Source organism: Flexibacter flexilis DSM 6793, from assembly GCF_900112255.1.
Lineage (GTDB): Bacteria > Bacteroidota > Bacteroidia > Cytophagales > Flexibacteraceae > Flexibacter > Flexibacter flexilis.
The window spans coordinates 173014-288356 of record NZ_FOLE01000004.1 but is presented as its reverse complement, the minus strand read 5'-3'; the positions used below and the strand labels follow the sequence as shown (position 1 = coordinate 288356).

107 protein-coding genes and 2 tRNA genes (2 of these 109 only partly in view) are annotated in these 115343 nt (G+C 42.4%); 68 read left to right on the top strand and 41 right to left on the bottom strand.

Going from position 1 to position 115343, the window contains the following annotated elements:
* The 5 genes from ald to BM090_RS08975 form a co-directional block, all read left to right on the top strand.
* Positions 1 to 355 carry the 3' portion of an alanine dehydrogenase gene (gene ald, locus BM090_RS08995; RefSeq protein WP_091511137.1) on the top strand. It extends 761 nt beyond the left edge of the window, so only the last 355 of its 1116 coding nucleotides appear in the window; the start codon falls outside the window, past its left edge; the stop codon is at positions 353 to 355.
* Positions 356 to 495: 140 nt separating this feature from the next.
* Positions 496 to 1341: a transglutaminase-like domain-containing protein gene (locus tag BM090_RS08990; RefSeq protein WP_091511133.1), complete on the top strand. Its 846-nt coding sequence runs from the start codon at positions 496 to 498 to the stop codon at positions 1339 to 1341.
* Between the two features lie 42 nt (positions 1342 to 1383).
* A complete protein-coding gene (locus tag BM090_RS08985; protein ID WP_091511132.1) occupies positions 1384 to 2031 on the top strand; it encodes a peptidylprolyl isomerase in 648 nt (215 codons plus the stop codon).
* 29 nt (positions 2032 to 2060) lie between these two features.
* A complete protein-coding gene (locus BM090_RS08980; protein WP_091511126.1) occupies positions 2061 to 2975 on the top strand; it encodes an SDR family oxidoreductase in 915 nt (304 codons plus the stop codon).
* 66 nt (positions 2976 to 3041) lie between these two features.
* Complete coding sequence (locus tag BM090_RS08975) at positions 3042 to 4142, top strand: AMP-binding protein (RefSeq protein WP_091511122.1); 1101 nt, start codon at positions 3042 to 3044, stop codon at positions 4140 to 4142.
* 15 nt (positions 4143 to 4157) lie between these two features.
* On the opposite strand, the gene BM090_RS08970 is transcribed toward BM090_RS08975, so the two are convergent.
* Entirely contained in the window at positions 4158 to 5756 is a 1599-nt protein-coding gene (locus BM090_RS08970; protein WP_091511119.1) for a hypothetical protein, read from the bottom strand.
* A 218-nt stretch (positions 5757 to 5974) separates the two neighbouring features.
* On the opposite strand from BM090_RS08970, the gene BM090_RS08965 reads away from it, so the two are divergent.
* Positions 5975 to 6745 carry a LuxR C-terminal-related transcriptional regulator gene (locus BM090_RS08965; RefSeq protein ID WP_091511116.1) on the top strand — a complete coding sequence of 257 codons (771 nt, stop codon included), beginning with the start codon at positions 5975 to 5977 and terminating at the stop codon, positions 6743 to 6745.
* A gap of 75 nt (positions 6746 to 6820) precedes the next feature.
* The gene (locus tag BM090_RS08960) at positions 6821 to 9160 is read left to right on the top strand and encodes a TonB-dependent receptor (RefSeq protein WP_091511113.1); all 2340 of its coding nucleotides are present in this window, start codon (positions 6821 to 6823) and stop codon (positions 9158 to 9160) included.
* Between the two features lie 221 nt (positions 9161 to 9381).
* Here BM090_RS08960 and BM090_RS08955 read toward each other — a convergent pair.
* Positions 9382 to 9455 (bottom strand) — tRNA-Asp (locus BM090_RS08955).
* Positions 9456 to 9575: 120 nt separating this feature from the next.
* Positions 9576 to 9962, bottom strand: coding sequence for a hypothetical protein (locus tag BM090_RS08950; protein ID WP_091511110.1), 387 nt, complete (start codon positions 9960 to 9962; stop codon positions 9576 to 9578).
* Between the two features lie 186 nt (positions 9963 to 10148).
* On the opposite strand from BM090_RS08950, the gene BM090_RS08945 reads away from it, so the two are divergent.
* The 6 genes from BM090_RS08945 (at position 10149) to rlmB (ending at position 17184) form a co-directional block, all read left to right on the top strand.
* Positions 10149 to 10883: a class I SAM-dependent methyltransferase gene (locus tag BM090_RS08945; RefSeq protein WP_091511107.1), complete on the top strand. Its 735-nt coding sequence runs from the start codon at positions 10149 to 10151 to the stop codon at positions 10881 to 10883.
* 169 nt (positions 10884 to 11052) lie between these two features.
* The gene (locus BM090_RS08940) at positions 11053 to 12057 is read left to right on the top strand and encodes a sugar phosphate nucleotidyltransferase (protein ID WP_091511104.1); all 1005 of its coding nucleotides are present in this window, start codon (positions 11053 to 11055) and stop codon (positions 12055 to 12057) included.
* Between the two features lie 143 nt (positions 12058 to 12200).
* Complete coding sequence (locus tag BM090_RS08935; protein WP_091511100.1) at positions 12201 to 13337, top strand: DegT/DnrJ/EryC1/StrS family aminotransferase; 1137 nt, start codon at positions 12201 to 12203, stop codon at positions 13335 to 13337.
* Between the two features lie 124 nt (positions 13338 to 13461).
* On the top strand, positions 13462 to 15411 hold the full coding sequence (locus BM090_RS08930; RefSeq protein ID WP_091511097.1) for a polysaccharide biosynthesis protein: 1950 nt from the start codon (positions 13462 to 13464) through the stop codon (positions 15409 to 15411).
* A gap of 171 nt (positions 15412 to 15582) precedes the next feature.
* Positions 15583 to 16332, top strand: coding sequence for a LytR/AlgR family response regulator transcription factor (locus tag BM090_RS08925; RefSeq protein WP_091511319.1), 750 nt, complete (start codon positions 15583 to 15585; stop codon positions 16330 to 16332).
* A 45-nt stretch (positions 16333 to 16377) separates the two neighbouring features.
* On the top strand, positions 16378 to 17184 hold the full coding sequence (rlmB, locus tag BM090_RS08920; RefSeq protein ID WP_091511094.1) for a 23S rRNA (guanosine(2251)-2'-O)-methyltransferase RlmB: 807 nt from the start codon (positions 16378 to 16380) through the stop codon (positions 17182 to 17184).
* An 85-nt stretch (positions 17185 to 17269) separates the two neighbouring features.
* Here rlmB and BM090_RS08915 read toward each other — a convergent pair whose 3' ends face one another.
* From BM090_RS08915 to BM090_RS08875, 9 genes are all read right to left on the bottom strand, one after another.
* Positions 17270 to 19150: a choice-of-anchor L domain-containing protein gene (locus BM090_RS08915; protein WP_091511091.1), complete on the bottom strand. Its 1881-nt coding sequence runs from the start codon at positions 19148 to 19150 to the stop codon at positions 17270 to 17272.
* 98 nt (positions 19151 to 19248) lie between these two features.
* Positions 19249 to 20127 (bottom strand): DUF6268 family outer membrane beta-barrel protein, encoded by an 879-nt coding sequence (locus BM090_RS08910; protein ID WP_091511087.1) that lies wholly within the window; start codon positions 20125 to 20127, stop codon positions 19249 to 19251.
* Positions 20128 to 20192: 65 nt separating this feature from the next.
* Complete coding sequence (locus BM090_RS08905; protein ID WP_091511083.1) at positions 20193 to 20777, bottom strand: chemotaxis protein CheB; 585 nt, start codon at positions 20775 to 20777, stop codon at positions 20193 to 20195.
* A 54-nt stretch (positions 20778 to 20831) separates the two neighbouring features.
* Entirely contained in the window at positions 20832 to 21212 is a 381-nt protein-coding gene (locus BM090_RS08900; protein ID WP_091511080.1) for a response regulator, read from the bottom strand.
* 211 nt (positions 21213 to 21423) lie between these two features.
* Positions 21424 to 21729: a hypothetical protein gene (locus tag BM090_RS08895; protein WP_091511078.1), complete on the bottom strand. Its 306-nt coding sequence runs from the start codon at positions 21727 to 21729 to the stop codon at positions 21424 to 21426.
* 273 nt (positions 21730 to 22002) lie between these two features.
* Positions 22003 to 23022 carry a hydrogenase expression/formation protein HypE gene (gene hypE, locus BM090_RS08890; protein ID WP_091511074.1) on the bottom strand — a complete coding sequence of 340 codons (1020 nt, stop codon included), beginning with the start codon at positions 23020 to 23022 and terminating at the stop codon, positions 22003 to 22005.
* A gap of 7 nt (positions 23023 to 23029) precedes the next feature.
* Positions 23030 to 23272 (bottom strand): HypC/HybG/HupF family hydrogenase formation chaperone, encoded by a 243-nt coding sequence (locus BM090_RS08885; protein WP_091511071.1) that lies wholly within the window; start codon positions 23270 to 23272, stop codon positions 23030 to 23032.
* A gap of 6 nt (positions 23273 to 23278) precedes the next feature.
* Positions 23279 to 24202 (bottom strand): hydrogenase nickel incorporation protein HypB, encoded by a 924-nt coding sequence (hypB, locus tag BM090_RS08880; RefSeq protein WP_091511067.1) that lies wholly within the window; start codon positions 24200 to 24202, stop codon positions 23279 to 23281.
* Positions 24203 to 24214: 12 nt separating this feature from the next.
* Positions 24215 to 24556, bottom strand: a complete 342-nt coding sequence (locus BM090_RS08875) for a hydrogenase maturation nickel metallochaperone HypA/HybF (protein ID WP_091511064.1) — start codon at positions 24554 to 24556, stop codon at positions 24215 to 24217.
* 216 nt (positions 24557 to 24772) lie between these two features.
* Here BM090_RS08875 and BM090_RS08870 point away from each other — a divergent pair, with 216 nt between their 5' ends.
* From BM090_RS08870 to BM090_RS08830, 9 genes are all read left to right on the top strand, one after another.
* Positions 24773 to 25894 carry a hydrogenase small subunit gene (locus BM090_RS08870; protein ID WP_091511060.1) on the top strand — a complete coding sequence of 374 codons (1122 nt, stop codon included), beginning with the start codon at positions 24773 to 24775 and terminating at the stop codon, positions 25892 to 25894.
* 31 nt (positions 25895 to 25925) lie between these two features.
* Positions 25926 to 27665, top strand: a complete 1740-nt coding sequence (locus tag BM090_RS08865) for a nickel-dependent hydrogenase large subunit (RefSeq protein WP_091511057.1) — start codon at positions 25926 to 25928, stop codon at positions 27663 to 27665.
* An 18-nt stretch (positions 27666 to 27683) separates the two neighbouring features.
* A complete protein-coding gene (gene cybH, locus BM090_RS08860; protein WP_091511053.1) occupies positions 27684 to 28409 on the top strand; it encodes a Ni/Fe-hydrogenase, b-type cytochrome subunit in 726 nt (241 codons plus the stop codon).
* Positions 28409 to 28933: a HyaD/HybD family hydrogenase maturation endopeptidase gene (locus BM090_RS08855; protein ID WP_091511051.1), complete on the top strand. Its 525-nt coding sequence runs from the start codon at positions 28409 to 28411 to the stop codon at positions 28931 to 28933. Before cybH ends, BM090_RS08855 begins: the two co-directional genes overlap by 1 nt.
* Positions 28917 to 31178, top strand: a complete 2262-nt coding sequence (gene hypF, locus BM090_RS08850; RefSeq protein ID WP_091511046.1) for a carbamoyltransferase HypF — start codon at positions 28917 to 28919, stop codon at positions 31176 to 31178. The genes BM090_RS08855 and hypF overlap by 17 nt, the downstream gene beginning before the upstream one ends.
* Positions 31179 to 31181: 3 nt before the next feature.
* Positions 31182 to 31814 carry an FKBP-type peptidyl-prolyl cis-trans isomerase gene (locus tag BM090_RS08845; protein WP_091511043.1) on the top strand — a complete coding sequence of 211 codons (633 nt, stop codon included), beginning with the start codon at positions 31182 to 31184 and terminating at the stop codon, positions 31812 to 31814.
* 7 nt (positions 31815 to 31821) lie between these two features.
* Positions 31822 to 32898, top strand: coding sequence for a hydrogenase formation protein HypD (gene hypD / locus BM090_RS08840; RefSeq protein WP_091511040.1), 1077 nt, complete (start codon positions 31822 to 31824; stop codon positions 32896 to 32898).
* 6 nt (positions 32899 to 32904) lie between these two features.
* A complete protein-coding gene (locus BM090_RS08835; RefSeq protein ID WP_091511036.1) occupies positions 32905 to 33525 on the top strand; it encodes an urease accessory protein UreH domain-containing protein in 621 nt (206 codons plus the stop codon).
* A 317-nt stretch (positions 33526 to 33842) separates the two neighbouring features.
* Positions 33843 to 34481 carry a hypothetical protein gene (locus BM090_RS08830; RefSeq protein ID WP_091511034.1) on the top strand — a complete coding sequence of 213 codons (639 nt, stop codon included), beginning with the start codon at positions 33843 to 33845 and terminating at the stop codon, positions 34479 to 34481.
* Positions 34482 to 34684: 203 nt separating this feature from the next.
* Here BM090_RS08830 and BM090_RS08825 read toward each other — a convergent pair whose 3' ends face one another.
* Entirely contained in the window at positions 34685 to 35932 is a 1248-nt protein-coding gene (locus BM090_RS08825) for a hypothetical protein (RefSeq protein WP_091511030.1), read from the bottom strand.
* Positions 35933 to 36109: 177 nt separating this feature from the next.
* Between BM090_RS08825 and BM090_RS08820 the strand changes: the two genes are divergently transcribed.
* Both BM090_RS08820 and BM090_RS08815 read left to right on the top strand, forming a co-directional pair.
* Positions 36110 to 37363, top strand: coding sequence for a CHASE2 domain-containing protein (locus BM090_RS08820; RefSeq protein WP_177199889.1), 1254 nt, complete (start codon positions 36110 to 36112; stop codon positions 37361 to 37363).
* A gap of 85 nt (positions 37364 to 37448) precedes the next feature.
* Positions 37449 to 38072 carry a Crp/Fnr family transcriptional regulator gene (locus tag BM090_RS08815; protein WP_091511023.1) on the top strand — a complete coding sequence of 208 codons (624 nt, stop codon included), beginning with the start codon at positions 37449 to 37451 and terminating at the stop codon, positions 38070 to 38072.
* Here BM090_RS08815 and BM090_RS08810 read toward each other — a convergent pair.
* The 3 genes from BM090_RS08810 to BM090_RS18150 form a co-directional block, all read right to left on the bottom strand.
* Entirely contained in the window at positions 38055 to 38816 is a 762-nt protein-coding gene (locus tag BM090_RS08810; protein ID WP_091511020.1) for a cyclase family protein, read from the bottom strand. The two genes, BM090_RS08815 and BM090_RS08810, sit on opposite strands and share 18 nt — an antisense overlap.
* Positions 38817 to 38973: 157 nt before the next feature.
* Positions 38974 to 39957, bottom strand: coding sequence for a methylmalonyl Co-A mutase-associated GTPase MeaB (gene meaB / locus BM090_RS08805; RefSeq protein WP_091511316.1), 984 nt, complete (start codon positions 39955 to 39957; stop codon positions 38974 to 38976).
* Positions 39958 to 40047: 90 nt separating this feature from the next.
* A complete protein-coding gene (locus BM090_RS18150) occupies positions 40048 to 40290 on the bottom strand; it encodes a hypothetical protein (RefSeq protein ID WP_143083924.1) in 243 nt (80 codons plus the stop codon).
* 64 nt (positions 40291 to 40354) lie between these two features.
* Here BM090_RS18150 and hisG point away from each other — a divergent pair, with 64 nt between their 5' ends.
* On the top strand, positions 40355 to 41218 hold the full coding sequence (hisG, locus tag BM090_RS08800; protein WP_091511017.1) for an ATP phosphoribosyltransferase: 864 nt from the start codon (positions 40355 to 40357) through the stop codon (positions 41216 to 41218).
* A 103-nt stretch (positions 41219 to 41321) separates the two neighbouring features.
* Positions 41322 to 42158, top strand: a complete 837-nt coding sequence (locus BM090_RS08795; protein WP_245756706.1) for an Rpn family recombination-promoting nuclease/putative transposase — start codon at positions 41322 to 41324, stop codon at positions 42156 to 42158.
* An 89-nt stretch (positions 42159 to 42247) separates the two neighbouring features.
* Here the strand turns inward: BM090_RS08795 and BM090_RS08790 are convergent, their stop codons facing one another.
* Entirely contained in the window at positions 42248 to 43300 is a 1053-nt protein-coding gene (locus BM090_RS08790) for an NAD-dependent epimerase/dehydratase family protein (RefSeq protein WP_091511013.1), read from the bottom strand.
* A gap of 146 nt (positions 43301 to 43446) precedes the next feature.
* Between BM090_RS08790 and BM090_RS08785 the strand changes: the two genes are divergently transcribed.
* The 5 genes from BM090_RS08785 to BM090_RS08765 all read left to right on the top strand — a co-directional run bounded on the left by BM090_RS08785 (position 43447) and on the right by BM090_RS08765 (position 49394).
* Complete coding sequence (locus BM090_RS08785) at positions 43447 to 44322, top strand: DMT family transporter (RefSeq protein WP_245756705.1); 876 nt, start codon at positions 43447 to 43449, stop codon at positions 44320 to 44322.
* Between the two features lie 43 nt (positions 44323 to 44365).
* On the top strand, positions 44366 to 45280 hold the full coding sequence (locus tag BM090_RS08780) for a DMT family transporter (RefSeq protein WP_091511007.1): 915 nt from the start codon (positions 44366 to 44368) through the stop codon (positions 45278 to 45280).
* A gap of 18 nt (positions 45281 to 45298) precedes the next feature.
* Complete coding sequence (locus BM090_RS08775; protein WP_091511004.1) at positions 45299 to 47206, top strand: LTA synthase family protein; 1908 nt, start codon at positions 45299 to 45301, stop codon at positions 47204 to 47206.
* A 125-nt stretch (positions 47207 to 47331) separates the two neighbouring features.
* The gene (gene metK / locus BM090_RS08770; RefSeq protein ID WP_091511000.1) at positions 47332 to 48603 is read left to right on the top strand and encodes a methionine adenosyltransferase; all 1272 of its coding nucleotides are present in this window, start codon (positions 47332 to 47334) and stop codon (positions 48601 to 48603) included.
* A 182-nt stretch (positions 48604 to 48785) separates the two neighbouring features.
* On the top strand, positions 48786 to 49394 hold the full coding sequence (locus tag BM090_RS08765) for a hypothetical protein (protein ID WP_091510997.1): 609 nt from the start codon (positions 48786 to 48788) through the stop codon (positions 49392 to 49394).
* Positions 49395 to 49766: 372 nt separating this feature from the next.
* Here the strand turns inward: BM090_RS08765 and BM090_RS18350 are convergent, their stop codons facing one another.
* A complete protein-coding gene (locus BM090_RS18350) occupies positions 49767 to 50381 on the bottom strand; it encodes a hypothetical protein (protein ID WP_177199888.1) in 615 nt (204 codons plus the stop codon).
* A 94-nt stretch (positions 50382 to 50475) separates the two neighbouring features.
* Here BM090_RS18350 and BM090_RS08755 point away from each other — a divergent pair, with 94 nt between their 5' ends.
* The 5 genes from BM090_RS08755 to BM090_RS08735 all read left to right on the top strand — a co-directional run bounded on the left by BM090_RS08755 (position 50476) and on the right by BM090_RS08735 (position 55468).
* Positions 50476 to 50946 (top strand): redoxin domain-containing protein, encoded by a 471-nt coding sequence (locus tag BM090_RS08755; protein WP_091510993.1) that lies wholly within the window; start codon positions 50476 to 50478, stop codon positions 50944 to 50946.
* 162 nt (positions 50947 to 51108) lie between these two features.
* Positions 51109 to 52035 (top strand): glutamate--tRNA ligase family protein, encoded by a 927-nt coding sequence (locus BM090_RS08750; protein WP_177199887.1) that lies wholly within the window; start codon positions 51109 to 51111, stop codon positions 52033 to 52035.
* 131 nt (positions 52036 to 52166) lie between these two features.
* Complete coding sequence (locus BM090_RS08745; protein ID WP_091510986.1) at positions 52167 to 53399, top strand: M16 family metallopeptidase; 1233 nt, start codon at positions 52167 to 52169, stop codon at positions 53397 to 53399.
* Positions 53400 to 53528: 129 nt separating this feature from the next.
* Positions 53529 to 54827, top strand: a complete 1299-nt coding sequence (locus tag BM090_RS08740) for an AAA family ATPase (protein WP_091510982.1) — start codon at positions 53529 to 53531, stop codon at positions 54825 to 54827.
* Positions 54824 to 55468, top strand: coding sequence for an RloB family protein (locus tag BM090_RS08735; protein ID WP_091510979.1), 645 nt, complete (start codon positions 54824 to 54826; stop codon positions 55466 to 55468). The genes BM090_RS08740 and BM090_RS08735 overlap by 4 nt, the downstream gene beginning before the upstream one ends.
* A 70-nt stretch (positions 55469 to 55538) precedes the next feature.
* On the opposite strand, the gene glyA is transcribed toward BM090_RS08735, so the two are convergent.
* Complete coding sequence (glyA, locus tag BM090_RS08730; RefSeq protein WP_091510975.1) at positions 55539 to 56825, bottom strand: serine hydroxymethyltransferase; 1287 nt, start codon at positions 56823 to 56825, stop codon at positions 55539 to 55541.
* A 449-nt stretch (positions 56826 to 57274) separates the two neighbouring features.
* Here glyA and BM090_RS08720 point away from each other — a divergent pair, with 449 nt between their 5' ends.
* The 12 genes from BM090_RS08720 (at position 57275) to BM090_RS08665 (ending at position 70407) form a co-directional block, all read left to right on the top strand.
* Positions 57275 to 57835 carry a Crp/Fnr family transcriptional regulator gene (locus BM090_RS08720; RefSeq protein ID WP_143083923.1) on the top strand — a complete coding sequence of 187 codons (561 nt, stop codon included), beginning with the start codon at positions 57275 to 57277 and terminating at the stop codon, positions 57833 to 57835.
* A gap of 97 nt (positions 57836 to 57932) precedes the next feature.
* On the top strand, positions 57933 to 58322 hold the full coding sequence (locus BM090_RS08715; protein ID WP_091510965.1) for a ferredoxin reductase domain-containing protein: 390 nt from the start codon (positions 57933 to 57935) through the stop codon (positions 58320 to 58322).
* Positions 58323 to 58338: 16 nt separating this feature from the next.
* A complete protein-coding gene (locus BM090_RS08710) occupies positions 58339 to 59379 on the top strand; it encodes an efflux RND transporter periplasmic adaptor subunit (protein WP_091510962.1) in 1041 nt (346 codons plus the stop codon).
* A gap of 8 nt (positions 59380 to 59387) precedes the next feature.
* Positions 59388 to 62501: an efflux RND transporter permease subunit gene (locus BM090_RS08705; RefSeq protein ID WP_091510959.1), complete on the top strand. Its 3114-nt coding sequence runs from the start codon at positions 59388 to 59390 to the stop codon at positions 62499 to 62501.
* Positions 62491 to 63834 carry a TolC family protein gene (locus BM090_RS08700; protein ID WP_091510956.1) on the top strand — a complete coding sequence of 448 codons (1344 nt, stop codon included), beginning with the start codon at positions 62491 to 62493 and terminating at the stop codon, positions 63832 to 63834. The genes BM090_RS08705 and BM090_RS08700 overlap by 11 nt, the downstream gene beginning before the upstream one ends.
* Positions 63835 to 63999: 165 nt before the next feature.
* Positions 64000 to 64731 (top strand): hypothetical protein, encoded by a 732-nt coding sequence (locus tag BM090_RS08695; RefSeq protein WP_091510951.1) that lies wholly within the window; start codon positions 64000 to 64002, stop codon positions 64729 to 64731.
* 43 nt (positions 64732 to 64774) lie between these two features.
* The gene (locus tag BM090_RS08690) at positions 64775 to 65239 is read left to right on the top strand and encodes a DinB family protein (protein WP_091510948.1); all 465 of its coding nucleotides are present in this window, start codon (positions 64775 to 64777) and stop codon (positions 65237 to 65239) included.
* A gap of 38 nt (positions 65240 to 65277) precedes the next feature.
* Positions 65278 to 66045, top strand: a complete 768-nt coding sequence (locus BM090_RS08685) for a helix-turn-helix domain-containing protein (RefSeq protein WP_221405366.1) — start codon at positions 65278 to 65280, stop codon at positions 66043 to 66045.
* A 29-nt stretch (positions 66046 to 66074) separates the two neighbouring features.
* Positions 66075 to 66461, top strand: a complete 387-nt coding sequence (locus tag BM090_RS08680) for a VOC family protein (RefSeq protein WP_091510941.1) — start codon at positions 66075 to 66077, stop codon at positions 66459 to 66461.
* Between the two features lie 234 nt (positions 66462 to 66695).
* Entirely contained in the window at positions 66696 to 67505 is an 810-nt protein-coding gene (locus tag BM090_RS08675; RefSeq protein ID WP_091510937.1) for a helix-turn-helix domain-containing protein, read from the top strand.
* Positions 67506 to 67584: 79 nt separating this feature from the next.
* Positions 67585 to 69231, top strand: coding sequence for a serine hydrolase domain-containing protein (locus BM090_RS08670; protein ID WP_091510933.1), 1647 nt, complete (start codon positions 67585 to 67587; stop codon positions 69229 to 69231).
* A 474-nt stretch (positions 69232 to 69705) separates the two neighbouring features.
* A complete protein-coding gene (locus tag BM090_RS08665; RefSeq protein WP_091510929.1) occupies positions 69706 to 70407 on the top strand; it encodes a hypothetical protein in 702 nt (233 codons plus the stop codon).
* Positions 70408 to 70503: 96 nt separating this feature from the next.
* Here the strand turns inward: BM090_RS08665 and BM090_RS08660 are convergent, their stop codons facing one another.
* The gene (locus tag BM090_RS08660) at positions 70504 to 71328 is read right to left on the bottom strand and encodes an N-acetylmuramoyl-L-alanine amidase (protein ID WP_091510926.1); all 825 of its coding nucleotides are present in this window, start codon (positions 71326 to 71328) and stop codon (positions 70504 to 70506) included.
* 242 nt (positions 71329 to 71570) lie between these two features.
* On the opposite strand from BM090_RS08660, the gene BM090_RS18680 reads away from it, so the two are divergent.
* Positions 71571 to 72536: a GNAT family N-acetyltransferase gene (locus tag BM090_RS18680; protein WP_221405365.1), complete on the top strand. Its 966-nt coding sequence runs from the start codon at positions 71571 to 71573 to the stop codon at positions 72534 to 72536.
* A gap of 9 nt (positions 72537 to 72545) precedes the next feature.
* Here BM090_RS18680 and BM090_RS08645 read toward each other — a convergent pair whose 3' ends face one another.
* Positions 72546 to 72992 (bottom strand): hypothetical protein, encoded by a 447-nt coding sequence (locus BM090_RS08645; protein ID WP_091510923.1) that lies wholly within the window; start codon positions 72990 to 72992, stop codon positions 72546 to 72548.
* A gap of 170 nt (positions 72993 to 73162) precedes the next feature.
* On the opposite strand from BM090_RS08645, the gene BM090_RS08640 reads away from it, so the two are divergent.
* The gene (locus BM090_RS08640) at positions 73163 to 73888 is read left to right on the top strand and encodes a hypothetical protein (RefSeq protein WP_091510920.1); all 726 of its coding nucleotides are present in this window, start codon (positions 73163 to 73165) and stop codon (positions 73886 to 73888) included.
* 79 nt (positions 73889 to 73967) lie between these two features.
* Here BM090_RS08640 and BM090_RS08635 read toward each other — a convergent pair whose 3' ends face one another.
* The 10 genes from BM090_RS08635 to BM090_RS08595 form a co-directional block, all read right to left on the bottom strand.
* Positions 73968 to 75140: a TlpA disulfide reductase family protein gene (locus BM090_RS08635; protein WP_091510917.1), complete on the bottom strand. Its 1173-nt coding sequence runs from the start codon at positions 75138 to 75140 to the stop codon at positions 73968 to 73970.
* Positions 75141 to 75169: 29 nt separating this feature from the next.
* Entirely contained in the window at positions 75170 to 76111 is a 942-nt protein-coding gene (locus BM090_RS08630; RefSeq protein ID WP_091510914.1) for an MlaD family protein, read from the bottom strand.
* Between the two features lie 142 nt (positions 76112 to 76253).
* On the bottom strand, positions 76254 to 77213 hold the full coding sequence (locus BM090_RS08625) for an L-threonylcarbamoyladenylate synthase (RefSeq protein ID WP_091510912.1): 960 nt from the start codon (positions 77211 to 77213) through the stop codon (positions 76254 to 76256).
* A gap of 96 nt (positions 77214 to 77309) precedes the next feature.
* A tRNA-Gln gene (locus BM090_RS08620) sits at positions 77310 to 77382 on the bottom strand.
* A gap of 171 nt (positions 77383 to 77553) precedes the next feature.
* Positions 77554 to 78681, bottom strand: coding sequence for an exo-beta-N-acetylmuramidase NamZ family protein (locus BM090_RS08615; protein WP_245756704.1), 1128 nt, complete (start codon positions 78679 to 78681; stop codon positions 77554 to 77556).
* Between the two features lie 79 nt (positions 78682 to 78760).
* Positions 78761 to 79006 (bottom strand): WG repeat-containing protein, encoded by a 246-nt coding sequence (locus BM090_RS18910; protein WP_394333474.1) that lies wholly within the window; start codon positions 79004 to 79006, stop codon positions 78761 to 78763.
* A 41-nt stretch (positions 79007 to 79047) separates the two neighbouring features.
* Entirely contained in the window at positions 79048 to 79536 is a 489-nt protein-coding gene (locus BM090_RS08605) for a hypothetical protein (RefSeq protein ID WP_221405363.1), read from the bottom strand.
* Positions 79514 to 79705 carry a DnaJ domain-containing protein gene (locus BM090_RS18665; protein WP_221405362.1) on the bottom strand — a complete coding sequence of 64 codons (192 nt, stop codon included), beginning with the start codon at positions 79703 to 79705 and terminating at the stop codon, positions 79514 to 79516. Before BM090_RS18665 ends, BM090_RS08605 begins: the two co-directional genes overlap by 23 nt.
* Positions 79706 to 79942: 237 nt before the next feature.
* Positions 79943 to 80509, bottom strand: a complete 567-nt coding sequence (locus BM090_RS08600) for a pentapeptide repeat-containing protein (RefSeq protein WP_091510903.1) — start codon at positions 80507 to 80509, stop codon at positions 79943 to 79945.
* A gap of 116 nt (positions 80510 to 80625) precedes the next feature.
* Positions 80626 to 82335, bottom strand: coding sequence for a hydroxysqualene dehydroxylase (locus BM090_RS08595; RefSeq protein ID WP_091510900.1), 1710 nt, complete (start codon positions 82333 to 82335; stop codon positions 80626 to 80628).
* 366 nt (positions 82336 to 82701) lie between these two features.
* On the opposite strand from BM090_RS08595, the gene BM090_RS08585 reads away from it, so the two are divergent.
* The 7 genes from BM090_RS08585 (at position 82702) to BM090_RS08555 (ending at position 88201) form a co-directional block, all read left to right on the top strand.
* Entirely contained in the window at positions 82702 to 83370 is a 669-nt protein-coding gene (locus BM090_RS08585) for a hypothetical protein (protein WP_143083922.1), read from the top strand.
* Positions 83371 to 83505: 135 nt separating this feature from the next.
* Entirely contained in the window at positions 83506 to 84612 is a 1107-nt protein-coding gene (locus tag BM090_RS08580; RefSeq protein ID WP_091510888.1) for a ligand-binding sensor domain-containing protein, read from the top strand.
* Positions 84613 to 84744: 132 nt separating this feature from the next.
* Positions 84745 to 85257 (top strand): ClbS/DfsB family four-helix bundle protein, encoded by a 513-nt coding sequence (locus BM090_RS08575; protein WP_091510885.1) that lies wholly within the window; start codon positions 84745 to 84747, stop codon positions 85255 to 85257.
* Positions 85258 to 85503: 246 nt separating this feature from the next.
* Entirely contained in the window at positions 85504 to 86361 is an 858-nt protein-coding gene (locus BM090_RS08570) for an alpha/beta fold hydrolase (protein ID WP_091510882.1), read from the top strand.
* 12 nt (positions 86362 to 86373) lie between these two features.
* Positions 86374 to 86847, top strand: coding sequence for an RNA polymerase sigma factor (locus BM090_RS08565; RefSeq protein ID WP_091510880.1), 474 nt, complete (start codon positions 86374 to 86376; stop codon positions 86845 to 86847).
* Positions 86834 to 87427 (top strand): hypothetical protein, encoded by a 594-nt coding sequence (locus BM090_RS08560; protein WP_091510877.1) that lies wholly within the window; start codon positions 86834 to 86836, stop codon positions 87425 to 87427. The genes BM090_RS08565 and BM090_RS08560 overlap by 14 nt, the downstream gene beginning before the upstream one ends.
* A 207-nt stretch (positions 87428 to 87634) precedes the next feature.
* Positions 87635 to 88201: a hypothetical protein gene (locus tag BM090_RS08555; RefSeq protein WP_091510873.1), complete on the top strand. Its 567-nt coding sequence runs from the start codon at positions 87635 to 87637 to the stop codon at positions 88199 to 88201.
* A 56-nt stretch (positions 88202 to 88257) separates the two neighbouring features.
* On the opposite strand, the gene hemE is transcribed toward BM090_RS08555, so the two are convergent.
* The 5 genes from hemE to BM090_RS08530 all read right to left on the bottom strand — a co-directional run bounded on the left by hemE (position 88258) and on the right by BM090_RS08530 (position 94106).
* The gene (gene hemE / locus BM090_RS08550) at positions 88258 to 89295 is read right to left on the bottom strand and encodes a uroporphyrinogen decarboxylase (protein WP_091510870.1); all 1038 of its coding nucleotides are present in this window, start codon (positions 89293 to 89295) and stop codon (positions 88258 to 88260) included.
* Positions 89296 to 89486: 191 nt separating this feature from the next.
* Positions 89487 to 89903, bottom strand: a complete 417-nt coding sequence (locus BM090_RS08545) for a hypothetical protein (RefSeq protein ID WP_245756703.1) — start codon at positions 89901 to 89903, stop codon at positions 89487 to 89489.
* 241 nt (positions 89904 to 90144) lie between these two features.
* Positions 90145 to 91131 carry a UDP-glucuronic acid decarboxylase family protein gene (locus tag BM090_RS08540; RefSeq protein WP_091510867.1) on the bottom strand — a complete coding sequence of 329 codons (987 nt, stop codon included), beginning with the start codon at positions 91129 to 91131 and terminating at the stop codon, positions 90145 to 90147.
* A gap of 79 nt (positions 91132 to 91210) precedes the next feature.
* Positions 91211 to 92539, bottom strand: a complete 1329-nt coding sequence (locus BM090_RS08535) for a UDP-glucose dehydrogenase family protein (RefSeq protein ID WP_091510865.1) — start codon at positions 92537 to 92539, stop codon at positions 91211 to 91213.
* Positions 92540 to 92897: 358 nt separating this feature from the next.
* On the bottom strand, positions 92898 to 94106 hold the full coding sequence (locus BM090_RS08530) for a hypothetical protein (RefSeq protein ID WP_091510862.1): 1209 nt from the start codon (positions 94104 to 94106) through the stop codon (positions 92898 to 92900).
* A gap of 70 nt (positions 94107 to 94176) precedes the next feature.
* Between BM090_RS08530 and BM090_RS08525 the strand changes: the two genes are divergently transcribed.
* The 7 genes from BM090_RS08525 (at position 94177) to BM090_RS08495 (ending at position 101902) form a co-directional block, all read left to right on the top strand.
* Entirely contained in the window at positions 94177 to 94515 is a 339-nt protein-coding gene (locus BM090_RS08525) for a 2Fe-2S iron-sulfur cluster-binding protein (RefSeq protein WP_091510858.1), read from the top strand.
* 233 nt (positions 94516 to 94748) lie between these two features.
* A complete protein-coding gene (locus BM090_RS08520) occupies positions 94749 to 95834 on the top strand; it encodes an imelysin family protein (RefSeq protein WP_091510855.1) in 1086 nt (361 codons plus the stop codon).
* An 80-nt stretch (positions 95835 to 95914) separates the two neighbouring features.
* Complete coding sequence (locus BM090_RS08515) at positions 95915 to 97255, top strand: HTTM domain-containing protein (protein WP_091510851.1); 1341 nt, start codon at positions 95915 to 95917, stop codon at positions 97253 to 97255.
* A 5-nt stretch (positions 97256 to 97260) separates the two neighbouring features.
* A complete protein-coding gene (locus tag BM090_RS08510; protein WP_091510848.1) occupies positions 97261 to 99690 on the top strand; it encodes a TonB-dependent receptor domain-containing protein in 2430 nt (809 codons plus the stop codon).
* A 3-nt stretch (positions 99691 to 99693) separates the two neighbouring features.
* Positions 99694 to 100680, top strand: coding sequence for a helix-turn-helix domain-containing protein (locus tag BM090_RS08505; RefSeq protein ID WP_091510845.1), 987 nt, complete (start codon positions 99694 to 99696; stop codon positions 100678 to 100680).
* Positions 100681 to 100779: 99 nt separating this feature from the next.
* Positions 100780 to 101322 carry a YbhB/YbcL family Raf kinase inhibitor-like protein gene (locus BM090_RS08500; protein ID WP_091510841.1) on the top strand — a complete coding sequence of 181 codons (543 nt, stop codon included), beginning with the start codon at positions 100780 to 100782 and terminating at the stop codon, positions 101320 to 101322.
* A gap of 13 nt (positions 101323 to 101335) precedes the next feature.
* Positions 101336 to 101902: a DUF1572 family protein gene (locus tag BM090_RS08495; RefSeq protein ID WP_091510838.1), complete on the top strand. Its 567-nt coding sequence runs from the start codon at positions 101336 to 101338 to the stop codon at positions 101900 to 101902.
* 152 nt (positions 101903 to 102054) lie between these two features.
* Here the strand turns inward: BM090_RS08495 and BM090_RS08490 are convergent, their stop codons facing one another.
* Together BM090_RS08490 and BM090_RS08485 are read right to left on the bottom strand one after the other, a co-directional pair.
* Entirely contained in the window at positions 102055 to 102699 is a 645-nt protein-coding gene (locus tag BM090_RS08490; protein ID WP_091510835.1) for a retron system putative HNH endonuclease, read from the bottom strand.
* The gene (locus BM090_RS08485) at positions 102699 to 104315 is read right to left on the bottom strand and encodes an AAA family ATPase (RefSeq protein ID WP_091510831.1); all 1617 of its coding nucleotides are present in this window, start codon (positions 104313 to 104315) and stop codon (positions 102699 to 102701) included. Before BM090_RS08485 ends, BM090_RS08490 begins: the two co-directional genes overlap by 1 nt.
* Positions 104316 to 104624: 309 nt before the next feature.
* On the opposite strand from BM090_RS08485, the gene BM090_RS08480 reads away from it, so the two are divergent.
* Both BM090_RS08480 and prmC read left to right on the top strand, forming a co-directional pair.
* The gene (locus BM090_RS08480; RefSeq protein ID WP_091510818.1) at positions 104625 to 105413 is read left to right on the top strand and encodes a DUF2490 domain-containing protein; all 789 of its coding nucleotides are present in this window, start codon (positions 104625 to 104627) and stop codon (positions 105411 to 105413) included.
* Between the two features lie 11 nt (positions 105414 to 105424).
* Complete coding sequence (gene prmC, locus BM090_RS08475) at positions 105425 to 106297, top strand: peptide chain release factor N(5)-glutamine methyltransferase (RefSeq protein WP_091510810.1); 873 nt, start codon at positions 105425 to 105427, stop codon at positions 106295 to 106297.
* Here the strand turns inward: prmC and BM090_RS08470 are convergent.
* Positions 106294 to 108555 (bottom strand): TonB-dependent receptor, encoded by a 2262-nt coding sequence (locus BM090_RS08470; protein WP_091510807.1) that lies wholly within the window; start codon positions 108553 to 108555, stop codon positions 106294 to 106296. The genes prmC and BM090_RS08470 overlap by 4 nt on opposite strands.
* A 268-nt stretch (positions 108556 to 108823) precedes the next feature.
* Between BM090_RS08470 and BM090_RS08465 the strand changes: the two genes are divergently transcribed.
* On the top strand, positions 108824 to 109675 hold the full coding sequence (locus tag BM090_RS08465; RefSeq protein ID WP_091510805.1) for a CvfB family protein: 852 nt from the start codon (positions 108824 to 108826) through the stop codon (positions 109673 to 109675).
* Between the two features lie 146 nt (positions 109676 to 109821).
* The gene (locus BM090_RS08460; protein WP_091511298.1) at positions 109822 to 111132 is read left to right on the top strand and encodes an APC family permease; all 1311 of its coding nucleotides are present in this window, start codon (positions 109822 to 109824) and stop codon (positions 111130 to 111132) included.
* Between the two features lie 65 nt (positions 111133 to 111197).
* Here BM090_RS08460 and hutI read toward each other — a convergent pair whose 3' ends face one another.
* Complete coding sequence (gene hutI / locus BM090_RS08455; protein ID WP_091510801.1) at positions 111198 to 112484, bottom strand: imidazolonepropionase; 1287 nt, start codon at positions 112482 to 112484, stop codon at positions 111198 to 111200.
* 118 nt (positions 112485 to 112602) lie between these two features.
* A protein-coding gene (locus BM090_RS08450; protein ID WP_091510798.1) for a type I restriction endonuclease subunit R crosses the window boundary here: on the bottom strand, positions 112603 to 115343 show its 3' portion. Its footprint extends 241 nt past the window's final position; only the last 2741 of its 2982 coding nucleotides appear in the window; the start codon falls outside the window, past its right edge; its stop codon occupies positions 112603 to 112605.

Below are 115343 nucleotides of genomic sequence, written 5' to 3'. Positions count from 1 at the left end.
GCTCAAAGATATGAACCCTGGTACGGTGCTTGTGGACGTGGCCGTGGATCAAGGCGGTTGTATTGAAACTTGTAAGCCGACTACGCACGAAAACCCAACGTATATCATCGACGACGTGGTACACTATTGCGTAGCCAATATGCCAGGTGCTGTGCCTTACACTTCTACGTTGGCTCTTACGAACGCTACTTTGCCGTATGCGTTGCAATTGGCCAACAAAGGTTGGGCGAAGGCTTGCCGCGAAAACGCCGAATTGAAATTGGGCTTGAACGTGATTGGCGACAAAGTGGTTTACAAAGGTGTGGCAGATGCTTGGGGCTTGCCATTGACAGACGTAGAAACTTTGTTGGCGTAATTGCTGCAAAATATTGATTATCAATAATAAATCCGTTGTCGTGTCAAATGGCAACGGATTTTTGTGTTTATTGACAAAATTTATTTGTTATTTAGCAAGTCATCTGAAAGCCTTATGTATTGAGTCAATTGCCTTAGACTATGCAAAACAATGAATTGCAAGCACTCGTTTCGCTGATTAGCGACGAAGACCGCGAAGTGGTCAGCCATGTAGAAACCAAAATTTTGGAGCTGGGAAGCGAAATAATCCCGTTGCTGGAAGCAGAATGGGAAAAAAGCCTTGACCCCGATGTTCAACTCCGAATAGAACAACTCATCCATTTGCTCCAACAACAACAGCTTCAAGAAAGGCTTTTGAATTGGAAAAAAGCAGGCGGCCAAGACCTTCTCGAAGGCCTTTGGTTGGTGGCTACGTATCAGTATCCAGATTTGCAATTTGAAACCATCAAAGCCCAAATTGAACAGCTTTATTATGAAGTTTGGCTGCAATTGGAAAATGAGATGCATCCTTTAGATCAAGTAAAAGTGGTCAATTCTGTTATTTTTGGTAAACTAAAATTTGCGGCCAATACTACCAATTTCCATTCGCCTGCCAACTCCATGATCAACTTGGTGCTTGATACCAAAAAAGGCAATCCAATTACACTTTGTGCGGTATATATGCTTGTGGCTCAGAAACTTAAAATGCCTGTGTACGGCGTAAATTTGCCTAACTTATTTGTCCTGACTTACAAAAAAGAACATACACAGTTCTATATCAATGCCTTTAGTAGAGGTGTAATTCTATCCAAAGCAGACATAGACAACTATATTTCTAAGCTCAATCTTGAACCTTTGGATATTTTCTTCGAACCATGCTCGCACGTGGATATTATTTTCAGAGTTTTGCGCAATTTGGTGGTTTCCTTCACGCGAAACAACGAAGATGATAAAGTGAACGAAATCAAAATGTTGTTGGATTTGCTTGCCGACGACGATACAGAATAATTTTAGCCCTAAAAACAATACAAATCAGTTTTCTGAAAATTTATGAAAAATACATTTATTCTCTTTCTATTATTGTTGTTGGCTTCGCCAATGGCTATTGCTCAAGAAAAAAAAGCTAAACCCAAAGGTCGCGACTATCTGATCACTATCGAAACTGCTTTTGGAAATATAGAATTGGTGTTGTTCGACGAAACGCCTCAGCACAAAGAAAACTTCTTGAAATTGGCGAAAAGCGGTTTTTATGATGGCACGACGTTTCACCGCATTATCAAAAATTTTATGATTCAGGGCGGCGACCCCAACTCCAAAAATAGCAATGCAAATGACGATGGCGCAGGTGGACCGGGTTATACTGTTCCAGCCGAATTTTTGCCGAATCGCAAGCACGTACTAGGCGCGTTGGCTGCCGCACGTATGGGCGACAATGTAAACCCTAAGAAAGAGTCGAGTGGTTCGCAGTTTTATTTGGTAGAAAACCCTTCGGGAACACACTTTTTGGATAGCAACTACACGGTTTTTGGCCAAACGGTCATGGGCATTGACGTGATTCATAAGATAGCCGAGCAGCCTAAAGGTATGTCCGACCGTCCACTCAAAGACATCACTATGAAAGTAAAAGTACAGAAGATGCGTCGCAAAAAAATAGCGGAACGCTATAATTATGATTTTGATAATCAGCCTTCTAACTAATAATACATTTATCCTCTCTAATTTTTCAAATGAAAATACTTGTAACTGGTTCTAATGGATTATTAGGCCAAAAACTCATTACATTACTTACCGCTCAAGAAAATTGTCAGGTAATCGGGACGGCTCGCGGCCAAAATCGCCTAAAAGGAGATTTTGCGAATTTTGAGTATAGAAGTCTGGACGTAACCGACGCGCAGGCCGTAGAAGCCATCGTGTCCGAAATGCGCCCCGATGCTGTGATTCATACCGCCGCCATGACCAATGTGGACGAATGCGAAAGCAAGCAAGCCGAATGTCGCCAACTCAATGTGGAGGCGGTTCGTTATTTGGCTGACTCTTGCGCCAAACATGGCGTATTTTTGTTGCACCTGTCCACCGACTTTATTTTTGATGGCACGGCAGGTCCTTACAAAGAAGACGTTCCCGCCAGCCCAATTAGTTTTTATGGCCAAAGCAAAGCCGATGCCGAACAAGTCGTAATACAACAAGCTGGTTTACAGTGGGCTATCGCTCGCACGATTTTGGTGTACGGCATTGCGCAGGACATGAGCCGCAGTAACATTGTGCTTTGGGTGAAGAAAAGTTTGGAAGACGGCAAAACCATTCAGGTAGTGGATGACCAATGGCGCACGCCCACGCTGGCCGAAGATTTGGCGATGGGTTGTTGGTTGATAGTCAAGCACAAAGCCGAAGGTATTTTCAATATTTCGGGTGAAGAATTGCTTACGCCATACGAAATGGCACAGCAAACCGCCGCGTTTTTTGGCTTGAGTACCGACACGATGATACGCACCGATTCAAGCAAATTTACGCAGCCTGCCAAACGCCCGCCGCGCACAGGTTTTGACATTACCAAAGCAAAAACCGTGTTGGGTTACGCGCCGCACACGTTCCGAGAAGGCATCGCGATACTGGCCGAACAAGTGGCAGCACAGCAATCATAACAAAACATACAAATCCCTGTCGCGTACTGTTGGCAGGGATTTTTTTATGAGAGAAAAGGTAGAACTATGTTTATTCATTTCAATAAAAAAAAGCCGATTGCTTTTGCAGAAATTGAGCAGTTGGATTTGAGTCAATACACTGATTACGAACAAAATACATTGCGGTTTTGTCGGGACTGGCTGTCGGGAAAAGAAATATATACTTTGCATACGTCAGGCTCTACGGGACAGCCGAAGGCTTGGCAAATTTCGCGCAAAGCCATGCAAGCCAGCGTTTCCATGACGGCGCAATACGTTGGCCTGAAACCTCAACAAAAAGCCTTCGTTTGTCTTAACACTGCTTACATTGCGGGTACAATGATGCTCGTGCGCTGTTTGGAAGTGGGTATGGAAATGTATGTTGTGCCACCGTCAAGCAATCCGTTGGCTGATTTTGACGCAGATTTTAGGTTTGATTTTGCCGCGCTCGTGCCACTACAAGTCCGCGCGATGCTCACCGACGCGCACGCCCGCAACATTTTGCAACAAAGCCACGCTAATATTTTGGTAGGCGGCACGGCCATCGACCAAGCCCTCGAAAGTGAGTTGGTGGCCATGACCTCGCCGAGATGGTTGCACACCTACGGCATGACCGAAACCGTCTCGCACATCGCCTTGCGCCGACTCAATGGCACACAGGCCAGCCAAATGTTTGAGGCTTTGCCCAATGTGATTTTACGTTTGGGTGAAAGAAGTTGTTTGTGTATTAGTGCGCCGACTACTGACTATAAAGAGTTGATTACAAATGATATAGTAGAGCTTTCGGCAGACGGAAAGCATTTTGTTTGGTTGGGGCGTGCCGATAACATTATCAATTCGGGAGGCGTGAAAGTGCAAGCCGAAAAAGTAGAAAAGGCCTTGCAACAAACCTTGCAAACGCTGCAATTGTCGTGCGAATGCTTTGTGGTGGGTTTGCCTCATGCGATTTTGGGAGAGTGCGTGACCGCTTTTTTGGAACTGAGTCCCGCACTTTCCCAACCGCAAATAATGGCTCTCAAAACGGCTCTTGGCCTTTCGCTTTCAGTTTACGAAATGCCGAAAGAATTTGTTTTTGTGCCTGTTTTTCAGCGTACGGCCACCGACAAAGTTGCCCGACAGGATACCGTGAAAAAGTATTTAGGCCAATAAATTTTTCCTAGAAAACTATTCGGCGGTATAACGGTAAATATTAGATTGGTTGGAAAGCATGCCCGTGCGGCCTACGGCAATAAGTTTCCCGTTTGGTAGGAAGAACGCAAAAGGGCGCACCAATGTCATTTTGCTATCGTTAGGCATAGAAATAACACTGCTATTTTGGCCTGTGGCAAGGTCTAATTGCTGTATTTTGAGCAGTAGGAGCGGAGCTCCTTGTACTTTGGCTGTTGCGTACAAAAGTTTAAGTTTATCGCCCTGAATATGAGGAACAAACGAAATGGTTTGTAGTCCGTCGCTGGCCGTGTTGCTTTGGAATTTTGGTAAATATTGTTGCCAAAGAGGTTTGTTATTCGCATCAAAATTGACTGCCCAAACCGATTCGCAACGTAACGATATTTTGGTTTCTTCTTTGATTTCTTTTGGGGCTTTGCGTGCCTGCAACCCAGCGTATTTGTAATTGCTCTCGAATGGTTCGCGTTTTTCCAAAAGCACAAGCCTGCCACCTTGCGGCGTTGGGAGCAAATGCGTAATTTCAAAATTGCGCCAATCTTCGTTGTGTTTGTACATTTGTCCCATCGTGTTGCGCAGCGAGTCCACGTAGGCGCGGAACTCGTCGTTCAGTTCGATGTACTCTGATTTATCATAAGTCATTTTCCCAAAATCAAAATTCACCGCAAAAAGCCCCACCATTTTTTCCGAATCGTTGCGCAACATTCCATAAACGCTGCAAATATTGTCCGAAAGGATTTGCAACTTCAAATCGTCGCGCGAGTATTGGCTGAAAGGCAAGCCTATTTTAGAAAAATCGTGGGTGGCGGGTTGGTATCGCCACATCACCACAGCCCCCGTGTTGGGTTGAGTGGTAGGCATAAAAAGTTCGCCTTTGTTGTTGAGATAAACCCCAAAATTTACGTGCATTTCATCCAATCCCACTAATCCAACGCTTTGTTTTTCAAGGTTTTTAGTATTGAAAACGGCGTATCGGACGTGTAGTTTGCTCAGGCTATAATCATAGAGATAAAACAACAGCTTCGCGCCATCGGGCGAGGCGGCAAACGTGTAGCGGTAGTCGTGTTGGGGCATGAAACGCGGACGCGCAAAGGCGGCTATGTGGTCGAGCAGCGTTTCTTTAACGGTTGCTTTGGCCGCAGTATCTTTCCACGCCCCGACAATCACCGAATCCAGCACCATACTTTTTTGTAATGTTCCGTTAGCGGCACCGTAAGCATATACTTTTACGGATGCTTTGCGCTGCTTGGGCTGGTGCAGCAACGAAAACAAATAGATTTGGGCTTGCGCCTTGTTCTCGAAAAGCTCTAAAGGTTCTTCATTTTCGGAAATAGTCCAGTCGGTTGCCCATTGTTTTTGTAATTCGGTGTCCCAGCGTTCCAAACTGTAAGTTGCGCCATAGTTACTTTGGTTATGAATCACTTTGGAGAGTGCCACAAACGTATTGGGGTCGGAAAGCGGCAGAATTTTACGACTGTTGTCGGGTTCTGTAAACGGTGTTTTGAGTGTGAAGGATTGTTGTTTTTCGAGTTTTTGGGCAAAAAGCAGGGGACTGGCCAGCCAAATAAGCAAAAGGCTGCGGAGCAAAAGTTTAAACATAAAAAATAGTTTTTAAAACAATGGATTAGTTAGTTCGTAAATGTGCTGTGTGTTTGTGGTTGATTGGCTTACTACGGCAGAATGTGATAAGGTAGAACAAATATATGATTTGAGTGCATACTTTACCAATGTATAGCGCAAGGTCATTTAGTTTACTTTGTTACATTTGTGAAATGAGTACGCTAGAATTTATCATTTGACGCACTTTTCAAAAAAATATGGCAGAGTTGAACCACCTTCAAAAGATTTTTTTTCAATTTTTGATGGAATTTAAGTTTCAGGACGAAAACTTAGATTATACGGTTTTGCCCAAACACATCGAAAGGCTCAAGGTTTTGTCGGAAATCGGCAATTCGGGCATTCATATTTTTGACTTAGCCAAAACGCAAATTGCATTCTACGAACCCAATTTTGCCAAACTGTTGGGCTATGAGCTAAAGGATTCGCAAAATATTGATTATCAGTTTTTTGAATCGAAAATACATCCAGAAGACAATCTTAAATTGGGGCAAAATGGAATCTCTTTCTTAAAAATATTTAATGCCTTTACCCAAGAAGACAAGCTCAGCCACAAGGTCATACACGAGTACCGAATGCTCAATGCCGACAACCAATACATTAGGCTTGTGGAGCAATATCAAATTTTGGAACTGGACAAAACTGGCCAGATTTGGTTGATGATGAGCGTGATAGACATTTCGCCCAACCAAGATGAAAACAGCCCTGCCCGAAGTCAATTCCTGAATTTTAAGACGGGGGATTTTATTCCGTTTGAAGAAACCCAAAAGCCAACCTTAGAGCTCACGCGCCGCGAAGTGGAGATTCTGAAATTGGTAAAACAAGGACTTTTGAGCAAACACATCGCCGACAAACTTTCTATCAGCATTCATACCGTGAATACACACCGCCAACGCTTGCTGGAGAAGTTAGGCGCGAACAACTCTTTCGAGGCCGTCGAATTTGCGGGAAAATTCGGACTCATTGACTAAAAAATACTGATAAATCAGTATTGCGGGGCGCGTGGTTTAGACTCAATTTTGCATTGTCTAAATCATCAAACAATAATGAAACGAATTTTCTTTTGCTATCTCTTTATTTTATTAAATCATCTATCATCATCTGCCCAACTGTCCCAGACGGTGCGCGGCGTGGTGCAAGACAAAGCCTCTAATGCGCCGATTGCGTTCGCTAATGTGGTTTTGCTGAACACTACGCCGCTACTGGGCACGACAACCGACGCGGAGGGTAACTTCCTGATTGCTAATGTTCCAGTGGGTCGTTATGACCTTAAAGCCTCGTTTTTAGGCTATGAGGAAACTATTGTGCGTGAGTTACTTGTCATTTCGGCAAAGCAGGCTATTGTGAACGTAGGCATGAAGGAAGCCGCCCAGACGCTCGGTGACGTGATTATCACACCCCATATCAATAAAGGTCAAGCACTCAACTCAATGGCAACGGTTAGCGCCAGAATGTTGAGCGTGGAGGAAGCTAAACGCTATGCAGGCGGTTTTGACGACCCTGCGCGTTTGGCTTCTGCTTTTGCGGGGGTGGCTGGCAACACCGACATTAATGGCATCATTGTACGCGGTAACGCGCCCAAATATTTGCAATGGAAAATGGAAGGGGTGGAAATACCGAACCCTAACCATTTTGGCGACCTCAAAACTTTTGGCGGCGGCGTACTCACAGGGCTGAGTAGCCAAATGCTGGCCAATTCTGATTTCTCGACGGGGGCTTTCCCTGCCGAATACAACAATGCGCTATCGGGTGTTTTTGATATTTCGATGCGCAAAGGCAACAATATGCACCGCGAACACACTTTTCAGGTTGGAGTGATTGGCATAGATGCTTCTTCGGAAGGTGCATTCCGAAGAGGCTGCCAATCGTCGTACCTGTTCAACTACCGAAATTCTACGCTGGCACTGCTTGCGCCGCTATTGCCACAAGATGCGGGCAGTATCAAATATCAAGACCTTTCTTTCAAACTTCATTTTCCAACCCAAAAAGCTGGGGTGTTTTCGGTTTGGGGAATTGGCCTGCGCGATGGCGCAACCTCCAAAGTACGCACCGACAGCACCAAATGGGTTTACAAAGAAGACAAACAACAAAACGACATCACACAGTACACGGGTGCGGCGGGCTTCAATCACAAATTTTTCCCCAACCAAAATACTTATGTGAGCATCACGCTGGCCACCACCATTACCGATAACCTCTGGAATACGCAAGCTCTTAACCGCGAACGTGTTTTGCAGCCTTACAGCAAGATTTCGGCCACCAACCAAAACTACATTGTGTCGGCTTTTGTGAATAAAAAAATCAGCCCTAGACACACCAACAAAACAGGGATTTTGCTGACGGGAATGACGTATCGCATGTTGTTGAATAAGTCATTAGCTGCCGAGCAGTCGCCTACCGAAATTGTCAATACCGACGGTTTTAGTTCGGTGGTGTCGGCCTACAGCAGTTCGGCGATAGATTTGACCCCAAGCCTAACCATGAACGCAGGTATTAACGCCCAACAATTTACGCTCAACAAGCATTACACCGTAGAGCCGCGACTTGGTTTTAAACAAAAACTGAATGAAAATCAGGCTGTTGGCATAGCGTATGGACTGCACAGCCGCTTAGAGAAAATTAATTATTACTTCAATAATTCGTTGGCCACAGGCGAAAAAGCCGTGAACAAAGACTTGGATTTTACCAAAGCACATCATTTTGTGTTGAGCTATGATTACACGATTTCGCCGCTGCTGCATTTGCGCGTAGAGCCTTATTTGCAGGAACTTTACGATGTGCCCGTGATGGCTGATAGTTCATTTTCATTTATCAATATGCAAAATGATTGGTTTTTTGCCGAAAAACTCCAAAACACAGGCAAAGGCCGCAATTATGGCATAGACTTTACACTGGAAAAATTCATTTCCAATGGTTATTACTATTTGCTGACGGCTTCGGTGTTTGCGGCCAAATACAAAGGCGGTGACGGCGTATGGCGTGATACACGTTTCAATCGCAATTTTGTATTCAATTTTTTGATGGGCAAAGAATGGAAAGTTGGCAAAAACAAACAGAATCTTTTGAGTGTAAATGGTCGCGTAGGCTATCAGGGTGGCAACCGTTATTCGCCTATCAATCAACTGGCTTCTGAGCAGATGCAAGACGTGGTATATGACGAAACCAAAGCATTTTCGCAGCAGTCGGCCTCAGTGCTAAACGTTTATTTGACCGTGAATTATAAAATTAATAAAGCTAAAAGTTCGCGCGAGATTTCACTTAAAATCCTGAACCTGACAGGCCAACCCGATTTTTATGGCTACAAATACAATCTGAAAGAAAGCCGAATCGACAAAGATGCCAGCGTGACGGTAGTGCCGAGTTTAAGCTATAAAATTGAGTTTTAAAACCACTAACGTATTCGGGGTATCTGCTTGCCGAGCCTATACTTGCAAATACCCCAACACATTAGTTTTTGCTGATGGTGATATTTGCTGAGAAAAGGTGGATTTTTATTTACGCCAAATAAAATGAAGCACAGCGCGGTATTAATATAAAAACAGATTAGAGAAGCTGGTTAAAAGCGTAAACAAAAAAGCCTAATTCTAAAAGAGTTAGGCTTTTTTTGCGGTATGGACGGGACTCGAACCCGCGACCTCCGCCGTGACAGGGCGGCATTCTAACCAACTGAACTACCAAACCGTTGGCGTTAGTTGTTTAACGCGGTGCAAAACTAGGTCTATTTTTTTAAAAATGCAAATTTTATAGCTTTTTTTTGAAAAAAATTTTAAACTATAAAATAATTAACAGATTTTCAAATACTTACCCTTCTGATGGTTTTTCTGTGTAAAGCCTATTAAGTAAGGCTGGCGAACACATCATCAATGGAAGTATAGAAGGTTGTTGTGATTTCCTAGTCTGTTTTTTTTGTGGTTTGGCTTCCGCAGGAACTGGCAATTCTGGAATTTCAAATTCCAAAGGTTTTTCGTTGGCTACTGGGGCTACCTCCACATTATTTTTAGTTTTATCATTTCCCTTTTCTTTTTGCACCTTGGTAGCCTTGAGCGCAGGAGCGCAGGCCAACACTTGCTTAGATTGCTTAGACGTTTGCGAAGGCTGCTGAGCCTGCGCCGACGAACACGCGGTATTTACGCCCGCCCAAGCGAGTGTAGCACTCAATACAAATACAAAAGTTAGCAATGATTTCATAGGCTTAGAACGCTAAAAGTAAGAAAATAAGTATAGAGGGTATTATTGAAGTTGCGAATATACCATTTTTGCAAAAAAATTAGAAGGTTTATGAAATATTTTTTTTCTAAGTATTGTTACTCTTACTACGTTTGAGTCCAAAACGGCATTTTGCTTTACAAAAACACTTTTTAATAAACACTTTTTATGGAAGAACTTTGGTTTGAAAAATGGTTTAATTCTTCTTATTACCATTTACTTTATGGCAATCGTAACGAGGCTGAAGCCGCCAATTTCGTGGAAAGCCTTACCCGCAAATTAGACTTTACGGCAGAGGCTCCCATTCTGGATTTGGCTTGTGGGAAAGGACGTTATGCTATACAGCTCAATAAGTTAGGGTATTGGGTGGAAGGTATAGATCTTTCGCCTAACAGCATCGCAGCGGCGACACAACACGCCAACGACCGACTGCATTTTGCCGTACATGACATGCGCCAAGTTTATAAACCTAATTATTTTGCCTTTGTACTGAACTTGTTTACCAGCTTCGGGTACTTCGAGAGTGATGCGGAAAACCAAGAAGCCATGAACGCTTTTGCTCAAACGCTACGCCCCAACGGAACATTGCTCATCGACTTTATGAATACGCCTAAAGTGTTGGCTAATTTGGTGGTGCAAGAAACTAAAACAGTTGGTAACACTACTTTTCAGATTGAGCGGCGTGCCGAAAATGGCTTTATTCTCAAAGATATACGCTTTACAGACAGTAACGGGCAAGCCCAGTTTTTTCAAGAAAAAGTAAAAATTATTTTACCCTCAGATTTTGAGCGTTATTTCGCCGCCGCAGGGCTAAAACTAAAAGAAGTGCTTGGCGGCTACGACCTTTCGGCTTATGATGCCAATGGCTCGGAGCGTATGATTTTTATTGCTCAAAAAATATAAGTAAGCAAGTATTTTTGAAGTAATAAAAATTAAAATTTTGTGCTGTATGGCTTTTTTTATACCTTACGCCTGCAAATTTTTCCTATAAAAATTTAACTCTCGGTGCATTGCGCGAGCGTTATCTTGCGGTATCATTAAAACTTTAATCCAAAAAGAAACACCATTCGCTATGAAAATTATAGTACCAATGGCAGGCATGGGCAAACGTATGCGCCCACATACTCTTACAGTTCCGAAACCTCTTATTCCGATAGCTGGCAAACCTATCGTGCAACGCTTAGTAGAAGATATTGCCAAAGTTTGCGGCGAACCTGTGGAAGAAGTGGCCTTTATTATTGGGCATTTTGGCCAAGAAGTAGAAAAACAATTACTGAAAATAGCCGAATCAGTTGGCGCAAAAGGAAGTATTTATTACCAAGAAAAAGCCTTGGGCACGGCGCACGCTATTCTGTGTGCAACACCATCTCTTTCAGGAAATTTGGTTGTGGCCTTTGCTGATACGCTTTTCAAAGCAGATTTTACGCTCGCTGGCAAAAAAGACAACACGATTTGGGTGCAACGCGTAGAAGATCCGCGTCCGTTTGGCGTGGTGAAACTTAACGCTCAAAACCAAATTACGGATTTTGTAGAAAAACCCGAAACATTCGTTTCGGACTTGGCTATTATCGGCATTTACTACTTCAATGATGGCGAATATTTGCGCCAAGAACTTCAATATTTGCTAGACAATGACGTTATGGAAAAAGGTGAGTATCAACTCACTAATGCGCTGGAGAACATGAAACAAAAAGGCATGGTATTCGTACCAGGTCAAGTAACTGAGTGGCTCGACTGCGGCAACAAAGATTCTACGGTTTTCACCAACCAACGTTATTTGGAATACATCAAAGACACGAAACTGGTAGCGGATTCGGCTTCGGTGGTTAATTCCGTGATTATTCCGCCCGTATTTATTGGCGAAAATGTTAAGATAGAAAATAGCGTAGTTGGTCCTCACGTGTCTATCGGTAACGGAACACATGTTACCAACTCGGTGGTTCGCAACACGATTGTACAGGAACACAGCAAAATTAAAAACGCGAACGTGGCAAACTCAATGCTCGGCAACCATGCAGGCTTTGAAGGCCGCTCTTTGGATTTGAGTGTTGGTGATTACAATCACATTACTCAATAATATTTTTAATTTCTTTAAATAAAAAAAGACCGTACAGGCTAAGGCTTTTGTGCGGTCTTTTTCTTTTTGGGCGCATTCATATAATGTTTTAGTATATTTGCAACCATATTTTTTTTACGCAAATATTCCAACATTATATTTAAGTGTCTAAAGCAAAAAATCCTACACGTATTTGGTTGTCGCAGCCGCATTTTGAGTCTTCAGATATTGAATATATTTCTTCGTTATTTGAGCGTTCGGGCATGGCTACAGCGTATCAAAATGTCGGTATTTTTGAAGAAAAATTGGCAGCAAAATTAGGTCAAAATGTGGTAGCACTTTCTTCTTGTACTGGGGCTATTCATTTGGCCATCAAAGCCTTAGAAATAAAAGAAAATGACACGGTAATTTGCTCCACTTTTACATTTGCGGCATCAGCCAACCCGATTTTGTACGAGAAAGCCAAGCCTGTTTTTGTAGATAGTGAAACGCTAACATGGAATATGTCGCCCGAATATTTGGAACAAGCCATTGAGTCCGAAATAAAAAACGGTCAAAAGCCAAAAGCAGTGATTGTAGTTCATGCCTACGGCGTGCCTGCTCAAATAGACCGTATTTGCGAAATCTGTAAACACTACCAAGTCCCTGTAATTGAAGATGCTGCCGAAGCTTTGGGCGCGTCGTATAAAGGCAAAATGCTTGGCACTTGGGGCGAAATTGGGGTTTATTCGTTCAATAACAACAAGGTAATCAGTACGGGCGGCGGCGGCGCACTTACCACGAGCCAACCCGAAATTATCGAAAAAATACGCTATTGGGCAAGCCAATCTCGCGAAATGGGGCTGCCTTATTATCAGCACGAAGCAGTTGGATATAATTATCGTATGGGTGTAATGGCAGCAGCCTTAGGCATTGCGCAACTGGAAGTATTGGAAAAAAGAGTAAAACAACGACGTAAAATTTTTAATTTTTATCAAGAAAATTTAGACGAAAAAATGTTGTATTGGCAGCCCGAATTAACGGAAAATAGTTATGCTTCTCGTTGGTTGAGTTCTGCACTTATCAAAGGAGAGAAAGTGAACAATTTTGTACTTTATGATTTTTTGACTTTGAACGGTATTGAGTCTCGTTTTTTATGGAAACCATTGCACTTGCAGCCTATTTTCAAACAATGTGCTTTTTATGGAAATAATATTGCTGAGCAATTATTTAATAAAGGTATTTCATTGCCATCGGGCAACGATTTGCAATTGTCTGATTTAAAATATGTTAGTCAAAAAATAAGTAATTTATTACTATAAAGAATATTTTTATTTTAGTATAAATCAAAAATATTTAGTTACTTTACAATAAATAATTGTATAAAAACCAAATGAATAATAAGATTCTACTTGTGTTTTTGTTGCAAGTATAACTTTTTTCCATATGCTACATATCAAAAAATATACCTCTCGCGCGTATGTATCTCGCATTATTATTTTAAGTCTAGACGTAGTCAGTACATTTATTTCGTTTTTTTTGGCTACGGCACTTAGGTTCAATTTTCAAATATCAGATGACGTATTCGCGGTATTACCAACGACACTATTGGCCGTATTAGTTACGCGAATTGTTTTCTTCCGCTATTTCAAAACGTATTCAGGCATTATTCGCTATACGGGTATGCAAGATGCCAAGCGCGTGTTGTATTCCATTGCAGGAGGCTCTGTAATTTTCAGTATTTTCAGTATTTTCATTGGCCATATTAGGGATACATTCTTTTTCCCAATCTCGGTGGTTATTATTGATTTCTTTATTGCATTGTTCTTGTGTATTTCATATAGGCTTGTAATCAAGCAGTTGTACAACAAGATAATGTTTAGAAATATCCCAAGCCCCAAAACCAATCGCTATGCGACGGTGGTTTTTGGCGCAGGGCAAGGCGGCCTGATTACTAAACGTGCTATAGACGAAGACGGCGCAACAGATATGAAAGTAGTGGCATTCATGGACGATAATGCTGGTGTACAAGGCAAGTTCATGGACGGAGTAAAGATATACCATACAGCGCAGGAGTTCAGAGATGTAGTCGAAAAACATAACGTGAAACGTGCTATTATTTCAATGCAAGTGCTTTCTCCTCAGCGCAAACAAGAATTTATTGATTTGTGTTTGGAATGCGATGTAACGGTAATGGCCGTGCCTGCGGTAAGCAAATGGCTGGGAGGCGAGCTAAACGTAAACCAAATTCGAAACGTTAATATCAGCGACTTATTAGAGCGCGATCCTATCGTTTTGGATATGGAAAATATTGGAAATCAGATTAATGGCCGTACTGTGATGATTACGGGTGCTGCTGGCTCAATTGGTAGCGAAATGGTGCGCCAACTCACGCGTTTTGCGCCGCAAAAACTGATTTTGATAGATCAAGCCGAGTCGCCATTGGTAGAATTGCAGTTGGAAGTAGAAGAAACATTGCAATTCCGTAGAGCTGTGCCAATTGTAGCCGATGTTTCGTCGCTCAAGCGCATGGAACATATTTTCAAGGCACATCGCCCAGATATTATTTTCCATGCAGCGGCTTACAAGCACGTGCCAATGATGGAACACAATGTATATGAGGCCATTAAGGTAAACGTACAAGGAACAAGAACTTTAGCCGATTTGGCCGTAAAATACAATGTTAAAAAATTTGTGATGGTTTCTACGGACAAAGCCGTGAACCCGACCAATATTATGGGCGCATCAAAGCGTTTGGCCGAAGTATATGCCCAATCCTTGAGCAATCATCTAGCCGATACGGCAACGGGGACTCGTTTTATTACTACTCGTTTCGGTAACGTATTGGGTTCTAACGGTTCTGTAATTCCTCGTTTCAAAAAACAAATAGAAGCTGGCGGCCCTGTAACGGTTACCAACCCAGATATTACGCGTTATTTTATGACCATTCCAGAAGCTTGCCAATTGGTGTTAGAAGCGGGAGCAATGGGCAAAGGTGGCGAAATTTTCATTTTTGATATGGGTAAATCTATCAAAATCGTGGATTTGGCTCGCAAAATGATTAAACTTTCTGGCTTTGTACCAGATCGCGATATTCCGATTGTCTTTACAGGACTTAGGCCTGGCGAAAAAATCGAAGAAGAATTACTCAATAAAAGCGAAAACATTATCCCCACACATCATCATAAAATCATGGTGGCGAAGGTGCGACAATATCCGTTCGATAAAGTGCGCGAGAAAACAGACCAACTCATTGGGCTGATGGAAGGCAATGACGAAATGGCCATCGTTCGTACCATGAAACTAATGCTACCTGAATTTATTAGCAACAATTCAGTATTTAATGTCATTGATCAAGAGCTAGCCTCTGAGTTGCATACGCACCACGAAAATTAAGGTTTGACTATCAAACTAATAGCTCAAAAGGAACACATCCAGCATATAGATGTGTTCCTTTTATTTTTGTAGATTAGAGCATTTGGCAAAATCGGATTAAGCGTCGTACATTTGCCAAAGACACAAACTTTTTTAATTAGATACCTTATAAACTTAACGTTATAAACTGTGATTACACTCAATACGCTAATTGTTGATGACGAACGCCTTGCACGCAATGAGTTGCGCCGTCTGCTCGAACCTTTCACCAATATCAATATTGTTGGCGAAGCCGTGAATGGCGATGATGCGCTGGCCAAAATCGCGGAGCTTCAACCCGATTTGCTGTTTTTGGATATTCAAATGCCTGGCAAAACAGGTTTTGAAGTGCTCAGTGCCTTGCACGACCACGTGCCAGAAGTCATTTTTACAACAGCTTACGACGAGTATGCACTCAAAGCGTTTGAGTTTAACGCCGCTGATTATTTGCTTAAACCCATTGATCCACAGCGTTTGGCCGAAGCCATCAAGCGTTTGGAATCGTCCGAACCACGCGTAGCTCCAGAGGGTGACGGCGCGGGGGCAAACAGTTTTAGCAATAAAGTGTTGTCGGAAAACGACCAAGTTTTTGTAAAAGATGGCGATAAATGTTGGTTTATTCGTTTGGGTAATGTGCGCCTTTTCGAGTCGGTCGGCAACTATGTGCGCCTTTATTTCGACAACCAAAAACCGCTTATCTTGCGTTCGCTCAATGCTTTAGAAGAACGTTTAGACCCGCACATTTTCTTTAGAGCCAACCGCAAACACATCATCAATTTGCGTATGGTGGAAGCCATCGAGCCGTATTTTAGTGGCGGTTTGTTGGCCAGACTCAAGGGCGGCGACAAAATAGAAATCTCCAGAAGACAAGCCATTCGCTTCAAAGAGCTAATGAGCCTTTAATATTTATTATTATTTGTGGCTAAAAGTAGCCACCCAACAATTTCAATGGAAAACAGACGATTTAATCAAAGACCACGTTTCGCAGAGTCGGGCGAGCGAGAAAGAAGCAACGCCAAGCACGGCAACGACATGATTTTCGGGACGCACGCCGTACTGGAAACCCTACGCGCAGGCAAAGAAATTGAGCGTATTTTCTTGCAAAAAGACATCAGCGGCGAAGGCCTTTTGGAAATACAACGCATTGCCACACAGCGCGAAATTCCCGTTCAACGCGTGCCCATCGAAAAACTGCATCGTATTACGCGCAAAGTGCATCAGGGCGTTATTTGCTTTGTGTCGCCGATTCAGTACGCACCACTGGACAACGTGGTTCAAGCGGCTTTTGATGCTGGCCGTATGCCGTTTTTGCTGATTCTTGATCGTGTAACAGACGTACGTAATTTTGGTGCGATAACGCGTTCGGCAGAATGTGCAGGTGTGGACGCTATCGTTATTCCACAAAAAGGCGGTGCGCAAATCAACAGCGATGCCATGAAAACTTCGGCGGGAGCACTCAACTTTTTGCCTGTGTGCCGCGAACGTTCTTTGCTCAAAACCGTTCAATATCTGCAAGATAGTGGCATTCGGGTAGTGGGTTGTACCGAAAAAGGAACGCAAGCTCTTTACGAGGCCGACTTTAGTAATCCTGTGGCAATCGTGATGGGTTCGGAGGAAGACGGCATCAGCGATGAGCTGATTCGTGTGTGCGATGAATTGGTACAAATCCCGATGACTGGCCAAATTTCGTCGCTTAACGTGTCGGTGGCGGCTGGTATCGCGCTTTTTGAAGCCGTGCGCCAACGTGCTAAATAGTTGATTTGCTTTTAATTGAAATAAAAAAGCCGCATTAAAAATACGACAACTTTGTATTTTTAATGCGGCTTTTGCTTTCTTGTTTTTATTTCATCACTTCCAACCAACCTTTGAACTTGCGGTCTTTGCGAGGGTTTTGGAGCAAATAAAAATACACGCCTGCGGACTCGGAATCTGCTGTCCAATCGTTGTTGTAAGCATTGTTTTTGTAAACTTGTCTGCCCCAGCGATTATAAATCTCCACACTCCAAACGCCATTTTTTATCCCCACAAATTTAAGTTGGTCGTTTTTGCCATCGTGGTTTTTGAGTGTAATCACATTGGGTAAAATAAAACTTCTTTTAATGAGCTTTATCACGGTGCTGCTGTCTTGATCGGAGCAACTTGGGTTTTGGCGGAAAGCCGTCAGGCGCACCAAATATTCTTTTTCGTCGGCATCGTCGGGCAACTGGAAAAAGTGAATCGGGTTGGTTTCGGAAGAAGTTTGCCCGTCGCCAAAGTCCCAAAGATAGCTTTCGGCATTGGTGGAAAGGTTCTCAAATTCAATGTCCATGGCGGTGTATTCATCGTTATAGCCAGACGAAAAATCTGCCACAGGCCGCACGGCCACCGTTACGTGCACTGTGTCGTAAGTAACGCAACCCGTCAGGGTGTCAATGACAGTTAGTTTATAATCAGTATCTTGAGGAGGGGAGGCCATCGGAGAGGCGCAATTGTAGCAAGATAAATATTGCGCGGGCATTCCTTCGAGTGTAGTCCATCGGAAACGGTATTGGCGCGAGGCTTTTGGCTGTAATTGCACGCTGTCGCCGCGACAAACTTGCGCGTCTTCGGCCTGATAATCGTATCGGTCGCGAATAGTCATAATGGCCGAACTGGGTGGCGGCAGATTCGGGCAATTATTAATCAGTTCGATTTTGATATTTTCGATGCCTTCCTCGATGCCATCAGCAAAAGCTGTAATCGGCAATGTGGCAGTTTTGCTGCCCGCAGGAATCGTAATGCTGTTGCCTATCAGGCCATAATCTGTGCCATTGATGGCCGTGCCTGTGATGTTATAAAACAAAGTAAGTGGCTCGTTCAGGCGGCTGGTTCTCGAAAAAACAAATTCGCCGTTATAGCAGCCTTCTATGCCGTAGCCAAAACGTTTGAACGGATAATTAACGGTTACTTTCGGGCTGTTGGACGACAAACTTTTTCCTTCCAAGAAAATTCCTGAATCGTATTCGGAGTCTTTCACGTCGGCAATGGCCATTTTTAGGCGATACGTTTGGCAGGGAATCACGGCAATGCGGCTTTGTAGGCGGCGCGTAAAACCATCGTATTGTACGTGTAAATTGATAAAAGGCGTGCCTCCCGCTCCGTTGCTGATATAATATTGAGAATTGACATCATTGTTAATGTTGGCCACCGATACGGGGTCTTGGGTATTGGGCACTACCGCAATATTTCGTTGTCCCGAAATGCCTGGCCCGCTAATAAAGAAGCCAAATACATCATGATAATCTTTCACAAACTCCAAATATTCTTCCGAACCAAATACATAATTGAAAACCAATGTATCTGAAAATACTTCTATATTGAATGAAATCGTACAAATGTCGCGCAACTCGTCGCCAAAAGGGACTAAAGATTGTAAGTTATTATCAAATGAATTGCCGTTGCCGTTGTCTTGGGATTTGGAAGCCGAGTTATTGGGGCCTTGGGCATTATTGGCTGCGCCTGTGGTCATAATCAGGCCGTCCGATAACCCCAGCGTACCCGTATTGTCAGTAAAAGCTCCGTAGGCTTTTCCTTTTCCCGAAGGGCAATTTATCTGAATATTAGAAACTCTTACCCCTTGACCTACAAGTCTTTGCACTAATTCGTTGTCCGAAATGCTTGTATTGATATTTATCTGAGCAAAACTATTTTGAGAAGTAAGCCATAATAATCCTGTAATTAAAGAATAGAATATATATTTCATTTATTCGATGACAATTAGTATAATAAATAGCGCACAAATATCCGATACTATTCCCATAACACAAATAGTATTTGTTTGGTTTTAACGCACTTTTAAGACTAATTATTGATTCTGAAGCTAAAACCAGCCTTCACAAAAAACGAATTATTCATTTTTTGAAGCGTTGAGGCTATTTTTTCAAAATCGTTATCGACGTATTGGTAATTACGCGATGGCGCAACGCCAATTTTCAGATGTCCCATGATGTTTTTGTAAACGGGATAAGTAAGGTTAGGCGCAACTAAAATCTGATAATTACGCAAATATTGGCTTTCGCTACCATCGGCCAAAGGCACGGATTTGATGTGCGAAAGTGCTCCGTCTATATGCACAAATAAGCCTGCTTCCCATTTGTTTTGGAGCTTGTAGGCCACATTTGCTGTCAGGGGCGTAATTTCTACGCGCCATTTGGGAGCGTAGTAGGTGAGCATACCAAACAAAATAATAGCATTATGCCTAAAGTCGTTGTTGAGGGCTGCACCCACGCCAATTTTAAAATTCGGGTTGCCCAATACGGCATAGTTTACGGATACAACGCCCGCATAAAACAAATCTTTATGCGAAACGCTTTGACGCAAATCGCTACGCAATAGCAAGCGTGGCATGACCAACACATCAAAATTTTTGTACAGTTGTTGGCGCAAAGTAAGCGTATAACGTGCGTCATGAATGGTACTAAATGCTTGTAAACCAATATTTTTATGCGAAAAATTCGAATTTCGATAATACACGCTTTGGTATAATTTAGTTTGCGTTTTTTGAAGCAACGGCATGGTTACGCCCATTTCTAAAGCCACTTGCGAGAGTGTGCTATTGGCGTTTTTGATGTCTGTACGCGGTTGCCACGTGCAATTCACGTAAACGGGGTCGTTGAGCATTTGGGCTTGGAGCGAAAGGCCAATCAATAGGGTGAGGCCTAAACAAAAAAATTGCTTCATTTTCTAATTTGGTATATGTTAGAACAATGAAGCAATTTAAAGAAACATATAAGAAAAACCTATCATTAGAGTTTATTGAGTAGTTCCGCGATTTCGGTAGCTCGCAAAACTTGGTCGATAGGTGAAAGTTCCATCGCAGATTTTGGCATATAGTCGATGGTCGCCTCGGCGGGGTCTTGTACTACGGTGTAGCCACCCGCATCTTTTATTAGTTTCATGCCCATTGCGCCATCTCTGTTAGCTCCTGTTACCAAAATTCCCAGCAATTGATTTTGATAAATCTCTGAAGCAGAGAAAAATAACACATCTATCGAAGGGCGCGAATATTGCACCAAGGCAGATTGGTCTGTATTCAAATAGTCTGCTGATTCTACAAAAAGGTGCATATCGGCGGGGGCTAAATAAACATTCCCATTCTCAATGCGCGTTTTAACTTTAGGCTCAATAATGGGCAGGGGGCTGTGCGGTTCAAACACTTTTCCTAAACCCGACTCGCTTTGTGGCGAGCGATGCAATACGATAATGAGCGGAAGTTGGAAATCTGGACGTAATTTTCGGAGAATGTCGCAAACAACCCTAATGCTGCCAGCCGAACCACCCAGTACCACAGCTTGGTATTGGTGGGTAGTTAAATAATCACTCGTGTCCATGAAGTTTGATTTATTTTAGTCTAAGAAAGCGTGAATGTGTTTTGAGTTTTGTGGTTATTGCTTGTTGTTGAGAAGCGTTAGTAAGTCATTGACCACCTGTTGTAAATAGTTCAGACACCCTTCACTTTTAACCAAATAATTAAATACCCCTAATTCTTGGATTTTGGCAATTAAATCTATATCGCGTTGGGCTGAGGCCACAATGACGCGAGACTGAGGGTATTGTTCCCTAATTGTTTTTACTAATTCGTAGCCGTTAATATCAGGCAACATTAAGTCTGCTAATACAATCGCAGGATTTTCAGGCATGGCTTCTAAGAGACTTTTGCCGTCTGCAAAATATCGAATATTAAGGTTAGGAATTGCCCCTAAAGCAATTCTAAATAACATTCCCTCCGTTCTGTTGTCTTCTATTACAAATAGCTGGCGGTTCATGATAAGTTAAATTTTTTCATTAAAAATGTAATAATGTATAGGCAAAGCTAAAGTATAAATACTGAAAAACTTAGCCCATTAAGCCCTAAAATTCAATGTTGTACTTTTCGTAAACAAATTTAATATTATTAGAAATAAAAAAAAGCAAGTCAAACATATTGACCTGCTTTTCGTATGATTTGGTTATGAGATTTCTTCTTTATTCTTCTTTTTATTTATTGCTTGTTGGTTCTGCTTTCGTAGTTTTAGCAGGAGCTGCCGCCGCTTTTGCTGTCGGTTGCGCTACCTTAGGAGCTACTTTAGTTGCCTTTTTTTTCGCTTTACGTTCTTGCTTTTCAGCTTTCGCGTTGAGCTTTTTGTTTACTTTTTCAAGCTTGACCGCCAACTTTTTAGCAACAGTTTTGGTCGTTTTTTTCATACGGCCAGCTGCTTCAGCGTGCAATTCATCAATTAACTTAGCGACAGATGCTTCTATTTGAGCAACTAATGCTTTGTAATTTTTTTTGTCAGATTTCATAAAATTAGAATTAAGTTAGAAAACTGCTGCAAATATAGTGCTATTTTTTAAATGTAAAATATTTGTTAAGGAATTGTTAAGTATTGTTAGTAAATAATGTAAGTCAAAATCAATATTTGTAGCTTTCTATGCAATTTGTTCATTTAGCTTGTAATATTTTAGCATTGCAACACATAACATAAATAAAAATGTTCTATGTGTTCAGTAAAAGCAATCAGTTATTGAGGGGTCTTGTAAATAACTGATTGCTTTTTATTGCTGAGATGTTATATTTCAGCAGATACGCGGCAACTGCTCGCCTACCAACGGATTTACGACGCGTTTGCCACCGAAAGCACTCGTCATAATTACTTTGGAAGGATGTTCTTCCGTAACATTGCCTAATATCATGGCCGCAGGCTGATATTTGCGCAAAACCGCCAAGACTTCTTCTTGTACCGAGGCCTCCGCGATGCAAACAAAAACGCCTTCGTTGGCCACATACACGGGGTCGAGGCCAAGCAACTCGCAGGCACTTTTTACGGCGGTATCTACGTGTATATTTTTTTCTAACAAATTGATTCCCAGTTGGCAATCTGTCGTTATTTCGTTTAGCACAGAAGCCAAGCCGCCGCGTGTGGCATCGCGCAAAAACTTGATTTTGTCGCCAAAGGTTTCTATCAATTCTTTTACTACAAAATTGAGGTTGGTCGTATCGCTCAAAATTTCGCTCTCGAAACTCAAGCCTTCGCGCTGCGACATAATGGCCATGCCGTGCGCCGCCAACGCGCCATTCACCAACACCGCATCACCCGCCGCAATACGCGCCGAACTAATGGCCGCCGTAGGGCGTACCACGCCAATGCCCGACGTATTGATATAAATTTTGTCGCCTTTGCCGCGCTCTACGACTTTGGTGTCGCCCGTAACTACCTGTACACCTGCTTTTTGTGCGGCTGTTTTAATCGAAATAACGATTTGCTCAAACGCTGCAAGGCTCAAACCTTCTTCGATAATAAAAGCCAACGATAAGTATTTGGGTTCTGCGCCGCACATCGAAAGGTCGTTCACGGTGCCGTTTACGGCCAGTTCGCCGATGTTGCCGCCTTTAAAAAAAATAGGGCTAATCACGTAACTATCCGTAGAGAATGCCAACGTGCCGCCGCCCAAATTCAGAAATGCCCCGTCGTGGCGCGTGGCCAGTGTCGGGTTGTCCAGATGTTTGAAAATCACATCGTTGAGTAGGGCGGTCATGTGTTGGCCGCCGCTACCGTGATGCAAATGTATAATGTCTGCTGCTGTATTTTTGCTCATAAAAAAATTACTGGGGCAAATCTTCGCCCATATCTTTGAGTATCTGCATAGTACGATGCGCTTCTGCTTCATCAATTACACCAATGGCAGCCCCCACGTGTACCAATACATAATCGCCGATGGCAGCTTCTGGCACCAACGCGAGATTTACTTCTTTGCGAATCCCCTCAAAAGAAACTTCTCCGATACGGAAAATCTCGTCGAGTTCGCTCACAATTTTCTCCAATTTACCGGGTACGGCCAAACACATACGCTATTATTTGTTTAAAGATTGTTGTAAAAACTCGTACCAAGCCTCCATGCCTTCGCCCGTCGTGGCCGATACTTCAAAGAATTTGAGGCGCGGATTAACTTTCAAAGCACTTTCTTTCAGCTTTTCAAGGTCAAATTTTAGGTACGGCAACAAATCAATTTTGTTGATAATACACACCTGCGAGCTGTAAAACATATCAGGATATTTGAGCGGCTTGTCTTCGCCTTCGGTTACGGAAATAACCACCACGCGCGAGGCTTCGCCCAAGTCAAACATGGCAGGACAAACCAAATTGCCGACATTTTCCACCATTAGCACCGAGTTTTGAGCAGGCTTTAGTTGTTTTACGGCAGTGGCTACCATGTCGCTGTCCAAGTGGCAACCTTTGCCCGTATTGATTTGAACCACAGGCACATTGAGGTTGTGAATGCGCAACGCGTCGTTGCTGGTTTGTTGGTCACCTTCAATTACCGAAAACGCTACTTTGCCTTTTAGGTCGCCGATAGTTTTTTCCAAAAAGGAAGTTTTGCCCGAACCTGGTGAGCTTACCAAATTCAAACAAAATATATTGAGTGCTTCAAAATAACCTCTGTTGCGTTCGGCTGAGAGTTGATTTTTATGCAAAATATCTTTTTCAAGTTCCACGATATTCACTTCGTGTCCGTGGTGGTGATGCGTGTGCGCATGGTCGTGGTCATGATGATGACCGTCGTGTGAATGGCTGTGGTCATGCGTATGCTCATGTCCGTGATGGTGATGATGCCCGTTACTATGGTCGTGCGGGTGTTCGTGGTCATGGTGGTGATGATGTTCGCCGTGCGCATGGTCGTGATCATGATGATGACCGTCTTGGCCGTGTGCGTGAGCGTCTATTTTATGATAAGTAATGCCGTTCTGCGTAGAACTGCAACCGCAAGTAGTGCACATAAATTTAATGGTTTAATTGATGATAAGTTTTTTGATACGGAGCTCTTTTCCGCCCACAATTTCTTTGAAAGGGCTGCCACAATGCGGACAACTGTCGTAGAGTTTTTCTATGGGAAAAAACTGCTCGCATTCGGCGCATCTGGCTTTCCCGTCGGGTTCTGCGATGTGTAACAAAGCATTTTCCAAGACCGTTCCTTTGATACACTGTGGCCATACAAAATGGAAAGAAGCAAGCTCAACACCCGAAAGTTTGCCAATTTCTAAAAAAATTTCTTGTACCGCAACACCCTGAATCTTAGCCGTTTCACGGCTGGCGGTATCCACAATAGAAGTAACAACTGATAATTCGTGCATTTTACTAAATTCTGAAAACTTACCCACAAAGCAACTGATAAAATCTTTTGCTAAACATGACAAAAGTCTGTAAATCTATGGGTGTGTATCATGTTTTCCGAAATTCTTTTTGTCTTATTTTAAAACACCATTTTTTACTTAATTTTTAGGTTGCCTGTACGCTGCGTGTAGAGGTAGCAAATTTTTATCGAAACACAAAAAACTAATAGAAACATTATGCCAGATAAAACCAACAATGAAACCTATCTGCAAAGCATTGAGCGGCAGGGTTACGAGCGTCGGGATTTCTTGAAGTTCGTGGCGTTTATTGGGGCTTATATGGGTGTGGAAAGCACAGCAATTGGTCAAATTGCTAAGTCGCTTGAAACAACTCCAAGATTGCCAGTTATTTGGGAACACTTCCAAGAGTGTACCTGTTGTAGCGAATCGTTTATCCGTTCAGACCATCCTATTGTGGCTGATATTATTTTGGATAAAATTTCGCTTGATTATACCCTTACGCTGATGGCTGCATCTGGCCACCAAGCCGAAGCCGCCAAAAAAGCAACGATGGACAAATACAAAGGAAAATATATTCTTTGTGTAGAAGGTTCTGTGCCAATGGGTGCGGAAGGTCAGTATTGTTGTATTGGTGGTCGTTCTGCGCTGGATATTTTGAAAGAATCTGCTGAAGGTGCTGCCGCAATTATTGCGTGGGGAAGCTGTGCTACAACGGGTTGCGTGCAAGCTGCTAAGCCAAACCCAACGGGAGCAACGCCAATCGACAAAATTATTACTGATAAACCAATTATTAACGTACCGGGCTGTCCGCCAATCGGGGAAGTAATGGCGGGTATTATCGTGCACGTGGTAGCCTTCGGCAAATTGCCTGAGTTGGACAACGCAGGCCGTCCGAAAGCCTTCTATTCTAAACGTGTACACGATAGCTGTTACAGAAGACCGTATTTTGATGCGGGTCTTTTTGCCGAAACTTTCGACGACGAAAACGCACAAAAAGGTTATTGCTTGTACAAAGTGGGTTGCAAAGGGCCATCTACTTACAACGCTTGCGGTAACATGAAGTGGAACGGTGGCGTGAGTTACCCAATCCAATCGGGACACGGCTGTATTGGTTGTAGCGAAAAGAACTTCTGGGATGCTGGCAGTTTCTACGACCGCGACAAAGCCATCGGCGGCAGTATAGAAGCCACAGCCGACACTGTAGGCAAATACGCACTTGGTGCAGTAGGTGCGGGCTTGGCTGCGCACGCTTTGGTGTCTAACTTCTCTAAAAAACGTGACCTTGACCGCCGAATCGGTGCGGCCATCGAAACAGAGAAAAAATTGGACGAAGAATAATCTGGTTATCACACAAATACAACAAATTAAAATGGCTGATAGAATTGTAGTTGACCCCATTACCCGTATAGAAGGGCACTTGAGAGCCGAAGTAGAGATTTCGGACGGCACTATCAAAGACGCATTTTTGTCATCTACGATGGTAAGGGGACTTGAAAATATTGTAAAAGGAAGAAACCCGAAAGATGTTTGGGCTTTCGTGCAACGTACTTGTGGCGTTTGTACGGGCACTCACGCCACGACTTCGGTGCGTGCGGTGGAAGATGCTTTGGGCATTGTAGTTCCGCCAAATGCAGAAATGGTGCGCAACATCATGCAAGGCGCGTTGTATCTGCACGACCACGTAGTACACTTTTATCACTTACACGCCTTCGACTGGGTGGACGTGGTGAGTGGCCTAAGCGCAGACCCCGTGAAAACGTCGCAGTTGGCGCAGTCTATTTCTAACTGGCCAAAAAGTTCTCCAGGTTATTTCTCTGACCTCCAGACCAGACTCAAAAAGTTTGTAGCAAGCGGACAGTTGGGCATTTTTGCCAATGGTTATTGGGGACACCCAGCCATGAAATTGCCACCAGAAGCCAACTTGATGGCCACGGCGCACTACCTTGAGGCCTTGGAATGGCAAAAAGAAATCGTGAAAGTTCATGCTATTTTCGGTGGTAAAAACCCTCACCCTAACTTTTTGGTGGGTGGTATGGCTTGCGCCGTAAATACCGATGATGCCAGCGGCTTGAACGCCGAACGTTTGGCTTTCGTAAGACAATTGTTAGAAGAAGGACAACGTTTTGTGGAGCAAGTATATGTGCCAGATGTAATGGCAATTGCAAGTTTCTATAAAGATTGGGGTTCAATCGGTGGCTTTGATAACTTCATGGCTTTCGGTGATTTCCCGATGCAAGGACACCACAACACCAACCCTAACACATTCAAATTCCCGTCGGGTGTGATTCTTGGCCGCGATTTGAGCAAGTTGCATAGCTTGGACATTCGCGACCTGAAAACGGTAGAAGAACACGTAAATCACTCTTGGTATGATTATGCAGGTGGTGATGTAAACGCGGGACTTCAACCTTGGGCAGGCCAAACCAACATCAATTACACAGGGCCTAAACCTCCGTACACGCATTTGGACATTAACCAAAAATACAGCTTTATCAAAACGCCACGCTGGAAAGGTCAGGCCGTAGAAGTAGGGCCATTGGCGCGTTTGTTGGTGGGTTATGCGGCTGGTAGAGAAGAGTTTAAAGAAATCATTGATGGTGCATTGGCTAAATTGCAAGTGCCTGCAACGGCTTTATTCTCTACTTTGGGCAGAACGGCGGCACGTGCTTTGGAAAGCCAATTGGTAGCCAAATGGAATCTGGAATTTTTCGATATTTTGGTAAACAATATCAAAAATGGCGATACACGCATGGCCAATATGGAAAAATGGGATCCTGCCACTTGGCCAAAAGAAGCCAAAGGCGTAGGTCTTACAGAAGCTCCACGCGGTGCACTAAGCCACTGGATTGTGATAAAAGACGGCAAAGTAGAAAACTACCAACAAGTAGTACCTTCGACTTGGAACGCCTCTCCACGCGACCCGAAAGGCCAACGTTCGCCTTACGAACATACTTTGCTCAACACGCCTGTGGCTGATCCTGAACTTCCTTTGGAAATCATCAGAACTATTCACTCGTTCGACCCTTGTATTGCTTGCGCGGTACACTTGTACGACGAAAAAGGCGAGATTATCAAAGAAGTTAGCAATATTTCCGTGTGCGGTATCTAATCCTAAAAGACAGCATTTATGGAATCTTCTACATTTAAACGAGCTTATGTATGGCAACTTCCCGTGCGTCTTTTCCACTGGATTAATGCCTTTTCCATTACGATACTGATTATTACGGGTTTTATTATTGCCAATCCGCCCGCGCTGATGTCCAACAAAGAGGCATCTGAGCAATTTTGGTTTGGTTATGTACGACAAATCCATTTTATCAGTGCCTACCTGATGGTTGCCGTGATGGTGTTGCGCCTTTACTACGCCTTTTTTGGCAATCGCTATGCCAACTGGCGTGTAATGTTGCCTTTGAGCAAATCGGGCTTTAGCAAAATGTGGCACGTAATTAAGTACGATTTGTTGCTTCAAAACGAAAAGGAGTACAACTTCAAGAATATTAGCACAGGCCACAACGCCGTAGCAGCATTCAGTTACTTTATTATGTTCATTTTGGCAGTGGTGATGGTGTTTACGGGTTTCGGATTGTACGCGCCTACTTCTACTTGGTTTTTGCCAAGAATGTTTGAATGGGTACCTGCATTTTTGGGCGGCGATTTTGTGACGCGCACCGTACACCATTATAGTATGTGGGCTTTCATCTTGTTTGTGGTGGTACACGTGTATTTGGTGTTCTTCCACGACTGGCTCGAAGGTCGCGGCGAAACTTCTGCCATGTTCAGTGGCTACAAGTTTGTGCGCACCGAAAGTATTAAGGACGAAGAAGCTGCCAACGCAGAGAAAAAAACAGCATAATGCAAGATACTTTTTCATATACCCCCGATACGTTCCATTCCGACGGCAATGATATATTGGTGTTGGGCATTGGTAACTACCTGATGGGCGATGAAGGTATAGGCGTACATTTTGTAAAAAAATTAGATACTTCCCGTTTTGCCTCCAACATTACTTTTTTGGACGGCGGGACGGGAGGTTTCACCCTCGTACCCTATATCGAAAGTCATCAGCACGTCATTATTGTAGATGCCACGATGGACGGCAAACCCGAAGGAACGATTACGTTGCTTACACCTAAGTTTAGCAACGATTTCCCGACGGCACTTAGTGGGCATAATTTTGGGCTTAAAGACATGGTCGAAATCTTGACGATGTTCGGTTCGATGCCAAAAATTTATCTTTTTACGGTTACTATCAGCAAGATGGAACCTATGTGTATGGAATTATCGCCTGCCGTAGAGGCCGCTTTGCCCGAAATTACCGAAAAAGTTTTGGCTCTTACGCAGCAAATACGAAGCACGGAAAGTGTACACGCAGAATAAATGTTTTGAGGTCATTGTCAATGGCCGCGTACAAGGCGTAGGTTTCAGGCCCTTTATCTATAACTTAGCCAATAAGTTGCAGATGAAGGGCTTTGTTACCAACAATGCTTTGGGTGTGCAAATCGTGGTGTGCGCCACTGCCGACGCGCTCACGGATTTTGTTACCCAAATCCAAGCCCAAAAACCTGCGGCGGCGCAAATTGTGGCCGTTTCGGTTAGGGAAATGGAACACGCCGCCGAGTTTGAAGGCTTTAGCATTAAGCCCACTCAAACTACCCCAAACATCAATTTGCCACTCACGCCTGATTTTGCGCAATGCGCCCAGTGTGCTGCGCAAATGCTTGACCCACACGACCGACGGTATTTTTATCCGTTTACGTGTTGCACGCAATGCGGAACGCGCTACGCCATTACTGAAAAATATCCTTTTGAACGAGAAAACACTTCGCTGGCAACATTCAAAATGTGCGCCACTTGCCAAACCGAATACGACAGTCCCGAAGATGTACGCTTTCATGCCCAAACCAATTCTTGCCCCGATTGTGGCATAAAGTTTTGGCTTACAGATAATTTTGGTAAAATATTAACCCAAGAAAATCAGGAAGTTTTTGGGCAGGCGGCAAAGGCTTTGAGCGAAGGAAAAATTTTGGCCGTCAAAAACACGTCGGGTTATTTGCTGCTATGCGATGCGACTTCCGTGCAGGCCGTACAGCAGCTCCGAGAGCGCAAACGCCGCCCAACCAAACCGTTGGCGGTGCTGTTTCCAGACCTTGCGCAATTGCGCCAGCACGTTTATTTGAGTGAAAAAGCAGCCGCACACATCGGCTCGGCAGAAGCTCCGATTGTGGTGGCAGAAGTGAAAAACAAAGGGGCAATTGCTTTGCAAGAAGTTGCGCCAAATATGGACACGCTGGGTTGTATGTTGCCGTATTCGGGGATTCTGAAACTTTTGGCCACCCAACTCAACCGCCCTTTGGTGGCTACCAGCGGCAATTTGCATGGCTCGCCCGTGTGCGCCGACGCGCCAGAAGCATTTGAAAAACTAAGCGGCATCGCCGACTTATTCATACACCACGATTTACCCGTGAGGCATTCGCAAGATGACTCCGTTATTAGATTTACACCAAAATACGATATTAAACTTGTGTATCGTCGCGCGCGCGGCCTTGCACCCAGCAATTACTTTGAACCCACACAAAATAAGGTAGATAACACCAAAATTTTGTGTTTGGGTAGTGACCTGAAAAGCAGTGTTTCCCTGCAACCCAACAGCCACAGTTACACAAGCGAATATTTAGGCGATTTGGGAAATTATGAAACTTTCCAGCGTTTTGAGGCCACTTTGAGCAGCTACGCGGAAACCTTTAGCCTAAAGCCTGATGTTATCGTGCACGACCTGCACCCGCTCTACCAAAGCAGGCAGGCCATTGAACCACTGCAACAACGTTTTCCTGCGGCTCGCCTGCACGCCGTGCAACATCATGAGGCGCATTTTGCGGCGATTTTGGGCGAAAAAAACAGTTGGGAAAATAAAGTGTTGGGCGTGATTTGGGACGGGACGGGCTACGGAACAGACGCGGCCATTTGGGGCGGAGAGTTTTTTTTGTATGAAAAAAGAAAAATCTCGCGCGCGGCGCACTTGAATTATTTTATATGGATTTTGGGCGATAAAATGGCTAAAAATCCGAAAATCAGTGCTTACGCGATTTTGGGCGATGCTTTGGGGCAAGAAAATTTTGAAGCAAACGAGCAACGAATATACGCCCGACAGCGCGAGCAAAAAGCCGTACAAACTTCGTCGGTGGGGCGGCTTTTCGATGCGGCAGCCTACGTTTTGGGCTTTGAAAGAACAGTTTTTTTTGAAGGGGAAGCGGCCATGTACGTGGAACAGTTGGCCAAAATGTGTGGCACTGACGCAAAAAATGTGTATCTTGATTCCGAAGATTTTTTATCAGGCGAAAAACTTTTGGCCAATATGCGCACCGCCTTAGGGCATGGCGCAAGTCGGGCGGAAGTGGCCGCAGGATTTCATTGGTCTTTGGCCAAAATGATACAGAAAGTAGCCGTGCAGCAGGGCGCAACGCACATTGCGTTTAGTGGTGGCGTGTTTCAGAATGCGTACTTGGTGGACTGTATCGCACAGAAAATGAATGACTTAACGTTGAGTTGGCATGAGCATTTGCCCGCCAACGACGAAAATATTTCTTATGGACAATTAAAACATTATCAATACATACTACAATAAATCATGGATATTTCAGAATTATTAGGCACCATCGGCAAGACCGAAGAACAAGATAAAATTTCCTATTCGGCAGGCGTAGTAATGGCAATGAGCCTCAAAGATTTGGGCTTTGAAGAGATTTCGAGCGCGGATTTTATAGAAGGAATGGATTCTGTTTTTAACAATAGTTTCCCAAAAATCACTGCCAAAAGAGCCGTTGATATTTTCAATAATTATATAGCCTTGTTGCGCGAGGAGCAAAAAGAAAAAAATGCCACCGAAGGCCGTGTTTTCTTAGAACAAAACGCCCAACGCGAAGGCGTGGTTTGTTTGCCAAGCGGTTTGCAGTACGAAGTGTTGCGTCAGGGCAAAGGCCAAACGCCTAATCTATTGAACCACGTAGAAGTAACTTACGAAGGTTATTTGGTTAATAATGAAGTGTTTGACTCAAGCAAACACCATAGCGGCGGCGTAGAATTTGAAATTGGCGAAATGATACCAGGTTGGCAAGAAGTGTTGCAACTCATGCCCGAAGGTTCGCGCTGGAAAGTGTATATTCCGCATTATTTGGCCTACGGCGAAGCAGGTGCCGCGCCCATGATTCAGCCAAACGCGACGCTTATTTTCATTATTGAATTGAAAAAAATAATCAAATAGCGGTGCGATGAAATATGTTACGGAATACCGCGACCCCGAACTGGTAACCCATTATCTGGACGCGATTCGCCAAAAAGTAACGCGCCCTTGGTTTATCATGGAGATTTGTGGCGGACAAACCCACTCGCTGGTGAAAAATGGCTTGTTGGATTTGCTGCCCGAAGAAGTAATCATGGTGCATGGGCCGGGTTGTCCTGTGTGCGTTACGTCGGCGGGTCTGATAGACAAAGCCGTGGAACTGATGCAGCAAGGCGTAATCATGTGTTCGTTTGGGGACATGGTGCGCGTGCCAGGTACGTCGCAAAGCCTTTTGCAAGCCAAAGCCGCAGGCGGCGATTTGCGTATTTTGTATTCGCCATTGGAAGCCGTGAATATTGCGGCGGCCAACCCAGACCGCGAAGTCGTGTTTTTTGCCGTAGGCTTCGAGACGACCGCGCCAAGTAACGCGCTTGCCGTGATGCACGCCCAAAAATTAGGTTTGAAAAACTTTTCGTTGCTTGTTTCGCACGTGCTTGTGCCGCCAGCGATGGAGGCTATCTTGGACGATGAATTTTGCAATATCAACGCCTTTTTGGGGGCGGGTCACGTCTGCACGATTATGGGACTGGACGAATATTATCCGTTGGCTGAGAAATACAAAATTCCGATTGTGATTTCGGGTTTTGAGCCTGCCGACTTGCTTTGCGCGATTTATCATGCCGTTGTGCAGCTCGAAGAAGGCAAACATGAGGTAGAAAATCAATACACCCGTTTTGTAAAAGAACACGGTAACGGACGTGCCAAAGCGGTTGTAGAGGAAATATTTATGGTGGGTGACCAAGAATGGCGCGGCATCGGCAAAATAAGCGATAGCGGCCTTGTGATGCGTCCTGAATATGCGGCTTACGATGCGGCGGCCAAATTTGCCATCAAAACCAAGTCGGAAAGCTGTGCGAGCAAATGTATTGCGGGCGAAATATTGAAAGGTCAGAAAAAGCCTTTTGAGTGTCAGGAGTTTAGAAAAACGTGTAATCCGTCCAATCCGTTGGGTGCGCCGATGGTGTCGTCCGAAGGAGCTTGTGCGGCGTATTACCATTATTCCTAAGAAATTATGTTTGGACTATTTGTAACATTGTACGCGGGTTTGGAACACGCCTTTGAAGCCGACCATTTGTTGGCCGTCAATAACCTCGTTACCAATCGCAAACACACAGGCCACGCCATGAAAGACGGCTTTTTTTGGGGCGTGGGTCATACCACCACTATTTTTGTGATTGGTATGATGATGATTGTGTTCAAAATGAATCTTAGCGAACAATTATTTAGCTACTTAGAAGCCTGCGTGGGCTTGATGTTGGTCGGTTTGGGTGCGGTTCGGCTGTTCAAACTCAATGCCAAACGCCAATTGGCGTACAGCGGTTTGCCGCAAACGCACACGCATTACACCCCCAAAATGGCGTTTGGGGTGGGCTTTGTGCATGGCTTGGCAGGAAGTGGCGCATTGGCCGTGCTGGTGATGTCGCAGATGAAAAGCCCCGCCGAAGGCTTGATGTATATCCTGATTTTTGGGGTTGGCTCAATCGTAGGAATGTTGTTGGCTTCGAGTATGTTTAGCCTGCCGTATTCGCGCGGGATAATGCAATCCGAGCGGCTACAAAATGCCCTCACGGCTATATCCTCGCTGTTGTGTTTGGTGTACGGCATTAAAGTAATTATCGAAAATCTTTCGTAGTTATTCCCATAAACAAAAAAGTCCTTCTCTGTGGTTTGTGTCTTCACAAACCACAGAGGTTGGATAACAGGAATTGTGGGTGGGATATATTAAAACCCCATCTAAATCTTCCCCAAGGGGAAGACTTTAATAGAAGTCAGTTAAAGATATGTGGTCTGTGAAGACACAAACTATGGAGGAGATTTTTTATGTCTTTAGAATTTTATAGTAAATTATACTATAATTATATTTGTTTTTGCAAGTACCTACAAAATATAGAAAGTATTTGTAGATAAATTTATCATTGCCAATTCTTTGGATAATTAAATTATATATAAATGAGAATTTTCATTGCTGTTTTTCTTTTAGTAATATTTTTAACGGAATCAATAGGACAAACTTTAAAAATAAATGATTCTATAAAATGTGAAAATATAAAAATAGACATAAAAGTTGAAAATAAAGACAGTCAAAAACAAATTCAAATTAACATGAGTAATTCTAACTCAACTAAAGATATTTGGACAATTTTAACAGGTCTTTTAACGCCAATAATAGCCTTGGGAGGTTTAGGGATAGCTTATAGACAGTGGGTTGTTCAGCGGTACAGAGCTAAATTTGATTTGTTTGAACGACGAATGAAAGTTTATGAAAATATCCGCGAAGTATTAATATCTATACTTCGTAATAACACATTAGAGGGCATTAATATGGAAGATTTTTATATGAATGTTCGCCATTCTAAATTTTTATTCAATAAAGAAATAAGTGCATACATTGAGCAAATTGACAAGAATGTTAGTGATTTTCAAACTGACTGTATGAAACTTGGCGAAAACGAAAAAGCCCCATTTATGACTGAAGAACAAAGAAATAAAGTACTTGATAATAAGTATAATACATTAGACTGGTTATCAAAACAAGTTAAGATATTAGATAATAACTTTTCAAGTTTTATGGAGATTAGTAAAATATAAGTAAACATTTTCCTTGAATTAAAAATAACACTCGCCGTAGTCTCTGTCCTCACAGACCACCTACATTTGTCGTCTTTTATGATTTGTGAGGACACAAACCATGGAGGGAAGAGTATTTACCTTTTTCCATAAACAAAAAAATCCCCTTATAGGCTTCAAATCTATAAGGGGATTTTGGATTGTAGCAAAATCTAATTTGCCTGTTATTCAAACCCAAAAATTAAGGGGAACAAAAAGATCACAACCGCCGCCCAAAGGCCATAAATCGGCAGAAATACGGCAATACTTTTCTTTACGCCTTCTATTTGGTCGCTGCTGCGCACCGTGCGGAAAAGGTGATAGGCTACCAGCAACAAGTTTGCCAGAATCAGGATATTACTTCCCAGCACAGCCAATCGGTTGGGCGTAATGCCGCCCGAAATTCTGAACAAAATCGCCGACAAAGCAATTCCGTTTACAATAATGGTAACCACCGACAAACAAAACAACAACATGACGCTGGTTTGGTTGTCGGGGCGTTTGGAGGTTTCTACAACCGAAAACACGATAATGGCCATCACTCCCACCAACAACGCATTGAAAATCAGCAGAAAGTCGCGGTCGTTGTAAATGTCTATGTTTTTACTCAACATAATAGAGGCCAAATAAACCGAGAGCATCAGCAACACGATAGGCGTAAATACTTTGGCAATGATAGGGGAGACCTTACTGACCAGTTCGGGATTGGTCTGGACAAGCGAAGTGCCCACGATAGGCAATGCCCCAAACGCCCAAAAACCAAGATATTCGCGATAGAAATATGAAACGTCGATACCGAGCATATCGAATAACTGGAACGTAATAGCCGAAAACACAGCCCCCGAAATCACGATAATAGTGCAAATGATGACCAAATCGCCATTGTAGCGAAGAAAATCCAAACGTTTTGGCACGTCGTTGAGCCCTTCGCCCACAAAAGAATAACCCAACATTACCCACAAAAATAAAGGCAAATGAAGACAGGCAAGTATCAGTGTATCATCGAGTTGTGAAGCACTTGGCAGCAGGTTAATATAGATTGCCGCCGCCAAAGTCGTTATCGCAACAACTACGCTTTTCTTAAGGTTGCTTTTTTGTTTCCACAAAAAATAAGCCGCCAGCACTGGCAAAACCAGAAAACCGATATTGCGGCCATAAAAATATTCGGTCTTAATGTCGGCCATGTAAACCAGTTTGGCCGTAAGCCCCACCAAAAACGAGACAGCAATCACAAATATTAGTTCGGGTTTGCTGCTCCACACAATCCCGTCAGCCTCAAAATTGAGTCGCTCGTGCCAGCATCGTGCAATAGGATTGTCTTGGATGTCGTTGTAAATCAGGTTGAAATCTTTTTTGAAATTGGCCTTGTTGTCTCGGTAGAGTTTTTCAAGGGCTCTTGGATTTTCCAAGTTGAGGATGATTTCTTCTTTCATTTTGTTAGCTTGTTTATTGTTGAGACCATCTACACAACGCCCCTAATCTACAAAGTTATTTTAATGCTTGACTTAATTTTCTTTCTTTATTTTAGAAGAAAAATAGGGCAATTCCAAACCTTGCATTTTAGGCCAATAAGCTGTTATATTCGCTGGATAGCTTTGATGTTTTTGCTTATGCGTATTCGTTACTGGCGCGACACTTTGTGGTGTACGGGATTTATTTTTGCAGTGTTGGTGGGGCTGTATATGTTGCCCGCCCAATTTGAGTTGTTCAATCCGTTGGCCGAAGCCTTCGACGACTTTGAGCTAACCGATTTGGTGTATTCGCGTCATTTGGGCGAAGACCAAAATCTCGAACACATACAAGATGCCGTCGCGCTCACAGATACCAATATTGTGTTGGTGAATATTGGTTACCTGAATCGTGCGGGCATTGCCCAAGAGATTTTTAATATCAATGCCCACCAGCCCAAACTTATTGCCATAGACGCGCTGTTTGAAGTGCCACGCGCACCCGAAGACGACAGCCTGATGGCGCAGGCTTTTTCGGAAACTAAAAACTTGATTTTGGGAGTAAAATTGCTCAACCCAAACTACACCAAAGGCGGCTTTGACTCGGCGCAAGTTACTTACCCGATGTTTGACCGCTACGCGCTGCACGGCTACGTGAATCTGATTACGGACGGAGAAGACAAATTCAGAGTTTCGCGGCACTATTCGCCCCAAGAACGCAGCACGGATACGGCCATGCTTGCGTTTTCTACCAAAATTGCCAGTATTGCGTATCCTGCTCAAACACAGGCGTTTTTAGCCCGAAGCAATGAAGTTGAATCTATTAATTTCCGCCGCCACGAAAAGCAATATCGTTGCCTTGATGTGGCCGATGCGCTTAATCCCGAATTGCCGTTTAGCCTCAAAGACAAAATTGTGATAATGGGTTTTATGGGCGAAAATTTTCAAAGCAAATCGTGGGAAGATAAATTTTTTACGCCACTCAATGAGGTGTATATCGGCAAAACTGCGCCCGATATGTTCGGGATGACGGTTCACGCCAACATTGTTTCCATGATTGCCGAAAAATCTTTTATCAACGAAATGCCCGACTGGCTTGCGCTTTGTATCGGCGTGCTGCTGTGCATGGCCAATGTGCAGGTGTTTATGTGGATTTATTACAGGCTTTCGCGCTGGTACGATGCGCTTACCAAATTGTTACAATTGCTACAAGTGCTTCTGTTACTGTATGTTTCGGTGTTGTCTTTTTCGTTTTTCAGATACAAAATGGATTTGGCCGTAGGCATAGCCGCGATTTTGTTGGCAGGCGATTTGTTGGAAATTTACATGGGCTTTCTCAAGCCTAAAGTGCTACAACAAACGGCCAAATGGTTCCGCAAACACGAGCCAGCACCCGCCGCCCCAACGGAAGAATAATGTTAGGGGGCTTTATCAAACCAAAGATTCTTTTACTTTTGTAATTCAAATATTTTTTTTGATATAAATAAAAAATCCTATTGTTGTGTTGCAAGCGATAAAGCCCACTTTCTCAGACCCCCAACTTTTAGCAGAAATCAAGACGCATACCAAACTAAAGCGCATCGAAAAAGACGAAACGCTGATACGTTCTGGGGATAAAATCGTGTTTGTGCCGTTGGTGCAAAAAGGTGTGTTGCGGATTGTGCGCGAAGATGCCGACGGTCGCGAAATTTTCTTGTATCATCTTTACGCTGGCCAAAGCTGCGCCATGTCCCTGAACTGCTGCCAAGCGGGCAAAGAAAGTATGGTAAAAGCTGTGGCCGAAGACACAACCGAAGTGCTGCTGATTCCTGTGGGCATGGTGTCGGAGTGGTTCAGATATACCGAATGGAAATCGTTTATCAATGGCACTTACAGCAATCGTTTTGTGGAGCTGCTCAACGTGATTGATTTAATCGCTTTTAGTAACATGGACAAACAACTTTTGCGCTATTTGCAGGCACGCGCCCAAGCCAACAATACACATCGCCTCGACATCACGCACCAACAAATCGCCGATGAGTTGCACACGCACCGCGAAGCCATTAGCCGACTGCTCCGCACCATGGAACAGAAAAATTTGGTTCGGTTGGGGCGCAACAGCATTGAGCTACTGCACGGGCTTTAGTGGGTAAATAACGGGCTGTGAAGGCGCGGCATCGGTGGCCAAGCGCGGCACTTGCAAATGCAACCAATACAGGCCGTCGGGCAGCGCGTCTGGCACAAAAATAAGTTCGGTAATGGTGGCTTGGGTGCGCGTGGCGGCGGGATATTGCCAAAATCCGTGATGAACGGCCAAACGGCCTGCGTCTTCTTCTCTGTCCACCGACGGCAAATCCAGTAACAAATGTTCTACGCCTTGTTCGGCGAGCCACAGCCCCGTATTTTCTTCCAAATACGCGGGATTTGTACCCGAATAAGCACGCGTATTTTTATCCAAATCGTTTGGCAAAGTTCTGATAATGATGGCGTTGGTTTGGTGCTGTAAGGCTTTTTGCAAATCTTTTAGCAAAACGACCCAGTCGCCATTTTCGCGCTGCACGGGTTGCAAGCTGACAAGCTCGGCCACAAACATAAATTCTTGCAAACAGCGGTCTAAAGTGGCATCTGGTGCGGGGCTAATATGTCCGTAACATTCGGTATGCGTGCCGTTGCCGTGCGGCGTAAGGCTCAGGCGTGTGTAATTCACTGTTCCGCCTTCGGTCACGCTTCCTACAAAATTCCCTGCCCGAATAACGGCGTTTTCGGGAGCTTCGGCGTAGTAGCAATTGGGGTTTTCGGGGCTGTTGGGGCGTAGCGTAAAGGCCAAACTTTGGCCTTGCGTCGTGTCTGTGCTGTACTGTTGGTTGCGGTGGGTAATTTGGATTTGCATATTTTTTGGGTTCCTAGAAGATGTTGTTGGGGGAAGCTGTAATATTACAAACAGGCCATTAGCCGTATGGTTAAGCTTATGGGCTGAAGGTTGTAGATTTGATAATTAATTCAAACTATACTTGTAGAACAAGTTTTAAGGGTTATAAAATACTGTATTAAAACTTATTCAACAACTCATAGGCCGCGCTGACGGCATCTTGTTGGCCATTTTCTACGGCATTTTCGCACACGGCCAATGCCTGTTTGATGGTTGGATTTTCGTAAAAACGGTCTAAAAGCGTTTGTTTGATGGTTTCGTGCAACCATTCTTTGTTTTGTTCTTGGCGTTGCTTTTGTAGCCAGCCTTTTTGTGTAGCAAAATCGAAATATTTTTCGGTGAGTTGCCAAAGTTCGGGGATTCCCTCCTGCGTCATGGACGAACAGGTGCTCACAGGCGTAGCCCAACCCGACGGCGGCAACGGGAACAAATGTATCGCGTTTTCGTATTCTATCTTGGCGTTCAGGGCTTTTTGTACGTTGCTTCCGTCGGCTTTGGTAATGGTCAGTGCATCGGCCATTTCCATAATGCCGCGTTTCATGCCTTGCAAGTTGTCGCCTGCACCCGCGAGCATCAGTAGTAAAAAAAAGTCGGTCATGCTGCGCACGGCAGTTTCGGACTGGCCTACGCCTACGGTTTCGATAAGGATAATGTCAAAACCTGCGGCCTCACAGAGTAGCATGGTTTCGCGGGTTTTGCGCGTAATGCCGCCCAGCGAGTCGCCCGACGGCGAAGGGCGTATATAGGCTTTGGGGTCGTGCGAGAGTGATTCCATACGGGTTTTGTCGCCCATAATGCTGCCTTTGGTGCGTTGGCTGCTGGGGTCGATGGCCAAAACCGCCAATTTCAGGCCTTTTTGTTGGGTAATATACGACCCAAACGACTCAATAAAAGTGCTTTTGCCTACGCCTGGCACACCCGTAATCCCGATGCGTTTGGCGCGGCCTGTGTGCGGCAAAATGGCGTGCAAAACCTGATTCGCAGCCAGACGATCAGCTTCTAACCTGCTCTCTACCAACGTGATAGCTCTACTCAATACGACGCGGTCTCCCGCCAAAATGCCGTCTATATATTCCTGAACCGACAAACGACGAATAGCCATAAGCAAGTGTGTATAAAATTTGTTTTCTCTATTTTTAGGAGGGGCAATATAAAGCATATTTTCAGAACCCCGACGCGGCGGCGGTTAGTTTTACGCAAACCTTAGCATATTTTTTTGGGAAAAGCCAAAAGTCTTTATAGCTTTGCGTCCATCGTATGAAAGTCTGCAACGTAACATATTGCCTTCACGTTCAGCACCATCTGCATCATTCTCCGCAGTTGGAGAATAAGCACGTACATATCGCCCCCAGCGAGCAATAATCATTTTTGCGATTTTTGGCTCATTTGTCCCTGAAAACATTTTCAGGCGGCAAGCTAATTTTATTTCGATCAATTTTCTCTAAAATCCTGAAACATACGCTTTTGCAAGCGCGTTGTTTTATTTTTCCATAAAAAATATGAATACAATATTGCGTATCTCTATCCAAAAATCTGGACGTTTGAGCGAAGATTCACTCCGTTTGTTTAAAGAATGTGGCATTGAGCTTTCGGGCGGCGGCACGGGCAGACTCAAGGCGCAAGCCACAAATTTCCCTGCCGAATTTTTATTTCTCCGCGACGACGACATCGCGGGTTATGTGGCCGACGGCGTGGCCGATTTGGGCGTAGTAGGACAAAACGTACTGGAAGAGAGCAATAAATCCGTAAGCATTGCCAAACTATTGGGGTTCGGGAAATGTAGGCTTTCGATTGCTGTTCCGCGCAGCGACGAATACCGCAGCATTCAGGATTTGGAAGGCAAAAGTATTGCTACCTCGTACCCTCGTATTACGGCGGCGTATTTGGCCAACAAAGGCGTACGCGCTGACATTCACGAAATTAGCGGCTCAGTAGAAATCGCGCCAAGCATTGGGCTTGCTTCGGCGGTATGCGACATTGTCAGTTCGGGTAGTACGCTACTGGCCAACGGCCTGAAAGAAGCCGAACCGATTTTTTATTCGGAAGCCGTGTTGGTGGCATCGCCAAAACTTTCTGAAGAAAAACAAACGCTACTTAATCAGCTTATTTTCAGAATAGAAGCCGTACAAGCCGCCAAAAACAACAAATATATTTTACTCAATGCACCCAACGAAGCTGTAGAAGCGATTGCCGCTTTGCTGCCAGGCATGAAAAGCCCAACGGTGTTGCCGTTGGCGCAATCGGGTTGGAGTTCGATACACTCGGTTATCAACGAAAATGAATTTTGGGAGAAAATCGCCTCGCTTCGCGAATTGGGCGCACAAGGCATTTTGGTTGTACCAATCGAAAAAATGATTTTGTAAAAAAATGGTTAGGGGGCGGCTCTGAAAGAGCCGCCCCCTAACCAAAATCTATGTTTGAGGTTTTTCTTTTTTGTATCTTCGTGCATAAAAACTTGGTATGCTGATGGCAAAGTACATTAATCCATATACTGATTTTGGCTTTAAAAAACTTTTTGGTGAGGAGGCCAATAAAGACCTGCTCATTGATTTTCTCAATCAATTGTTGCCTGCTCATCACCAAATTGCAGCCCTAAATTTTCGTAATCCCGAAAATTTGGCGGACTTGTCGGCGGAAAGAAAAGCTATTTTCGATATTCATTGCAAGGCTCTTTCGGGCGAACGATTTATCGTGGAAATGCAAAAAGCAAAGGTCAAATACTTTAAGGACAGAAGTTTGTTTTACGTTACGTTTCCTATCCGCGACCAAGCGCAACAAGGCGATTGGAATTTCAAATTAGAACCCATTTATTTTGTGGCTATTCTTGATTTTGAATACGACGAGGCCGAAGAAAAACGGAAGTTTAGGCGTGATGTAGCACTCAAAGACCAAGACGGAGAGGTATTTTTTGACAAATTGCATTTCAAGTTTTTGCAAATGCCTTTGTTCACCAAAAAAGAGCACGAATTAGAAACCAAATTTGATAAATGGTGCTACTTTCTGAAAAACTTAGAAAGTTTTGACCACATTCCTAATATTCTCAACGAACCGATTTTTCAAAAAGCCTTTGGCGCGGCGGAATTGGCAAGTCTAAGCTCCGAACAAAGAGCCGTTTACGAAGAAAATCTAATTCAGTATTGGGGCATGAAAAGTGCTTTAGAAACAGCCGTTGAGGAAAGTAAAATCGAAATTGCGAGAAACTTTATCGCACTAAATTTGGATAATACGACCATCGCAAAAGGTACAGGTTTAACCATAAAGCAAATAGAAGCACTGCGGAAAGAGATTGACAAAAATCCTTAATTCCCCAAAAACACAAAAACAAGCCGAATAATTATCCGACTTGTTTTTGCTTCATTATTTGTTGTTCAAGGTTTTATTATCCTGAAAAATTATACCGTTTGAGCTTTTACGCGTTCTAATGCTGCTTCATATACGCGGCGCATACCTTCTTCCAACGAAACTTTTGGTTTCCAGCCGAATGTATTGTTTACGTGGCTCATTTCTGCATAACGAGAGTGTACGCCTACTGGCTTGTCCAACAACGGTTTGATGGTTGGTTCATAACCTACAAAGCGGCTGAATAGCTCTATAATTTCAAGGAAAGAAGTAAGTTTGCCCGAACCGATATTAATCGCTGAGCCGTCGTGGATATTGTCCATCGCCATCAGGATACAGTCGATACAGTCGTCGATGTGTACGAAGTCACGACCTTGTTTGCCGCTTCCCCACACTTCAAACGGATTTTCGCGACGTGCCGCACGTGCCGCAATGGCAGGAATCGGGTAAGACAAATCTTGATCTTCGCCGTAGCCCGAAAACGGACGTACGCAAGCCACCGAAATTCCGTAATACTGTGCCGCGATTTTGGCCAAATATTCACCCGTGAGTTTAGACCAACCGTAAGTCATGTCTGGTTGTCCCATTTTGGCAAAATTGATGTCCGTTTCGCGCAACGCAATCGCGCCGCTTTCGGCTTGCAAGTCCACAGGATACGCCGCACTCGAACTTGGGAACATCACACGCGCAGGTTTGTGGCGAGTAGCCCAGTAGAAAAACTCCGCGTCGATGGCCAAATCCAAAGCCACCATCATCGGGTCGCCGTCTATTTTGGCACGACCGCCCACGATTGCCGCAAAATGGAACACATCTGTAAAGCGTTCGAAATCAAGGCCGTATTGCTCGCGCAAAAACGTAGGTTGGTGCGTGAGTTTGTGCAAAAATTCTCTGAAATCTGCTTTGAAGAACAACAAACGACCATTGATAACTTCTAAATCGCCGTTTTGGGTGGAAGTGTAACCCTGTGCAGGCAACCACGTAGAAGGGTGCGTACCAGTGGAAAGGTCGTCCACCATTACAATATAATCATCAGTAATTTTAAGAAGTCTTTTTACAAGATTGCGACCCACAAAGCCGCAAGCTCCCGAAACAAGATGAAATTTCATGGAATAATCAAAGTTTAAAACAGAACAAAGTTCGCTTTGCAAATGTTAGCCAATGCAAAGGGCTACAAAAGTAAAAAATACATTGGTATTTAATATAAATTGCGCCGCGATTTGTAAAAAGCAATTCAAAATTATTCAATCAGACTATGAAATTATCCGAAGGGGTCAGGTATATGTTATTATCTACCCTGTTTTTTGCACTCATGAATTTATGCGTCAAGTTTCTCTCACGCATTCCCGCCATTGAGTTAGTATTCTTCCGCTCGGCCATTTCCTTTGTTTTGAGCGTGGCCATGCTCCAATACAACCGAATTCCGATGCTCGGTAACCAACGCAAATACTTGTTTCTCAGAGGTTTTTTTGGCGTTTTCTCCCTGATTCTCTTTTTCTATACGCTTCAGGCCATGCCGTTGGCTTCTGCCGTAACCATACAATATCTTTCGCCTGTGTTCACGTCGATTTTGGCGGTTTATACGCTGGGCGAGGTCATGACCAAAAAGCAATGGATTTTCTTGCTGCTCTCGTTTTTGGGCGTGGTGCTCATCAAAGGCGTGGACACACGCATTTCGGTTTTTTATATGATAATAGGCGTAGCCTCTGCTCTATTTTCGAGCTTGGCGTACAATAGCGTTCGCCGCGTGAAAGACACCGAACATCCGCTTGTAGTCGTGTTTTATTTTCCGCTGGTGGCATTGCCTGTTACATCGGTACTCACGTATTTTCAGTGGCAAGCACCGCAGGGCAGCGAATGGATTTTTTTGTTGCTAATGGGCGTTTTTACGCAAATGGCGCAGTATTGTATGACGCGCGCCGTACAAGCCGCCGAACTTTCAAGTATTAGTTACCTGAATTATATGGGCATTATTTATGCCTTAGGTTTTGGGTTTATTTTCTTCAACGAAACTTTTACATGGCCTGCAATGATTGGAATGCTGCTGGTCATGTCAGGAATTTTGCTCAATATCTACGACCGACGCGGCAAACTTTTAGGCACAAAAGCCGTCGAAAAAGTAGCTTCTTAAACTTCCGAAAATATTTTATTAAACATCTTATTTACAATAAATTATGTCTTTTGTTTCCGAAAAAACCGCCACACTTCGCGCCACGTCTGCCCAATGGACTTCGTGGGCTTTGGTGGTCATTTTGGCCTTGATTTGGGGCAGTTCTTTTATTTTGATAAAAAAAGGCCTGCAAGTTTTTTCGCCCGTAGAAGTTGGTTCGCTGCGCATCTTTTTGGCGTTTATGAGTATGTTGCCGTTTGCCCTGCGCAACTGGCGACAAGCCAACCGCAAAGAATGGTTTTATCTGGGCGTTTCGGCTTTTGTGGGAAGTTTCATTCCTGCCATGCTGTTTGCGCTGGCGGGTAGCCGTTTGCCAAGTGCCATTTCTGGCGCACTCAATGCCCTTACGCCTATTTTTACGATGATTATCGGCACTTTGCTTTTTTCGATGCGCGTTTCTTGGCTCAAATGGCTGGGCTTGGTGGTCGGGCTGATTGGTTCGGCTGGGCTGATTTTTATCGGAAAAGGCGGCCAAACGCAACTGGATGCCAATTTTTACGCTTGGTTTGTGGTGCTGGCTACCACCATGTACGCGGTCAATGTCAATCTTATCAAAAAACATTTGGCCGCCATGAAGCCGCTCAACGTGTCGGCTCTCTCGCTGATGGTAACTGGGCCAGTGGCCGCCATCGTGTTACTTAACACAGATTTTACGCACAAAATGGCCACACATCCGCAAGCCACCGAAGCCATGATATACGTTGGCGTGCTGGGCATTATCGGAACGGCCTTATCCTTGATGTTATTTAATTTGCTTATCCAACGCACTTCTGCGGTTTTTGCAAGTTCGGTTACTTATCTTATTCCGTTGGTGGCTCTGCTTTGGGGACTTGCCGACGGCGAACAACTTTTTGCGCTACACTACGTGGGCATGGCTACCATCATTTTTGGGGTAGTTATTATCAATAAATCAAAATAAAAAGGCAAGCTATTTTGCATGAAATCAATTCATTACAGACTTTTGGTGCAGCGACTTTTGTGGTTGCTGGCGGCTTATAGTCTCTTACGATTATTTTTTCTTGGAATAAATTACAACGAATTTCGACAAGCGAATTTCGGACAAATCGCGCAAGCCTTGCTTTCGGGTCTGCGCTTTGATGTGGCGGCGATTACGTGGATAAATGCAATTTTCGTTTTGCTTTCAATTTTGCCGTTTCGGTGGTTGGACAGCCCAGTTTATCAACGCATACTCAAAATTTTATTTTTGGCCAGCAACTTGCCTTTTCTGTTGCTCAATGCCGTTGATATTTTCTTTTTCAAATTCACGGCGCGGCGCACTTCCGCCGAAATCCTGCGCATAGCGGGCGACGTGCTGCACCAAACGCCCCAACTGCTGCGCAATTATTGGTTTGTGCCGTTGGGCGTTGGGCTGCTGGCTTGGGCGATTTGGAAACTTTACCCCAACTACAAAGCCGACAAGCCAAGCAAGATTTTGCCCGCGTGGAAAGGCTGGTTAGCTATTTTGCCCATTGCGATTTTGTGTGTGCTGGCGATTCGTTCTTCGTTGGCTATCAAGCCTTTGCAAGAAGGACATGCGTTTAACATTACGCCGACCGAGTTGGGAAATGTGGTATTGAATACGCCTTTTGTTTTCCTCAAAACCTTAGACAACGAAACCATTGAGCGGCTGCATTATTTCCCCAACAACCAAGAAATAACAAAGCTCATTGCCAAACCTTTGTCCGAAAATCCGAATCCTACGCCTACGCGCCAAAACGTGGTCGTGATTATTTTGGAAAGTTTCGGGTCGGAATACTTGGGGACGGGCAATCCGTACAAAGGTTATATGCCGTTTTTGGATTCGTTGGCACGCGAAGGGCTATTTTTCAAAAATGCGTACGCCAATGGCCGCCGCTCGATTGAGGCGATGGCCGCGATAATGGCGGGCGTGCCGTCGCTGATGAACGATGCTTATATTTCGTCGGGTTTTCAGGGCAATCATTTGTACGGCTTGGGCACGGCTCTGCGCGAAAACGGCTACCAAACGGCGTTTTTTCATGGCGGCACAAATGGCACAATGAACTTTGACATGTTCGCCAAACTTGCTGGTTTTCAGAAATATTACGGACAAAATGAATACCCGAACAAAGCCGATTTTGATGGCAATTGGGGTATTTTTGACGAATCGTTTTTGCAGTTTACCGCCCAACAACTTTCGGGCATGCAACAGCCTTTCGGGGCGGGAATTTTTACGCTTAGTTCGCACCAACCTTACACGATTCCGCCGCAACACCAAGGCCGTTTTCCAAAAGGAACAATTGCCGTACATGAATCTTTGGGCTATGCGGATTATTCGCTCAAGCAGTTTTTTAGGGCGGCCGCTCAAACGGATTGGTACAATAATACTGTTTTTGTGCTTACCGCCGACCATACGCAAGAGTCGCAAGAGGTTGCTTACCAGACAGAACTGGGCAATTATGATGTGCCGATGATTTGGTTTTCGCCACAAAAACGCTATCCAGCACACACGGACACGGCTCGCGCAGTGCAACACCTTGACATTATGCCTTCGGTTTTGGATTATTTGGGGCTGACGCCTCGCGAAAGACATTATTTTGGAAGTTCTATTTTTGGGAAAATGCAGCCTGAAATTATCAATCGCAGTGACGGACATTATTTGTACATAAATCCGCCATATTATTTACATTTATACGCAGACGGCAAGACAGCTTTATTTGATTATAAAACACAAAAACCATTCAATGAAGCACTTACAGTTCAACAACAACAAGTATTGCAAGTTGAAGAAAACCGTCTGAAAGCCTATTTACAGTATTATAACAATGGATTATTAGACAATAATTGGTATCATTTTACCAATAAGCCAACTTTATCAGACAAATAATATATTGTTGGAGCAAGATTTGATATTCCGAAACAATACTTTTATTTTACAAAGTAATTCGGCTAAATTTGCCACCGAGAATAGAGTAACCTTTTCTACAATTTCAAAAAAATAAATTTTATACAATGCCGTATTTATTCACGTCCGAGTCGGTATCAGAGGGACACCCAGATAAAGTAGCAGATCAAATTTCAGACGCTATTCTTGATGCCATGTTGGCGCAAGACCCAAACTCGCGCGTAGCTTGCGAGACTTTAGTAACGACAGGTTTGGTGGTGGTTGCTGGTGAAATTACCACAAACGCCTATGTAGATATTCACGACGTAGTTCGTAAGACTATTTCTAAAATTGGTTATACCAAAGCCGAATACCAGTTTGAAGCCAATTCGGCGGGTATCATCAACTCTTTGCACAGCCAGTCAGCAGACATCGCGCAAGGCGTGGACGAAGGGGCTGAAAAAGAGCAAGGTGCAGGCGATCAAGGCATGATGTTTGGTTATGCTTCGAAAGAAACACCTGAATTTATGCCAATGGCGTTGGCGTTCTCGCACCGTTTGGTGAAAGAATTGGCCAATATTCGCAAAAATGAATCGGCTGTAATGTCGTATTTGCGTCCAGATGCCAAAGCACAAGTTACCATCGAATACGATGACAACCATAAGCCAGTACGCATTGATACGATTGTTGTTTCTACACAACACGACGACTTTGCCGACGACGCTACGATGCTTGCCAAAATCAAAGCAGACGTAATCAATATCGTAGTGCCTCGCGTAATTCCTGCTAACTTGCTTGATGCCAACACCAAATATCACATCAACCCAACAGGTAAATTTGTGATTGGTGGGCCTCACGGTGATTCTGGCCTTACGGGTCGTAAAATCATCGTGGACACTTACGGCGGAAAAGGTGCACACGGTGGCGGCGCATTTTCGGGTAAAGATTCCTCTAAAGTAGATAGAAGTGCGGCTTACGCGGCGCGTCATATCGCCAAAAACATGGTAGCTGCTGGCGTAGCAGACGAAGTGCTTATCCAAGTGGCTTATGCTATCGGGGTGGCTGCTCCTGTTTCGCTTACCGTAAACACGTACGGCACAAGCAAAGTAGCCTTGACAGATGGCCAAATCGCCGAGAAATTATTAGGAATTTTTGATATGCGCCCAAAAGCAATCGTAGAACGTTTGGGACTTAAAAACCCAATCTTCTCAGAATCTGCGGCTTACGGCCACATGGGACGCGAATCTTATGCCAAAGAAGTAGAATTTAATATCGTAGAAGTAAAAGAAGCCAACGGCGTGAAAGAAGAAACACGTCGCAAAACGCTTCGCCCTGTGGAGTTCTTCACTTGGGAAAAACTCGATTACGTGGACAAAGTAAAAGCCGCTTTCGGTTTATAATTTGCCCAAACATCAAAACAAAAAAGTCCGTTTTTGCCAGTTGCGCAGAAACGGACTTTTTTATTGGTTATAAAATATAAATATTGTTTGCAAAAACTAGCAAAAGTTGTGATTTTGCAACGAAATGGCAAGTGGGGGACAATTAAACGAGACAGGTACGCAACTTTTTAAATAAAAATTATATGACTAAGAAAAAACAAATGATTAGAAGATGTAAAACAATATTGATTCTATTTGCATTATTGATTAGTTATGATATTGCTCATGGACAAGAGAAAGGATTTTCAAAAAGTAGCATTAAAATTGGACTTGGATTAGGTTCTTCCATGGGTAATAATACAGACGGAGACGGGTTTGTTTATACGTTCGGATACCAAAGAGAAATTTGGAAAACCCGATTACGCTTAAATCCCAATTTTAGTATTGGACATTATAGTTCAAAATTCATCTCAGACGCTCGGGATCAATATTTTAATTCTATAAATCTTGAGACAAATCTTTTCTATGACCTGATAAAGATTAAATCATTTTCTTTGGTTGTAGGTTGTGGCGGATTAATCAATAACTCAAGAGGATTAAAAGGTTCTGGAGGAGACCCAGATGTATATACACAACCACCAACTTCTGAATATGTTAGCGATTTCCATTTTGGAGGATATTTAGGAGGTGGATTTCGGATTAATGCTCCAAGTAAAAGAACTGCCATTAACATTATGCCGCTTAACCTTCATTTTGGGAATAATTTTTTTGAAGAATATCATGCAAAGATTGAATTAGATTTTAAATTCTAAAGATGAATAATTGGCCGTAAACAACAATAGTGTACGAATCATACAGGTTTCAGAGCAAATCACAAGTTCATCACTCATTGGCAAGGATAATAAAGTAGATAAGAAATGCCCACAAACTCCCGCACGCTAAATACCATCATCGTTTAGGCTTTACACACACGATTTTCCTCCATGGCCAGTGCCTCACTGGCCATTTTTTGTTCCTCTCAGGGTTATGATTTTCGCATGGTGGGTTTCCTCCCTGCAATTCTTGTTCAAGTCCTCCCCAAGGGGAGGATTTAGGAGGGGTCTTTTTTCAACGCAGGATTTAGTAAGGGTCTTTTGAACCCGTGTTTTAGAACCCCACCCAGCCTCCCCAGTGGGGAGGAGCACTTAATCTTGAAGTCCTCCCTCTTGGGGAGGATTTAGATGGGGTTTTAATATTTCCCCCCCGCAACTCCTGTTAAAGTCCTCCCCTTGGGGAAGATTTAGATGGGGTCTTAATATTTCCTCCCTGCAATTCTTGTTCAAGTCCTCCCCTTGGGGAGGATTTAGGAGGGGTCTTTTTTCAACACAGGATTTATGAGGGGTCTTTTGAACCACAGGATTTAGGAAGGGTCTTTTGAACCCGTGTTTTAGAACCCCACCCAGCCTCCCCAGTGGGGAGGAGCACTTAATCTTGAAGTCCTCCCCTTGGGGAGGATTTAGGAGGGGTTTTAATATATCCTTCCCGCAATTCCTGTTATCCTTCCCGCAATTCCTGTTATCCTTCCCGCAATTCCTGTTATCCTTCCTGCAATTCCTGTTATCCTCCCTGCAATTCCTGTTATCCTTCCTGCAATTCCTGTTATCCTTCCTGCAATTCTTGTTATCCTTCCCGCAATTCTTGTTATCCTCCCTGCAATTCCTGTTAAAGTCTTCCCCTTGGGGAAGATTTAGATGGGGTTTTTCCCATGGTCTGTGTCTCACAGACCATTTTTTATTCATTAGAGCAAGGTTTAATTTCAAAAATTTGTAGTTTACCGAAACAATCCGTAGGCTTGTACGTGTTTAGGTTATATCTTCAAAAAACACTTTTTTTACATTTTAATTCAGAAAAAACATGGCACTTCAAAAAGGCGACAAAGCCCCTGATTTCAAATTACTTAACACCGACAAACAAGAAGTTTCGTTGGATTCTTTCAAAGGTAAAAACCTTGTTATTTTATTTTTCCCCTTGGCTTTTACCAGCGTTTGTACTGCCGAGCTATGCGGTATGCGCGACAACATCGCCGAATACGCCAAACTTAACTGCGAAGTAGTAGGCATTTCGGTGGATTCGCCTTTCACGTTGGGCAAATTCCGCGAAGCCGAACAACTGCCGTTCCAATTGCTTTCGGATTTCAACAAAGAAGTTTCGGCCAGCTACGAAAGTTTGTACGAAAACTTTGTGTTGGGGCTAAAAGGCGTGTCGAAACGCTCGGCTTTCGTGGTGGACAAAGACGGTGTAGTACAATACGCCGAAGTGCTGGAAAACGCTGGCGAAGTTCCTAATTTCGAGAACGTAAAAGCGACGTTGGCTTCTTTGCAATAAGTTTTTATTTTTCCATAATAAATAAAATCTTTGCTCATCTGCCTGCCAATTGGTATGAGCAGATGAGCAAAGAATAGTAAGAGAACATATTGCGATTAAGTTTTACGCAATAACATATCGTATAATCTTAGCAATTGTATTATACTTTATTTTTTAATAAAATTGATAATCAATAATTTACATTCGCGTATTGCGCCCACGCCCAGCGGTTTTTTGCATATTGGCAATGTGTTTTCCTTTGTGCTTACGCGGCTGTTGGTGTCGCATTTTGGCGGTACGTTGCGCCTGCGTATCGACGACTTGGACGCGCAACGTATGCGCCCAGAATACCTCGACGATATTTTCCAGACCTTGCAATGGATTGATCTGCAATACGATGCGGGAGCTTCGGGCGTGGCTGATTTCCTACAAAATTTTTCGCAACAAAACCGAATGCCTTTGTACCTGCGTGCGCTTGAACAGTTGCAGCAGCAAAACGACCTTTACACCTGCACGTGTTCGCGTAGCCAGTGGCAAGGCCAAAACGCTAACGGATTGTATCCGCAACATTGCCGAAATTCACATTTGCCATTCGAGCAACCCGAAACCGCGTGGCGTGTGGCAGTGCCCGATATTTGCCCGATTTGGATACAAGAATACGGCCAAAATGAGGCTTTACGCGTGGATTTGGCGCAAACCGCAGGCGATTTTGTGATACGGCGGCGCGACAATGGCCAGCCTGCGTACCAGTTGGCTTGTGTGATAGACGACCATCTGGACGAAATTAATTTTGTGGTACGTGGTGCGGACTTGCTACAATCTACGGCTTGTCAGCTTTTTTTAGCCGAAAAATTACAGTTGTCAGACCGTGCCGCTTGTGTGTATTTGCATCACGGTTTGGTAAAGGACGAGCATTTACAAAAAATGTCGAAGTCGCATAAGTCGCTATCTATCAAACAAATGCGCGAACAAGGTTTTACAGCGGCGCAACTTTACGGCTGGGTGGCGCAGTCGCTGCAAGTGCCGCAAGCCGAGCGCGTCCGTAGCGGTGCAGACTTGTTGGAGGCTTTCGGGCAAATACAAATTCCTTACAATACGTGGCATTATTAACAGATTTTGGGTTGCTTTGTGGTCTGAAACAAATTTTTGTGAGGCGCACGGAACAAAGTTGCCCTTCAAATTGTAATCAAAAATCTATCTACGTGGCTCTTAGCTATTTCTAAGAGCGTTTTTCTCTTTGCATGAAAGATTACGAAATTTATACTTTTCCGAATGGTATTCGGCTCATACACAAGCAAGTAGCACATACCAAAATTGCACATTGTGGTTTTGTTCTGGACATTGGCAGCCGCGACGAGAGTTTGCACCAACAAGGAATTGCACATTTTTGGGAACATATGGCCTTTAAGGGCACGAGCAAACGCAAGGCTTTTCACATTATTAACCGACTCGAATCGGTAGGCGGCGAGTTGAATGCCTACACGACCAAAGAAAAAATTTGTTTTTACGCTTCGTTTCTGGACACACATTACACCAAAGCGGCGGAATTGCTGACCGATATTACTTTCAATTCGGTTTTTCCTGCCAAAGAAATTGAAAAAGAACGTGGCGTAATTTTGGAAGAAATGTCCATGTACTACGATGCGCCCGACGATGCCATTCAAGACGAATTTGACACGTTGATTTTTGGGTCGCACCCGCTGGGCTGCAATATTTTGGGAACGACCGAAAGCGTAAAAGGTTTTCAACGCACAGATTTTCAGCAATTTATTCAAGAAAATTTGAACACAGACCGCGTGGTATTTGCGTCAGTCGGGAATTTTACGCTCGAACAAGTGCGCCGCAAAATCGAACGTTTTGTAACCGAAATTCCGCGCTATACTGCCCAAAAACCAAAACTTGCCTTTGGGCAATACAAGCCCGATCAATGGGAACGCACGCGTGCCATTACGCAAGCACATTGCATGATTGGCGGCACGGCTTTTCCCATCAACGACCCGCGCCGACTGCCGTTGTTTATGCTGATTAATATTTTGGGAGGGCCGGGCATGAACTCGCGCCTTAATCTGGCTTTGCGTGAAAAATACGGCTTCGTGTATTCGATAGATGCCACTTACACGCCTTTCGTGGATACGGGGCTGTTTAGTATTTATTTTGGAACAGAAAAAAAACAACTTAATCGTAGTATTTCGCTGGTAAAGAAGGAGTTGCGAAAATTACAAGAGTCACCGCTTGGTACGTTGCAGTTGCACACGGCCAAAGAACAACTCATGGGGCAACTGGCCATGTCGGAAGAAAGTAACATGAGTTTGATGTTGATGCTGGGCAAAACGCTGCTCGACTCGGAGCGCATCGACGATTTGAACGAAATTTTTAGGCAAATAAAAGCCGTCACCGCCTCGCAGCTTTGTGAGTTGGCCAACGAAATTTTTGAGGATAAAAACCTAAGTATTTTGAGTTATATTCCTGAATGATAACCAAAACGCCAAAAATGAGAATATGTCCCTAATTTGTAAGTAACTTGTATTTTTAAAGATTAAAAAACTTTTTTATTTTGTTTTTGTTCTCTAATTTGCAAGTGTCTTACAAAAACGGGAATAAAAATGATTGTTAATTTTAGTGTTCAGAATTTTGGCTCAATTAAAGATAAGCAAATTCTTTCGTTTGAAGCGGACAAGTCCGCTCATCTTGAAAACGCTTACATTGTAAATATTAACGGGCAACGAATTTTAAAACTTGCCTTAATTTATGGTGCAAACGCTTCGGGAAAAACCACTATTCTTAATGCGCTTGAGTTTTTAGGTGGTATGGTGCTTAATCCTGAAAGCAAAAAGACAAGCGAATTACAATTTCGTCCATTTCTTTTTGATACAGATACTCCTAATCAAAATTCTATTATTTCAATTGAATTTTTTCATAAAAATATTAAATACTTTTATGAAATAGTATTTAATAAAATAGCAATAGTAAGAGAGGAATTGTATTTTTATAATCCTAATAAAGCAAGTGTTTATAAAAGAAAAACAAACCTCGAAAATCAATTTACAGAAATTGGTTTTGGGAGTAAATTTTCAAAAAATAAGACTTTTGGAAAAACACTGGAAGCAAATACTTTATGGAATAATACGGTACTTGGTGGTTATTTAAAGACTAACATTAATTTCCATGAATTACAAGAAGTTATTGATTGGTTTAAAAATTATCTGCGCCCATTAATTAATACAAAAACAGAACTAAAGGAGTTTATAACATCACAAATACATAATAATGAGATTTCAAAAAATGACGTAGTAAATATCTTAAAAAAAGCAGATTTTAATATCTCTGATATTATTATTAAAGAAGAAGAAAAAGAAATTCCTGATGGGTTTATTGAATTTCTAAAAAGACAGGTAAAAACGCCCAATGATGACATAAATGAATTAGAGAAAAAAGGTAAAATAACGGCTGTAAATGTTGAGTTTGAACATACTGTAAATAATACGTCCTACTCTTTGCCTTTTGAGGAAGAATCGCAAGGAACAAAGCGTTATTATGGGTTTTCGGGATTATTGGCATTATTAATCAAGCAATCAACAGTATTTCCAATCGATGAGTTAGAGTCTTCTTTGCATCCAGATTTGTATTTACATTTTCTTCTTTCTTTTCTTTTAAATGCTAAAACATCGCAAATCATAGCAACTACCCATAACCGTGAGATTTTAGATAATAAAGATATATTTAGGAATGATGCAATATGGTTCACTGACAAAGGAGAAAATGGTGCTACTGAGCTTTATTCATTAGCTGATTTTGATAGTTCTGTTATACGTGATACTACCAATATTTTAAATGCTTATAAAAGCGGGAAATTAAGCGGAACTCCTAATTTGGGCGATACTTTTATTGATTTAAACTTATGAGAAAGCCAAAAAATATTGTAAGTAAATCAATCCCTTCTTTTGCTGTTGTGGTGGACGGAGACACAGAGGTTTGGTATCTGAATATGTTAAAACGAAATGAAAGAAATATTCGCGTTAGTATAAAACCTGAAATCCCTAATGGCAAAAGTATAAGGCAACAATATGATTTAGTTCGAGAGCTATCAGGCAAAGAATTTACGAAAGTTTTTTGGATAGTTGACCTTGATACTATTATTAAAGAAGAAAATGAAGCTCAAAAAGGGAGAAAATCTCCAATCAAAATATTTCAGGAATATAGAAATAAACTTGTAAAGGATTTTAAAAATGTTGTGGTAATTGTCAATAATCCGTGTCTTGAATTTTGGTTTTTACTTCACTTTGAGGCAACTTCCAAGTATTTTGAAAAATGTGCTGGTGCGGAAACGCAATTAAAAAAACATTTGACAGCCTATGAAAAGAAGGAGAGATTTTTTACCAAACAAGATGATGATATTTACCTGAAATTACAACCACACTTACAAACCGCTATCAAAAACGCCATTGCTCTTGGCAATTTCAGCAATGATGCTCCGCAAAGAGCAATGTGCGAGATGGAATTATTTTTTCTATCAGAAGAACTAAGGCTATATTTTCAGCAATAAAAAAAACAAGCCTGTCAAATGTTCACCTGACGGGCTTGTTTTTTTATTATAACTTAATCAAAATCGGTGATTAATACAACGGGAATTTGGTCATGAAGCTATTCACCGCGCCACGAACCGCCGCAAGTTTGGTATCGTTGTCGTGGTTCATGAGTACCTCGTCGATAAAGTCCACTACTTGCAACATATCGTTTTCTTTCATGCCGCGCGTGGTGATAGCCGCCGTACCCACACGCATACCAGAGGTAACGAATGGCGATTTGTCGTCGAATGGCACCATGTTTTTGTTGATAGTGATGTCTGCTTTGATAAGCGTATTTTCCGCCAATTTGCCTGTAAGTCCTTTGCTGCGCAAGTCAATCAACATCAAGTGGTTATCTGTTCCACCCGAAATAATTTGATAGCCTTTGTCCAAAAACGCTTTGGCCATTACTGAGGCGTTGGCTTTTACTTGTTGCACGTAAGCCAAATAATCGTCGGAAAGGGCTTCGTGGAAGGCAACTGCTTTGGCTGCGATAATGTGCTCCAACGGGCCGCCTTGTGTGCCAGGGAACACGCCACCGTCGAGCAATGCCGACATTGGTTTTAGCTCGCCTTTTGGTGTTTTGTGGCCAAACGGATTTTCAAAATCTTTACCCATCATAATCACACCACCGCGAGGGCCGCGTAGCGTTTTGTGGGTGGTAGAAGTTACGATGTGGCAATGTTGGATAGGGTCGTTGAGTAGGCCTTTGGCGATAAGTCCCGCAGGGTGCGAAATATCCGCCAACAACAATGCACCAACCGAGTCGGCAATCTGACGCAAACGCGCATAATCCCAGTCGCGGGAGTAGGCCGAGGCACCGCAAATAATCAATTTTGGTTTTTCGGCTTGTGCTTTTGCTTCTACTTTGTTCCAGTCAATAAGGCCTGTTTCAGGTTCTACGCCATAGAACGAAGGTTGGTAGAGTTTCCCCGAAAAATTGACAGGCGAACCGTGCGTAAGGTGTCCGCCGTGCGAAAGGTCAAAACCCAAAATTTTGTCGCCAGGGTTCAGTACTGCAAGCATTACAGCGGCGTTGGCTTGTGCGCCAGAGTGCGGCTGTACGTTTGCCCACGTTGCGCCAAACAATTCTTTTAGGCGGTCGATGGCCAATTGCTCGATTTCGTCCACTACCTCACAACCACCATAATAACGTTTGGCTGGCAAACCTTCAGCATATTTGTTGGTAAGCACACTGCCCGCCGCACGCATCACTTGCTCAGAAGTGAAGTTTTCGGAAGCAATCAGCTCAATGCCATGTTCTTGGCGTTGCCTTTCTTTGTCTATCAGATTGAAAATCTGCACGTCGTGCAGGGAAGTAAGCGTAGTTGCCATACGGAAAAGTACGTTAAAGTTTTTGAAATAATTTTTACAGATTGAATTTGGTGCTTTGTAAAACTCACAAATCCGTAACACTGCGGTTACGTGTGCGTTTTCGTGCCGCAAAAGTATGGGTTTCTGTGGAAAAGGCAAGGAAACAATTGGGCGTGTTAGGCAATTGGTTTTCAGGAGTTTGTTTAGTCAGAATAAAATATGAAAATATTTGGAGGTATTGGGCTGCTTTCTACAAAGATGCCAAGCCTAAAGGCTTTGTACTTTTGGGAAAATAAATCCGTCAGGATTGAAATATTTGTAGCAAAATATGAATGAATCGTATTTGTAATGCCGTAGGCGTGGCACCTTCCACGAATTTTGTTTCCAAGCCTTCAGCCAGTACATTTCTTTCTTTGCCTATATTTGTTTTGTTTTACGCCGCTAAACAAACAAAACACTACACACTGCCTATGGAATTGCTGTCTTTCATCTGTACCAAAGTTTCGCTCAGCCCCGAAGACAAACAAATTATTGATGCCGCTTTTCGGCGCGAAACCCACCCCAAAGGCACGATTTTGTCGCATCCTTACCATTCCAACCAAAAAGTTTTGTTTATCGAAAAAGGGCTGGTTCGCACTTTTTACAACCACAACGACAAAGACATTACGCATTTTTTCTTTGACGAAAACTCAATTGCCACCACACTGGACAGCATTTTTTACAACAAACAAGACCAGTACGGAATGCAAACGCTCGAAGATACGACCGTCCGAACTATTCGTTATCAGGACTTTAGCCGCATACTCGACGAAATAAAACCCATGAAAGAGTTTGCCTTCCTCACGTCCATAGACGTAATCAAGGCGTTTTCCGACCGCATTTACTCGTTGCAGTTCCACACTGCCCAGCAGCGTTACGACGCGCTATTGGCCAGCAATCCGAGCCTTATTTTGCGCGTGCCGCTCGGACACATCGCCTCGTATTTGGGCATTACGCAACAAACCCTAAGCGTGATTCGGGGCAAAAAATAAATGCCACTGCCCCGCATTTTTTAATATATCTTAAAAATAAATTCGTTCGTAGTCTCCACCTTTGCATTGTCAATTCAGCGATAAATACAAAGAATTTATGGAACACGGTCGTCATCTCATTTTCATTGCCGACGAAGTAGGAATTGCTACTATTTTTCCGTCCTTAAAGTCTAAAATAGCCGAAAAATATTATAAGCACATTTCGCTACTGTATTATTCAGAAGTTGGGCAATATCTCTTCCAAAAAGAAATAGAAATTCTCAAATCGCATTACCCCACTAAGTTTTTTGGGGAAATGATGCGCTATGATTTGTTGGGCGATTGGAACGCCGAAAAAGAAGAAATAGAAGCCATCATTAATGCTAATACTATGCCAAATTTGGCCTTTGTGGTGTGCGGAAAAACAGAATTTCAGAATCAAATACAACATATTTTACAGTTCTTAGGAATCACCCATATTTCAACACAAGATTTATCTTTTTCATAAAAATTCCCGAAACAATATGAAGCGTCCTACAATTTATTTATTTGTCATTGCAGGCATACTATATTTGGGCAGTTGTAAGTCAAAAAACGAAACTTCAAGCCCTGAAAATGCACCCCAAACCGTTGTGGTAACTACCGAAAAAGTAGCCAGCAGCGAGACGAAAAACGAAATTTCGGTCAGTGGTAATATTGACGGAAACACAACCGTGCGTTTGGGCTTTATGGTGGCAGGCAAAATCAACCGCATTTCATTCAAAGAAGGCCAAACGGTAGCGGCTAATGCACTGGTGGCCAGCCTCGACCCAACCAACTACGGCATTGCCAAGAAACTATCTGATGTTCAGGTAAATTCTACGTCTGAAGAGTTCGGAAGGCTCAAAATTTTGCACGATGCCAAGAGCCTCAACGAAAGCGATTTTTCTAAAATTACCTACGCTTTGGAGCAAGCCAAATTGCAACAACAATTGCAAAATAAAAACCTTAGCGACACGAAATTATACTCACCAATTAGCGGAATTTTGCTTAAAAAAATGGCTGAAGTGGGCGAAATTGTGGGTGTAGGCTCACCGCTTTTTGTGATTTCGGATATTAAAAAAGTAAAAGTATTGGCTTACATTCCTGAAAGTGAAATTCAATTCGTGAAATTAGGCCAAATAGCTACCGTTTTTGTTCCAGCTATCGAAAAAACTTTGGAAGGAAAAGTAATAGAAGTTGGTTCTTCGGCAGATGCGGCATCGCGCACATTTACTGTCAAAATTGAAGTTAATAATCCTGATTTGTTGCTGCGCCCTGGCATGATTGCCGAAGCCAAAATCCCGACTAATCATAACGTTTCTAAAATATTATTGCCAACCGAAACAATTTGCCACGATTTGAATAATCAACCTTATGTTTTTGTAGCCGACAAAGCCAGCAATAAAGCCTTTAAGCGCAACGTAAGTATTGGTAAACTTATTCAAAATAAAATCGAAATTACACAAGGCATCAACGCGGGCGATTTGGTGATTACGGCAGGACAAAATAAACTGACCGACGGTTCTATTATTTCTATTAAATAATTCGGGCAATGAATATAATACAAGCATCATTAAAGTATAAGCACGTTACACTTTCTGTACTGTTGCTGCTCTTTGCGATTGGTGTCAATTCGCTGCTGAATATGCCACGCCGCGAAGACCCAAAAATTACGATTCGGCAAGGTTTGGTGGTGGCCTTTTTTCCTGGTGCCAACTCGGCGCAGGTAGAAGACCAAGTAACCAAAAAATTAGAGCAATATCTTTTTCAATACGAAGAAGTAAACAAAGTAAAAACCTATTCCACGACCAAAGACGGCGTGGTTGTCATCAACGTAGAGCTTACCGAAAAAGTAAAACAACCTGATATTTTTTGGAGCAAATTGCGCCATCAGTTGCTCATTACCAAAGCATTAGATTTGCCAGACGGCGTGCGCGGCCCTATCGTAAACTCCGATTTTGGCGACACGGAAGCCATGGTCGTTTCCATCGAAAGCAACAAGGCATCGTATGAGGAACTAAAAACCTACACGCAAAAACTCGAAGATTATTTGCGCACCATTCCCGAAGCCTCCAAAATCAAACGCATTGGCGAGCAAAAAGAACAAATTATTGTTTCGTCCAGCTCCGAGAAATTGGCGCAATACGGCGTGAATTTGCAACAGGTAATCAGGTTGTTACAGTCTCAAAATAACATTAAGGCGACGGGCGACCTCAAGACCGAAACCAGCAAAACGCCACTTTATACCAACGGTTATTACAACACCGAACAGGATTTGGGCAATCAAGTGGTGGGAGCTTCGCAAAATGGTGCGGTGGTGCGCCTCGAAGATGTGGCCACGCTGAGCCGCGAATACGCCGAGCCTACCAACTCGATTACGGTAAACGGCAACAAATCCATGTTGCTTTCTATCCAAATGCACGAGGGAAACAACATCGTGAAGTTTGGCAAAACCGTAGAAGCCAAAATCGAAGAAGCCAAAAAAGTAATGCCTTCCGAGATTAAAATTACGACCATCGTAAACCAGCCGCATTTGGTGGACGAAAACATTACGCACTTTATCCGTGAGTTTTTGCTGGCCATTGCCTCCGTTATTGTGGTGGTTATCTTGCTTTTGCCTTTGCGCATTGCCTCGGTGGCCGCTACGGCTATCCCGATGACGGTGGCCGTTACCTTCGCGATTTTGCACGCGTTGGGTATTGAGTTGCACCAAGTGTCTTTGGCGGGTTTGATTCTGGCGTTGGGCATGGTGGTGGACGATGCCATCGTTATCGCCGATAATTATGTGGAACTTTTAGACCAAGGCATTGACCGCTGGACGGCGGCTTGGCGCAGTGCCAACGACTTGGTAATACCCGTTTTGGCCGCTACGGTAACGATTATCGCCTCGTTTATGCCAATGGTTTTGATTAGCGGTTCGGTTGGCGAATTTATTGTGAGCTTGCCGCTGGCAGTGGCCATTGCCTTAGCCTCGTCGTTTGTGGTGGCAATGCTGCTTACGCCAATGCTTTGTTATATGTTTATCAAAAAAGGTTTGCACGACCACAGTGCCAGTGCCGAAGACTTGGCCAAAAAGCGCAAATCGTTGTTGGACTATATGCAAGACGGCTACAACGCCATGTTGGATTGGTGCGTAGAACATCCGCGTATCACGATTGCGGGCAGTATTTTGCCGATTTTCCTCACGGGTTTGGTATTTTCCAAAGGTGTACGTCAGTTGTTTTTCCCGACAGCCGAACGCAACCAATTTGTGATAGAACTCTGGATGCCAACGGGTTCTAAGTTAGAAAAAACGAATCAGGCCATTTTGAAAGCAGAATCTTTGATTAAAAGCGATAAACGCGTTGTTACTTTCGCCACGTTTGCGGGAACGGCTGCGCCACGTTTTTACTACAATTTTGCCCCAGAATTTCCGACGACCAATTACGCACAAATTTTGGTAAACACGACCACCGACAAAACCGCCGAAGAATTGGCCGAAGAGCTGCGCGGCAAAGTGGGTTCGGCTATTCCTGAAGGCACGACGTATATTAAACTCATGCAACAAGGTTCGCCGCTCAAAGCTCCCGTAGAAGTGCGCGTAATCGGTGAAGACATTAGGCAATTGCAAGAAATTTCGGGAAAAATCACCGAGATTTTGAAAAATGCCAAAGGCAGTAGCTTTGTGCGTAATGATTTTGGAGAAGATTATTATGGCATAGGCATTAACCTAAAAGAAGAAGCTAACCGCTTGGGATTCACGACCAGCAGCGTGGCGCAAAGCGTGTACGCGGGTTTTAGTGGCGCGACTATTTCCACGATTTACGAAGGAAACAATGACATCGGGATTGTATTGCGTTTGGACAAAAACGATCGCCAAACCTCCGACGATTTGGCCAATTTGTATCTCAAATCGCCTGTAACGGGTGCAGATGTTCCGCTTCGCCAAGTGGCCGAACTCGTTCCAGAATGGCATACGGGCAAAATCATGCACCGCAACGGCGTGCGTACCCTGACGGTGCAAAGCGAAGTGGCTAAAGGCACGCTGCCCGCCGAATTGCTGAAAAGCGTAAAACCTGAGATAGCAAAAATCGCGTTGCCGAGCGGCTACCGCCTCGAATATGGCGGCGAAGAATACAACAAAAAAGATACGATTGGACAACTCGTAACGGCTTTGTTGGTGAGTTTGGTGCTGATTTTCTTCATTTTGCTTTTCCAATTCAAAAACTTGAAAGAATCGGCTATCGTGATGTTTACCATTCCGTTGAGTTTGTTTGGAGCGATTAGCGGTCTGGCCATTACGGGCAACAACTTTAGTTTCACGGCATTTATTGGGTTAATTTCTTTGTCGGGAATCGTGGTGCGCAACGCCATTATTTTGGTGGACCACACCAACGAACTGATACGCCACGGCATGGACATCAAGACGGCGGCGGTAGAGTCGGGCAAACGCCGATTGCGCCCTATCTTCCTGACGGCGATGGCCGCAGCGATTGGCGTGTTACCGATGATTATTTCCAAATCGCCGATGTGGGCACCGTTGGCCAGTGTGTTGGCGTTCGGGGTGGTATGGAGCATGGTGATGGCACTTATCAGCGTACCAGTATTGTATATTGGTTGGATAAATACAAAAGATAAAGCAGATATATTGGAAAACAGTCAAAACCACATTAGCCATGAAGCATAACAAAATTTTCGGATTGTCATTTTTGGCCTTAATCATGGTGGGCGGTTCCGGGCAATTGCAAGCCCAAACCGCAGGTTTTACACTGCAACAACTCACGGATTCGGCCTTGCACAACAACCATATTCTTACGCTCAAAGATTGGCAAATCAAAGAGAAAGAAGCCAAAATCAAGGAAACACACATCAAACGTTTTCCGAGTGTGATGGTCAATAGCGGTTATCAGTACAATTTTAATGTACAAAGTCTAACGATTCCTGCGGGAGCGATTGGCGTAATCCCCACCAGCACAACGCCCGTGCTTTTGCCCAACAAAGAGCAAAGCTACGAGATAGGCAAACACAGCCTTTTGTATGCGGGCGTTTTGGCGTATCAGCCGCTTACGCAGCAGTTCAAAATCAACACGGGGCAGGCCGTGGAGAAAACGGAAGTTACCTTGGCCGAAAAAGAAAAAATCAAGGTTTCGCACCAAATCAAACAAGGCGTAGAAAAGTTGTATTACGGTGCGCTAATTGCCCAAAAGCAGTTGCAAGAGGCGCAAGCCAAACTCGAATTAGCCCAAACCAAGTTGCAAGACGTGGAAACGGCTCTTTCGGCAGGCAAGGCCATCAACAGCAATAAAGTAGGGCTTTTGGCCAGCGTAGCCGACGAGGAACAAAATATACTCAAACTCAATATCCAAATTCAGGATTATTTGGGCGATTTGGCCAACCTGACGGGCATCAGCGAAAGCCAAATTCAGTTGGCCGACGTTGCGCCAGCTTTCCAGACGATTGGCAAAATAGACGAATACCAAACCGCCGCCAGCAACACCAACACGGAGTTGCAAATCGCGCAACTGACCAAAACCAAAGCGACGTTGGGCATTAAGGCCGCACACGAAGGCAATATTCCAGACGTGGGCGTGGTGGCTGGTTATGCGTATCAGAAAGGTGTGGATTTGTTGCCCAGCAACAACCCGTTTGTAGGCGTGAGTTTGATGTGGAACGTGCAAGGGATTTTTAGTAACAAACAAGTAGCCCAACAACGCACCTACCAACTCAAACAAGCCGAAGAAAACATCGCGCACACGCAGCAGCAAGTACACAACGACATCGAAAAAGCGTACCGCAAAATTCAGCAGTCGCAGGCTTTGGTGGCGGTGGCGCAAAAAGCGGTGGCGTATCGCCAAGAAGAGTTGAAGTTGCAGGAAGACAAGCAAAAAGCAGGGCTAAACGTAAAAGCCGATTGGCTGAGTACCAAAGCGACGTTGGCCAAAGCGCAAGCTGATTTGTACGCGGCGCAACTCTCGTATCTGTTGGCAAGCTCCGACCTGAAAATCTTAGTAGGCGAATAAGCCTTTCGGATAAAATATTAAGTAATTATTTAAGTGTGTTTGTAGTGTTTAGTGAAAAGCGGCGAGAATTTTTCTTGTCGCTTTTTTTTGTTTGGTGAATAAGTTGTTGCATAAAATAGGAATAGCGTTTGGAAAAACCCGCCATATTTAGGATTTTGCAAAGGAATGGCAGGCGGGGGCTTGCTTTGTGGAGAAAGGTTATTATATTTACTAAAAATTAAAATATTTATATTTAAAATGAAAAAAGCGACACACACTATAAAAATGTTTTTGAAATTTGGACAAGAAGAACATATAACTGACTTGTATCAAAACGGGACAATTTTTATGAACCCAATACAATATTTCAGAAAAATAGAAGATGGAGAATTGCGAGGAGATAAATATGAAGGAATTAGTAAAATAAACAACTATCCTGCAGGACAATTTGAAACACCGTCGCTAAATTTTAAAGGAAATTATATTTCTATTCAAATAAGGGAAAGCTACGAAACTGTGTTAGGAAATATTTTTAGCCTCTATTGTGTTTCTTCACATGGCTGGACAAATCCAATGGAATTTAAAATTGATGAAAAGATTAAGAACTTTGGCTCGCATTGTTTATTAATTAAAGATAATGTAACATTTTTAACTTTAATAGAAAATAAATTAAGACAATTAAATATAGCATACAAACATGGCTTCATAACATATTATGACACAAAAAAAGTTAATAGAGCCATAAATCTTTTTGAAAAACCCTTAGAATTTGAATACCAAAAAGAGTTCAGAATTTACTTAGCACGGAAATCTGACGAGCCATTTAGTTTTAGCATTGGTAGTTTAAAAGATATTGCAGAAATATATAAATCAAACGATGTAGTTGATACATTAAAACTAATAACCTCCCCCAAATAACCTATGTCCCCCGCACAGTCCACAATAAACCATAGCAACCCTCATGCAAAGAAACATACTTATTGCCAGCCGATTACGCGAAGTGCTGCTAAGTGGGCAGTGGATTGCCAACACCAATTATAAAGCACAAATACAGTCCGTTGATTGGCAACTGGCTACCCAGAAAATCCACGACCTCAATACGATTGCCGCCCTGACCTACCACATCAACTACTATTTGGAAGGGCTTTTGAGCGCATTGGAGACGGGAAAACTGGAAATTAGCGATAAATACAGCTTTGATTTGCCGCCGATTACCTCCGCGCAGGAATGGCAGAATTTAGTGGAGGCGTTCTTACGCAATGCCGAAAAGTTTGCCGACAAAGTCGAACAAATGGACGATAAAGCACTGGACGAACCATTCATTAATCCGCAATACGGAACATTGTTGCGCAACCTCGAAGGCGTGATTGAGCATAGTTATTACCATTTAGGGCAAATTTCTTTGATAAGAAAAATGCTAACATAAGGCTTTGCACAAGATTGTAAAATTTTAAGTAAGAAGTGATGATGTCTTTTCCAAAAAATCAATTAGAATACATTTCGTGTGTCCCTGATCATTCGCTGACAGATATAGTAGAAAGTATTTGGATGGTTAAAAATCATTCTGATGAAAAAAAGGAAGGTATTATCGTTCCTGACGGAAAAATTGATTTGTTTCTTTTAGCCGTAGAAAACCAAAATTTTGAAATATTTATATCTGGAATTTGTACAAAACCTATCGTAAAACCACCTTTTCCCAGATCTACAATGTTTGCGATAAGTTTTCATCCTTTAGCCGCTGAATATATTTTTAAACAATCCTTCAGCGAGCTCAAAAACACTAAACAAACGCTGCCGCCTGACTACTGGGGATTTTCTGAAAATGACTTGTCGGACTTTGAAACTTTTTATCACAAAGCCTGTAAAATGATTGCTTCGCTTTTGCAAAAAGAAATGGATAGCCGTAAAAAGCATCTTTTTGAGCTCATTTACGCGTCAAAAGGTGAAACAACTGTTAAGGATTTGTCGGAAAAGACTTGTTGGAGTTGCAGGCAAATGAATCGCTATTTTAATACATGGTTCGGAATAACGCTAAAATCATACCTTAATATCATCCGTTTTTCCAGTTCATTGAAACAGTTGAAAAAAGGAGATTTGTATCCTGAGCTTAATTATGGAGACCAATCCCATTTTATTAGGGAAGTGAAAAAATTTGCAGGAGTAAAGCCTACTATTTTAAATAAAAACGAAAACGACCGATTTATCCAATTCAGCCTCATGCCCGAAACGTAATTTTGTTCTACAAATAAAACGAGAATAAAATGAATTTAAATCACATTAACATCGTCGTTAAAGACGTAGATAAAGCGGTAAATTTATTTGCCCAGCATTTTGGTTTTAATCTAATCGTCAATCGAAATAGTCAAATGGCTGTTATGGAAAATAGCCATGATTTTGCAATGGTCATTTGGGGACAAGTGCTGAATAAAAAGGAAGAAATACCAGAATATCCCAAAAATTTTCACATTGGTTTTTATCAAAAAGATGAGGCCGCTGTTTGGAATATGTATGAAAAAATTAAGAATCACCATGATTTAACATTTGAAAGTGAACCCAAAAAAATCAGAAATACATTTGGTTTCTATTGCTATTTTGAAAATCTAATGATAGAAATAAGTGTGAATCCTTTCAAAGAAAATGTCGTGTAATTCTCCAATTTATGTGGCCTGTATTTTCGCACAGGCCATTTTTAGTTTTAAGGTTAGTGAATCTGGTTAATATTCGTACATCGCAAGGCGTATAAGAAAAATGTTAACATAAGGTTTGGAATTTGCCATTTTTCGGTATTTTAGGCTGAAAAGCAGCCTCTCTTTTTGTTGGACTTATTGCCAATTGTATGGCGGCTGCTTTGCGCAAGAATGTGAATTTTTAAATAAAATACTATGAATCAGTTATATACAGGAGAGTTTTACGGACAAACCAACCAAACACTTCATTTGAAAGATATTACCTTGACCGACACAGAATATACGCTTGATTTTGTAGATTGGCACTACCACGAAAACGCGTATTTTACGTTTATTTTGCAAGGAAATGTCATTGAAGGAAATAAAAAAGAGATTTATAATTGTTCGGCTGGAAGCCTTTTGTTTCATCATTGGCAAGAACCACATTACAACATTAAGCCAGCGGGTTACACGCGTGGTTTTCATGTGGAATTAAAAAATAATTGGTTTGAGGAGCTGGATTTTAACATTGAAAAACTACGAGGAAGTATAAAAATTACGAATATTGATGTTAAATTTTTTCTATACAAAATATTTAAGGAATCGAAAATAAAAGATGCAACAACGGCATTGGCAATCGAAACGTTGATACTACAAGCACTGGCCGAAATGTTTCGTCATTCCAATACGGATTTGGATAAAAATCCACTTTGGGTTAGTCGAATTAAAGAAATTTTATTTTATGAATTTTCGGATAAACTAACGCTTGATTATCTATCCAAAACATTGGATATTCATCCCGTTCATCTTTCAAGAGATTTCTCGAAATATTTTAATTGTAATTTGAGTGATTATTTAAGAAAATTAAAAATTGAGAAGTCTTATACGCTATTATCCAATAACCAACTTTCATTAACTGAAATAGCCTACGAATGCGGATTTTCTGATCAAAGCCACTTTAATCGTTGCTTCAAATCTGTAAGTGGTATAAGTCCAAATAATTTCAGAAAAGCACTTTTTAAATAATTTTCGTGATGTTAATTTCATTCTATTTTGCTTGTTTTTATCTTTATTATTTTGCAGAATAATATAAATCAGTAAAGAAATGAAAAAATATCATATCATAATATTAGTACTCTTGTGTGTGTCAGCAACGGTGTTTGGCCAGCCTTCAGACCTTGTAAAAAGTGATGGTGTCACGTATCCGATTCATCAAGCGAACATTGGTAAAATTGCGTTTATGCGCAAAGTCGTGCCTATTGAGCTGTTTACACAAGCAGATTTCCTGACGAATGTCGAATTTAATGAAAAATCAGACTTCAATATCAGGGCTTTTTTAGGCAATTCTTTGACTAATTATCTGCATTTACTTGCACCTTCATTGACGGCAGACGAGCTAATTAAAAATGGAAATTATCAATTTACTTTTTGGGTTGATAACCAGAAAATTTACGTTGAAAATTTGAATGTAGGTGCGGGAAGTACAGATAGTAAAACCCAAAAAACTTTCTTCAGAGTGCCGCTTATTAGTTCCACGAACGAAGATTCTTGGGGTAGATTTTTGTGGAATAGATTTTATGGAAATGGTGGCAGTGATGCTCTTTCGGAAGGCGAGCATTTGCTTAAAATTGAAATTAGGCCGTATTTAAAACTAACGGAAGTAATTACAGGCAACGTAATTGCCGAAGGTCAAATAAAAATAACAGTTCCCGCAATAAAAATAGACGAGAAATTAATTAAAGTCCAAAAAATAAAACCACTTAAGGATTTTAATATTTCAAAAAGTAAAATTGATACAGCAAAAATTGAAGCACTTAATCGGAAAATTGCTACGCAAAATTTCAAAAGAATTACGAGTATTATTGTGCTAAAAGAAGGCGAACTTTTACTTGAAGAATATTTTAATGGCGCAAGCAGAAAAACACTACATGATACACGGTCTGTTGGCAAATCATTTGCTTCTACACTCTTAGGAATTGCCATTAACGATAATTTTATCAAAAGCGAAAATCAAACTTTAAATCAGTTTTATAAACTTACTACTTTTCAAAATTATTCGGCTACCAAAGATAGTGTTACGCTCAAAGATTTACTGACAATGAGCGCGGCTTTTGATGGTTCTGATATGGATGCTGAGTCGCAGGGGAACGAAGAAAATATGTATCCTACTAAAAATTGGGTGCAATTTGCTTTAAATCTGCCGATAGACCAGTCAAAAGTAACCAATAAACGATGGGATTATTTTACGGCGGGGGTTGTAGTGCTTGGCGATGTTATACATCAATCTGTTCCAAATGGCTTGGAAAAATATTCAAAAGAAAAATTATTTAGACCGCTGGGAATAACGAAATATAAGTGGCAGTTCACACCTCAAAAAGTTGCCAATACAGCGGGTGGCCTTCAATTACGTTCGTTGGATTATGCAAAATATGGGCAACTGTATCAGAATAAAGGCGTTTGGAATGGCAAACAAATTCTACCAAAAGAATGGGTTTATAAGACTTTTTCGCACCAAATAAAACTTTCGGAAGAAGAGTATTACGGTTATCTGTTTTGGAATAAAATTTACCACGTGAATGGTACAAATTATGAGGTTTATTATTCAAGTGGAAATGGCGGAAACAAAATTTTTATTTTCAAGGATTTCCCTATTGTAATTGTAATTACTTCAACGGCCTATAATACGCCTTACGGACACAAGCAAGTAGAAAAAATAATGAAAAATTATTTAATAGATGCCGTAATTCATTGATAAAATATAATTTTACGACGCGGCTAAATTGCATTATGACACAGATTATTGTTAAAATCATTAACTTGACTGTTTTATATGAATGTAAATATTTCAACGGAAAATAAAATACTTCCTTTTTGGGTTGGTATGTGCAAATTTTTTGAATTATATATTTATAATTGATTGAAAAATGCCTACGATTCAAAAATGAGATGATTGACGGTGTCATTATATATCCAAATATAAAATCAAAAGACCGTTTTTAACCTTTATAAATACGAAAAACATTATGGTTGAAATAACGAAATAAAACAGGATAACGGTTGCAGAAAATATAGATATTCATAGCATAGCTTCTGTTATTTTGTGCGCGAAGCCCATTTTTTAGGTAGCTTTCGGCACTAAAACGGGCTCAAAAATTGCAATTGATCGGCGGTGTTCTTACTTTTGAAGAAAGTATTCGTCCATTAGCATATTTATTACTTCATCAACATGAAAATATCGATCAGCGAAGCAATACAAAAATACGGCTTTGAATTTCTGGCCATCTTTATTGGCGTATTTGCGGCCTTCGCTTTGGAAAGTTGGAACGAAAATCGAAAAGACGACTTTACAGAAATTAAGATTTTGTCCGAAATTCATAACGGACTCAATCAGGATATAAAAGATATTGATGTCAATATGCAGGGACATAGGATGGGGCAGCAAGCAACCAGCTATTTTGGACGGCTGATTCTCAATAAAAAAACCAGTAATGATTCGTTGGTACTCAATTACTTTGTATTGTTCAGGGGATTTATTTCTGTGCAGAATATATCAGGATATGAAACCTTAAAGTCGAAAGGTTTAGAAATTATAAAGAATGATTCGTTACGCGCTGAAATATTATCGTTGTACGAAAATGATTATAATTCACTTCGAAAACTTGAGGAAAGTTATTCGGAATTAGCGTTTTTTAAAAATTATTACCACGATTTTAATCAGGTACTTGCGCCGAATTTTACATTAGACGAAAATGGAAAAATTACTGGCATTAACAAGCCTCTCAAATTGTCTGAAAGCGATAAAAAAATACTGATAACTAATTTGTGGATGATGAATGCCAACCGAAAATTTATGCTCAGTGGTTACACAGAAGTAAAAGAAAAAATCGTAAAATTACAGAAACGCATAGACAAAGAATTGAAACGATAAATCAAAATTTTAGTTATTTTTTTGATTATAAGCAATAATAGGCCAAAGTTATACGAGAACTTCGACCTATTTTGTATGCGTGTGTGGTGGTGTTGGCTATAACTTTTTTAGGAGAGAGCCATTGATCCAACCATAAAGTGTATCGTCATTTTGTTGGGGTTTATCAAGGACATAAACCAAAAACCATCCCATACTACTTTTTATAAATTCTACTTTTGTTGCCTGGTTTAGTTGCCCGTAGGAGCCAAATTTAGTACTTGGGCCTTTTCTGATATTGACAGCGTCTGCTATCACCTCATAAATGTCCGCAGTGTTGTCTTCTCTGCCCAATAATTTGCTTCTAAAACTTTCCATTGGAAACAATGGACCTGGATCGTCCTTTCTGTATGGAGCAATATCGTCGTGCCCTAGAATATCTTGTATATGATATTTTTCCATAATTAATTTGCATACTTTCATGCACGCATCTATTTGCTCTTTTGTATATTCGTACCAATAAGAATTGCCTTTTTCGTGCTTGTGAGGCATTTCTACCACATTGTCTTTTGAATATTCTGCTTTGAACCAAGACAAATATCGATCTCCCACTTTGGTTAATCTGCCTGGATTATCCAATTCTATTCCGATGGAGAAATTATTAAATCCGTTAAAATCTGCCCACTTGCTTTTGCCTGCATGCCAAGCCATTTTATTAAAATCAACAAGTTGTATTATTTTTCCATCGCGCCCAATTACTAGATGCGCAGAAGCTTTAGCACTTGGATTTTTAAACCATTCTACCGACGATTCAGCACTTTGGCCAGCTGTAAAATGAATGATAATAAATTGTGGGTCGATCACCCCACCCACGTTATTGGTACTGTCGGAGACAATAATCTCGGAGACACTTTCGGATAATAGTTTGTGGTTTGTGATTTTCATAATACTTTGTTTTTCAAATTGTTAGATATTTTTGCTCAAATTGATCTCAATATTTGTGCAAACGCAATAATTAGGTCGATCACTCCAAAGTTGTCATTGCTCCGCAAGTATTTTGCCAACCATTCTGTTACAAGTTCTTAAATATTCAGGATTTTTGCAATTATTTTTATGTTTTATTTTAATAATGTCCAATAGATTTCGGTTATTATTTGAATATTTGCTTAAACAATCTAAAACAAACCATGATTATCCGCCAAGCTAACATTCAAGATATTCCCCAAATACAAGTTGTACGCAACGCTGTGCGTGAAAACACATTATCCAATCCCAATTTGGTTACTGATGCCGATGTTGTCCACTTCCTGACGCAAAGGGGCAAAGGTTGGGTTTGTGCAATAGACCACCAGATTGTAGGATTTTCCATTGCCGACCTGCAAGATCATAATATTTGGGCTTTGTTTGTTCATCCTGACTTCGATAGGCGAGGCATTGGCCGACAGTTACACGACGTGATGTTGGATTGGTATTTTTCTCAAACCCAACAAACCGTCTGGCTAGGTACTTCGCCCAACACACGCGCGGAAGGTTTTTACAAAAAAGCAGGTTGGAAGGTAGTCGGTACACATGGCTCGAAAGAAGTCAAATTTGAAATGACTTTTAGCGACTGGAATCGAAAATATAATAGCACAATGATCAATACCGAACGTTTGCAACTCATCGCGGCCAATACGGCTACTTTGCAATTGGCCATTGCAGGCAACCAATATTTAGGCCACGAACTTAAGGTGCAGGTGCTCGACGATTGGTCTGAGTTTGGCGTGGACGCGTTGCGTTATGCCCTCGACAAACTCGCCGAAAACCCCGAAGAAAATGGTTGGTGGACTTATTGGGCAGTTCATCCTCACGACCAAAAACTCATTGGTGGCGGTGGCTACAAAGGCCAGCCAAGCCCCGACGGTGTCGTTGAAATTGGTTATGAAATTGCGCCTAGCTATCGCAACTGCGGCCTTGCTACAGAAATGGCCAAAGGCTTGATTACAAATGCTTTTAGTCATCAAAATGTAACTATTATTTTGGCACATACGCTTGCCCAAGAAAATCCTTCTACCAAAGTACTTCGCAAATGCGGTTTTACGATGGTGGCTCAGCTCCACGACCCCAATGAAGGCTTTATTTGGCAATGGCAATTAAATAAAGATAGTAAGTAGTTGTATTTTTTATTTAAAAAAACGCCTGTAAATCGGTTTGCGAAACGAAAACATGAGGTACAACATCGGATACAACAGCCAATTGGGTAGCCATGTAGCCGCCTCAAAATTCACGTGGTCGGTAATGAGTGTTTTATCGCCGTTAGTGCGCTGCAAAATGTGTTGGTGCTTCCATTGGCGCAAGAAAACAGGCAACGTGTAACCCGTATCCGTAAAGTTTATCTCGTTGGCATTCAGTTCTTTTTGGGTAATAATGCTAATCCAACTTTGGCGAAAAAATCCTAAAAAACAAAGTTGTAAATGCACTTCATCGCGCAGGCGGCAGCCATCAAACCGCAGCACACGCACGCGTGGAAAAGGGAAGGGGGGATTCATTTCCACGAATAATCTTTCGTCAAAACCGTCAAAAACTTGTTCGAGCGGTTTGGCAACTAGGGTGGTGATTTTGAATTGCATAATCCTTAAGTGTTTTTGATGCTAATAACTAAACAAGTGGAGCAAAGCAATTGTTTCTTTAGGTGAATTTATGACAAAAATTATGGGTTGCCTACTGCAAAATGCGTACCTTTGAGCAAGAAACTAAACAAAGAAGCAATATTTTTTCGATATAAAAAACTGTAAAACAAATGATTATGTATTCTTTTTTGAAAAGGGCGTTTTCTCCTAAACTAATCTTGACGAGTTGTTGCGTAATGTGGTCGGCCTTAACCTTTGGTCAAAAAGTAAGCGTTTTGCCTGCCGAAGTTGAAGTAGATGGCCTCAAGCGTAAAGGCTTGGCTACCACCATCGAACTCGAACGTAAAGTAGTGGAAAAGGCTTGGCATAAATACCTAAAAAATGCTGGAAAAGTAGAGTCGTCCAAAGGCAATTACACCGTAAAAGGCGGCAGCATTCCTGCCATCGCGCCAGGTGCTATCAATATTTATTCGCATGTGGACAACGACTCGCACGGTACTACTATTTTTTATGCCATTGATTTAGGGTCGGAACTGGCCTCCATTGGCACGCCAGCATACGAGGCTGCGCAAAAGGCACTACACGAATTTGCCGTACAGCAATACCGCGAAGACCTCAACGAACAAATCAAAGAAGCTGATGAAGTGGTGGACGATGCCGTTCGGACGCATGAGAAAAAAGTAGCACAAGGAGAAAGCCTGCAAAAGCAAATTGAGCGCAATGCCCAAGAAAAAGTAAAACTTCAGAAGGAGTTAGAAGAAAATGCGCTTGATGCCGAGCGTCTCAAAAATAATCTAAAGCAAAACAAAGTTGATCAAGCCACTGCTTTAGAAGAAATTAAACGCGTGCGCCAAGTATCAGAAGCCAAAAAAGCCAAACTTGGTGGTATTCAGTAAGTTGTTACTCAATTTGATACAAAATAAAAACGCCAATACTCATGATAAGTATTGGCGTTTTTTGTTAGGGTTCTATTTTTTATTGAGCTAAAAGCGAAGCTACTTTTTCTTCTAACTCTTTGCCTCTTAAGCCTCTGGCTACAATTTTTCCGTTTTTGTCCAGCAGCATCGTATTTGGTATTTCGTTGATTTGGTACAAACGAGCCGCCGAACTTTGCCAACCTTTTAGGTCTGAAACCTGCGGCCACAAAAGCCCGTCTTTTTCGATAGCACCCAACCATTTGTCTTTCTTTTCGTCGAGCGAAACGCCCAAAATCTCAAAGCCTTTGCCGTGTAATTTTTTGTACATGGCCACCACATTCGGATTTTCGGCGCGACAAGGACCACACCACGAAGCCCAAAAATCCACCAGAACCACTTGGCCACGCAAAGACGAAAGTTTAATGTTTTTGCCTTTTGGGTTCGGTAGTTCAAAATCAGGAGCTTCTTTTCCTGCCGCAAATTGTGCATTGCTGGCTTCTTGTTCTGCTTTTTGTGCTTTCAGACCATTTATATTTGCTATAAATTCTTGTGTATATTTAGAATTTGGTTTACCTGTCTGAAAACGTTGCGCTACAGAATCTAAATACTCAAAATCGTCATTAAACGAAAGGAAGTTTGTAGCATACAAGGCCACTAAAGAGGTATTTAATGAATCTACAATATGTTTAATATATCTTTTATTGGCTTGTTGTTGCCCATTATAAACCGCAGTCAGGCTATCGACCGTCGTTTGTTTATTGGCTCGAGCCGCTTCTGCATATAGTTCTTGCAAATGCTTCATATTGGCACTCATATTTTGCTTAAAATTTTGCAAACGCGCCAGCATTTCGGTTTGAGGCGAGCCGCTTACCTGATACGGTGATTCTCCCACCGTTCCGTCTGCTGTAATTTTCACCTTTTCATTTGAACCCAACACCATAAAGATATTTTGCTGGTTATAAATATTAAGCAAATAATACTTGTCTTCGTTGGTTTTTCCTTTCAAATGAAATTCGCCTTTCTCGTCAGTTTGGGCACTATCAATCGTCAGCAAAGTGCCTTGACCAACTTCCTGAAGTTTGATATACTGGCCTTTTTGGGGCATTTTAATCGTTCCGTCGATGCTGAAATTGTCTGAAGCGTCTGCCGTTTTTTCGTCGGTTTTAGAGCCGCAACTTGCACCAAAAATGAGTGCGCCAACGCAAGCCGTTGAAATTATTTTTTTGAACATAATAAAAATGTAGTTGGTTGAAAATGAGGTTATTTCTCTACAGTAACTTTGGTTTTCTTACCAAAAATAGAGAAATGCACGTAGCGTTTCGGATTGGCTTTAATGTCAATGAAAAGCTTGTCCAAATCCGCCGATGTGTTTTTGAGATTGTTGTACAACGAGTCGTTTACAGCCAATTTACCCAACGAACCTTTGCCGCTTTTGATGCCGCCCAACAAACCATTGAGGTTTTCGATAGACTTGTTCGCACTGGCCACCGTTTTGCCCAACTCCATCGCGTTAAGCGTGTCGCCGAAACGGTTCATTTTGGTAATGAGCGTATTAACTTCTTTTTGGGTCGTGATCAAAGCCGCCGAAATACGATTTACGTTTTGCATTGTGCCTTTGAAACTGCCACGATTGTCGTCCATAATGCCGCGTACGGATTTGGAAGTAGCCTCAAAATCCGCCAACGTAGCATTTACTTGCTGTGTCGTTTTGGTAAGGCCTTTCATTACAACGGTGAGTTGTGCGGCGGTGGAGTCAAGTTGGTCCAGCACAGGCAACGCGCGGGCTTTCAGCGACTCGGTGATACTTTCCGAGTTGCCCGAAATGAGCGTATCTTCGTCGGCGATGGCTTTTTTCCCTTTTCCTATTTTCAATTCAATCAGTTTGCCGCCAAGCAAATCGCCGTCGGCCAAAATTGCCACCGAAGAATCGGTCAAAGGAATATTTTTATCAATAACCAAACTCACGCAAAGCAAGTCTGTGCGATTAGGAACAAGCATAATTTTTTCCACGCGCCCCACCGAAAAGCCATTGACCATCACGGGATTAGAAACCGTCAGGCCTTCCACGTTGTCGTAAATGGCAAAATAACGGTTGGTGGAAGACATAAAATCTGTGCCTTTAAGGAAATCAACGCCGAAATACAGCACCGTACCAGACACAACGGACAAGAGTCCCACTTTAAATTCTTTAGAAAAATTCACTTCTGAAGGTGTTTAAGTAAGCAATGCCATGATTTACAAGGCATTATCAAAAGTGCAAAGCCTTGTATTTCTGATTAAAAGATTTTTAGTAAAATACAAAAAACGCACAAAGGTAACTAAAAACACTAAATGTCCAACGCGATTATGGGCGAGCGGCAGCACGCCGCAAACGGTCGTTTACAGCGCGGCCAAGTCCCTGTTCGGGCAACAATTCAGCCACAATAATTTCGGCATCTGAGCCGTCCAACTCGCGCATGGCTGCGAACAGATGTTGCGCGGCTTGCGTCGTGTCTGCCGCAGGCGAAAGAATGCGTTTGCGCGAAACGTCTATTTCGGCGTAATCGTCCGAGAACGACAACACGCCGCATTTTTTATTTTTATGCAAAGCCAACAGCTCTGCGATATTGCCCAACAAAAACGGTTTACGCGGGGCGTAATGGCTCTGCAACATACCGGGCGCATCAGGTTTGGACGACGAATGTGGCATAATGCGCACGTTGCCGACCTCCTGACTGATGGCTTCCACGCTAATGCCGCCCAATCTGTACACCACTACTTCGCCATTATCAAAACCAATAATCGTGGATTCGACACCCACGCGACACGCGCCACCGTCCAGAATGTACGGGATTTTATCGCCTAATTGGGCGTTTACGTGCGCGGCAGTCGTGGGACTGATGTAGCCAAACGGGTTGGCACTGGGTGCTGCCAACGGGAAATCTAAGGCTTCTAACAATGCTTTCGCGGCTGGGTGGTCAGGAATGCGCACGGCCACGCGGTCAGAACCCGACGTTACAAGCTCAGGAATGTTATTTTTTTTGGGTAAAAGAAACGTAAGCGCACCGGGCCAAAACACGCGCATCAGGTGCGCTGCCACTGGCGGAATTTCGGTTACAAAATCGGCTACGCGGTCGGGGGAACTCGTATGTACGATGAGCGGGTCGAAAGTCGGGCGATTTTTGACCGTAAAAATTTTGGTAATAGCCTCCACGTCGAAGGCGTTGCCAGCCAAACCATAAACCGTTTCCGTAGGCATGGCCACCAAGTCGGAGGCTTGCAGGAAACGCACGGCTTGCGCTATGTCTGTACCGATAATTGCCATTTGAGTTGCCAAACTACGTTTGGACTTTAAGATTGAAAATACAATAGCTTAAAACAAAAAAACCTTAACAATCTTGCGGATTATTAAGGCTTCTCGTTGTCCGACCAGGTTTCGAACCTGGACTCTTCTGAACCAAAATCAGACGTGTTGCCAGTTACACCATCGGACAATTTTGGTTTTGTGTCTGCTGTCATTCGCTGAACACGGTGCAAAAGTAGGCAAGTTTTTTTAAAGCGCAATACCCAGCCCAAATATTTTTTTAAAAATTTTGGACAAAAAATATTAATACGCTGCAAATGAAGGCTTTTTGTTTTAAAAAAAATATGAAAAATTTTTCGGATTAGTCTTCGTAAAGCAAATATTGCTGGCGCATGGCCTTGTATTGTTCCAAATCTTTTTGCCATGTTTCGCGGATTTTTTCTTCACTCATGCCCGAAACGATTTGTTCGCGAAGGCTGCTATTGCCTGCCAGTTTATTGAAAAAGTTGTTGAAGAATTTTTCTTTGTTGGTGCATTTCTGGTAAAAACTAATCAGGTATTTGAGTGTAAACTTGTGGTGCGAAGCGCGGCGACGCAAATCCACACCGTTACAAACTTGCTTGTCGAATGGCGGATTTTTGGCTTCGGGGCGCGAAGTTGGCGTAAAATGAAAGCGTCCGAACGGCTGCCCAGCCGCGCCAATGGCCTGAAACGGGAAATCCGTGCCGCGTGCCACACTTACCATCGTCCCTTCGAACAGGCACAAAGACGGGTACAAATAAATGGCCGCATCGTTGGGCAAGTTGGGCGAAGGGCGCACAGGCAAACTGTATTTGTCGCTGTGCTTGTAGTTTTGGTTTTTGACGATAATCAACGGACAAACGGCCGAGTCGGGCAACCAATGTTGGCCGTTTATCATCTGCGCAAGTTCGGCCAACGTAAGCCCATGCACAATCGGAATGGGGTGCATTCCGACAAAAGATTTAAACGCGGGATCAAGCACAGGGCCATCTATGTAGTGGCCGTTGGGGTTGGGGCGGTCGAGCACCAGAAGCGGTACATTATGTTTGGCGCAGGCCTGCATGACGTAGTGCAACGTGCTGATATAGGTGTAAAATCTTGCGCCAACGTCCTGAATATCAAAGACAATAATATCCAAATCTTTCATTTGTTCGGGCGTAGGCATTTTGTTATCGCCGTAGAGCGAAACGATAGGCAAACCCGTTTTTTCGTCGGTGGCATCTTTGATTTTTTCGCCTGCGCTGGCTTGGCCTCTAAAGCCGTGTTCGGGTGCAAATATTTTTACAATATTGATTTTTTGGCTTAAAAGCGTGTCTATCAAATGTTTATTGGCAACCAAAGATGAATGATTGACCACACAACCTACGCGTTTGCCAGCCAACACGGGCAAATAAGTTTCCGTTTGGCTTGCGCCTACTACGACAGGTTTACGCGCCACCGCCACCAACGACACAGCACAAAACCACATTAAAAAAATAAAACGTTTTAACATTAATGAAATTTATAATAAAAAGAAAATCAATTAGTTGTAAAAAAGTAGTCTGTTTTCATTGATAATTTTTTACAAAATTGCCTTGTTTGTTGATGTAAAACCATTTTCCATTTTGTTTAACTTTAACTAAACCACCATTAAAACCAGACTCATAATCATCATATACAAAAGGAATAACCTCTTTTCCTTCTGTGTTAATAAAACCCACTTTCCCATTTTTATTAACACATGCTAATCCCTCACTAAAATTTTCAGCATAGTCATAAATAAGTGGTATAACTTCTGTACCTTGTTTGTCGATATAACCATATTTTCCTTCGACCGCTATGCGTTCTAATTTATTTATATTCGTATCTTTAAGAATAGGTTGAGTTTCGTTACTTTTGGGAGGAGCAATAATATACCTGCGAGAAATAACACAATTGGTATAACTTTACTCAAATCTGGTGTTTTGGTTTCATAGTTTTGATTAGAGATAGTTTCTTTTTTGTTTAATTCTTTTTTAAACATCGCCTCATGTTCTGTTCGAATCTGTTCCTCTCTATTTAATTCAACCTCTTTATTTTTTAATTCGTGCTCTTTTTTTCGCAATTTTTCTTGTTCTCTCTTAAATATAGCTTCATATTTTGTTTGTTTTTGTTTCTCTTTATTTAACTCTATCTCTTTATCTTTTAGTTCTTGTTCCTTTCTATAACATTTTTCTTGCTCTTTTTTGAGCATGGTTTCGTATTCTTTACGGATTTGCTCCTCGTAGCTATCGTATGCGGCGCGGCTATTTTTTTGGCTAAAAAATTGATTAAAAGCACGGTCATACAGCCCTTTGGGTCGCATTAGAAAGAACTTCGTGGGCTTCTTGAATGTCTTTAAAACGCTCTTCAAAAAATTTGTCCCCATTGTTTTTGTCGGGGTGAAATTTGAGTGCCAATTGTTTGTAGGCTTTCTTTATTTCTTCAGGATTTGCATTGTTGGCGATACCCAAAAGGTAATAATAGTTTTTCATGTGTTTTTTTATTAAGAGTGTTACTTTTAAAGCATATTAGCTTTTTCTAAAGTAAAGATGTCACGCCTACGGCGTTTACCTTTGGCAAAATATTATTTCTACAAAGATAACAAGCCAAAAGGCTTTGGTTTTACTTTTTTATAAATCCGTTAGGATTGAAATATTGGTAGTCAAATGCCACGTTTCCATACCTAACGCCGTAGGCGTGGTATCTTTAACGAATCAACGAACTAAAAATCAATCAATTACGATATTGTATTTGGTGAGCAAACCCGCCACATCGGCTAACGAAAAACGTGCTTTTTTCAAGCGATTGGCTTCGGGGTCTATGGTGTATTGGCGGGCAGTGCGTAGGTCGGCTTTTTCCAAAATGGTACGTTCGAACTTCGCGCCGCTCAAATCGCAATCCGCGAAAACGGCTTCGGTCAGGTCGGTCGCCGAAAAATCGACTTGCTTCAGCGAACAGCCTTTAAAACGTGTTTTTTTCATTTTCAGGCGGTCGAAGGCCGAAAAATCCAGTACACAATTCTCAAAATTAACCTCAAACAAAAATTCATTGCAACCGCTAAAAAGCAAACCTAACACCTTGCAATTTTGGAAACGCACATTTTTTAAAGAGGTGGATTTGTTGACGCGGACATTACTCAAATTGCTGTCTTTCAGTATGCAATCCGTCAGGACGATGCCCGACAAGTCGGCTTGCTCCAAGTCGCAGGCCACAAAAGTACAGTTTTCGTATTCGCCTTTGGGCAACGGATTTTGTTTGAAATTGATTTTCTCAAAAACTTGGTCTTCGGTAAGCATGGTTGGGAAAATGAAGGAATGAACAAATCTGTAGGATGCGGCAAAGATAACAGACCCTTCATAAAAATGTAAGGAGGTACTTTGTTTCTCACAAAATACCTCCTTACGGCATAATATTATTTGCGTTTTTTTCTGAAAAGTTTCAAAATAAATTTCATGATTTTAATCAAAATTTTGATGAACCAAGGAATATTTACGTTCCACGGCAAACCCTGATTAAAACGGCGTTGGTCTTTCCAACGATACAGCGACAGGATAAAAGGCTCATGCAATTTCCAGATTTTGCACAAACGGCCACTGTATCCGTCGCGGTCAAGAATGGCATTGACGGCGCGGCGTGCTGCTTCGTTTGCGCCTTCCATCGTGGCCAAATCCGTGTACGTGCGCACGTAATCCGATGCCAAATACAAGTTCGGAATGCGCGTGTAGGCCTCAGGGCGCAGCGTCCAAGTATTTACTTTATTGATCAGTAGCGGCTCTTCGTTGGTGGCTGGCTCAAAAGGCTTAAAGCCAATATCGCTGTCCAGATACCAATCTACGAGCATATCATCCGAAAGTATGGTTTTTCCGTCCACGTTCAGACTCTTTTTGAGCTGTGCCCATACTTCGGCTTTTACTTCTTCTTTGGTGCAATCCGCTGCTTTTTTGCCGTTCAGGCCTGCTGTAAACCAGTCGGAAACGTCCACCGAAAGTACATCTTTTACTTTGCCGTTGCCGTATTTGCTCAAGTCCACATTTTTCCAAAATTGCTTTTGGGAAATAGACGTAAGTGCCCAAGGCGTATCGCTATAAATAACGTGCCCTTCGTTAATTGGCTTATATTCAGATAAATAAAACTGTATGCCGTTCATCCAGCCCACATCATTGGCCAGAATCGGAACGGTATAAAGCGACTGGTCGAGCAACAAGATATCGGGGTGCATGAGTGGCGCGAGGCGTTCGATGGGCATGGCGCAGATATAATGAGCATCTTCGCGTATTTCTATAATATTGCCGTCCTTGTCTTTGATGTTTGTACCCGTAATTTTCACGCCATCCGTAAAAAGCTCCAGCGTGTCGCAACCGAAATTGTATTTTACGCCTTTGCTACGCAAAAACTCCAACCAAGGATTTATCCAAACTTCGTTGGTGGGGCCATTGAGTACGCGGTCGGTTTCGATAGACGGGTCTAACATATTGAAAATCAGTTGTAAGAAAATGTCTCCAACCGTGCGCGTACTGGCTTCTTCGGCTTTGGCGGCCACCAATGAACGCGTAAGTCCGAGCACCAACAAGCTGCGATACGCCTCCGAATGTAGGCTGGCTTCCAGATATTCCCACCAGCCAAGCCCTTCGTATTCGGCTAAGCGGCGGTCGTGGCAACTGGTCATCAATTGCCAAATGCGCGTGGCGAAAAAAGTAATGTCTTCTTCGGTCAGGCCTGTGTCGGCGTTGATAAGGTTTTTAAATTCTGTGATTAATTCTTCTAAGCTCGAAGGGAAATCGTCGAGCATTACGATAGGTTTTTTGTCGAAGCGGGCAATCATGACCGTATGCGTACCGACCAGATTGTCAGATACTTTGTGGCCAGCATTGCCGACAGGAATACGCTCCATCGTGTCGATAATGTGTTTGTAAAAACCAGGGAAAAAGCGAAATCCGTGTTCGCCTGGCAAATCTTTGTTCCCGTCTTTGCCCGTGTCGGGTACAGGAACGCTGCGGGCTTTACCGCCAGGTATTTCGGGTTGTTTTTCATAGACTTCAACCGAATAACCTCTTTCTACTAACTCTTGCGCTGCACTAAGGCCAGCAACGCCGCCGCCCAGAATGATTACTTTTTTAGACATGGTTTAAATTTATTGTATTGTAAAAAATAAGTGGAGCTTCAATATGTACTTTTTTTATTAACAATACAATACCATATCAATAAAGTTAAAATAGGTAGCGAAAATTCTATCTGAAAACAGGCTGTTTGGGTTTGGTCAATTGTATGTTGCTATCCGCACCGAAAATTTTGGGTAGAAGTATTTTTGTATTTTTATGTGATATTTTGAATGTGAAACATAAAAATATTTGTAAGTATGCCATCTTTTTAGGATCATTGTAGCAATACTGTATAAGCGATGGCGGTTTACGCGATAGTTTGTTTATATGGGTGTTTTGCGATATACCAAACAAACGCGCTGAAAATAAATTGAAATAACATAAATAAAATGAAAGAAAATCTTAAATACATAGTAAAGTTGTCATCTGTTGCGCTATTCAGCTTTCTGAAAATAAACATCTTAGCTACATTTTCAACAGTTGTAGTTGCCATAATGGGCTTTATTCTTCTCACAAAAAATATTGATGCGGGGCATTCTGCACACACAAGTGCCATTCCTTTTTTAATACTGACTTTCTTTGCTAGACCCGTTGGTTCTATTTTATGGTATTTAGTCTGTATCGGAAGTCCATTTCTTTTTTTTGCACTCGGGAATAAATATATTTTACAAAAATTATCTCACAAAATTATTACTGAGAAATCAGAAAATTTAATCAACCCTTTATTAGACAGGATTTTGGAAAAATTTAAAGCAAAACAACCCAACGTATTGAGAACTGCTGGGGATTTTTCCTTGGAAAAACTGAAACTAATTCAAGACATAAAAACTGACAAAGCGGAAAATAAATGGTTAAGAAAAATCATTGTTTTTGGTTTGCAAAAAGTACAATTAGATGACGTAGATTTTAACCAAGAAAATCAAAGTTTCACTAATATTATAAAGGTAAAAACAATTCAAAGTTTAGAAAATATCTCACAACCAAGCCGAAAATTGATTTGGATGCTAATTGCAATACAGTGGATTATTTTGGTTTTTATTTGGCTGACTAAATATTAATAATAAAAACATATCCTTAGCCCCAAAACGTGTGTAGCCGCACAAAAAAGTATTGCTAAAAGTTGGGTTTATTGTTTCAAATATATCCCTTCGACAATGTTTTTCCATTGTGAACCATATTTATAAAATCCAGAAATGAACAAGAGAATAAAATTGGTTTCCTTAGTACTTCTATTGACGCTGAACTGTTCTTGTGTTGAGAAGAAATCAACCGAAAAGGAAGTGAAGAACGCGGAATTGGTAGCCACTTCAAAAGCCGATACCTTGAAATTTACTTCTGGAATACGTGCCATTTTTCAGGACAGCAAAGGCAATTATTGGTTTGGAAGTCTTCAAGAGGGCGTTGCGGTTTATAATGGCCAATCATTTACTTATATTACTGTTAATGAGGGGATAACAGATAACCAAATCCATTCCATTCAGGAAGATAAAGAAGGTGTTATTTGGTTTAACACACAAACTGGCGTGAGCAGTTACGACGGTACAATCATTACAAACCACACAAAATCAAGCAAACAAAATTCTCGAAATGTTTTCCAGATTCAAACCGATGACGCTAAGAAAAGCCAATGGTTGAAAGCCGACAGAGACTTATGGTTTGAGGCTGGCAATAAATCAGGCGTTTATAGATACGACGGACAACAATTACATTATTTAGATTTTCCGCCGCAAAAAGTCCTTAATCCAAATGATAATTTATTTGCCGTAACGGATATTGCCGTAGGCAAAAATAATATGATATGGTTTGCCACGTATGCGGGTGTTTTCGGGTATAATGGGCGTGATTTTACCATCATCAACGACGAAACGCTGGGCTATGATAGAAAAATAGAACCGCTGCACATACGAAGTATTTTTGAAGACTCTAAAGGCAGACTTTGGATTGGAAATAACGGAATCGGCGTATTACTCAAAGAAGGTGATTCAATCATTAATTTTTCAAATAAACACGGCTTGATTCCCGCCAACAGCAAACGAAACGGCGATAAATCGCCTCAAGGCACATTGGAACATGTTTTTGCTATTGCAGAAGATAAAAGTGGAAATATTTGGTTTGGAGACAGAGATACAGGCATTTGGAAATATGATGGTGTAAATATGATTAATTACACAAAGAAAAACGGCCTTAGCAATGAATTTACGCTTGCTATCTTCGAGGATAAAAAAGGTAAATTATGGTTTGGAATGGCCGACGGAAGCCTATATACGTTTAACGGAAAGGCTTTTGATAAGCAATTTTAAAAATGTAAACCTTGTTAATATGGCGGAGCTTGAGTGCTAAATTCAATGGAAGTTTTTTGAAGTCGCCATTTTCGGCCAACCGTTAGTGTTAAGTACAGTGAACACCCTAACAAACAGACAATCTGAATAGAAATGGCAATACCGAAAGATAAAAACGAATTACAAAAAGCAATAGTTGACAACTACCAAAAGTTGAGAACAGAACTTGCCAATATTCCAATTGAACTAACGGAAGAAAACGAACTTGAAGGACATTCAAAAAATACGTTAATGAGTATCAACAATCTCGTGGCTTATCTTGTTGGTTGGGGACAATTGATTTTGAAATGGAATGACAAGAAAAGCAAAGGACTTGAAGTTGACTTTCCAGAAACAGGTTTTAAGTGGAATGAACTAGGGTTGCTTGCACAAAAATTTTATAAAGATTATGAAAATGATGATTTCAAAACGCTTAACAAAAAACTTGAAAAAACGACAAATGAAATTTTGAAATTAATTGAAAGTAAAACGAACGGAGAATTATATGAAATGGCTTGGTACGACAAATGGACGCTGGGGAAAATGATACAACTCAATACTTCTTCACCATTTAAAAACGCAAAAGACAGAATACGAAAATGGAAGAAAATAAAACAACTAAAATAACAATAATTCTTGCCGCTAACAGCAGTTTGTTAAAATGGTGGATTTAGTACTAAATTGAAAGTCTGTGCTCAAAAACGGCTTCGGAAACCCCGAAGCCGTTTTCTTTTCGTGTTTTGGCTGTGGTTCGTGAAAACCAAAATGTAGTTATTTTTCTATCTGAAAACTTTTTTGAAAAAAAATAGAATCGGACTGTAACATTTTGGCGCGGCGTGTCTCTAAACTTCAAAAAACATAAAAATCAATCGTATGAAAACGCTAAGAATCGTAATTGCCGCCATGTTGCTAATGACTTTTGGTCAATCTATTTTTGCTCAAAAAAATACTGTTTCGTATCCATTTCAGGTACAGAAAACGGGCAAAGGAGCGAAAGCCGTTATTTTTATACCGGGGTTTGGTTGTGCTGGCCAAGTGTGGGACGAAACCAAAACGTTATTCGGAAAAGATTACACTTGCTATACGCTCACGATGGCGGGTTTTGCGGGTGCGCCGCCTGCGCCTAACAGCACTTTTGCTGGCTGGGCAACGGCTATTGCAACTTTTATCAAAAACGAAAAAATACAAAAACCTATCATTGTGGGGCACAGCATGGGAGGCGCGTTAGCGATGGCCATTGCTGCCGAAAATCCGCAAATGCCCGAAAAAATTGTCGTGGTAGATGCCTTGCCTTGTTTGGCGGCTTTGATGAATCCTTCGTTCAAAAGTAACCCGAATAATGATTGCACACCTATTGTAAATCAAATGCTTAGTGTTTCGGAGGCGCAATTTGCCCAAATGCAAAAAATATCGGCGGCCAGTCTGGTAAGCGATACGGCCAAACAAAATTTGGTGGTGAACTGGACGCTCAAATCCGACCGCAAGACCTTTGCCGCCATGTACTGCGATTTTTCTAATACCGATTTGCGCGAAAAAATACAATTTGTGCAATGCCCAACGCTTGTTTTGTTGGAAGGAAATTTTCAGCCCATTAAATCGGCCATTGAACAACAATATCAGCACCTCAAAACCGCACAATTGGCCTACGCTGACAAAGGTTTACACTTCATTATGTACGACAATACGGCTTGGTACAACGCCCAACTTACCCAATTTTTGAACTTACGCTAAGCCCCCAAGCTTATGACTTTTGAGCAGATATACGCCCAATATTGGCAAAAAATATTCCGCTTGTGCATGGGTTATGTGAACGACCACGCCCTTGCACAGGACATGACGCAGGAAACGTTTATTGTGGTGTGGCAGCAGTTGCCCAAATTTAGGGGCGAGTCCAGCGTCGGCACATGGATTTACCGCATCGCTACTAACAATTGTTTGCGCCAAATCGAAAAAGGAAACCGCTTCGTAAAGACGGATTTTCCGAGCCATTTACACGAAGAAAACGCCGAAAGTACCGAGCCGCAAATTCAGTTTTTGTACCAGTGTATTTCGGAATTTCCCGAAACCGACCGCCTCATTATTTCGATGGAATTGGAAAACATCAAGCAAGCCGAAATCGCTCAAATCATGGGAATTTCGGAAGCAAACGTAAGAGTGCGGATTCACAGAATGAAAGAAAAACTCACACAAAAATTTAAAGAATATGGAAGGCAATAGCTTTGATTTCAATGAGTTGTGGGCAAAGAAAACCACACAACAACCCGACGTAGAACAAATATTGGGGCAAGTGCGCAAGCTCAAAAACAAACAGTTGCGCAATATCTTATTCATGAATTTGGGGCTGTTGGTTACCAGCCTGTTTATTGTGTGGGTTTGGGTCAAATTCCAGCCCGAAATGCTCAGTACAAAAGTGGGTATAGTGCTGATTATCTTGGCGATGGCTATTTTTATGGTCGCCTCCAACAAAAGTATTTTCTTGTTGAAAAAGATAAGCCAAACGGGCAACAGCCACGAATATTTACAAAAGTTGATAGCTTTCAAAAAGCAACAAAATTTCATGCAAACCACGATGCTCAACGTGTATTTTGTGCTGCTGTCGCTGGGTTTGGGCTTGTATATGTACGAGTACGCTGCGCGTATGACGTGGGTGGGGGCGAGTCTGGCTTATGGCATTACGGCTGCGTGGATTTTGCTCAACTGGTTTTATTTTCGTCCGAAACAGATTCGCCGCCAACAGGCACAAACCAACCAACTCATAGAGCAATTGGAAGGCATTACGGGGCAGTTTGGGGAATAACGGTCGTTTGATAGGCTGTACTAAATATTTAGTGCAGCTTTTTTTTGATAAAATAGGAGGGGAGCTTAAAATTCTGGTTATTAGTAAGGAAAATATTAATAAAAGTAAAAATTAATAATATTTTAATGAAACAATATAAAAAGAATTAGTGTTATAAGAATATTGTCTTTAATTTGCTTCTTTATCAACTTTCAACCAATTATTATTATGAAAAAGGTATTAGTATTTATTCTGCTTCTAAGTCTGGGACTCACAGCCGCACAGGCACAAAAAAAATCAACAAAGAAAAAAAGTACGTCTTCCTCTTCTTCGAGTGGAAATGGCAAGCCTTGGGGCTTGGGCTTGAAGTTTGGTGAGCCATTTGGCCTAACACTAAAACATTATACGGGTGGTAACGCATGGGATCTGACGTTAGGGCGTTCGTTTCGCTCTCGTCGCCATGACGATTATTATTATAGAAGTGGGGGACTTTCTGCCACATTTACTTACCAATGGACGAAGAACGTTTCGGATGTACAGGGTCTAGGTTGGTATTATGGCTTAGGTGCTCAAGTGGCATCACGTAGCTACTACAAGCGTTATAATAACGGTTGGTATTATGATGATTATGAAACGCGCATTGCGCTTGGAGCTGTGGGAGTATTGGGCATGGAATATACATTTGACGAAGTTCCTTTGTCTGTATTTTTAGAAGCAACGCCTTACGTTGAATTAACACCTGCTACCTTATGGATAGACTTAAATGGATCAATTGGTGGTCGTTTCAGATTCTAATATCATTTTAGTTTCATAAAAAATGCGGCACGTTTTCTGAAAACGTGCCGCATTTTTTATTGTTTGGAAGGTTGATATTCTTTTACGGTATCAATAAAGCATTTCACTTTGTCGGGGCTGAGGTCTGGATAAAGACCGTGTCCTAAGTTGGCGATATGTCGCTGGCCTTCAAAGGCTTTCATCATTTGGCGAGTTTGCTCGCGCACTTGGTCAAAAGAGGCGTACAGCACGCAAGGATCAAGGTTGCCTTGTAGTGTTTTGTCTGGGCCAATAATGCGGCGCGACTCGGCTATTTCCATGTTCCAATCAAGGCCAATGGTATTACAAGACAGTTTGGCCATGCCTTCGCGTGCAAAAAATGCACCTTTTGCAAACACCGTCACAGGGACTTCCGTAATCGCATCGCAGATTTGGGCGATATAACGCAAGGCAAAAGTATCGTACACATCAGGGGCAAGCATTCCCGCCCACGAGTCGAAAAGTTGTACCATGTCCGCACCAGCCGCGATTTGGGCTTTCAGATATACGATGGTGCTCTGCGTGATTTTGTCTAGCAGTTTATGCGCCAATTCTGGCTCGGCATAAAGCATTTTTTTTGCTTTAGAAAATGTTTTTGAGCCGCTACCTTCTACCATATACGCAAAAATCGTCCAAGGAGCACCCGCAAAGCCGATAAGCGGCACGCGGTCGTTGAGGTCGCGTTTTACAAGTTTAATAGCGTCCAGCACATAGGCCAAGTCAGCTTCTGGCTCCGCAATACGGATATTGTCGATGTCGGCAGCTGTTTGCACGGTACGCGGAAACAAAGGGCCGCGTTTTTCTTCCATCGTGTAAGGCAAACCCATCGCTTCAGGAATTACGAGAATATCCGAAAAGATAATGGCCGCATCAACTCCGAGAATATCAACGGGTTGAATGGTTACTTCGGCCGCCAATTCGGGGTTGGTTACCATCTCAATGAAACCACCCGTTTTTTCGCGCACGGCACGGTATTCGGGTAACACTCTACCCGCCTGACGCATCAACCACACGGGAGTACGCTCTGTTTTTTCACCGCGAGCCGCTCGCAATATCAAATCATTTTTTAGAGGCATGATATATTTATAAAAAGTAAAAACCTTGTCTTTGTTTGAAAAAATAAGTATAAAATGAAGATAATCAGTATTTTATGCTTGAAAAAGTCTTTTAAAAGCCCCGCAAAGATAAAGTTTTTTCGACACAAAAAAGCCCCATCTTCTGCATTAGAAAATGGAGCTTTGAATATTTTAATCAAATACCTGACTGATTACTTTGTTTCAGCTTGCCAAACAACTTCTTTGCTGATGCCGTTTACGGTAAGCATTACGCGTGTAGGATTGGGAACAAGCACCAAGCGAGAGTCTTTGCCTGGGTATTCGTCCACATCTACTTGTACGCCGTCTTTAAAATCTACCTCATAAACGTTTTTGCCGTTTGCGTCTTTGGTGCGGGTATAGCGTTGCGCCAAATAAGCCGTCGGCAACAATACGTCGTTATCCGAACAAAATTCGTCGTGTACGTCTTGGAGTGCTTCTTCAAGCAAATCTCCAAACTCGTCAATAAAGTCATCTTCCAACTCGTGCAACTCATCTTCTACTTTGTCGTAGTTAGCGTCATTGTATTTCATGGAGTTGAGTTGCATCTTTTTTTCTACCAGTGCCTCAAGCGATTGGTCAAGATTCATATCTGTTCTTACTTGTGTTGTGAGCATAATTGTTAATTTTGAAATTGGTGTATTTGTATTATAATATTTGGTAAAATGCAAATACGGAAATACATTTTTCCGTTATTTGTTATGCAAAAGTGCCAATACAAAATAAAATATCCAAACATCTTCACCGAAAAATATCCACAAACAAAAAACGGGACAAAAGCTTGGCTGCTGTTATCCCGTTTTTGTGCAGAATGTTATTCTAATAAATTCATTAAGCTTTTTGATAAAAATCAAAAGCGCGATGTTCTACATGATTTAGTTCGTCTGCCGAAAGATTTTTGAAATAATCGTAAGTGATTTTCAAACCTTCTGCACGCGAAACTTTTGGCTCCCAACCCAGAATCTCACGCGCCTTCGTAATGTCTGGCTGGCGTTGTTTCGGATCGTCTTTTGGCAATGGTTTGGCCACTAATTTTTGGTTCGTGCCCGTCAGTTTAATGATTTCCTCGCCAAATTCTTTGATCGTGATTTCGTCGGGGTTGCCGATGTTTACAGGCAAATGGTAATCACTCAAAAGCAGGCGGTAAATACCTTCTACCAAATCGTCCACGAAGCAGAAAGAACGCGTTTGCGAACCGTCGCCGAACATGGTAAGGTCTTCGCCTCTCAACGCTTGGCCAATGAATGCAGGCAATACGCGGCCATCATTCAGGCGCATACGTGGGCCATACGTATTGAAAATACGAATGATACGTGTTTCTAGTCCGTGCACATTGTTATAAGCCATCGTCATTGCTTCCATAAAGCGTTTGGCTTCGTCGTAGCAACCGCGCGGCCCTACAGGGTTTACATTTCCCCAATATTCTTCATTTTGTGGGTGTACGGTTGGGTCGCCGTAAACTTCCGAAGTAGAAGCCACCAACACACGCGCTTTTTTTGCACGCGCCAAACCCAATATGTTATGTGTACCCAAAGAACTCACTTTCAATGTCTGAATCGGAATTTTTAAGTAGTCGATGGGGCTGGCTGGCGAAGCAAAATGTAAGATATAATCCACCTGACCTGGTACGTGAATGTACTTCGATACGTCGTGGTGATAAAACTCAAATTGTTCTAATTTGAACAAATGTTCTATGTTTTTGATAGACCCCGTAATGAGGTTATCCATGCCAATTACATAATAACCTTCTTTGATGAAGCGGTCGCAAAGGTGAGAACCCAAAAAGCCAGCCGCTCCCGTAATCAAAATTCTTTTCATAAAGAGGAGAAAAAGTGTTGCTTTGGTTACAAAAATAGGCCGTAATTACTCACGGCCTTATTTTCTTCTGAAAAATATTTTAGGCGTTTTGCGCGGCTACGGTTACGGCAGGGCGGCCAATGCTATGGTAAGTAAAGCCCAACTCTTGCATTTGCTCCAACTCGAACAAGTTACGACCGTCAAAGATAACTTTGTTTTTCAAAATAGTCTCGATACGCTCGAAGTCTGGCGTGCGAAACTCTGGCCATTCAGTTACGATAAGCAACGCGTCTGCACCTTCCAAAGCATCATACAGATCTTTGGCAAAATAAATGCTGTTACCTAATAGTTTACGAACGTTATCCATCGCTTCTGGGTCGTAAGCACGTACTTTTGCACCAGCTTCCGTAAGAGCTTTGATGTTTTCCAAGGCTGGAGCTTCGCGAATATCGTCGGTGTATGGTTTGAAAGCCAAGCCCCAAACGGCTACCGTTTTGCCCGCCAAATTGCCATCAAAATATTGTTTGATGTTTGGCATGAGTTTGGTTTTTTGCAAATAGTTTACTTCCATTACCGATTCCAAAATTTTGAAATCATAATTGAAATCCGCAGACGTTTTGGCCAAAGCCTGTACGTCTTTCGGGAAGCAGCTACCGCCATAACCGATACCCGCAAACAAGAAACGTTTGCCGATACGGCTATCCGAACCGATACCGCGACGCACGTCGTCCACGTTTGCACCTGCCAACTCGCAAAGGTTCGCGATTTCGTTCATAAACGTGATTTTGGTCGCCAAAAACGCGTTAGCAGCATATTTTGTCATTTCTGCCGAACGTTCTTCCATATAAATCATTGGGTTGCCTTGGCGAAGCAATGGCGCGTATAGCTTGTCCATTACTTTTTTGGCTTTGTCGGATTTTGTACCGATTACCACGCGTTCTGGTTTCATAAAATCCTCAACAGCAACGCCTTCGCGCAAAAATTCAGGGTTTGATACTACATCAAAATCCACTGTTGCCGCACGTGCAACGCGTTCACGTACCAACTCAGCAGTACCCACAGGTACAGTGCTTTTATCTACGATTACAGCGTAGTTTTCGAGCAATGGCCCCAAATCTTCTGCTACTTTCAAAATATATTTAAGGTCAGCCGAGCCATCTTCACCAGGAGGTGTTGGCAAAGCCAAGAAAATAACTTGGGCATCTTTGATGCCTTCCGCCAAATTAGTCGTGAATTTAAGACGATTTTGAGCAATGTTATGCTTGAAAATGGCTTCCAAACCTGGCTCATAAATCGTGATTTTGCCGTTTTGAAGGCTTTTTACTTTTTCTGCATCAATATCTACACAAGTAACGGAGTTACCAGTTTCGGCAAAGCAAGTGCCTGTTACAAGACCTACATAGCCAGTACCAACTACTGCGACTTTCATAATGTTATTCGAGTTTGTGTTTTAGTGATTTTAAACTTGATGCACAAAATTAAATACTCCCTGTATTTGCTCCTAATTTTTCATCGAAAATCTTCAAAATATTTTAACATAATAAAACCTGTTTGGCGGAATTTTATTCTGTGTTGTTTTTGATAAATCCGAATTGTAATTTTTATTAAAAAATAATTTTGTTTAAATTTTATAAATATTAAAAATTTAAAAATTTTATTCTGTTAAAATGTGTTTTTTTGAAATAAAATAAATTTAGAGATTTTTATGTTTATATTTGTGAAATAAAAAACGCTACCCCAAAAGGCAGCGTTTTGATTGTGTATTTGCTCTAAAAATGGGCTAGGAACTAAAATTTGCGCTCTACAATTTCCGTAAAAGCCTTGACACGCTCGCCGTCTGTCCAGCTAAAGCGTTGCGCCAAGTTGCTTAATATAGACTTGGCCTGCGTGAGGTTATGCGCTTCTTCTAGTTCTTTGAGTGCCATGCTCCATTGTACATAGTCGCCGCCAAACAAATCATTCACGTACATAAATCGTTCGTGTACGGGGAAGGCTGTATGCAAACTTTCTAATTTTTGTTTATGGATTTTATCCAAAACAGATTCGGCGGTTTGTGCTTCTTGCTTGAGTACGTCGTTGAGTGTGGCATCTTTCGTGAACGTTTCGATCAAGCTTTTATCCTCGCTCAAAGACAAATCCGCGATGCGTTGCGGTGCAGGCGTATTGGCCGCAGGCAAATCGAACCAATCGGGAATAGAGGCGGCTGCCATAGGTGCAGGCGCAACTTCTTTCACTTTAGGCGGCTCTGGTGCTACCGCAGGCTCTGGCGTATTTACTGTTGGCGGCTCGGCTGCAAATTGCGCTTCAAAAAAGTTGGCAGGGGCAGTCGGTGCTGGTGGAGTAACTGGTGCAGGTGGCGGCTCAGGCACGAGCAAATCCGACTCGGTAAGCGGAACAATGGGTGCAAATTCGGCTACCAATTGCGCAAGCGTCATGCACTTATCAGCCAACACTTCTTTTTTCTTGGCAATGGCTTTTACCAATTCGCCCGTAGCTACTTGCTTCACATGAAAAGCTTCGATGTCAGCTTGTACGGCATCAAGTAGCACCTTATTATATTGTATATATTTGCCCAACTCTTTTACGCGCTGCGGACTGAGTTTAGTTTCGGACAAAAGATTAAGTTCTGATTCAAAATATTCGGCAGGAAGCAAAGCCAACAACAAACTTTCGTGTACGGACTGCTCCAAAAGTGGCTGAAAATCAGCTTTAGCCACCGCAATATTTTGTGAAAGTGTATTCATAAAATTGCGTAAGGCCTCTTGTACACTTTCGGCAGAGTAGTCGAAATACGGACTTTGAAGACGGCGGGTTTCAGCTTGCCATTTTTCGTATAAATTCTTGATAAGCATTAAGTTAACTTGACGGATTGGCGTAAATTCGAGCAGTTGCCCGCCAGTTACTTTTTCATTTTGTTGAAAAAAATCATTCAAAACTTTATCCGAAAATTGTTGCCCATAGGCCAAAAGTCCTTGTCGGTTGAGCTTGTTTTCCATGTATTAAGGCGCGATTACGATTAGTAAAAAAAATATAATTCTTAAAGCAAAAACACAATATTAGAGCTGTATGCCAAAAGTAGTGATAAAGAATTTAAAGCACAAGGAATTTACCTTTGAAAATTCGCAACATACAATTTTGCAGGGTTTGCAAGCCGCTGGCCAAGATTTTATGTTTGCTTGTGGCGGCAAAGGTCGGTGTACAACCTGCCGTGTGCGCGTACTCGAAGGGGCAGAACTGCTGAGCGAACTCACTGCCGCTGAATACAAATTTGCGACACAAGGCCGCCTCCAACCCGACGAGAGACTGACGTGTCAGGCGCAAATCATAACCAATCATACAACCCAACACCTCGTTTTGTATGTTCCCAAGCCCTGCCAATTGCCGCATTTGGAATATAATGAATGATCCAAATCAAGCTGTTATTAAAGATTTTTGAAATATTGAAAGAATCTCATAACTACAAAATTTAATTATTTTAATGATCCAACATCAGCATCTTATTTTTAACGCAAGCATGGAGAATAGTTATAAAAAAACTATTTAGACTTTGTCTAAATACTGATAACTTTTGTAAGTTTGCACCGCAACAAAAACACTATTTGTATTTGATAATAGTTTTCCATGATAAGTACTATATAATGCAAAAAATAAAACTTTTTTTGGCTTTGGCAGCTTTGGTTGTGTTGGCCAGTTGTGGCAACGACAGCAGCAATGACGGTTACGACCGCCGCCCAATGCTCGAATTTTACGCCTCGCAAATTATTGCACCTTCTTTTGAGCAGTTGGATGCGCGTGTGGCTACCCTTCAAACCCGCGCTAATACGTTCACCCAAAATCCGACAGAAGCCAATCTGTTGGCCACGCAAACGGCTTGGGATAGCGCATTTTCGGCTTGGCAATACGCTGGTGCGTTTAGCTTTACGCCATCGGGTGAGCTACCAATCAAACTGGCCGATGAGTTAGCCGTTTTTCCTGTGAGTTCTGTGAAAATTGAGTCGGATATTACCAATTCTACCCACATATTTACGGAAACTACCGCCGATAATCGCGGATTTTTGGGCGTAGAATATTTGATTTTTGATTTGGAAAATAATAATGCCAATATCGTTTCAAAATTTGCGGATACTTCTCGTCAAAATCATTTGAAATTGATGCTCAAGAAAATTAAAAATAAAACCGCAGAAATGTCTAATTCTTGGGCGACAAATCGCAGTCAGTTTGTGGCTAATGATGGCACCGATGCAGGCAGTAGTATTTCTATTTTATTTAATAATTTTGTGGCCAGTTACGAAGTGCTCAAAAATTATAAATTACGATTGCCATTAGGAAAAGCCGCAGGCCAAATTCAAGCCGAACCAACCAAAGTAGAAGCATATTATAGTGGCAAAAGCCTAAAAATGATGCAGCTACATTATACCACCATGAAAAATATTTGGTATGGCCGCACAATATCGGGTACGGATGGTGCAGGTTTTAAGGAATATTTGGAGAATGTAGAAGGCGGAACGGCTCTTATTTCGGCCACAGAATTACAATTGTCTAAAATAGATGCAGCGTTTGCGGCAATTCCTGCTACTCCGTCGTTTTCGGCACAAATTTCGAGTAATAAAACTACGCTTGATGCACTATATACAGAGGTTCAAAAAAATACCCGTTATTTCAAAGGGGATATGGCTTCTTTGCTCGGAATTGCCATTACTTATACGAGTGGAGACGGCGATTAATATTTAGTTTTTGCCCTGATTATTATCATACAAAATGCCAAAAGTAGCTACTACCTTTGGCATTATTTTTTATATTAGGCATGAAGCGTTTTGTTGAAAAATATTATTCTTTTCTGATAGCTCCCATTTCCATTGCGCCATTAGTTATTTTTCGGATAATTATTGGTTTTATGCTTACGTTTAGCACAGTACGTTTTATGTATTTGGGCTGGATAAAAGAACATTATATTTCGCCAATTTTTCATTTTAAGTATTATGGTTTTGGTTGGGTGGAAGTAGCTCCAGATTGGCTTATCTACCTGATTCACTGCTTGATGATTGTGGCCGCGTTGGGCGTAATGCTTGGCTTTTTGTACAGAATATCGGCTGTTTTATTGTTCATACTCTTTACTTATACCGAGCTTTTAGACCTTACTTATTACCTGAATCATTATTATTTTGTAAGTCTTTTTTGTGCGTATTTAATTGTAGTGCCTGCCAACAAAAAATTAAGTTTAGATGCGTATTTTGGCCTTACAAAACCTACTGATTTTGTGCCGCGTTGGTCTGTTTTATTATTCAAAATGCAATTGGCTATCGTGTATTTTTATGCGGGCGTTGCCAAAATAAATACCGCTTGGCTTTTGGAGGCTTTGCCGCTAAAAATATGGCTACCTGCACACGACACTATGCCCCTGATTGGTAAAATATTTACATGGAAAATAACGCCTTATTTCTTTAGTTGGTGCGGAATGTTGTATGATTGTTTTGTTCCGTTTTTGTTGTATTGGCGCAAGACGCGACTTTGGGCGTACCTGACCGTTATTTTCTTTCATTCCATTACGGGTTTTTTGTTCCAGATTGGCGTTTTTCCGTTGGTAATGATAGGCGCAACACTTATATTTTTCTCTGACGAATTTCACCAAAAAATCATTGATTTATTTCCTAAAAAAGAAAATACAACAATTCATTTTCCTATAAAATCATTTTTTACAAACAAAATATTGATCGCATTTTTATCGCTCAATATGCTGTTTCAAATTCTTTTTCCTTGGCGATATTTGTTGTATGATGGCAATTTGTTTTGGACGGAAGAAGGCTATCGTTTTTCGTGGCGCGTGATGCTCATGGAAAAGGCTGGAACGGCTACTTTTTATGTGAAAGATTCCAAAACAGGTACAGAAGGCGCAGTAGATAATAGCGAGTTTTTGAATTTGCACCAAGAAAAACAAATGGCTATGCAGCCCGATATGATATTGCAATTTGCGCATTATTTGGCCGATTATTACAAACAAAAAGGCGTACACGAACCGCAAGTAAGAGCCGAAGTATATGTAACCCTGAACGGAAAACCAAGCCAATTACTCATCAAACCTGACGTAGATTTAAGCAAAATACAAGACAGTTTTGCGCAAAAAGATTGGATATTGCATTACGATTAAATACAATGAAAAATATTATTTTACTTCTTATATTTTTGGGTATTACGCAAACGCTTTTTGCCCAAAATTTTCAGATAAAAGGCCGCGTGTTGCCGCCCCAAAAACATAAACTTGAAAATGGTTTTGTGGCACTGAAGGGAACAAAATTTGTATCCGAAATTGCCGAAAATGGAACGTATTTGCTGCGCCACGTACCGCGCGGCGATTACAAACTTGTGGCTTTTGGGTTGGGTTTGCAGCCGCTCGAATTGCCTATAACACTCCATGCTGATACCATACTTTCGGATATAACATTGCAGGAGTTGAGCAAAGAATTAGATGAAGTGGTGGTGCAGGCGCAGCAGGAACAAACCTTCGGAATTACGCGCATGCGTTCGGTAGAAAACTTCGGAATTTATGAAGGAAAAAAGACGGAAGTAGTTGTATTAAAGGATATTACAGCGAATTTGGCGACCAACAATCCGCGCCAAGTATATGCCAAAATTACGGGCATCAACATTTGGGAAAGCGACGGCACAGGCCTACAATTGGGCATTGGTGGGCGCGGACTTAGCCCGAATCGTACGTCTAATTTTAACACGCGCCAAAACGGTTATGACATCAGCGCGGACGCGCTCGGCTACCCCGAAAGTTACTACACGCCCCCGACGGAAGCCTTAGAACGCATCGAAATTATTCGCGGCGCGGCCTCGTTGCAATACGGCACGCAGTTTGGCGGAATGCTCAATTTTCGATTCAAAAAACCAAGTTGCAAACCCATCGAGGTAGTGAGCCGCCAGTCGGTGGGGTCATGGGGATTTTTCGGGACATTCAATAGCGTGAGCGGCACGGTTTTGAAAAACAAACTCAAATACTACGCCTATTATCAATACAAACGCGGCGACGGCTATCGCCCTAATTCGGGTTTTGATTACCACAACGCTTTCGCTTCGGTGAGCTACGACATCAGCAAAAAATGGGATATTGGTTTGGAAGTAACGAAAATGCACTATCTCACGCAGCAGGCGGGCGGGCTGACGGACAAACTTTTTGAGGTGAATCCGCGCCAGTCGGTCAGAACGCGCAATTGGTTTAAAGTGGATTGGAATTTGTTTGCGCTTACGTCCACGTACAGGTTTTCGGACAGAACGCAATTGAATATCCGAAATTTTGCGTTATCGGCTCTGCGTCAGTCGGTTGGAAACTTGGAACGCATCAACGTAGCCGACAATCTGAATGCCAATCGCACCATGATAGACGGAACTTTCAAGAATTTTGGGAACGAAACGCGGCTTTTGCATCGCTACCAATTGGGCGGGCAACATCATACGTTTTTGGTGGGAGCGCGTGTGTATCATGGCACGACGACGGCCAAGCAAGGCGAAGCCAACAACAGCGCAAATCCTGATTTTTATTTCCTAAACCCCGACAATCTCGAAAATTCGGATTACAGTTTCCCCAACAAAAACTACGCACTTTTTGCGGAAAGCATTATTAATCTTTCGCCTGTTTTCAGCCTGACACCAGGGGTAAGAGCCGAAAATATCCAAACTTTTTCGGAAGGATATTACCGCCAAATACTCAAAGATGGCGCGGGAAATGTGATAGTGGACAACAAGATTTTTGAGAAACTGAATCGCAAGCGCAATTTTGTGTTATTTGGATTGGGCGCGAGCTACAAACCGAATGAAAATTTGGAATGTTATGCGAATTTTTCACAGAATTACCGAGCCATTAACTTCACGGATTTGCGCATTGCCAACCCTAATTTTGTGGTGGATACCAACATTCACGACGAAAAAGGCTATACGGCAGATTTGGGCGTGCGTGGCCATTGGCAAGATTTTTTGACCTTTGAGGCGACCGCTTTTTATATTGCCTATAATGGCCGCATCGGGCAAGTGTTGCGCTCCGACCAACCGCCATTGTACAACGACTATCGTTTTAGGGGCAATATTTCCGATGCGCGTAATATTGGTTTGGAAACTTTTGTGGAAGTGGACATTCTTAAAGCCTTTGACAGACAGCAAAATAAGTCGCTGCGCTGGTCGGTTTTCTCGAACTTATCGTTTGTAGATGCGCGTTACGTGCATACGCAAGAGGCCAGTATCCGAAACAAAAAAGTGGAAATGGTCGCGCCGCTTATGTGGCGAACTGGCTCGACGGCCAAGTACAAACATTTTTCTTCTACGCTACAATTTTCTTATACCGCCCAACAGTTCTCTGATGCCACCAACGCCAAACGCACGGCTGCGGCAGTGGAAGGCGTAATTCCTGCGTATAGCGTGATGGATTGGTCGGTGAGTTATGGCTGGCGTTGGCTTACGCTGGAAGGAAGTTGTAATAACTTGCTCAATGCCAAGTACTTTACGCGTCGTGCGGAGTCGTACCCTGGGCCGGGCATTATTCCTTCGGACGGACGCGGTTTTTATGCGTCGGTGCAGGCAAAGTTTTAATGAATGGGTTGGCCAAATGTAGTTGGGGGAGGGGAAGGAATATTTGCAAATCCGAAAATTGATATTGAATTTTATTGCAACGAAAATCGTTTGCTTGGAACACGTAATTATCTGTTTGGAATGATGCAAAATCTTGAGTTTTTGGACTTACCACAATCTATCATTGACTCGCCACACCCGCAAATCAATAGCGAACAGTTCGGGATTGTTGATTATAAAAACTATTTGTCCGATACGCCCAAAAGCAAAATTCAATTGCATAAAAACCTCATTAGCATTGTGTTGGAGGGCGTGAAAGTGATTCAAGATACCGAGCAGTTGCACATAGATGCGGCGCATTTGGTGTGCCTGAAGGCTGGCCGTTGCCTAATGTCCGAACGCCTTTCGGCTACCAATCAGTACAGCAGTTTGTTGCTCTTTTTTGATGATGCTTTTGTGGCCAATTTTATCCAAAAATATAATATCCAGTTTGCCTACAAGCCGCTCGAAAAGCCGTATTTGTTGCTCGAAAAAGATGATTTTATCAATAATTTGGTAAGTTCACTTCAGATTTTACTCCAAAATCCTAATACTTCGTTGCGCATTTGTGCCCTCAAAATCGAAGAACTGCTCTTGTATTGGGTAGAAAAATATGGGGCGCAAATCCTGAATTTTTGGGTAAACGACCGCCAAACGGACGAAAATATGGTGTTTCGCCATGTGGTAGAACGCAATGTTTTTAATAAACTCACCATCGAGGAACTGGCCTTTTTGTGCAATATGAGTGCCTCTACCTTCAAACGTAAATTTCTGAAAGTATATAATACCTCGCCTAATGTTTGGTTTGTGCAGCAGCGTTTGGCCAAAGCTGCGTATTTGCTCAAGTCTGGCCAAAGCCGCCCCAGCGATATTTATTTGGAAGTGGGCTTTGATACGTTGTCGGGTTTTATCCAATCTTTCAAGCAACATTATGGCTATACGCCCAAGCGTTTCCAAAACTCTGATAATTGACCTTTTGGCAACATTTTTTGAAACAACAGCGATAACGCTCACAGCTATTAGTACACTACTTTTGCCTTATAATTATTCAACAAACCAAAGTTTAATTTTATGAAAAAAGTATCTTTATTGCTCGTGATGTGGCTGATGTCATATGCTGTTCAGGCACAAACTTTTACCCTGAAAAGTGATGATTTGGGCGGACAAGCCACTGACAAACAAGTGTTTAATTCGTTTGGCTGTACGGGCAAAAATATGTCGCCTCAACTTTCGTGGTCAAATGCGCCGCAAGGCACAAAAAGTTTTGCCATTACGGTATATGACCCCGATGCGCCAACGGGTAGCGGCTGGTGGCATTGGGTGGTTTTTGACCTTCCCGCTACGTTGAGCAGCTTGCCAAGTGGTGCAGGTACGCCCGACAAAAAGCATTTGCCTGCTTCGGCGATTCAAGGCATAACTGACTTTGGTACATCTGGTTACGGCGGCCCTTGCCCGCCAGAAGGCCACGGGTTTCATCGCTATATCGTAACAGTTTACGCCCTCAAAATCGAAAAATTAGGTCTTTCGTCGAGTGCGTCGCCTGCGATGGTGGGTTATTATCTTAACGCCAATACCATCGAAAAAGCCTCTTTAATTTTCCATTACAAACGCTAAAAATACAAAAGCCATGCAAGAAAATTATATCCATAGCGTAACGGAGCTGTTCAGGTACTATAAAATGTTGGGTGAAAAATCCATGAAACAGGTCAGCGACCAAAATTTGTTTGCTGTGCTAAGTGCAGAAAGTAACAGTATTGCTGTCATTGTCAAGCATTTGTGGGGGAATATGCTCTCGCGTTGGACTAATTTCTTGACGGAAGACGGCGAAAAAACATGGCGTAACCGCGAGGCCGAATTTGAAAATGACATTGCCACGCCCGCCGAGCTGTGGCAAAAATGGGAGGAAGGTTGGGCAGTGTTATTCGAGGCATTAGCCCAAATCAAGCCCGAAAACATATCGGATTTGGTCTATATTCGCAATCAGGCGCACACGGTGCTGGAGGCCGTGAATCGGCAATTGGGACATTATGCGTATCACGTAGGCCAAATCGTGTTTTTGTCTAAAATGCTGACCCAAAACGATTGGCAAAGTTTGAGTATTCCGCGCGGCAAATCAACGGATTATAACGCCGCCAAATTTGCGGAAGACAAGCACCGCCAACATTTTACAGATGAGTTTTTGGGTAAAAAATAAATGCGTTGATGTAAAAACAAAAGAGGCTACTCCATTGGGGGCAGCCTCTTTTGTTTTTATGGAAGATGTGTTGGTTGTCTAGTAAAGATGGGTGAGCTCAGATATTTGCATATAGGCTCGCCATTTCGCCAATACGATATATGTATTGTAGTTTAAATGTAGTCTCTAAACACATACCTTAAGAATGTTATAAATTCATTACTGTCATTAGATAAATAGTTTTTAAGCATAACTTTTCTGTTATCTAAAGGAATCTGCGAGAAATTCCTAATCAAAGAATCTTTGGCAATCTTTCTTGCTTCTGCTAAACGATTATTATACCCATTAAGATTTAAAATTTTGTACGTAAATTCAGCATTTACATTATTTTTCCCAGAAGAAGATATTAAACCTGTTTCTATGTCAAACTTAAAATATGATGATATGTCGTGAATTAATGTAGGATTTAGAAACTTTTTTTCGTCAAAATCTTGTCCTTTTATCTGACCACAAGTATATCTACTATTATCGCCAATCTCATTAAAATGATTACCTTCACAAGAGACCAATAGATTGGAATAATCAAAGGTTAAGGCATGTAAATCTATACTCTTGGGTTTAACATGTTCTACATGGGACATTGTTTTGTCTTCCGTTATTAATTTTTCACAGTAGCAACAAAGATGTGATTGTTCATTTTCAAGAATATATTTCTTTAAACGTTTCTTCTTTTTTGAATCATATTCACTCCATTTTGACAAACCCATAACGTCAGTAATAAAGAATTCAGGTGCTTCTTTTTTTTTAATATACTTCATTACTTTAAAGAAATTTGAAATTTAATATCTTGAAAGAAAGATGAGTTTTCACTTTCGTAGATTAATATCTTATTTTTTATCTCTTTGGCTTCATCAGAATCAATTTTACCTTCTTCAAATAAAGTTCTGTATTTTTTTCTAAGCTCAGAAAGTTCCTTCGGAATATATTCTCCACCCATTATAGTTTTTACTATTGTATTCAAATCACTTTCTAATGGAGCGTGATTAAACTGTTCTGAAGTTGCACCTCCTATAGTTCTTTTTATCACAACAATATTTTTGTAATAGGATTTGCTGATTATTTGTGGTGAATGGGTTGCTAATATAAACTGATTTCCATTAGTCCACTTTTGTAAATCATCTAGTAGCTCATGCTGCCACGTAGGATGTAAACCCATATCAACTTCATCCATTAGAATTAATGAATCATCTTGTGTTTTAGCTTTCAACCAAATATATATACTTAATTTCTTTAATTCTCCATGACTTAAATCTTTAGGGCTTAATGTAAGATTTGAATCAATTGTACTAAAGGTTACTCCTTTAAAACTATTATCAATAGTTATTGATTTTCCCAATAATAAACCATTCAATTCCTCTCTAGTAGACTTGATTTGATTTCCATATTCTCCAGTCTCCAATGCCTTTCTAAAGTCATTATCTCTTGCTTTTTGAAAAACTTCAAGTATTAAATTAATAGCGGAGAAATCATAGGTAAATAAACCTTCAATATCTTGTTGGCACTCTCTGATAAAGTAATCATAAGTACTATAAATATACTTGTCTTTAGTAAACAAAGAAGATAATTGTTCATCTTTTAGAAATTGTAAAACTTGAGTATTGGGAGTTGCTAAATATGTTTGGTTAGAAATATTTGTAAGTGTCTCTATATCACTACTTGATCGATATAAAAGCACATCATTATTTTGATTAAAGTGGAAAGCATAAAACAAATCTTCCTTTTTTAATTCTTCGTATAGTTTGTTCCGTTCTGCTTCAGCCTTTATTATTTGAGTATTAATTTCATCATCGCTAATTAAAGAACGTTCAAGCTTTGTTCGTGTATTGTTTATAAAACTCAATAGAAATTTTGTATCCCCAGTTCTTAAGCGTTCTTCCTCGCGGTGACTTTGACAAAATCTAGATAATTCCCTCCAAACCATCATGTTAGAAATATTTGAATTTTGCAAATCTGTTTCAATATTATTTAGCAATTCAATATCCTTTATCGTATTTCTTAATAGCTCCTTTTTATTTTCAAGTTCTCTTAATTCTACAATTGAATTGAAATTAAGTTTTTTATAATTACTCCTGCAGTAGAAAAAATCAATATAAATATCTTTTTTATTGTATTCTAATTCAAAGTTTATGACATTGATAAGTTCATCATTCTTTATTTTAGAATTATAAAACTCAAGCATTTTTATTAAATACTTTTGTCTATTAGGCACAAAAGCTAAATGTAGAAAAGAAAAGATAATTTGCAATAGAGTGCTCTTACCTCCTCCGTTTTCACTTATTATTGGAAATACAGAATAACCTTTTTTTCTCTCAAAATTGATAGAAATTTCTTTTAATACTTTATATTTATTAATAAATACTTTTTTTAAAAACATAATTAACTGGATTTAATCGTTTTTTGTACAAAATTAGATTTTAATTCTACTAATTACTCTGTTTGAGTTGTCCAATATTTTCCTTCGTATAACAGCTAACCCCCCCACAAACCAACCTTACGGCAATTTATCACTGCAAAATCCTAAATTCAAAGGATACTTGCAAACAATTTTATATTTTATTTTAAGATAGTGGCGCAAAAACCACAGAATCGCTCTGTCAATCCTGTCATTTTGTAAATTGCTTGTGGGTGGCCTTAGTGCCAAAGCTCAACTTTCCTTTTATCTTTGCGTACTTTCTGTAAGGATATGAAAAAAACTATTCTTTGGCTGTTGCTTTGGGCGGTCGTTGCGGCAAGTAACGCATTGGCGCAGAGCACCGTAAAAACCTATTTGCCTACGCAATACTGGACGTATTGGCAAGCCGATTATCAATTCAAAGACAAAGCCGTTTTGATTTTTGAGCAACAGACGCGCAGTTCTGTGGATTCGGATTATAATTTTGATAAAAAATTTCCGACCAATCAGTTTTTGCGCCTCCAAACTGGCCTGACCTACGAAAAGCCCATCAATGAGCATTGGTCTTGGGGTTTGGGCTATCGTTGGGCGTATATGCAAAGCTTTAACTTACAGGTTTACAGAGGCTATGCCACGCATCGCGGCAAAATAGGCAGCGTTTTATTTACCAAAACTTTGATGGCCGACAGGCGCGTCCCGACCAACGAAAAGACGGTTTCGTCTTGGCGATTTCGGTTGTGGCTGGGGCTTTCGCGGCAGTTTCGCATTACGGCCAAACATAAACTAAATGTGGTGGCTTCCGCCGAATTTTTTAAATATCGCGAAGACGACTACGACAAAACCCAAGAACGCCGCCGCATCGACCGCACGCGCTTGCGCCTGATGGCACAATATCCCGTTTCGCCTAAAGTGTTGTTGTCGGTGTTTGCCATGCGCCAAACCGATTACCTCAAGGCATTGGTTACCAGCAACCCGCCGCCCGTTACGCCCGAAACTTATAATCTGAATCGCATTACGCCCATTTATGGCCTGATGTTGCGTTGGCACATCAATAGCACAGATAGCAATATTATACAATAACCGACAAGTCAATGGCTGTACTCATTTCTGATTTACATCAACAATATTCGCAGGCTTTGCAAAGCATTTATCCCACGCCCGAAGCGGATACAATGGCTTGGTGGTTGCTGGAACATTACGCACACGTGCGCAAACAAGATGCTATTTTACGCAAAGAAATAGCAATACAAACCGCTGTAATTCAGGAAATACAAACGGCATTAGCGCGGCTTTTGCGTCACGAACCCATACAATATGTGTTGGGAGAAACTGAGTTTTATGGGCTGGTGTTTGAAGTAAACGAAGCGACGCTTATTCCGCGCCCCGAAACAGAAGAAATTGTTTATACTATCTTGCAGAAGTACAAAAAACAAACGCCACCCCAAACGCTTTTGGACGTGGGAACGGGGAGCGGCTGCATTGCCGTTACGCTCTCGGCTCATTGGCCACAGGCGCAAACTTACGCTTGGGATATTAGCCCCAAAGCCTTAGAAACGGCAACCCGCAACGCTGCCCGCAATAACGCAACTGTTACGTTTCGGCAAACGGATATTCTAAATCCCGAAGATTGGCAAAAGGCACTTGCGCCCGAAAGTTTGGATTTGTTGGTGAGCAATCCGCCGTACATTACGCTGGCCGAAAAATCCCAAATGCGCCCCAATGTGCTGGATTACGAACCCGAAACAGCCTTGTTTGTGCCCGACGAACAGCCGCTTTTATTTTATGAGGCATTGGCGCAAGCTGCTGCGTATTTGCTCAAACCGCAAGGTTATATTTTCTTGGAAATAAACGAACAGTTTGCCCCCCAAACGGCGGCTTGTTTGCGCGGACATGGTTTTGAAAATATTGTAATACAGCAAGATATGCGCGGCAAAGACCGTTTGGTTTATGGGCAAAAATGCTAAAAAAACACCGTCAAGTTAAGCCTTGCAAAAAATGGCGTACCTGCTGTAAAGTGAATTTCGGACACGGCGGCAGGTTCGTTTTGTAAGCGGCTTTCCGTGTCGAATTGTGTCTCTTTCCACTTGGTATTCAGTAAGTTTTGGATAGAAAGTCCTGCTTCCCAACGCTGCGTAGTGTAGTTGGCGGCGGCATCTACCACCCAATAACCTTCAGCCACTACCGTATTGGTTTCGTTGGCGGGGCGGTCGGCCATATAGCGGTAACGCAAACTACCGTTCCAGCCTTTGCGCTGGCGATAAGTAAGCCCGCCCACACTCGTAACGCGTGGAGCTAAAGGCAAATAACTTTCGCTGTGTGCCACGCCTAAGGCGCGAGGATTGGCCAAACTCAGTTCCAAATCTGCGTATAAGTTGCTGATTATCTCGTATCTGGCCGACACGTCCAAGCCAAAACGGCGCGTTTGGCCACCTGCTTCCACTACGCCTTCATCGCCCACATACACAAATTCTTGGTCGAGCCACAAATACCAAATCGCTGTTTGCAAAAAGAATTTTTTACCCAATTTTTTCACCATTCCCAAATCCGTACCGTAGGCTGGCGGCAATACTTTTTTTCCGTTTTGTTGCACGGCTACGCGCGTGTCGTTGCTATGAAAACCGCGCCCATTGTACCAATACAACTGCAAGTTGTCGTTGAGGCGATAGTTAAAATTGAGTTTTGGAGAAATAAAATTCGAGTTAGACGACATCGTCGTGTCTGCCAAATGGTCGGCGTAGTGGTTGCGAAAATAGTCAAAACGCAAAGCCCCCGTAACGTCGAGTTGGTCAGTAACCGACACTTTTTCAGACACATAAGCCGCTGCGTTTAGTTCGCGTACATCGCCAAACATCATGTTTTGGGTGTTAATGGTGCGGTCTTTGGTGCGGCTCAATTCCAAATTATTTATATCATCGTAGCGCACTTGTACGCCTGCTTTGGTTTCGGCCAACAGCGTGCCGACGGCGTGTTGATGTTGGTAAGTACTGTTATAGCCCCAAATATTGCGGTTTTCTTTTTGCCGAATTTGGTCGCCATTGACAGTGTCTTCTTTGTAAAAAGTAAAATTAGAATACAGTTCAAACAAATATTTGCTGTAATACAGTTGGTTGCGCCACGTCGCGCCATTATTTAAGTGGCTTAGCAGCTCCACATTGGCATTGTAGCGCGAAGTTTGGCCACCTTCGTTGGGGTCTATGGCACCGTACCAACCAATCAGGTTGGCTTTTACGGCACGCTCAGGAATTTGGCCAGAGGCTAACCATTGGCTTGTAAAACCTGTGGCCGTCGCCGAAAACGAATGATTTGGGCTGAGTTTTCCGTGATATTTCAATACGCCATTGAAGCGTCTAAAGTTTTGAGATTCAGTAAAATAACCTTTAGTGTAGGAGGCTTCGGTGGCCATGTACAAACTTTGGTCGCGGCGGTCGGGTTGCGTTTTGAGCAAATTAATGCCCGCAATGCCCCGAAACGTGTTGAATTGGCCGCCTTCAGCTTTCACAAAATTATTTTCCAGATAATCTTTGGTTTTGAACTCCACGAAACCTGCCGTCGTGAAATTGCCTTTATCGGCGAAATAAGGGCCTTTGTTAAAATTCACATTTTCAATGAGTTCTGGTATCACAAAATGCAAATCGGCGTAGCCTTGTCCGTGCGCATGGCTTACCATGTTTACGGGCATTCCGTCCACCGAAATATTGATGTCTGTGCCGTGGTCGAGGTCAAAACCGCGCAAAAAAATCTGTTCGGCTTTGCCGCCGCCTGCGTGTTGGCCAATAAACAACCCTGGCACCATGCGCAACACTTCTTGGGAGTTGTTGATGGGGCGCAAATGAATATCCAAATCGCTGATGGTTTTGAAAATGCCGTTGTTGGCACTGGCGTTGATGACCACTTCCGACAAACTTGTGATTTTGGGCTGCAAATAAACCATTGATTTTGAAGTGATAAGCTCTTTCATGTCAATAGTTTTGGCCTGAAATCCGACACGACTTACCACAAGGCGGCGCGTATTTTCGGGCAATTTGTTCAAACTCACAAAGCCGTTTTCGTCGGTGGTTTGGCTAAATTTGAGGTCTTGACTTTGCACAACAGCAAATTGTACGGGTATTTTGGTGGTGCTGTCCAGCACATAAAGGCTGTTATTTTGCCCAAAAACAAATGAATGGCTAAAGAAAAAAAGTAGGAATAAGATAAGTTTGTAAGGCTGTACTGATTGAAACATTTAGCAAATGTAAAAATGAAAAATAAGATAAATTGTATATTTTGTTTTTTTGATTGCGCTTTATCTTTGCAAAGTAAATTTGGTCGCGAATTTAAACAAAACATAAATATGAGGATTGTTTATGGTTAGAATATTTGTCTGTGTACCTTAAAACCGTTAATTTCGCAGGCTTGAAAACAAAAGATACAGAAGCGTTTTTTGGAGTATTCCGAACAACGCTTTTTATTTTTGAAAGCACAAGCAAATACTTTTAATCGAATAGTAAAGCATGACTAACATACAATTAGGTCAATACAACCGCTTACGCGTGGTCAAGTTCGTGGACTTTGGCCTTTACCTTGATGGCGGCGAAGCAGGCGAAATTTTGTTGCCGCTCCAATACTTGACCGACGAAATGGGCATCGACGACTGGCTCGAAGTGTTTATTTACCGCGACTCAGAAGACCGCCTCGTGGCCACTACGCTACACCCCGAAGCCATTGTAGGCGAATTTGCTTATTTGGAAGCGGTGCAAGTAACGCCCATCGGCGCGTTTTTGGCGTGGGGTTTGCCCAAAGATTTGTTTGTTCCGTTTCGGGAGCAAAGCCAAAAAATGGTAACTGGCCGTTTTTATTTGGTGCATATCGGCATCGACGAACAAACGCAGCGTATTATCGGCAGCGCACGCATAGACCATTTTTTGCGTGACAACGAAATGACTTTGGAGGAAGGCGAGCAAGTAAGTTTACTCATTGCCCAACGTACCGACTTGGGTTATAAAGCCATTATCAATCACGCGCATTGGGGCGTGTTGTACGCCAATGAAGTGTTTGCGGCGGTGAATATTGGCGACCATTTGCAAGGCTATATCAAAAAAATACGTCCTGATGGCAAAATAGATTTGACTTTGCAAAAACAAGGCTACGACGAAGTGGAAGTGGCCACCACCAAACTACTGGGCGAGTTGCAATTGGCGGGCGGCTTTTTGCCCCTGACCGACAAAACCGACCCCACTAAAATTTATGAGTGGGTGGGCATGAGCAAAAAAACATTCAAAAAAGCCGTTGGCGCATTGTACAAAAAACAAATGGTACGCTTGGAAGCCGACGGCCTACGACTGTTGGATATTTCGGAAGAATAACATTGTTATTGAGCCTGAACCAAGCCAATATAGATGGCGGCAAAATGTGGTCTGTGAGGACACAGACCATGGTTTATACGGTTTTAACGAAATCGTATAGGGTTAAAAGAATTATTCATTAAGCACAAACAAAACCTTTGGCGGGAGTGGAATTACAACAAGACAACAAACATAAAATTTCGGTTTATACGGCTACTTCTTTGGTGGTGGCCAACATGGTCGGGACGGGTGTATTTACGAGTTTGGGCTATCAGATTTTGGGAATCCAATCGTATTTTGCGCTACTGGCTTTGTGGGTGGTGGGCGGACTTATTGCGCTGTGCGGTGCGTTGAGTTATGGCGAATTGGCCGCTACGCTGCCGCGTTCGGGGGGTGAGTACCATTATTTGAGCAAAATTTATCACCCTGCTTTGGGCTTTTTGTCGGGTTGGGTGTCGGCTACGGTGGGTTTTGCTGCGCCTACGGCTTTGGCGGCGATGGCTTTGGGCAAGTACGCACAAAGTGTTATTCCTGAGCTTAACGAACAATATTTGGCCGCTACGGTGGTGATTTTGGTCACGTTCATTCACATCACCAACGTGCGAGTTGGCGGCTATTTTCAGTTGTTTTCTACTTCCATCAAAGTAATGCTCATTTTATTTTTTATTGGAGCAGCTTTGTTTTATACACCTGTACATCAATCGTTTAGTTTATTTCCGCCACAGGCTACGGACTGGCAGGCCATTTTGAGCCCGTCGTTTGCCGTATCGTTGATTTATGTGTCTTATGCGTATTCGGGTTGGAATGCTGCCGCCTACATTAGCAGCGAAATCCGCGAACCGCAACGCAATTTGCCGCGTGCGTTGCTGACGGGTACGGTGGCCGTCATGCTGCTGTATGTGGTGCTCAATTTTTCGTTTTTGTACGTTGCGCCGCTTTCGGCGATGGCTGGCAAACCCGAAGTTGGTTATGTGGCCGCAGGTTATATTTTTGGGGAAACAGGTGGCAAAATGATGGGCTTGCTCATTTCGTTGCTGCTGGTATCCACGATTAGTGCCATGATTTTTGCAGGGCCGCGCGTGGTGCAGACGATGGGCGAAGATTTGCCGCCCTTGGGTTGGTTGGCGCGTCGCAACGTCCGTAACATTCCGCTCAATGGCACATTATTTCAGTCTGGGCTTACGTTGTTTTTTATTTTTACTTCCTCGTTTGAGGCCGTGCTGACCTATTCGGGCTTTGTGTTGAGTTTGTTTACGTTTTTGTCGGTGTTGGGTTTGTTTGTGTTGCGTGTGCGCCGCCCCGACTTGCCGCGTCCGTACCGCACTTGGGGCTATCCTGTTACGCCCATTATTTTCTTGGGACTTACGCTCTGGACGCTGTTTTTTATTTTCCGCGACAAAACCACCGAATCGCTCTACGGATTGGCTACATTGGCTTTAGGCTTGATATTGTACGCATTGTTGCGGAAAAAGAAATAAGTTTTTCTCAATAAAAAAAACACCTATAAGTGTCGTTTCGCTTATAGGTGTTTTTTTTATTGTAATTAAAAACTAACAACACCCGATTTTTTCACGATTTGGCCGCGAAGAATCACCGTGTCAATGAGCTGTCCGCCTTGCCCGAACGAGTACGGGATAAACGTATAAGAAGATATTGGGTTGGTAATAAAGATGTTGGCTATTTTTCCTTTGCTGATAGAACCTAACGAACTTTCCAATTCAAGGGCGCGTGCGCCGTTGATAGTGGCTGCGTTGAGGGCTTCTTCTGGCAACATTTTGAGGTACAAACAGGCCAAACTCAATACAAACAACATATTGCCTGAAGGCGAACTGCCGGGGTTGTAGTCGGTGGCAACGGCCACAGGCAAACCCGAATCTATCATTTGGCGGGCAGGCGGGTAGGGGATACGCAAGAAAAACGCCGTGCTGGGTAAAAGTGTCGGCATGGTGTGGCTTTCCATCAACACCTCGATTTCTTCATCGCCCGTACATTCCAGATGGTCAACGCTAATGGCTTTGTGTGCTACGCCCACTTGTATGCCTCCCGAAAAGTCGAGTTCGTTGGCGTGAATTTTGGGTTTGAGGCCGTAGCGTGCGCCAGCTTCCAAAATTTGGGCTGTTTCTTCTACCGTAAAAAATCCTTTATCACAAAAAACATCGCAATAATCGGCAAGTCCTTCGGCCACAGCTTGCGGAATCATTTCATTGATAATGAGCGAAATAAAATCTTCTCGGCGGTTGCGGTAGGATTCGGGCAACGCGTGCGCAGCCAACAACGTGGATTTGATAGTAACGGGTGTGTTTTGTTTGAGGCGTTTGACCACGCGCAACATTTTCAGTTCGTCGGCGACGGTAAGCCCGTAACCGCTTTTTATTTCTATTGCCCCGATGCCATAGCCCACCATTTCTTTTACGCGCCCCAAAGCTGCTTGGTAAAGCTCATCTTCGGTGGCGGCTTGCAGGCGTTTGGCGGAGTTGAGAATGCCGCCGCCACGTTTGGCTATTTCCTCGTAGCTAAGGCCTTTTATTTTATCCACAAACTCGTTTTCGCGGCTGCCCGCATAGACAATGTGTGTGTGCGAGTCGGCAAAGCAAGGCGAAACTACGCGACCTGTGGCATCTATTTCGGTCAGTGCTTTTTCTGTCAAATTTAATTTGGCTAAAGCCTGTGGCAAGTCTGCCATTGCGCCAAAATCGGCTATTTTTTCGCCTTCAATCAACAAAAAAGCGTCGTCTAATGCGCCGATGTCGCGCATTTTTTGGCCTGCTGCATACGAAATGTCTCGTGCTTGCAACAATGTTTTGATGTTTTTGATAAGTATCAATGACATAGGTTTTGAGTATGGTTGTGCTTTGATTAAAAAAAGCCTCGCGAAAGGCTATTTTGGGGGTTAAAACTGCAAAATCAGTGGGCAAGTAAACACAAATATTCGTGTAAGTGCAAATATTTTAGCGTAAACGCCGTTGCGCGCTATCCCTGAAATCTTGTTTGAACTGGTCGTCTAAAAGCTGTTTGGCAAAATCAATATTGAGTCTGCTCAAAGCGTGTGCTACGTCGTCAAATATTTTTTTAAAGGCCAACTCGCGCGTATAAGCGTCCGTGTTGTTTTGATATTTGGTCGTAAAGTCGGGGTGCTGGGTGATGCGTTTGGTAAACGACGTAAAGATTTCGTGTTTGTCTTCGGCTGTTGCGTCCCAACCCGTGTACCAATGTTCGTTGAAGTTTTGAAGAATGGTTTCTAAGTCTTCTGTTTCTTCTACGTTATGTGCGCTTCTGGGGTTGGAGCTTACCGCATCCAAGACAGTTTCGGCGGCATCAAGTGCTATTTTTTCGTTGAGTTTGACGCGTTTCAGGCCGTAAGTTGACAAATCTACTGCATCCAATAGCCCATCTATTTCGCTGCTGGCATTCCGAACCAACATTTTAGGAATCAGGAATTTAAGAAACCAAAAAAGTTTTTCCCAACGTATATTTTCAAAATTAAGAATGGCGGCTACTTGCCCGTATATTTTGACAAAATGCTTGGCTTTTACTTTGAGGTCGGCTTTTTGGTCGTCGGTGAGGTACAGTTCTTCGTTAAAGCGTGCGGCGGCTGTGTCGATGAGGCTGGTAATTATTTCGCCTTCTTCTTGCCTGAAAAACAATTCGTTGAACTGCGTTATTTCGGATTGCTCATAAACGCCTGAGTCGTCGAGTGCGTCTTTCAGGTCGTGCAATACGTTTACGTCGGTGGCTTCCAGTAGGCTGGTAGAGCTGTAATACAAGTCGAAGGCGTTTTTGATGTCTTGGCTGGCGTTGAAAAAATCCAAGACAAAAAGGTCTTCGGTACGTTTGTTGTAGCGCGGTGCGGCGCGGTTCAGGCGCGAAAGAGCTTGCACGCACAAAACACCCTCCAGTTTTTTGTCCACGTACATAACGCTTAGTTTGGGTTGGTCGAAGCCCGTCAGGTATTTGTTGGCCACCACCAAGAGGCGGTAACGGTCTTGGTCGAACTGCTCTTTGGTTTCCGTATCGGCAAAACCGTTGAGGCTGGCTTCCGTGTACGTAACGCCGTGTAGTTCTTTTTTACCCGAAAAAGCAATGATAATATCAAACGGATTGCCGTGTTTGTGCAGTTGCTCTTTCAGGGCGGTGTAATAATGAATGGCCGATTCTATGTTTTGGGTAATAACCATGCCTTTGGCCTTGCCTTCGAGTTTCTTTTTGGCATAAACATTTTGGATAAAATGCGCAAACATCACTTCGGCTTTGGCCGTAATGGTGCGTTTGTCTTTTTCGACATAGGCACGCAGGGCTTTTTGGGCTTTCTTGGTATTAAATTCTGGATTGTCTTCTACGGATTTTTCCAGATGATAATAACTCTCATAAGTGGTATAATTGGCCAATACGTCCAAAATAAAGCCTTCTTCTATGGCTTGTTTCATAGAATAGAGATGAAATGGCTCAAAGCCGCCTGCGCCGTTGGGCTGCCCGAAACGCTCCAATGTACTGGGCTTGGGGGTGGCCGTAAAAGCGAAATAAGAGGCATTGCTACGCATTTTGCGGGCAAGCATTACTTGATTAATAAATTCTTGTGTATCTATTTCGCCTTCTTCGTTGGTGTCCAACTTCCCGATGACGGCGTTCATGGTGTCGGCGGCCGTGCCGCCTTGTGAGCTGTGCGCTTCGTCTATGACCACCGCAAAACGCTTGTCGGCCATATCCCCAATATCATGGACGATGTGCGGAAACTTTTGGATCGTGGTTACGATGATGCGTTTGCCACCTTCCAGAGCCAAGCGCAAATCTTGCGAAGTGTAAGCCGCTCCTACGATGTTTTTGATTTCCGAAAAATGCTTGATGTTGTCGCGTAGCTGCTTGTCCAATACGCGGCGGTCGGTTACGACAATGACCGTATCAAAAAGATTTCGGCCTGTATTGTCTTCTACCTCAATGAGTTGGAAGGCCGTCCAAGTAATAGAGTTGGATTTGCCCGACCCCGCCGAATGTTGGATAAGATAGGTTTGGCCAACGCCTTTGGCGCGTACATCTTCTATTATTTTGCTCACTACGTCCAACTGATGATAGCGTGGAAAAATGAACTGCTTTTTGGGTAATGGTTCATTTTCTTTGCCGTCGAGTAGTACAAAATGTTGTATGATAGTGGCCAAACTTTTTTTGGTAAAAATCTCCTCCCACAAATAGGCCGTTTTGAAGCCGTTGGGGTTTACGGGATTGCCTTTTCCGAAATGGTTGCCTTTGTTGAAAGGAAGAAAAAACGTGTTTTTGCCATCGAGTTTGCTGGTCATATAAACTTCGTCGGTGTCGGCAGCGAAATGCACCAAGCAGCGGCCAAACTGAAAAAGCGTTTGAGAGGTATCGCGGGTTTCTTTGTATTGCTTTTGTCCTTGTACGGCGGCGGTTTGGCCTGTCCATGCGTTTTTGAGTTCCATCGTGAGCAAGGGTATCCCATTGACAAACAAAACCATGTCTATTTCCTCGCCCGCATGGAGCTGCGAATAACGCAACTGGCGAGTTACGGAAAATTGGTTTTTCTCGAAATTATCTTTGATGGATTGGGCAGAACTGGCACTCGGCCACTCATAAAATAAAGTAAAGTGTGCATCATCTACTTCCAACCCTTTTTTGAGTACGCGCAAAACGCCATATTTTTTGACGAGACGGTCATACCGTTCCAATATTTTGAGTT

Coding starts and splice junctions, on each gene's coding strand:
- metK (WP_091511000.1), top strand. CDS start 47,332: ATGCCGTATTTATTCACGTCCGAGTCGGTATCAGAGGGACACCCAGAT.
- BM090_RS08545 (WP_245756703.1), bottom strand. CDS start 89,903: ATGAATCTTGACCAATCGCTTGAGGCACTGGTAGAAAAAAAGATGCAA.
- BM090_RS18665 (WP_221405362.1), bottom strand. CDS start 79,705: ATGAAAAACTATTATTACCTTTTGGGTATCGCCAACAATGCAAATCCT.
- BM090_RS08795 (WP_245756706.1), top strand. CDS start 41,322: ATGGCAAAGTACATTAATCCATATACTGATTTTGGCTTTAAAAAACTT.
- BM090_RS08605 (WP_221405363.1), bottom strand. CDS start 79,536: ATGCGACCCAAAGGGCTGTATGACCGTGCTTTTAATCAATTTTTTAGC.
- hypE (WP_091511074.1), bottom strand. CDS start 23,022: ATGAGCAAAAATACAGCAGCAGACATTATACATTTGCATCACGGTAGC.
- BM090_RS08695 (WP_091510951.1), top strand. CDS start 64,000: ATGGCAGGCGGGGGCTTGCTTTGTGGAGAAAGGTTATTATATTTACTA.
- BM090_RS08625 (WP_091510912.1), bottom strand. CDS start 77,213: ATGGCAATTATCGGTACAGACATAGCGCAAGCCGTGCGTTTCCTGCAA.
- BM090_RS08505 (WP_091510845.1), top strand. CDS start 99,694: ATGGGTTGGCCAAATGTAGTTGGGGGAGGGGAAGGAATATTTGCAAAT.
- hypD (WP_091511040.1), top strand. CDS start 31,822: ATGAAATATGTTACGGAATACCGCGACCCCGAACTGGTAACCCATTAT.
- BM090_RS08555 (WP_091510873.1), top strand. CDS start 87,635: ATGAAAAAGGTATTAGTATTTATTCTGCTTCTAAGTCTGGGACTCACA.
- BM090_RS08820 (WP_177199889.1), top strand. CDS start 36,110: ATGCGTATTCGTTACTGGCGCGACACTTTGTGGTGTACGGGATTTATT.
- BM090_RS08690 (WP_091510948.1), top strand. CDS start 64,775: ATGCAAAGAAACATACTTATTGCCAGCCGATTACGCGAAGTGCTGCTA.
- BM090_RS08905 (WP_091511083.1), bottom strand. CDS start 20,777: ATGGACACGAGTGATTATTTAACTACCCACCAATACCAAGCTGTGGTA.
- BM090_RS08965 (WP_091511116.1), top strand. CDS start 5,975: ATGGCAGAGTTGAACCACCTTCAAAAGATTTTTTTTCAATTTTTGATG.
- BM090_RS08790 (WP_091511013.1), bottom strand. CDS start 43,300: ATGAAATTTCATCTTGTTTCGGGAGCTTGCGGCTTTGTGGGTCGCAAT.
- BM090_RS18680 (WP_221405365.1), top strand. CDS start 71,571: ATGATTATCCGCCAAGCTAACATTCAAGATATTCCCCAAATACAAGTT.
- cybH (WP_091511053.1), top strand. CDS start 27,684: ATGGAATCTTCTACATTTAAACGAGCTTATGTATGGCAACTTCCCGTG.
- BM090_RS08595 (WP_091510900.1), bottom strand. CDS start 82,335: ATGTCTAAAAAAGTAATCATTCTGGGCGGCGGCGTTGCTGGCCTTAGT.
- BM090_RS08975 (WP_091511122.1), top strand. CDS start 3,042: ATGTTTATTCATTTCAATAAAAAAAAGCCGATTGCTTTTGCAGAAATT.
- BM090_RS08845 (WP_091511043.1), top strand. CDS start 31,182: ATGGATATTTCAGAATTATTAGGCACCATCGGCAAGACCGAAGAACAA.
- BM090_RS08635 (WP_091510917.1), bottom strand. CDS start 75,140: ATGTTCAAAAAAATAATTTCAACGGCTTGCGTTGGCGCACTCATTTTT.
- hemE (WP_091510870.1), bottom strand. CDS start 89,295: ATGCCTCTAAAAAATGATTTGATATTGCGAGCGGCTCGCGGTGAAAAA.
- BM090_RS08830 (WP_091511034.1), top strand. CDS start 33,843: ATGAGAATTTTCATTGCTGTTTTTCTTTTAGTAATATTTTTAACGGAA.
- BM090_RS08900 (WP_091511080.1), bottom strand. CDS start 21,212: ATGAACCGCCAGCTATTTGTAATAGAAGACAACAGAACGGAGGGAATG.
- BM090_RS08775 (WP_091511004.1), top strand. CDS start 45,299: ATGAAATCAATTCATTACAGACTTTTGGTGCAGCGACTTTTGTGGTTG.
- BM090_RS08945 (WP_091511107.1), top strand. CDS start 10,149: ATGGAAGAACTTTGGTTTGAAAAATGGTTTAATTCTTCTTATTACCAT.
- BM090_RS08660 (WP_091510926.1), bottom strand. CDS start 71,328: ATGAAAATCACAAACCACAAACTATTATCCGAAAGTGTCTCCGAGATT.
- BM090_RS08710 (WP_091510962.1), top strand. CDS start 58,339: ATGAAGCGTCCTACAATTTATTTATTTGTCATTGCAGGCATACTATAT.
- BM090_RS08570 (WP_091510882.1), top strand. CDS start 85,504: ATGAAAACGCTAAGAATCGTAATTGCCGCCATGTTGCTAATGACTTTT.
- BM090_RS08520 (WP_091510855.1), top strand. CDS start 94,749: ATGCAAAAAATAAAACTTTTTTTGGCTTTGGCAGCTTTGGTTGTGTTG.
- BM090_RS08530 (WP_091510862.1), bottom strand. CDS start 94,106: ATGGAAAACAAGCTCAACCGACAAGGACTTTTGGCCTATGGGCAACAA.
- BM090_RS08465 (WP_091510805.1), top strand. CDS start 108,824: ATGACTAACATACAATTAGGTCAATACAACCGCTTACGCGTGGTCAAG.
- BM090_RS08585 (WP_143083922.1), top strand. CDS start 82,702: ATGAAAGAAAATCTTAAATACATAGTAAAGTTGTCATCTGTTGCGCTA.
- BM090_RS08640 (WP_091510920.1), top strand. CDS start 73,163: ATGATTATGTATTCTTTTTTGAAAAGGGCGTTTTCTCCTAAACTAATC.
- BM090_RS08470 (WP_091510807.1), bottom strand. CDS start 108,555: ATGTTTCAATCAGTACAGCCTTACAAACTTATCTTATTCCTACTTTTT.
- glyA (WP_091510975.1), bottom strand. CDS start 56,825: ATGGCAACTACGCTTACTTCCCTGCACGACGTGCAGATTTTCAATCTG.
- BM090_RS08670 (WP_091510933.1), top strand. CDS start 67,585: ATGAAAAAATATCATATCATAATATTAGTACTCTTGTGTGTGTCAGCA.
- BM090_RS08855 (WP_091511051.1), top strand. CDS start 28,409: ATGCAAGATACTTTTTCATATACCCCCGATACGTTCCATTCCGACGGC.
- BM090_RS08785 (WP_245756705.1), top strand. CDS start 43,447: ATGAAATTATCCGAAGGGGTCAGGTATATGTTATTATCTACCCTGTTT.
- BM090_RS08600 (WP_091510903.1), bottom strand. CDS start 80,509: ATGCTTACCGAAGACCAAGTTTTTGAGAAAATCAATTTCAAACAAAAT.
- hypB (WP_091511067.1), bottom strand. CDS start 24,202: ATGTGCACTACTTGCGGTTGCAGTTCTACGCAGAACGGCATTACTTAT.
- BM090_RS08500 (WP_091510841.1), top strand. CDS start 100,780: ATGAAAAAAGTATCTTTATTGCTCGTGATGTGGCTGATGTCATATGCT.
- BM090_RS08675 (WP_091510937.1), top strand. CDS start 66,696: ATGAATCAGTTATATACAGGAGAGTTTTACGGACAAACCAACCAAACA.
- BM090_RS08720 (WP_143083923.1), top strand. CDS start 57,275: ATGGAATTGCTGTCTTTCATCTGTACCAAAGTTTCGCTCAGCCCCGAA.
- BM090_RS08950 (WP_091511110.1), bottom strand. CDS start 9,962: ATGAAATCATTGCTAACTTTTGTATTTGTATTGAGTGCTACACTCGCT.
- BM090_RS08885 (WP_091511071.1), bottom strand. CDS start 23,272: ATGTGTTTGGCCGTACCCGGTAAATTGGAGAAAATTGTGAGCGAACTC.
- BM090_RS08715 (WP_091510965.1), top strand. CDS start 57,933: ATGGAACACGGTCGTCATCTCATTTTCATTGCCGACGAAGTAGGAATT.
- BM090_RS08930 (WP_091511097.1), top strand. CDS start 13,462: ATGCTACATATCAAAAAATATACCTCTCGCGCGTATGTATCTCGCATT.
- BM090_RS08705 (WP_091510959.1), top strand. CDS start 59,388: ATGAATATAATACAAGCATCATTAAAGTATAAGCACGTTACACTTTCT.
- BM090_RS08755 (WP_091510993.1), top strand. CDS start 50,476: ATGGCACTTCAAAAAGGCGACAAAGCCCCTGATTTCAAATTACTTAAC.
- BM090_RS08940 (WP_091511104.1), top strand. CDS start 11,053: ATGAAAATTATAGTACCAATGGCAGGCATGGGCAAACGTATGCGCCCA.
- BM090_RS08960 (WP_091511113.1), top strand. CDS start 6,821: ATGAAACGAATTTTCTTTTGCTATCTCTTTATTTTATTAAATCATCTA.
- BM090_RS08685 (WP_221405366.1), top strand. CDS start 65,278: ATGATGTCTTTTCCAAAAAATCAATTAGAATACATTTCGTGTGTCCCT.
- BM090_RS08495 (WP_091510838.1), top strand. CDS start 101,336: ATGCAAGAAAATTATATCCATAGCGTAACGGAGCTGTTCAGGTACTAT.
- BM090_RS08485 (WP_091510831.1), bottom strand. CDS start 104,315: ATGTTTTTAAAAAAAGTATTTATTAATAAATATAAAGTATTAAAAGAA.
- BM090_RS08915 (WP_091511091.1), bottom strand. CDS start 19,150: ATGAAATATATATTCTATTCTTTAATTACAGGATTATTATGGCTTACT.
- BM090_RS08780 (WP_091511007.1), top strand. CDS start 44,366: ATGTCTTTTGTTTCCGAAAAAACCGCCACACTTCGCGCCACGTCTGCC.
- BM090_RS08540 (WP_091510867.1), bottom strand. CDS start 91,131: ATGAAAAGAATTTTGATTACGGGAGCGGCTGGCTTTTTGGGTTCTCAC.
- BM090_RS08870 (WP_091511060.1), top strand. CDS start 24,773: ATGCCAGATAAAACCAACAATGAAACCTATCTGCAAAGCATTGAGCGG.
- BM090_RS08680 (WP_091510941.1), top strand. CDS start 66,075: ATGAATTTAAATCACATTAACATCGTCGTTAAAGACGTAGATAAAGCG.
- BM090_RS08560 (WP_091510877.1), top strand. CDS start 86,834: ATGGAAGGCAATAGCTTTGATTTCAATGAGTTGTGGGCAAAGAAAACC.
- BM090_RS08490 (WP_091510835.1), bottom strand. CDS start 102,699: ATGAAGTATATTAAAAAAAAAGAAGCACCTGAATTCTTTATTACTGAC.
- prmC (WP_091510810.1), top strand. CDS start 105,425: ATGGCTGTACTCATTTCTGATTTACATCAACAATATTCGCAGGCTTTG.
- BM090_RS08480 (WP_091510818.1), top strand. CDS start 104,625: ATGAAAAAAACTATTCTTTGGCTGTTGCTTTGGGCGGTCGTTGCGGCA.
- BM090_RS08740 (WP_091510982.1), top strand. CDS start 53,529: ATGATTGTTAATTTTAGTGTTCAGAATTTTGGCTCAATTAAAGATAAG.
- BM090_RS08810 (WP_091511020.1), bottom strand. CDS start 38,816: ATGCAAATCCAAATTACCCACCGCAACCAACAGTACAGCACAGACACG.
- BM090_RS08615 (WP_245756704.1), bottom strand. CDS start 78,681: ATGTGGTTTTGTGCTGTGTCGTTGGTGGCGGTGGCGCGTAAACCTGTC.
- BM090_RS08990 (WP_091511133.1), top strand. CDS start 496: ATGCAAAACAATGAATTGCAAGCACTCGTTTCGCTGATTAGCGACGAA.
- BM090_RS08515 (WP_091510851.1), top strand. CDS start 95,915: ATGAAGCGTTTTGTTGAAAAATATTATTCTTTTCTGATAGCTCCCATT.
- BM090_RS08575 (WP_091510885.1), top strand. CDS start 84,745: ATGGCAATACCGAAAGATAAAAACGAATTACAAAAAGCAATAGTTGAC.
- BM090_RS08985 (WP_091511132.1), top strand. CDS start 1,384: ATGAAAAATACATTTATTCTCTTTCTATTATTGTTGTTGGCTTCGCCA.
- BM090_RS08525 (WP_091510858.1), top strand. CDS start 94,177: ATGCCAAAAGTAGTGATAAAGAATTTAAAGCACAAGGAATTTACCTTT.
- BM090_RS08895 (WP_091511078.1), bottom strand. CDS start 21,729: ATGAAATCTGACAAAAAAAATTACAAAGCATTAGTTGCTCAAATAGAA.
- BM090_RS08510 (WP_091510848.1), top strand. CDS start 97,261: ATGAAAAATATTATTTTACTTCTTATATTTTTGGGTATTACGCAAACG.
- BM090_RS08580 (WP_091510888.1), top strand. CDS start 83,506: ATGAACAAGAGAATAAAATTGGTTTCCTTAGTACTTCTATTGACGCTG.
- BM090_RS08645 (WP_091510923.1), bottom strand. CDS start 72,992: ATGCAATTCAAAATCACCACCCTAGTTGCCAAACCGCTCGAACAAGTT.
- BM090_RS08565 (WP_091510880.1), top strand. CDS start 86,374: ATGACTTTTGAGCAGATATACGCCCAATATTGGCAAAAAATATTCCGC.
- BM090_RS08910 (WP_091511087.1), bottom strand. CDS start 20,127: ATGAAGCAATTTTTTTGTTTAGGCCTCACCCTATTGATTGGCCTTTCG.
- BM090_RS08700 (WP_091510956.1), top strand. CDS start 62,491: ATGAAGCATAACAAAATTTTCGGATTGTCATTTTTGGCCTTAATCATG.
- BM090_RS08745 (WP_091510986.1), top strand. CDS start 52,167: ATGAAAGATTACGAAATTTATACTTTTCCGAATGGTATTCGGCTCATA.
- BM090_RS08765 (WP_091510997.1), top strand. CDS start 48,786: ATGACTAAGAAAAAACAAATGATTAGAAGATGTAAAACAATATTGATT.
- meaB (WP_091511316.1), bottom strand. CDS start 39,957: ATGGCTATTCGTCGTTTGTCGGTTCAGGAATATATAGACGGCATTTTG.
- rlmB (WP_091511094.1), top strand. CDS start 16,378: ATGGAAAACAGACGATTTAATCAAAGACCACGTTTCGCAGAGTCGGGC.
- BM090_RS08835 (WP_091511036.1), top strand. CDS start 32,905: ATGTTTGGACTATTTGTAACATTGTACGCGGGTTTGGAACACGCCTTT.
- BM090_RS08665 (WP_091510929.1), top strand. CDS start 69,706: ATGAAAATATCGATCAGCGAAGCAATACAAAAATACGGCTTTGAATTT.
- BM090_RS08735 (WP_091510979.1), top strand. CDS start 54,824: ATGAGAAAGCCAAAAAATATTGTAAGTAAATCAATCCCTTCTTTTGCT.
- hutI (WP_091510801.1), bottom strand. CDS start 112,484: ATGTCATTGATACTTATCAAAAACATCAAAACATTGTTGCAAGCACGA.
- BM090_RS08970 (WP_091511119.1), bottom strand. CDS start 5,756: ATGTTTAAACTTTTGCTCCGCAGCCTTTTGCTTATTTGGCTGGCCAGT.
- BM090_RS08825 (WP_091511030.1), bottom strand. CDS start 35,932: ATGAAAGAAGAAATCATCCTCAACTTGGAAAATCCAAGAGCCCTTGAA.
- BM090_RS08535 (WP_091510865.1), bottom strand. CDS start 92,539: ATGAAAGTCGCAGTAGTTGGTACTGGCTATGTAGGTCTTGTAACAGGC.
- BM090_RS08875 (WP_091511064.1), bottom strand. CDS start 24,556: ATGCACGAATTATCAGTTGTTACTTCTATTGTGGATACCGCCAGCCGT.
- hisG (WP_091511017.1), top strand. CDS start 40,355: ATGAATACAATATTGCGTATCTCTATCCAAAAATCTGGACGTTTGAGC.
- BM090_RS08865 (WP_091511057.1), top strand. CDS start 25,926: ATGGCTGATAGAATTGTAGTTGACCCCATTACCCGTATAGAAGGGCAC.
- BM090_RS08980 (WP_091511126.1), top strand. CDS start 2,061: ATGAAAATACTTGTAACTGGTTCTAATGGATTATTAGGCCAAAAACTC.